The sequence below is a fragment of the Bifidobacterium sp. ESL1130 genome, from assembly GCF_058507935.1.
The window spans coordinates 1,095,758-1,211,100 of the sequence record NZ_CP196379.1 but is presented as its reverse complement, the minus strand read 5'-3'; the positions used below and the strand labels follow the sequence as shown (position 1 = coordinate 1,211,100).

The 115,343-nt window shown below is 55.5% G+C and carries 95 protein-coding genes, 6 tRNA genes and 3 pseudogenes (2 of these 104 running past the window's edge); 55 read left to right on the top strand and 49 right to left on the bottom strand.

Going from position 1 to position 115,343, the window contains the following annotated elements; translation table 11 throughout:
• Positions 1-239, top strand: the 3' portion of a protein-coding gene (locus ACSYSO_RS04750; RefSeq protein ID WP_491701606.1) for a YjdF family protein. It extends 181 nt beyond the left edge of the window; 239 of the gene's 420 nt are visible here — the last part of the coding sequence; the start codon falls outside the window, past its left edge; the stop codon is at positions 237-239.
• A 229-nt stretch (positions 240-468) separates the two neighbouring features.
• Complete coding sequence (gene lepA / locus ACSYSO_RS04745; RefSeq protein ID WP_489798183.1) at positions 469-2,349, top strand: translation elongation factor 4; 1,881 nt, start codon at positions 469-471, stop codon at positions 2,347-2,349.
• 194 nt (positions 2,350-2,543) lie between these two features.
• On the opposite strand, the gene ACSYSO_RS04740 is transcribed toward lepA, so the two are convergent.
• Together ACSYSO_RS04740 and ACSYSO_RS04735 are read right to left on the bottom strand one after the other, a co-directional pair.
• A complete protein-coding gene (locus ACSYSO_RS04740; protein WP_491701605.1) occupies positions 2,544-3,317 on the bottom strand; it encodes an SDR family NAD(P)-dependent oxidoreductase in 774 nt (257 codons plus the stop codon).
• 455 nt (positions 3,318-3,772) lie between these two features.
• A complete protein-coding gene (locus ACSYSO_RS04735; protein WP_491701604.1) occupies positions 3,773-4,630 on the bottom strand; it encodes an SDR family oxidoreductase in 858 nt (285 codons plus the stop codon).
• A gap of 1,640 nt (positions 4,631-6,270) precedes the next feature.
• On the opposite strand from ACSYSO_RS04735, the gene ACSYSO_RS04730 reads away from it, so the two are divergent.
• From ACSYSO_RS04730 to ACSYSO_RS04640, 19 genes are all read left to right on the top strand, one after another.
• Positions 6,271-7,155, top strand: a complete 885-nt coding sequence (locus ACSYSO_RS04730; RefSeq protein WP_491701603.1) for a hypothetical protein — start codon at positions 6,271-6,273, stop codon at positions 7,153-7,155.
• Positions 7,156-7,184: 29 nt separating this feature from the next.
• Positions 7,185-7,997, top strand: a complete 813-nt coding sequence (locus ACSYSO_RS04725; protein ID WP_491701602.1) for a hypothetical protein — start codon at positions 7,185-7,187, stop codon at positions 7,995-7,997.
• A 4-nt stretch (positions 7,998-8,001) separates the two neighbouring features.
• Positions 8,002-8,778 (top strand): SagB/ThcOx family dehydrogenase, encoded by a 777-nt coding sequence (locus ACSYSO_RS04720; RefSeq protein WP_491701601.1) that lies wholly within the window; start codon positions 8,002-8,004, stop codon positions 8,776-8,778.
• Complete coding sequence (locus tag ACSYSO_RS04715; protein WP_491701600.1) at positions 8,768-9,649, top strand: ATP-binding cassette domain-containing protein; 882 nt, start codon at positions 8,768-8,770, stop codon at positions 9,647-9,649. Before ACSYSO_RS04720 ends, ACSYSO_RS04715 begins: the two co-directional genes overlap by 11 nt.
• Positions 9,650-9,653: 4 nt before the next feature.
• Positions 9,654-10,421 carry an ABC transporter permease gene (locus ACSYSO_RS04710; protein WP_491701599.1) on the top strand — a complete coding sequence of 256 codons (768 nt, stop codon included), beginning with the start codon at positions 9,654-9,656 and terminating at the stop codon, positions 10,419-10,421.
• Positions 10,422-10,463: 42 nt separating this feature from the next.
• The gene (locus tag ACSYSO_RS04705; RefSeq protein WP_491701598.1) at positions 10,464-10,838 is read left to right on the top strand and encodes a site-2 protease family protein; all 375 of its coding nucleotides are present in this window, start codon (positions 10,464-10,466) and stop codon (positions 10,836-10,838) included.
• Entirely contained in the window at positions 10,790-11,029 is a 240-nt protein-coding gene (locus ACSYSO_RS04700) for a 2TM domain-containing protein (protein WP_491701597.1), read from the top strand. The genes ACSYSO_RS04705 and ACSYSO_RS04700 overlap by 49 nt, the downstream gene beginning before the upstream one ends.
• A 7-nt stretch (positions 11,030-11,036) precedes the next feature.
• On the top strand, positions 11,037-11,303 hold the full coding sequence (locus ACSYSO_RS04695) for a zinc ribbon domain-containing protein (protein WP_491701596.1): 267 nt from the start codon (positions 11,037-11,039) through the stop codon (positions 11,301-11,303).
• A gap of 5 nt (positions 11,304-11,308) precedes the next feature.
• Positions 11,309-12,778 (top strand): YcaO-like family protein, encoded by a 1,470-nt coding sequence (locus tag ACSYSO_RS04690; protein ID WP_491701595.1) that lies wholly within the window; start codon positions 11,309-11,311, stop codon positions 12,776-12,778.
• A gap of 162 nt (positions 12,779-12,940) precedes the next feature.
• Complete coding sequence (gene hemW / locus ACSYSO_RS04685; RefSeq protein WP_491701594.1) at positions 12,941-14,383, top strand: radical SAM family heme chaperone HemW; 1,443 nt, start codon at positions 12,941-12,943, stop codon at positions 14,381-14,383.
• Between the two features lie 283 nt (positions 14,384-14,666).
• Positions 14,667-19,241, top strand: a complete 4,575-nt coding sequence (gltB, locus tag ACSYSO_RS04680) for a glutamate synthase large subunit (protein ID WP_491701593.1) — start codon at positions 14,667-14,669, stop codon at positions 19,239-19,241.
• Positions 19,238-20,782 (top strand): glutamate synthase subunit beta, encoded by a 1,545-nt coding sequence (locus tag ACSYSO_RS04675; RefSeq protein ID WP_491701592.1) that lies wholly within the window; start codon positions 19,238-19,240, stop codon positions 20,780-20,782. Before gltB ends, ACSYSO_RS04675 begins: the two co-directional genes overlap by 4 nt.
• A 123-nt stretch (positions 20,783-20,905) precedes the next feature.
• Complete coding sequence (locus tag ACSYSO_RS04670) at positions 20,906-21,349, top strand: tripartite tricarboxylate transporter TctB family protein (RefSeq protein ID WP_491701591.1); 444 nt, start codon at positions 20,906-20,908, stop codon at positions 21,347-21,349.
• Between the two features lies 1 nt (position 21,350).
• On the top strand, positions 21,351-22,211 hold the full coding sequence (locus ACSYSO_RS04665) for an ABC transporter ATP-binding protein (protein ID WP_489798200.1): 861 nt from the start codon (positions 21,351-21,353) through the stop codon (positions 22,209-22,211).
• 95 nt (positions 22,212-22,306) lie between these two features.
• Positions 22,307-23,350, top strand: a complete 1,044-nt coding sequence (locus ACSYSO_RS04660) for a tRNA (adenine-N1)-methyltransferase (protein ID WP_489798202.1) — start codon at positions 22,307-22,309, stop codon at positions 23,348-23,350.
• Between the two features lie 148 nt (positions 23,351-23,498).
• Positions 23,499-25,838, top strand: coding sequence for a 5-methyltetrahydropteroyltriglutamate--homocysteine S-methyltransferase (gene metE, locus ACSYSO_RS04655; protein WP_489798204.1), 2,340 nt, complete (start codon positions 23,499-23,501; stop codon positions 25,836-25,838).
• Between the two features lie 138 nt (positions 25,839-25,976).
• Entirely contained in the window at positions 25,977-26,831 is an 855-nt protein-coding gene (locus ACSYSO_RS04650; RefSeq protein ID WP_491701590.1) for a methylenetetrahydrofolate reductase, read from the top strand.
• Positions 26,832-27,081: 250 nt separating this feature from the next.
• Entirely contained in the window at positions 27,082-27,519 is a 438-nt protein-coding gene (locus ACSYSO_RS04645; RefSeq protein ID WP_489798207.1) for a Panacea domain-containing protein, read from the top strand.
• A gap of 7 nt (positions 27,520-27,526) precedes the next feature.
• Positions 27,527-28,060 carry a hypothetical protein gene (locus ACSYSO_RS04640; protein WP_489798209.1) on the top strand — a complete coding sequence of 178 codons (534 nt, stop codon included), beginning with the start codon at positions 27,527-27,529 and terminating at the stop codon, positions 28,058-28,060.
• A 644-nt stretch (positions 28,061-28,704) separates the two neighbouring features.
• Here ACSYSO_RS04640 and ACSYSO_RS04635 read toward each other — a convergent pair.
• Positions 28,705-30,345 carry a mucin-binding protein gene (locus ACSYSO_RS04635; protein ID WP_491701589.1) on the bottom strand — a complete coding sequence of 547 codons (1,641 nt, stop codon included), beginning with the start codon at positions 30,343-30,345 and terminating at the stop codon, positions 28,705-28,707.
• Positions 30,305-30,553: a hypothetical protein gene (locus ACSYSO_RS04630; protein ID WP_491701588.1), complete on the bottom strand. Its 249-nt coding sequence runs from the start codon at positions 30,551-30,553 to the stop codon at positions 30,305-30,307. Before ACSYSO_RS04630 ends, ACSYSO_RS04635 begins: the two co-directional genes overlap by 41 nt.
• 258 nt (positions 30,554-30,811) lie before the next feature.
• On the opposite strand from ACSYSO_RS04630, the pseudogene ACSYSO_RS04625 reads away from it, so the two are divergent.
• Together ACSYSO_RS04625 and def are read left to right on the top strand one after the other, a co-directional pair.
• A pseudogene (locus tag ACSYSO_RS04625) lies at positions 30,812-32,623 on the top strand (AMP-dependent synthetase/ligase); the annotation flags it as partial.
• An 88-nt stretch (positions 32,624-32,711) separates the two neighbouring features.
• The gene (gene def, locus ACSYSO_RS04620; protein WP_491701587.1) at positions 32,712-33,194 is read left to right on the top strand and encodes a peptide deformylase; all 483 of its coding nucleotides are present in this window, start codon (positions 32,712-32,714) and stop codon (positions 33,192-33,194) included.
• Between the two features lie 24 nt (positions 33,195-33,218).
• Here the strand turns inward: def and ACSYSO_RS04615 are convergent, their stop codons facing one another.
• Positions 33,219-34,244, bottom strand: coding sequence for a LacI family DNA-binding transcriptional regulator (locus ACSYSO_RS04615; RefSeq protein ID WP_491701586.1), 1,026 nt, complete (start codon positions 34,242-34,244; stop codon positions 33,219-33,221).
• Between the two features lie 236 nt (positions 34,245-34,480).
• On the opposite strand from ACSYSO_RS04615, the gene ACSYSO_RS04610 reads away from it, so the two are divergent.
• The 22 genes from ACSYSO_RS04610 to ACSYSO_RS04505 all read left to right on the top strand — a co-directional run bounded on the left by ACSYSO_RS04610 (position 34,481) and on the right by ACSYSO_RS04505 (position 57,468).
• A complete protein-coding gene (locus ACSYSO_RS04610; protein ID WP_491701585.1) occupies positions 34,481-35,872 on the top strand; it encodes an extracellular solute-binding protein in 1,392 nt (463 codons plus the stop codon).
• 85 nt (positions 35,873-35,957) lie between these two features.
• Entirely contained in the window at positions 35,958-36,848 is an 891-nt protein-coding gene (locus tag ACSYSO_RS04605) for a carbohydrate ABC transporter permease (protein WP_491701584.1), read from the top strand.
• Entirely contained in the window at positions 36,845-37,669 is an 825-nt protein-coding gene (locus ACSYSO_RS04600) for a carbohydrate ABC transporter permease (RefSeq protein WP_491701583.1), read from the top strand. Before ACSYSO_RS04605 ends, ACSYSO_RS04600 begins: the two co-directional genes overlap by 4 nt.
• Before the next feature lie 95 nt (positions 37,670-37,764).
• Positions 37,765-40,275 carry a glycoside hydrolase family 31 protein gene (locus ACSYSO_RS04595; protein WP_491702067.1) on the top strand — a complete coding sequence of 837 codons (2,511 nt, stop codon included), beginning with the start codon at positions 37,765-37,767 and terminating at the stop codon, positions 40,273-40,275.
• 269 nt (positions 40,276-40,544) lie between these two features.
• Entirely contained in the window at positions 40,545-41,375 is an 831-nt protein-coding gene (gene rpsB / locus ACSYSO_RS04590) for a 30S ribosomal protein S2 (RefSeq protein WP_489798222.1), read from the top strand.
• Positions 41,376-41,472: 97 nt separating this feature from the next.
• Complete coding sequence (gene tsf, locus ACSYSO_RS04585) at positions 41,473-42,330, top strand: translation elongation factor Ts (protein ID WP_489798224.1); 858 nt, start codon at positions 41,473-41,475, stop codon at positions 42,328-42,330.
• A 215-nt stretch (positions 42,331-42,545) separates the two neighbouring features.
• Positions 42,546-43,292, top strand: coding sequence for a UMP kinase (gene pyrH / locus ACSYSO_RS04580; RefSeq protein ID WP_489798225.1), 747 nt, complete (start codon positions 42,546-42,548; stop codon positions 43,290-43,292).
• Positions 43,293-43,417: 125 nt separating this feature from the next.
• Positions 43,418-43,972 (top strand): ribosome recycling factor, encoded by a 555-nt coding sequence (frr, locus tag ACSYSO_RS04575; protein WP_491701582.1) that lies wholly within the window; start codon positions 43,418-43,420, stop codon positions 43,970-43,972.
• A gap of 30 nt (positions 43,973-44,002) precedes the next feature.
• Entirely contained in the window at positions 44,003-45,019 is a 1,017-nt protein-coding gene (locus ACSYSO_RS04570; protein WP_489798229.1) for a phosphatidate cytidylyltransferase, read from the top strand.
• Positions 45,020-45,196: 177 nt separating this feature from the next.
• Complete coding sequence (rlmN, locus tag ACSYSO_RS04565; RefSeq protein ID WP_489798501.1) at positions 45,197-46,372, top strand: dual-specificity RNA methyltransferase RlmN; 1,176 nt, start codon at positions 45,197-45,199, stop codon at positions 46,370-46,372.
• A 216-nt stretch (positions 46,373-46,588) separates the two neighbouring features.
• Entirely contained in the window at positions 46,589-47,359 is a 771-nt protein-coding gene (gene hisF / locus ACSYSO_RS04560) for an imidazole glycerol phosphate synthase subunit HisF (RefSeq protein ID WP_489798230.1), read from the top strand.
• Positions 47,360-47,445: 86 nt separating this feature from the next.
• Complete coding sequence (gene hisI, locus ACSYSO_RS04555; RefSeq protein ID WP_491702066.1) at positions 47,446-47,826, top strand: phosphoribosyl-AMP cyclohydrolase; 381 nt, start codon at positions 47,446-47,448, stop codon at positions 47,824-47,826.
• A gap of 106 nt (positions 47,827-47,932) precedes the next feature.
• Entirely contained in the window at positions 47,933-49,507 is a 1,575-nt protein-coding gene (trpE, locus tag ACSYSO_RS04550; RefSeq protein ID WP_491701581.1) for an anthranilate synthase component I, read from the top strand.
• A 72-nt stretch (positions 49,508-49,579) separates the two neighbouring features.
• Complete coding sequence (locus tag ACSYSO_RS04545) at positions 49,580-51,715, top strand: bifunctional indole-3-glycerol phosphate synthase/tryptophan synthase subunit beta (protein WP_491701580.1); 2,136 nt, start codon at positions 49,580-49,582, stop codon at positions 51,713-51,715.
• Positions 51,712-52,662 (top strand): tryptophan synthase subunit alpha, encoded by a 951-nt coding sequence (gene trpA / locus ACSYSO_RS04540; protein WP_491701579.1) that lies wholly within the window; start codon positions 51,712-51,714, stop codon positions 52,660-52,662. Before ACSYSO_RS04545 ends, trpA begins: the two co-directional genes overlap by 4 nt.
• A gap of 64 nt (positions 52,663-52,726) precedes the next feature.
• Positions 52,727-53,647, top strand: coding sequence for a prolipoprotein diacylglyceryl transferase (gene lgt / locus ACSYSO_RS04535; RefSeq protein ID WP_491702065.1), 921 nt, complete (start codon positions 52,727-52,729; stop codon positions 53,645-53,647).
• A 157-nt stretch (positions 53,648-53,804) separates the two neighbouring features.
• On the top strand, positions 53,805-54,470 hold the full coding sequence (gene rpe / locus ACSYSO_RS04530) for a ribulose-phosphate 3-epimerase (protein ID WP_489798237.1): 666 nt from the start codon (positions 53,805-53,807) through the stop codon (positions 54,468-54,470).
• 32 nt (positions 54,471-54,502) lie between these two features.
• Entirely contained in the window at positions 54,503-54,766 is a 264-nt protein-coding gene (locus ACSYSO_RS04525) for a phosphoribosyl-ATP diphosphatase (RefSeq protein ID WP_489798239.1), read from the top strand.
• Positions 54,767-54,830: 64 nt separating this feature from the next.
• Entirely contained in the window at positions 54,831-55,679 is an 849-nt protein-coding gene (hisG, locus tag ACSYSO_RS04520) for an ATP phosphoribosyltransferase (RefSeq protein WP_491701578.1), read from the top strand.
• Positions 55,680-55,688: 9 nt separating this feature from the next.
• Positions 55,689-56,312: a CDP-alcohol phosphatidyltransferase family protein gene (locus ACSYSO_RS04515; RefSeq protein ID WP_489798242.1), complete on the top strand. Its 624-nt coding sequence runs from the start codon at positions 55,689-55,691 to the stop codon at positions 56,310-56,312.
• An 88-nt stretch (positions 56,313-56,400) separates the two neighbouring features.
• The gene (locus tag ACSYSO_RS04510) at positions 56,401-56,838 is read left to right on the top strand and encodes an FHA domain-containing protein (RefSeq protein WP_491701577.1); all 438 of its coding nucleotides are present in this window, start codon (positions 56,401-56,403) and stop codon (positions 56,836-56,838) included.
• 24 nt (positions 56,839-56,862) lie between these two features.
• Complete coding sequence (locus ACSYSO_RS04505) at positions 56,863-57,468, top strand: MerR family transcriptional regulator (RefSeq protein WP_491701576.1); 606 nt, start codon at positions 56,863-56,865, stop codon at positions 57,466-57,468.
• A gap of 580 nt (positions 57,469-58,048) precedes the next feature.
• Here ACSYSO_RS04505 and ACSYSO_RS04500 read toward each other — a convergent pair.
• The 13 genes and pseudogenes from ACSYSO_RS04500 to ACSYSO_RS04440 form a co-directional block, all read right to left on the bottom strand.
• Positions 58,049-58,762, bottom strand: a complete 714-nt coding sequence (locus ACSYSO_RS04500) for an HAD hydrolase-like protein (protein WP_491701575.1) — start codon at positions 58,760-58,762, stop codon at positions 58,049-58,051.
• A 112-nt stretch (positions 58,763-58,874) separates the two neighbouring features.
• Positions 58,875-59,222, bottom strand: coding sequence for an RNA polymerase-binding protein RbpA (locus ACSYSO_RS04495; RefSeq protein WP_489798250.1), 348 nt, complete (start codon positions 59,220-59,222; stop codon positions 58,875-58,877).
• Positions 59,223-59,394: 172 nt separating this feature from the next.
• Entirely contained in the window at positions 59,395-61,947 is a 2,553-nt protein-coding gene (locus ACSYSO_RS04490) for a DEAD/DEAH box helicase (protein ID WP_491701574.1), read from the bottom strand.
• A gap of 38 nt (positions 61,948-61,985) precedes the next feature.
• Complete coding sequence (locus ACSYSO_RS04485; RefSeq protein ID WP_489798254.1) at positions 61,986-62,360, bottom strand: hypothetical protein; 375 nt, start codon at positions 62,358-62,360, stop codon at positions 61,986-61,988.
• A gap of 82 nt (positions 62,361-62,442) precedes the next feature.
• A pseudogene (locus tag ACSYSO_RS04480) lies at positions 62,443-63,546 on the bottom strand (helix-turn-helix transcriptional regulator); the annotation flags it as partial.
• A 116-nt stretch (positions 63,547-63,662) separates the two neighbouring features.
• A pseudogene (locus ACSYSO_RS04475) lies at positions 63,663-64,380 on the bottom strand (helix-turn-helix transcriptional regulator); the annotation flags it as partial.
• Between the two features lie 160 nt (positions 64,381-64,540).
• The gene (locus ACSYSO_RS04470) at positions 64,541-65,905 is read right to left on the bottom strand and encodes a UTP--glucose-1-phosphate uridylyltransferase (protein ID WP_491702064.1); all 1,365 of its coding nucleotides are present in this window, start codon (positions 65,903-65,905) and stop codon (positions 64,541-64,543) included.
• Between the two features lie 874 nt (positions 65,906-66,779).
• Positions 66,780-68,162 carry a dicarboxylate/amino acid:cation symporter gene (locus ACSYSO_RS04465; RefSeq protein WP_491701573.1) on the bottom strand — a complete coding sequence of 461 codons (1,383 nt, stop codon included), beginning with the start codon at positions 68,160-68,162 and terminating at the stop codon, positions 66,780-66,782.
• A gap of 696 nt (positions 68,163-68,858) precedes the next feature.
• Positions 68,859-70,535 carry a mucin-binding protein gene (locus ACSYSO_RS04460; protein ID WP_491701572.1) on the bottom strand — a complete coding sequence of 559 codons (1,677 nt, stop codon included), beginning with the start codon at positions 70,533-70,535 and terminating at the stop codon, positions 68,859-68,861.
• 98 nt (positions 70,536-70,633) lie between these two features.
• Positions 70,634-70,831 carry a hypothetical protein gene (locus ACSYSO_RS04455; RefSeq protein ID WP_489798259.1) on the bottom strand — a complete coding sequence of 66 codons (198 nt, stop codon included), beginning with the start codon at positions 70,829-70,831 and terminating at the stop codon, positions 70,634-70,636.
• A gap of 350 nt (positions 70,832-71,181) precedes the next feature.
• Positions 71,182-71,255, bottom strand: a tRNA-Pro gene (locus tag ACSYSO_RS04450).
• 75 nt (positions 71,256-71,330) lie between these two features.
• Positions 71,331-73,463, bottom strand: a complete 2,133-nt coding sequence (gene der / locus ACSYSO_RS04445; protein ID WP_491701571.1) for a bifunctional cytidylate kinase/GTPase Der — start codon at positions 73,461-73,463, stop codon at positions 71,331-71,333.
• Positions 73,460-74,233 (bottom strand): pseudouridine synthase, encoded by a 774-nt coding sequence (locus tag ACSYSO_RS04440; protein ID WP_489798262.1) that lies wholly within the window; start codon positions 74,231-74,233, stop codon positions 73,460-73,462. The genes der and ACSYSO_RS04440 overlap by 4 nt, the downstream gene beginning before the upstream one ends.
• 247 nt (positions 74,234-74,480) lie before the next feature.
• Between ACSYSO_RS04440 and ACSYSO_RS04435 the strand changes: the two genes are divergently transcribed.
• Positions 74,481-75,488 carry an MIP/aquaporin family protein gene (locus ACSYSO_RS04435; protein WP_491701570.1) on the top strand — a complete coding sequence of 336 codons (1,008 nt, stop codon included), beginning with the start codon at positions 74,481-74,483 and terminating at the stop codon, positions 75,486-75,488.
• 255 nt (positions 75,489-75,743) lie between these two features.
• Here the strand turns inward: ACSYSO_RS04435 and ACSYSO_RS04430 are convergent, their stop codons facing one another.
• The 16 genes from ACSYSO_RS04430 to ACSYSO_RS04355 form a co-directional block, all read right to left on the bottom strand.
• Positions 75,744-76,031 carry a DUF3017 domain-containing protein gene (locus ACSYSO_RS04430; protein ID WP_491701569.1) on the bottom strand — a complete coding sequence of 96 codons (288 nt, stop codon included), beginning with the start codon at positions 76,029-76,031 and terminating at the stop codon, positions 75,744-75,746.
• 37 nt (positions 76,032-76,068) lie between these two features.
• Positions 76,069-77,382, bottom strand: coding sequence for a cell division protein PerM (locus ACSYSO_RS04425; protein WP_491701568.1), 1,314 nt, complete (start codon positions 77,380-77,382; stop codon positions 76,069-76,071).
• The gene (gene sucD, locus ACSYSO_RS04420) at positions 77,372-78,301 is read right to left on the bottom strand and encodes a succinate--CoA ligase subunit alpha (RefSeq protein ID WP_491701567.1); all 930 of its coding nucleotides are present in this window, start codon (positions 78,299-78,301) and stop codon (positions 77,372-77,374) included. The genes ACSYSO_RS04425 and sucD overlap by 11 nt, the downstream gene beginning before the upstream one ends.
• On the bottom strand, positions 78,301-79,494 hold the full coding sequence (sucC, locus tag ACSYSO_RS04415; protein ID WP_491701566.1) for an ADP-forming succinate--CoA ligase subunit beta: 1,194 nt from the start codon (positions 79,492-79,494) through the stop codon (positions 78,301-78,303). The genes sucD and sucC overlap by 1 nt, the downstream gene beginning before the upstream one ends.
• Positions 79,495-79,536: 42 nt before the next feature.
• On the bottom strand, positions 79,537-80,118 hold the full coding sequence (locus ACSYSO_RS04410; protein ID WP_491701565.1) for an adenine phosphoribosyltransferase: 582 nt from the start codon (positions 80,116-80,118) through the stop codon (positions 79,537-79,539).
• 82 nt (positions 80,119-80,200) lie between these two features.
• Entirely contained in the window at positions 80,201-80,707 is a 507-nt protein-coding gene (yajC, locus tag ACSYSO_RS04405; protein ID WP_491702063.1) for a preprotein translocase subunit YajC, read from the bottom strand.
• 70 nt (positions 80,708-80,777) lie between these two features.
• The gene (gene ruvB, locus ACSYSO_RS04400) at positions 80,778-81,872 is read right to left on the bottom strand and encodes a Holliday junction branch migration DNA helicase RuvB (RefSeq protein ID WP_491702062.1); all 1,095 of its coding nucleotides are present in this window, start codon (positions 81,870-81,872) and stop codon (positions 80,778-80,780) included.
• Positions 81,873-81,911: 39 nt separating this feature from the next.
• Positions 81,912-82,529: a Holliday junction branch migration protein RuvA gene (ruvA, locus tag ACSYSO_RS04395; protein WP_489798275.1), complete on the bottom strand. Its 618-nt coding sequence runs from the start codon at positions 82,527-82,529 to the stop codon at positions 81,912-81,914.
• Positions 82,530-82,617: 88 nt separating this feature from the next.
• Entirely contained in the window at positions 82,618-83,199 is a 582-nt protein-coding gene (ruvC, locus tag ACSYSO_RS04390; protein ID WP_489798277.1) for a crossover junction endodeoxyribonuclease RuvC, read from the bottom strand.
• 3 nt (positions 83,200-83,202) lie between these two features.
• Positions 83,203-83,958 carry a YebC/PmpR family DNA-binding transcriptional regulator gene (locus tag ACSYSO_RS04385; protein WP_489798279.1) on the bottom strand — a complete coding sequence of 252 codons (756 nt, stop codon included), beginning with the start codon at positions 83,956-83,958 and terminating at the stop codon, positions 83,203-83,205.
• Positions 83,959-84,014: 56 nt separating this feature from the next.
• Positions 84,015-85,193 (bottom strand): glycosyltransferase family 4 protein, encoded by a 1,179-nt coding sequence (locus tag ACSYSO_RS04380; RefSeq protein WP_491701564.1) that lies wholly within the window; start codon positions 85,191-85,193, stop codon positions 84,015-84,017.
• A gap of 2 nt (positions 85,194-85,195) precedes the next feature.
• Positions 85,196-86,290, bottom strand: coding sequence for a phosphatidylinositol mannoside acyltransferase (locus tag ACSYSO_RS04375; protein ID WP_491701563.1), 1,095 nt, complete (start codon positions 86,288-86,290; stop codon positions 85,196-85,198).
• A 25-nt stretch (positions 86,291-86,315) separates the two neighbouring features.
• Entirely contained in the window at positions 86,316-87,005 is a 690-nt protein-coding gene (locus tag ACSYSO_RS04370; RefSeq protein ID WP_491701562.1) for a CDP-alcohol phosphatidyltransferase family protein, read from the bottom strand.
• 22 nt (positions 87,006-87,027) lie between these two features.
• On the bottom strand, positions 87,028-89,076 hold the full coding sequence (thrS, locus tag ACSYSO_RS04365; RefSeq protein WP_491701561.1) for a threonine--tRNA ligase: 2,049 nt from the start codon (positions 89,074-89,076) through the stop codon (positions 87,028-87,030).
• Positions 89,077-89,210: 134 nt separating this feature from the next.
• Positions 89,211-89,286, bottom strand: a tRNA-Gly gene (locus ACSYSO_RS04360).
• 133 nt (positions 89,287-89,419) lie between these two features.
• Positions 89,420-90,394 (bottom strand): cation diffusion facilitator family transporter, encoded by a 975-nt coding sequence (locus ACSYSO_RS04355; RefSeq protein WP_491701560.1) that lies wholly within the window; start codon positions 90,392-90,394, stop codon positions 89,420-89,422.
• A gap of 365 nt (positions 90,395-90,759) precedes the next feature.
• On the opposite strand from ACSYSO_RS04355, the gene ACSYSO_RS04350 reads away from it, so the two are divergent.
• Together ACSYSO_RS04350 and ACSYSO_RS04345 are read left to right on the top strand one after the other, a co-directional pair.
• A complete protein-coding gene (locus ACSYSO_RS04350; protein WP_489760976.1) occupies positions 90,760-91,896 on the top strand; it encodes an MFS transporter in 1,137 nt (378 codons plus the stop codon).
• A gap of 102 nt (positions 91,897-91,998) precedes the next feature.
• A complete protein-coding gene (locus ACSYSO_RS04345; protein ID WP_491701559.1) occupies positions 91,999-92,904 on the top strand; it encodes a MarR family transcriptional regulator in 906 nt (301 codons plus the stop codon).
• 5 nt (positions 92,905-92,909) lie between these two features.
• Here ACSYSO_RS04345 and ACSYSO_RS04340 read toward each other — a convergent pair whose 3' ends face one another.
• The 8 genes from ACSYSO_RS04340 to ACSYSO_RS04305 all read right to left on the bottom strand — a co-directional run bounded on the left by ACSYSO_RS04340 (position 92,910) and on the right by ACSYSO_RS04305 (position 99,579).
• Entirely contained in the window at positions 92,910-94,739 is a 1,830-nt protein-coding gene (locus ACSYSO_RS04340; protein ID WP_491701558.1) for an ABC transporter ATP-binding protein, read from the bottom strand.
• A 15-nt stretch (positions 94,740-94,754) separates the two neighbouring features.
• A complete protein-coding gene (locus ACSYSO_RS04335; RefSeq protein ID WP_491702061.1) occupies positions 94,755-96,641 on the bottom strand; it encodes an ABC transporter ATP-binding protein in 1,887 nt (628 codons plus the stop codon).
• A gap of 480 nt (positions 96,642-97,121) precedes the next feature.
• Entirely contained in the window at positions 97,122-97,937 is an 816-nt protein-coding gene (locus ACSYSO_RS04330) for a zeta toxin family protein (protein ID WP_491701557.1), read from the bottom strand.
• Positions 97,938-98,011: 74 nt separating this feature from the next.
• Positions 98,012-98,245, bottom strand: a complete 234-nt coding sequence (locus ACSYSO_RS04325; RefSeq protein ID WP_491701556.1) for a hypothetical protein — start codon at positions 98,243-98,245, stop codon at positions 98,012-98,014.
• Between the two features lie 950 nt (positions 98,246-99,195).
• A tRNA-Val gene (locus tag ACSYSO_RS04320) sits at positions 99,196-99,268 on the bottom strand.
• Between the two features lie 30 nt (positions 99,269-99,298).
• Positions 99,299-99,370: transfer RNA gene (locus ACSYSO_RS04315), tRNA-Val, on the bottom strand.
• Positions 99,371-99,405: 35 nt separating this feature from the next.
• Positions 99,406-99,476, bottom strand: a tRNA-Cys gene (locus tag ACSYSO_RS04310).
• A gap of 30 nt (positions 99,477-99,506) precedes the next feature.
• Positions 99,507-99,579, bottom strand: a tRNA-Gly gene (locus ACSYSO_RS04305).
• A gap of 166 nt (positions 99,580-99,745) precedes the next feature.
• On the opposite strand from ACSYSO_RS04305, the gene ACSYSO_RS04300 reads away from it, so the two are divergent.
• A complete protein-coding gene (locus tag ACSYSO_RS04300; protein ID WP_491701555.1) occupies positions 99,746-100,627 on the top strand; it encodes a PAC2 family protein in 882 nt (293 codons plus the stop codon).
• A 291-nt stretch (positions 100,628-100,918) separates the two neighbouring features.
• On the opposite strand, the gene uppP is transcribed toward ACSYSO_RS04300, so the two are convergent.
• Positions 100,919-101,836, bottom strand: coding sequence for an undecaprenyl-diphosphatase UppP (gene uppP / locus ACSYSO_RS04295; protein ID WP_489798300.1), 918 nt, complete (start codon positions 101,834-101,836; stop codon positions 100,919-100,921).
• A 188-nt stretch (positions 101,837-102,024) separates the two neighbouring features.
• Between uppP and ACSYSO_RS04290 the strand changes: the two genes are divergently transcribed.
• Positions 102,025-102,816, top strand: a complete 792-nt coding sequence (locus ACSYSO_RS04290) for a fructosamine kinase family protein (RefSeq protein WP_491701554.1) — start codon at positions 102,025-102,027, stop codon at positions 102,814-102,816.
• Positions 102,817-102,942: 126 nt separating this feature from the next.
• Here the strand turns inward: ACSYSO_RS04290 and dnaJ are convergent, their stop codons facing one another.
• Together dnaJ and hrcA are read right to left on the bottom strand one after the other, a co-directional pair.
• Complete coding sequence (dnaJ, locus tag ACSYSO_RS04285) at positions 102,943-104,082, bottom strand: molecular chaperone DnaJ (protein WP_491701553.1); 1,140 nt, start codon at positions 104,080-104,082, stop codon at positions 102,943-102,945.
• Positions 104,083-104,158: 76 nt separating this feature from the next.
• Positions 104,159-105,211, bottom strand: a complete 1,053-nt coding sequence (gene hrcA, locus ACSYSO_RS04280; protein WP_491702060.1) for a heat-inducible transcriptional repressor HrcA — start codon at positions 105,209-105,211, stop codon at positions 104,159-104,161.
• 323 nt (positions 105,212-105,534) lie between these two features.
• On the opposite strand from hrcA, the gene tkt reads away from it, so the two are divergent.
• The 5 genes from tkt (at position 105,535) to ACSYSO_RS04255 (ending at position 112,664) form a co-directional block, all read left to right on the top strand.
• Positions 105,535-107,634: a transketolase gene (tkt, locus tag ACSYSO_RS04275; RefSeq protein WP_491701552.1), complete on the top strand. Its 2,100-nt coding sequence runs from the start codon at positions 105,535-105,537 to the stop codon at positions 107,632-107,634.
• Positions 107,635-107,740: 106 nt separating this feature from the next.
• Complete coding sequence (tal, locus tag ACSYSO_RS04270; RefSeq protein WP_491701551.1) at positions 107,741-108,844, top strand: transaldolase; 1,104 nt, start codon at positions 107,741-107,743, stop codon at positions 108,842-108,844.
• A gap of 553 nt (positions 108,845-109,397) precedes the next feature.
• The gene (locus tag ACSYSO_RS04265) at positions 109,398-110,450 is read left to right on the top strand and encodes a PTS sugar transporter subunit IIC (protein WP_491701550.1); all 1,053 of its coding nucleotides are present in this window, start codon (positions 109,398-109,400) and stop codon (positions 110,448-110,450) included.
• 63 nt (positions 110,451-110,513) lie between these two features.
• Positions 110,514-111,659, top strand: coding sequence for an aminotransferase class I/II-fold pyridoxal phosphate-dependent enzyme (locus ACSYSO_RS04260; RefSeq protein ID WP_491701549.1), 1,146 nt, complete (start codon positions 110,514-110,516; stop codon positions 111,657-111,659).
• 9 nt (positions 111,660-111,668) lie between these two features.
• On the top strand, positions 111,669-112,664 hold the full coding sequence (locus ACSYSO_RS04255; protein WP_489798312.1) for a D-2-hydroxyacid dehydrogenase: 996 nt from the start codon (positions 111,669-111,671) through the stop codon (positions 112,662-112,664).
• Positions 112,665-112,770: 106 nt separating this feature from the next.
• On the opposite strand, the gene ACSYSO_RS04250 is transcribed toward ACSYSO_RS04255, so the two are convergent.
• From ACSYSO_RS04250 to ACSYSO_RS04235, 4 genes are all read right to left on the bottom strand, one after another.
• Positions 112,771-113,565 carry an alpha/beta fold hydrolase gene (locus tag ACSYSO_RS04250; RefSeq protein ID WP_489798314.1) on the bottom strand — a complete coding sequence of 265 codons (795 nt, stop codon included), beginning with the start codon at positions 113,563-113,565 and terminating at the stop codon, positions 112,771-112,773.
• Positions 113,566-113,587: 22 nt separating this feature from the next.
• The gene (secG, locus tag ACSYSO_RS04245) at positions 113,588-113,836 is read right to left on the bottom strand and encodes a preprotein translocase subunit SecG (protein ID WP_489798514.1); all 249 of its coding nucleotides are present in this window, start codon (positions 113,834-113,836) and stop codon (positions 113,588-113,590) included.
• A 193-nt stretch (positions 113,837-114,029) separates the two neighbouring features.
• A complete protein-coding gene (tpiA, locus tag ACSYSO_RS04240) occupies positions 114,030-114,830 on the bottom strand; it encodes a triose-phosphate isomerase (protein WP_489798316.1) in 801 nt (266 codons plus the stop codon).
• Between the two features lie 146 nt (positions 114,831-114,976).
• Positions 114,977-115,343, bottom strand: partial view of a phosphoglycerate kinase gene (locus ACSYSO_RS04235; RefSeq protein ID WP_489798318.1) — the end only. The gene runs 839 nt beyond the window's last position; only the last 367 of its 1,206 coding nucleotides appear in the window; the start codon falls outside the window, past its right edge — the gene reads right to left on this strand; its stop codon occupies positions 114,977-114,979.

The window sequence follows — 115,343 nt, the reverse complement described above, 5'->3', positions numbered from 1 at the left end:
CCGTACCGGTTCAGCTGAAACCAGCTAAAAAATGCGGCGCGAAACGGCTCAGCAGGGACGCCCAAAAGGCAGTGCGCGCCGACGGCATTGGCACCAAGGCGCAGCAGGCGCTCAAACTTCAACAGGAGCAGCGGAAGCAGGGGCGCAAAGCACGGTCGAAAGAAGACAAGAGACTGCTGCAAGAACAACGGTTCCAGCTTAAACAGATGAAACGCAGACGCAAGCACAAAGGGCATTAAGCAATATTCGATGCAGCGCTTCGAGATGGTTCACAGCGCAGCACATCCAACAGTGATTGCCGGCAAGGGCGCGCAGAGCAGTTGCTCCTGCACGCCGCAGAGTGTCGCCGCTCTTGGGTTTCCACCGCGTCGGTTAGACTGAATGCAGTTGATAAGGCTGCGCGCTGCTAGGTTGGCAAGGACAACAAGCGACGGCACATAGCGCAGCGGGACGAGGAGCGGAGCCAAGTTGGCAGAGGCACAGAACAAACCGGGATACACCGACCAGTCGTTGATTCGCAATTTCTGCATCATCGCACACATCGACCACGGCAAATCCACCGTAGCCGACCGCATCCTCCAACTCTCCGGCATCGTTCCCGAACGTGAGATGCGCGACCGGTTCCTGGACCGCATGGACATCGAACAGGAACGCGGCATCACCATAAAATCCCAGGCCGTACGCGTGCCGTGGACCTTCGACGGCACCGAATACACCCTCGGCATGATCGACACCCCCGGCCACGTGGATTTCACGTATGAGGTTTCCAGGGCGCTCGCGGCCTGTGAGGGAGCGGTGCTGCTGGTGGACGCCACGCAAGGCATCGAAGCGCAGACACTGTCCAACCTTTACATGGCTATCGAGCATGATCTAACCATCATTCCGGTCTTGAACAAGATCGACCTGCCGAGCGCCGAACCCGATCAGCATGCCGAAGAAATCGCGAACCTCATCGGGTGCGAGCCGAGTGATGTGCTGCGTGTCTCCGGAAAAACCGGGGAAGGGGTTGCCGAGTTGCTCGATCGCATCGTGATGGAGATACCGGCACCTCATGGTGATCCGGAAGCTCCGGCACGCGCGCTGATTTTCGACTCCGTGTACGATTCCTACCGTGGCATCGTCACCTACATCCGCATGGAAGACGGCGAGCTGACTTCCCGCGAAAAAGTGCACATGATGGGCGTCGGTATGACGCACGACCCGATAGAAATCGGCGTGATCAGTCCGGATATGACGCCGACCAAGGCGCTCGGCGCAGGTGAAGTCGGCTACATCATCACCGGTGCCAAGGATGTCTCGCAGTCCAAAGTGGGTGACACGGTCACTTCCGCAGTGCACCCGGCAGCTGAGCCGCTGCCTGGATATCAAGACCCGCAGCCGATGGTGTATGCGGGTCTGTTCCCGGTCGACAACGCACAGTTCCCGGACTTGCGAGACGCGCTTGACAAGCTGAAACTCAACGATGCGGCGCTCATTTATGAGCCGGAAACCTCGGTGGCGCTCGGGTTTGGATTCCGTTGCGGCTTCCTCGGTTTGCTGCATATGGAGATTGTTTCGGAGCGGCTTTCGCGCGAGTTTGGCTTGGACCTGATTTCCACCGCCCCGAACGTGACCTACCGCGTCACCGCCGAAGACGGCACGGTGCATCAGGTGACAAACCCAAGCGAGTTCCCGGACGGCAAGATTCGCGAGATTGTGGAGCCGATGGTCTCCGCCGAAATCATCACACCGAAGGACTTCATCGGCGCGGTGATGGACCTGTGCCAGGAGCACCGCGGCGAAATGGGCACGATGGAATACTTAAGCCCCGAGCGTGTGCAGATGCACTACCGCATCCCGCTGGCGGAGATCGTCTTCAACTTCTTCGACGAGCTCAAGAGCCGCACCAAAGGCTACGCCTCGCTCAACTACGTGGAGGACGGCGAGCAGAGCGCCGACCTGGTCAAGGTGGACATTTTGATTCAGGGCGAGAAGATCGACGCGTTCAGCGCCGTCGTGCACCGTGACAAGTCGTATAGCTACGGTGTGATGATGACCAAGAAGCTCCAGAAGCTCATCCCGCGCCAGCAGTTCGAGATCCCCATCCAGGCCGCCATCGGCGCGCGTATCATCGCCCGTGAGAACATCCGTGCCTTGCGCAAGGACGTGCTCGCCAAGTGCTACGGCGGCGACATCACTCGTAAACGTAAGTTGCTCGAAAAGCAGAAGGCCGGCAAGAAGCGCATGAAGATGCTCGGCCATGTGGAGGTGCCGCAGGAGGCCTTCATCGCCGCACTCTCTACCGGCGAAGGCGGCAACGACCGCGACACCAAAGACAAGATCCGCGCCGCCCAAAAGACCGAAGGGTAACGTAGGAGTAGGCAATCCGACGGCTCACTTGCTGTTACATGTTATGAGGCAAGGTCAAGGAGCTGGTCGGTTTTTGCTGTCCTTGCCTCTTTTCAACTTACCGCGCTGTCAGTAGCAATACAACTGGGCCTCACACCGTGCAGATATTCTGCGGATGTGCGGCCCAGTTGTAGTGCGCGTGCTGAAGGCGAGGCTCAGGAGTTGTAGGTCCAGCCGCCGTCAACGATGAGCTCGAGGCCGGTGACGAACTGCGACTCATCTGAGGCCAGGTAGAGGTAGGCGTAGCCGATGTCCTCTGGGCCGGCCACATACGGGGGCAGCATGGCCTTGCCGTCGTAAGCCTTGCCCATGTCTTCCTTGGTCTTCAGTCCTGCGGCGCGAGCCATGCCGGTGTAGGTGGAGCCGGGGTGCACCGAGTTGACGCGGATGTGGTCCTTGCCGAACTCTGCGGCACCGAACTTGGTCAGTGAGCGCACGGCGCCCTTCGACGCACTGTAGGCCGCGCCGAAACCGGTGGCCATGCCGCCCATCAGCGCGCCGATGGAGGAGGTGTTGACGATGGAGCCGCCGCCATTTTTCTGCATGTAGGGCGCCACGGCCTTCATACCCAGCCACACGCCGGTGGAGTTGATGTTCATGACCTTGTTCCAAGTATCGACGTCGGTTTCCATAATGTTCTTGGCGATGTGAATGCCGGCGTTGTTGACCAGGATGTCGATCTTGCCGTACTTGGCCGCGGTGGCTTCCACGACCTGCTTCCACTGCTCGGGGTCGGAGACGTCGAGCTTCATGGCGGTGGCCTCACCGCCCTCCTTACGAATGTCTTCGGCGGCGGCGTTCAGCTTGTCTTCCACCACATCGGTGAGCACTACGCTGGCACCCTCCTTGGCGAAAATCTGCGCTCCGGAAAGACCCATGCCGTCTGCTGCGCCGGTAATGATTGCAACTTTGCTATCTAGACGTCCCATATTTGCTACCTTTCAATAGTGTATTGGACTATTTCAGTATACCTACCAGATTGGGGGAATGCTAAATTCGCGGCGTGCGACTGCGCGTCGGCAGCAAGGCCGCTTCTCAAATGGCGCTCGCTCTCCTCAGCGAAGCAGCCGGCAGCGCGTCCCCTGCTCGCGTCGTCAAAACGTCACTGACAGCGACGCAGTGTCGCAATTGGTGGCCGCGCACTTGCTCGAGCCGACAAAAGCATTGCCAACAACTGCTCAGTGACGTAAACGTCGGCATCCGGCCTACTTGCGTGTCAAAAGCGACGCTAACAGCGGCTTAGCGACGCAAATGGCGCGCCCAACGGGATTGTGCCGTCAAAAACGTCGCTGACCGTTACTCAGTGACGCAAATGTCGGTGTATACCTTGCTTGCGCGTCAAAAGCGACGCTGATTGCAATTTAGTGAAGCAAGCGTCGGCGGCTCAGCGGCGATCGAGCTTGGTGTAGGAGCCTTGGGCGCGCGGGCGCACCACGATCGAGTCGATGTCGACTGTGTCTGGCTGGGAGAGTGCCCAGCGCACCGATTCGGCGATATCCTCGGCGGTAAGAGGGTCTGGAACGCCGGCGTAGACCGCGTCGGCCTTGGCTTGGTTGCCGTCGAAGCGGTTGAGCGAGAACTCCTCGGTCTTGACCATACCCGGCGAGACGTCGATGACGCGCAACGGCTGCCCGACCTGCTCAAGCCGCAAGACGCGAGCCAAGACGCGCTCGGCGGATTTGGCTGCGCAGTAGCCTGAGCCACCCTCGTAGGGCTCAATGCCCGCGGTGGAGGAGATGAAGACCACCGACCCGCCGCCGGGCGCGGACTTGAGCGCGGGCAGCAGCTTCTGCGTAACGCGCAGGGTGCCGATGACGTTCAGTTCGTACATATCACGCCAATCAGCGAGGCTGGAGGTTTCGACGGAATCTTGGCCGATCGCCCCGCCGGCGCAATTAATGAGCGCCTTCACCGCGCCGCCGCACCCGTCCGCGAACGCAAGCACTTTGTCAACCGCCGCTTGGGTGGATGCCTCATCGGTCACGTCGCAGAGCGCGTAGGCGCAGCGCGGTTCGGCAGCTACATCTGCAGTATCAGCCTCATCGGCGTCTTTTCCGAAACCGTCGGCGTTAATCTCATCGGCAAGCACCTTGAGTCGTTCCTCGCGCCGAGCCAGCGCCACCACGCGCCAGTCGTTCGCCGCGAGCGAGCGCGTGATGGCCCGCCCGATACCGCTCGAAGCCCCCGTCACCACCGCGACTTTGGCGTCATTGTCCATATTCATCGTTGCCGCATCAGTCATATCAGTCTCTTTCGTCAACCGGAAAATCCCATTGACAGCCACTGTATCACCGCTGGAGATGCAGCGCTTTATGATTGACTGCCTTTATTCAGTAGGAGCGAAAACGGTTAGATCGGGAAATGCCCAAATGGGATTGGCGGAATTCCGCCATTCTTAAAATCGGTCTTCGTCAACATCAGTGTTTCGTCCCTACTGAACGAAACCGAATCCCAAAAGCACGTCATGAGGTCATCACGAGCGGCTCATATCGTCACTTGCGTAGTTGCACGTGATCGTGCAGCCGTCAGCTATTGGCAATCATTGTCCACTGTGAGGAAGTAATAGCCCGGCGAGATTCGGAGGTTTGATGTCGGTGTGCTTAATGGGGGCTTCTTTGTTTCATTGAATCGTGTGCGAAGGTTTTCGCGTGTGGAATACTGATCTCGGTTATCTCGTCATGATCCAGCTGCCAATGTCATGCGTGTGCAAGTCAGTGGCAAGTCATCGAGGCCGGCCAAAGATTCACGAAATCCAATGGCCGATGTACGCGAACAGCCCCAAAACGGCACCTATGATTCCACTAGCAATTGCCCAAGGCAAGATATGCTTTCAAATCACGTATGAGTTTGGTGGTGTCAGGAGTATTCTTTAGAGGTTCATTGTCTTTATATATGGACGTCATTGCCGGATCCCCTCTCGAACGCGTGTAGCATGCTCTCGTAAAGTGCGGCACTAAGATTGACTTGAGCTCTTGCACTAGAGCTGCACAAAGACATCAAGCTCAAGAAATTCTCCGACCGTTTCACTGAGGCTGAACTGCATAGCCGGTCGTTAAACGAGGGGAGGTTTCGCGTGGTATCGTGCGCGGGGGTATGAATGTCGTGCGAATGTCTGTTCTGTGTGAGAAGGGTTGGCTTCATTCTGAGTAGTTCGATGGATAGACAGAAGTACAAAGAAACAAGGACTTAGCAGAACTTGCCAGGGATGGAGGTACTTGTCATCAGCGCGGATATGGGTCTGCGTCAGATACAGAAGATCTGACTAGAAATTGCTTCTCAAACAACATTGCTGGTGCATGAACCACAAATGGCCAATATCTTACAATTTAGTAAGTAATGTTAGTTAAGTAACATTCTCGTAACATTCGTAGATGATAATGAGTGGTGGTGGGTGGTTTCGATGAAGTTTTAAAGATACCTAACACTACTCAAACAACAGTCACATACAAAGGATAGACCTATGGAAAATGTTAAGCTTGAAGATAAAGTTGAAAGCGTATACAAGAGCGATTCTGTTGCTGCACTTGGTGATGGTTGGTGTTGCTGGTGCTGGTGCTGATAATGCATAAGTAGCAGAGGTTCGCTTTAATCTGCCATATAGCGCAGATTCACGTTATAGCGAGTGTAGTTGGGCTATAACCTTCTTCCGGCGCGCAGGCAACTGCATTTGCTTTTCATGGATTGCACTTAGTGCAATCCATGAAAAGCAAATGCCTTGTATGCAAAATAACGACAGTCGTAAACTGTTTTCTATCACGATTGCCTTTACGGGCAAAATGTGTATTTCGTTTCTTTCATTGCGCTGGCGTAGCCAGATTCTATAGTGTCAATTTTTACCTCTTTGGGGAGATATCTTTGAAACCGTACAGATTAAATCCATATGTGCAGGCTATTCGTATAGGTGAGAATAAATTCCTTATCAAGCATGGAATCACAAGCAAAGTATCTTTTACTTTGAATTTCGATGATAAGGATGCAGATAGCAAGACCTTATTACTGCGTCTTCTTAGTGACCGTGTCATTCCGACAGAAGATCTGATTTCACGACAGGTCGATGATGAGAAAAGCGGAAACGAACTACTCAGTTTTCTACTCGAGCAGCATATATTACTGCCTCCTGATTCTTCCGATGCTGACGCTTATTATCACTTGATTGATAGTAAACAGCCTTTCACTTCGCTCGAATCAACTTCATCAAAGAAAATCCAATTTGTTACTTCATCAGATCAAGTAGCAGAAGCAATACGTTATAATCTCGCTAATACTGGTATGCAGTATATAATTTCTTCTCCGGAAGAAGAGATTGACGAGCAAGCTGCATTTATTTCAGTTTTGTTTGGGCACTTTGATTCAGACTTCTTCCACAAAATAGATGAGATGTCAGTTGCAAAAGGGATACCGCTGCTAATCGGTTTTATTGATGGGAGTACTACCTTCATTTCACCAATCTCGTATCGTGGCATAACAGTCTCATACAATGAGATGGAAATACAACTCGAGTCAACATGGACGCATACCGCTGAATATCGTTCATATAAAGAGGCTCCGCTTGATAGTGCGTGCTATCCTAACTTCGCTCTTAACCCTCTACTGTTTTATGGAATTCATCTTCCTCTTGATTATCTCGTGACAGGCAAGATGAAAACTAAGAATCGAGCAATAGTTTTTGACGCGGAAAGTCTACGGTACGATTTTGTTGATATTATGCCTTTCCCGAATAATCCTTCTACTGAATTAGAACATGCAACAACGCATGACTATTTGTAAACATCACATACATTGAGGAGGTAGAATCATTGCAATACAATCAAGAAACGAATGACGACACATATGTCGAACTTGAAGAAACTCTGATACCTTATCCCGATTCGTTTGATATACAAAATAATAACGAGCTACGCTATATTTTGCGGTTCGAACGTCCTTTAGAGTTTCAGCGTTATTTAATGGAGAGTCGTTTTGATCGAGTTGACAATGAAGATTATGAAACACTCTCTGAGCGGATTTCTAAACTTGCGAGGTGGTACCACTCGACAGTATACAATGTAGACAGCAAGATTTTATCCAGTGATAACACTATATTGAACTCTGTTGATAGCTTTTTATCGCATGATGTTCTCTCTGCGATCCATGAGCATTTTGAAGAAGTTCAAGAACAGCTACTTGAAACAGACATAGTGGTTATTCGTGACGATATAAGTTTTCGATTCATTCCGTCCATTGGGAAATTGCTTAAGAAAAAAACGATTCACTTATCTGAAATCACAAATAACATCATTGGGTTCGAGCAGACTAATTCAAGCCATCAAGAGCTGTATGAGATTGTACTGTTAATCAGCCATCCTAAACGGTCGACAGCAGTATATGGGGAACGCTCATTAGTCTTCTCATCAATCGCAGCAGGTGAAATAATTCAGATACTGAATTCGATGTTCGGACGAGTAAATGCGGGCGTCAGAGCAAAGATGTATAGGCATATTTTTGATGCTCCTGTTCTGGGTGAGCTTGGAGTGAATTATACAGACTCTTTTGTAGCTGCGGCATTCCAAGTCATACCTAGTGATGACGGTATATCGGTTACAAAAGAACAGAGTGAAAGGAATCAGTAATCTTATGGAACAAGATTTTGAAATATATGAAAAGATCAATGATGTGCATGAGAGATTTGAAAATGCGGATATTGCCGAAAGAATAGACCACGCGCACAGTCTCATTGCACCGCCTACAGTGAGGTCTTACCCTGAAGATTGCGTGCGAATAGCTCTTCCATATGCTAACGAGTTCAAAAATGAAGATTTTTCTAGTTTGAGCGCATTTATTGAGCAGCGCCATTCTGTTAGGGCATATAAGCCTGAAGGATTTGAGAGAGACCGTCTCGGGGCTCTTCTGGCATCTTCGGTGGGGTTGCGGCAGCATCGTTATAATGCATATAACACACATCAATATCCTGTGTTGCTCTCACCAACTGCCGGTGGTCTACAGTCTCTTAACGTATATGTTATTGTTAGAAATATAGCGGGACTTGAGTCAGGACTCTACTATTACGATCCGCTTAAGAACGTGTTGGTGTCTGTATGGACTGGCTCGGTCAACGTGCTTTTATCAGAAGTCTTTGTGTCTGCAGATTTTTGCCAAACGGCTCCAGCGTGTATCATGCTAACGTCACAAGCGCAACGATATGTATGGAAATACGGTTATAGAGGATATCGTCTTGCTAATGTTGATTGCGGTATTGCTGCTGCTCAGATTTCGCTTGCTGCTGTCTCACTTGGCTTGGGAACTTGTATGGTCGCTGCTTATTCCAGCGAAAAAGCAAGTGAATTAATGTCACTCGAAGACCGAGAACTGCCTTTACTTGGAATGGCGATAGGGGTGCCAGATGAACAGTAGTACACTCGTGTTCGATCATGTCAACAAAAGATACGCTGATAAACAAGTGCTGCATGACGTGTCATTTTCCTTGCTAAGCGGAATAACATTGTTAGCGGGCGCAAATGGGGCAGGGAAATCAACATTGCTCAGATTGGCTTCAGGCCTGAGCAGTCCGACATCAGGACATGTTTCTTGTTTATCAGCACCTGCTGAAACGTTACGATACAAGCAGCGAAGAGAGCTTGCTTTCCAAATGCAGGATGCCGCGTTCATGCAAAACGTGCGTGTTTCAGAGTATGTGGAACTGTATTTGGACTCATATGCAGATGCCGAGTATCCGCGAGCAATGTTACAGAAACGCAGTGAACGATTCGCGCGTTTACTTGACATGGAGTCTGTTTGGGATCAGTATGCAAGCAGATTATCAGGAGGACAAAAGCGCAGGGTCACTGTTTTCTTAGCTATTCTTGGACATCCCAAACTGCTACTTCTTGACGAGCCTACCGCAGGAACCGACGTTGAGATTGGTGATGCCATACAAGAAGTCCTCAGCCTTATACGGCAGGAAGGAACCGATGTGATTATCGCTTCGCATGACTTGGATATAGCGTTTGCGGTCGCTGATAATGTGCTGATACTTGGCAAGGATAGATATCTGAATGTGCCGAAGACAGAGTTTGTGGACACATACTCAGTACGCTACAAAACATTTTCTCAATCAGCAATTGCTGATTGGAACGGTTTCACTGTAACAGGGAAACAGGGATATTGGTATTATTCCGATGACGAGAATGATTTCTCATGGAAAAAAGAGGCAGACGCCATACAAGAGACATCCACGAGAGACATGTACGACATAGCATTAGCCACGATTCAATCTCAGAGGTGATGTCATGCAACAATTATATATTTTGAAAGACTTAACTAATATTGAGTTCCGAAGATTTCTGCGCGAACCAGTTTCGCTCTTCTTTACACTGATTTTTCCGCTCATCTTACTTATCATCTTTGGGGCTTCGTATGGGAGTGGAGATAATAGCGGTGGCGTCCCAATTTATAATTCGCTTGTTGCTATTGATACGTCATTTCTCATCGCAAACTTCACTTTGATGGGAGTTGCTGCCGATCTTGCTGTACAGAAGGAAACTGGTGTTAGCGAAGCAATGCGGTTGTTACCGTTACCTTCGTGGTTACGTTTCGTAGCTCAATCCGTTGCATACTGCCTCATTCTATTCATTTCGATTGCTATGATGTGCGTATACGTGTTTACTGTGTACCGCTCTCAGATTCAATTCCAAGGAAACCCAGTGATGTTCGTATTAGCGATTTTGGCTTCCTATATCATGTTCGTATGTGTGGCCAGGCTAGTCGCTGTGCTACCATTTTCTGCACGCGCACTGCAACTGATTGGCTCAAGTATCTTCTTCATACTCTTGTTCTGCTCAGGCGTTGTAATACCCATAGATTCCTTACCGAGTATGCTCCAGCGCGTAGCCAATGTTTCCCCTATGTACCTGACATATAAGGTTCTTGAAGGTATTTGGAATGACAATATGACCACACAGCTGACTGTTACCTTCGCCGTGTCGCTTTTCATATGTGCTGTAGCGAGCGTGGTGCTGACCAGAATCATTGCATACCGTGTCAATAAGGATAGGTGAACGTGTGCCAATAATAGGTTTTTTTCTATTGCGTGGATCGGCATGTGCTTGCATGAAGTTGGACATTATGCCATAGCGAAGCTAGTGCGAGCAACGGTCCACTCAATTCGGTTAGGTGATGGGTGGGAGATTATGCATATCAGTTCGGTAAGTTTCAGGATTCTTCCTACTAGTGGTGAGTTGTCATTCGTGCTTCTCTCATCCATATGGAAGAATCGGCTTATTTTCCTTGCCGGTCCTGCAATGTCAACGATTTGGCTCATCATATATACCTTTTTCTTGATACGTTTCGAATTACCCATGTGGAGCTTGGTTGTTCCCCTAACACAGTTACTAGTTCCGATACTACCTTCAGAAAGGTCTGATTTATGGAAAGCGATCCACATAAACACTCTCATGACGACGAATACCAAATGAAGAAAACTGCTGCGATTAAAGGTTTATGGCGATACCTCGTTGGTATTACAGTTTTCATGCTAATCAATATTGCAACTATCGTTATTATCCCTGGCTATTCTTTTCCAGAAAACTTTTGGGCAATCTGGCCAATTGTTGGATGGGGAGCAGTAGTCTTCATTAGATTCATATCTTTGCGTCAGTATAAGTAGGTATCCAGTGAATCAATTGTGTGGTAGTTGTATGAAACCTTTGACTTGCGATAACCGCGGGACTGAATTAGATGCTTCCGAATCGTCTGTATATTGCTCAACTTGTTATCAAGACGGGCAATTCACAGAAGATGTGAGCTATTCCGACATGGAAAGGCATCTAAGGGTATCTCTTGAAGGACATCACATCCCAGAAATTGCTAAAAAGCAGGTTATTAATCAACTGAAGTTAATGCCTCGTTGGAACACGAATATTGAATCAGATAGGAGATAATCCGAATGGACATCACTGTAACCAATTCACACAGCATCCGCTATGGATATCGTCTTAGTTATTCGACATATAGCGCATATCAGGAACTAGAAAGATATTATGGACCATATGATTTGTTTAAGAAGGTCACTACCTACTTCCGTACAAGCTCAGAGTTACCTTCTTTCATGGGTAAAGGTGTCTATTCGGATATTGACTACATCATACAAGCAATGTTCAATGATTTTGGACAATCCCCAAATCTGTCACAAAGTTTGTTCGGCGGTGGTAAAGGCTCCTCATTCTATAAACTATATATATCTACTCTCGGTGAGATGTTTGAGAGGATATTGGGAGCCTTTGCTCTGTTTTCGGAAAGAGACAAGTTTGTTTTTGCGAGCGCGCGTGAGTTACGCAGCAAGCAGTACCAAGTGTGCGGTCCTGATGAGATACACATCTTTGCAAAAGAGCAACTTGAAGATCCAGATTTCCTGTTCTCAGATTTTACTGACGATACGACACTCAACTGGTATCCGATGAAAAGAGCCATTTCAGGTCAGACGGTGTGGGTTCCTGCGCAGCTGGTATTTATCTATTATCCGATGACTACTCCGGAAGAGTACAAGATTGGTTATGCAACTAGCGGCGGTCTTTCTTTGCATGATGACCGCACGCAAGCTTTACTGCATGGGATCACTGAATGTATTGAGCGTGACCAAATAAATTTGCGGTGGTATGACCAGATACCGTTAGAAAGGATTGATTTAGACGATATAGAAGGATTAAGCAGGTATGGTAAAGATGTAATTGCCAGTGGACTGGAACGCGATACTCACACGGATGCATATCTTCACAATGTAGATATTCCAGAAGTACCGGTAGTTACGGTTATTTCAAATGATGGTAGCTTAGATAAGTATGCTTTCTGTGCGGGTGGTGGTTCAGGACTGTCGTTGGCGGAATCAGTAGAAAGCGCGTACAGGGAATACAGTCAAAGCGAGCTGAATCTCAAACTTATGTTCTATTGTCCTAATTGGTATTCCTCCAGTATGATGTCACAACTTTTTGGATTTGATGCAGATTTTGATCTTCAAAATATGTCATTGTTCTACGAAATTGTTCCATACTATGGCCTAAAAGAAAACCGACATTCACTTGACTGGTACCTTGGGCAGCTAGGACAAAACTCAGTACTGGAGACGGTACAATCGGTAGAGCGTCCGAAAAGCGATGACGACCCTTCTAAAGAACTGGATGCATGTTTGTCGATGCTAGATAGCAAAGGTATTGATCCGCTCATTGTTGATTTTACGCCTGAAGGTTTTTCACATATATCGCTTATGAAGTCCTTTATTCCAGACTTGACTTTTGCCTTCTTGCCTAATCGTGCTTGCCTGGGGCACCCAAGGTTTTATCAAGCGGCTCGCAAGGCTGGGCTAATTGATCATGATCTCACATTTGATGAATTGAACACAGCCCCGCTTCCGTTCCCGTAAAGAGAGGAATATTGGTTATGTGCGAGAAGTAAATCTATCGAACTCTTTACTTGCGGACCCTTCAACGCTCCCGCGACAGCTCGCTACTGATGCTCTATCAGCAGCGAGCTGTCGCGACGTCAGTACATGATGCGTACAAGGTGGCAGTAATGAGGAGAAGCAATGTTTGAAGTGTATGTACACGTGCCGTTCTGTTTGAAAAGGTGCGGATACTGCGACTTCAACACGTACACCGCCACGGATCTGGGCGGAGGAGCGTCACGCGCCAACTATGCGAATATGGCCATCGCCGAGATGAAACTGGTCAAAGCGTGGCAAACCGAGCGCGGTATCAACGAACCGGCCGTATCGAGCGTGTTCTTCGGCGGCGGAACCCCGACCGTGCTGCCGGCACACGATTTGGGGCGCATGCTCGAGGCAATACAAGAGATATGGGGTATCGAAACGGGAGCGGAAGTCACCACGGAAGCCAACCCCGACACCGTCGACCAATCCTATCTCGCCGAACTCAAAGCATCCGGCTTCACCCGCGTCTCCTTCGGCATGCAGTCAGCCGTGCCCCACGTCCTGAACACCCTCGACCGTACCCACACCCCGCACAACGTCACTGCCAACGTAGCCGCCGCCAAGGCTGTAGGCCTTGAAGCCAGCGTGGACCTCATCTACGGCGCGCCGGGGGAGAGCATGGATGACTGGCGCACCTCCGTGCAAGCGGCGCTCGCGCTCGACGTGGACCATGTTTCCGCATATGCGCTCACTGTTGAACCGACCACCAAAATGGGCAGGCAGATAGCGCGTGGAGACATCGCCAAACCTGACGATGATGATGAGGCTGCCAAATATGAGCTTGCAGACGATCTGTTCTCCAAGGCCGGTCTGCAGTGGTATGAGATTTCCAATTGGGCGCGTCCGGGGCACGAGAGTAGGCACAATCTGGGCTACTGGCGTAATGTGGACTGGGCTGGCATCGGCCCTGGCGCCCATTCCCACTACCGCACCTCGGACGCGGGAGCATGGCGTGAGTCCCCGTCGGCCTTGGGTGCGGCAGGTGCCAAGAATGATGAAGGCTTTATGAAGACTGCCGAAATCGCGCCATTGCACAATGATGAGGCGGTTGCCGGTGACTCTGCGGCCGGTAGCGTGACTGTGGGCGTTCCCGCAGATTCAAGGGATGCTGAAGATTTCATGAACGCTTCCGAGTATCCAGCGCAGCACCGTGCTCAATCACACTGCGACGAACCGCGCCGCGGGAACCACAGCCGTCCGGATCCCTCTCAATTCGGCATACGTTCGTGGGACATCGCCCACCCTCACGCGTGGGCGGACGCCATCGTCGCCTCCCATGTGCCATGGCAAGGCAGCGAGGCCATCAGTCATGACGAAAACCTGGAGGAGACGGTGATGCTGGGGCTTCGCTTGCGTGAGGGGCTTGATATCCGTCGCATCGACGAGGCTTCGGGTAAAAGACTCGACCCTGGGGCTTTGCGGCCGCTGACGGCAGCTGGTCTGGTCTCCGTCTCCGAAGGGCGCATCACGGCGACACGGCGCGGCCGGTTGCTCAACGATACGGTGATTTCGTCCGTGCTGAACTGCTACGGACTATAATCTCGGCCGATATCTTATAGGCGCTGCGGTGTGGGTGTGTTCCGTCAGCACTCACGCCATCAGGCATGTTTGTTGTGGCACTTGGCATATAGACACCTAGTACCCTAGCATCTGGCGCATGTGCACCTGGCTTCTGGCACATGACGCGTGACAAAGGAAAACAATCGTCGCATATTGTGGACACGAACAGATACATTCCAGCTCCCTGCGCTAGTCTTACAAAACAACATAGGCCGTAGCGTAGTGAGGTGCTACGGCGAAGCTGCAAGCAAGGGGCGAGCATATGGGCAATACCGCGCTGGATCTGACCGTTCATCAGGCGAACGGACTGTACAACCCTGCGAGTGAACATGACGCGTGTGGTGTGGGCATGGTGGCCACGTTGCATGGCAAAGACGAGCGCAAAGTCGTCGACAATGCCGTGGAGGTGCTGGTCAATCTCAATCATCGTGGTGCGGTGGGCGCTGAAGAGAACACTGGTGACGGTGCGGGAATTTTGGTGTCGATGCCCGACGAATTCATGCGCTCCATCATCGGTGCCGATCTTCCTCAAGCCGGGGAATATGCGGCCGGCATTGCATTTCTTGAGCGCGATTTGGCTCGCTCCGGAGAACAGAAGCGGCAGATTGCCAGTATAGCTGCCGAGGAAGGGCTGCAGACGGTTGCTTGGCGCACCGTGCCTGTCAACCCGGACGGTTTGGGTTTGCAGGCGCTGGCGTCCATGCCCGCATTCGAGATGTTCGTTGCCAAAGATGCTGCAGGTGTTCGCCAAGGCTTGGAATTGGACCGGTTGACGTTCCGGGTGCGCAAGCGGGTCGAGCACGAGGTGGGTGTCTATTTCTCGTCGCTTTCCTCGCGGACCATCACCTATAAGGGCATGCTCACTACCATGCAGCTCACCAGCTTCTTCCCGGACCTGCAGGACGAACGGTTCAAAGCGCACATCGCCATCGTTCATTCGCGGTTTTCGACGAACACGTTCCCAAGCTGGCCGTTGGCGCAGCCGTTCCGACTCATCGCTCACAACGGCGAAATCAACACCATTCAAGGCAATCGCAACTGGCTTAAGGCGCGAGAGGGCAAACTGAACTCCGAACTGCTGGGCGAGATGGCGCCGTTGCTGCCCATCGACACCCCTGGCTATTCAGATTCCGGCACCTTTGACGAATGCCTCGAGCTGCTGCACCTGGCGGGGCGCAGTCTGCCACATGCTGTGCTTATGATGCTGCCGCCGGCCTGGGAGAACGACATCGCTCTCGACCCGGACGTGCGCGCGTTCTACGAGTACAACAATTCGCTCATCGAACCGTGGGACGGTCCGGCGAACATAGTGTTTACCGACGGCACGCAGGTGGGAGCGCAGCTGGACCGCAACGGGTTCCGTCCCGGACGGTGGCAGCTGAGCGACGACGGATATGTGGTATTGGCCTCCGAGGCCGGTGTGCTGCCCGAAATCAACCCGTCCGATGTGGTGGCCAAAGGGCGGTTGGAACCCGGTCGCATGTTCCTCATCGACACTGAGCAGGGGCGCATCATCGACGACGAGGAAATCAAGAATGAACTGGCCTCGCAGCATCCATACCGCCAATGGATAGAAGGCAACAGCATTAAGCTCGACGAGCTGCCGGTACGTGAGCATGTGCAGCATTCCAGGGTTTCGGTCGTACGGCGTCAGCGTGCCTTCGGCTACACGCAGGAAGAGCTCAAGATGCTGCTAACCCCCATGGCCAACACCGGCAAGGAACCGTTGGGTGCGATGGGCAACGATGCCCCGCAGGCCGTACTGTCCAATCACAGCCGTCAGCTGTTCGACTATTTCACCCAGAAATTTGCCCAAGTCACCAATCCACCGCTTGACTGGGAGCGTGAGTCCGTTGTCACTTCCCTTGAATCGGCCATCGGTCCGGAGACCAATATCCTCGAGGACAGTGAGCCGGGGGCACGCAAAATAGTCATCGAGCAGCCGGTGGTGGATTCCGACGAGATGGCTCAGCTCAAGCGCCTCGACAAGGCCGAGATACTGGGCGGGCATTACCGTCCCTTTGTGGTGCAAGGCCTCTACCAAGTGGCTGGCGGCGGCAAAGCGTTGGAAGAACGACTTGACGCCATCTTTGCCCAGATTGACGAAGCCATAGCACAAGGGCGCAATTTCATTGTGCTTTCCGATCGCGAATCCAACCATACCTGGGCGCCGATTCCCTCCCTGCTGCTGACCAGCGCGGTGCAGCATCATCTGCTCGACCAGCACACACGGCCCGAGGTATCTATCGCCGTGGAGGCAGGGGACGTGCGAGAGATTCACCATGTGGCCTTGCTCATCGCCTACGGGGCCGCCTGCGTGAACCCGTATCTGGCGTTCGAATCGGTCGAGGACCTTGCGCGTTCCGGCATGCTCGATGTTGACGCGGTCACTGCAGTGGACAATCTCAAGCATGTGCTTTCCACGGGAGTGCTGAAGATTATGAGCAAGATGGGGGTCTCCACCATTATGAGCTACCGTGGATCACAGCTGTTCGAAGCCGTGGGGTTGAGCCGCGAGGTCATCGACCGTTACTTCTCCGGCACCACCTCGCAGGTCGGCGGCATCGGGCTCGAGGAGATATCCCAGGAAGTGGCTGTGCGTCACAAGGTGGCATATCCCAATCAATGGACGGCCACGCCCCACCGTAAACTTCGCACCGGCGGGCAATACAAGTGGCGTCGCACCGGCGAGGATCATCTCAACGATCCAGAAGCGGTCTTCCTGCTTCAGCAGGCCACCGAGCGTGGCGACTACGACTTGTTCAAACGCTACAGCGAACACGTTGACGACACCTCCAATCGGATCATGACGTTGCGCGGTCTGATGAAACTGGTGCCAAGCCGGCAGCCGGTACCCATAGACGAAGTCGAACCGGCAGAACAGATTGTCAAACGATTCTCCACCGGCGCCATGAGCTACGGTTCCATCTCGCGCGAAGCCCATGAAACGCTGGCGGTGGCCATGAACCAGATCGGCGCGCGCTCCAACAGCGGGGAGGGCGGCGAAGACGATGACCGTCTCGCCGACCCGAAACGTTCCAGCCGCATCAAGCAGATAGCTTCGGCACGTTTCGGCGTGACCAGCAACTATCTGGTGAACGCCACGGATTTGCAGATCAAACTTGCGCAAGGTGCCAAACCGGGCGAGGGCGGCCATCTGCCCGGAGCCAAGGTGCCGCCGTGGATTGCCAAAGTGCGTCATGCCACTCCCGGAGTGGAACTCATATCGCCTCCTCCTCATCACGACATCTACTCGATCGAGGATTTGAAACAGCTTATCAACGATGCCAAAATGGCCAATCCGCAGGCTCGCATCCACGTTAAGCTCGTCTCCGAGTTCGGCGTGGGCACCGTGGCTGCGGGCGTGGCCAAATGCCGTGCCGATGTGGTGCTCATCTCCGGCTCCGATGGCGGTACCGGTGCGGCTCCGCTCAATGCCATCAAACATGCGGGAACCCCGTGGGAGATCGGTTTGGCCGAGGCGCAGCAGACGCTTGTGCTCAACGGTCTGCGCTCCAGAGTGGTGCTCCAATGCGACGGCGAACTCAAGACCGGCCGTGACGTGGTGGTTGCGGCTCTCCTGGGAGCGGAAGAGTTCGGATTCGCCACCACCGCGCTCATGGTAGAGGGGTGCGTCATGATGCGCGCTTGCCATCTCAACACCTGCCCGCAAGGCATCGCCACCCAAGACCCGGAGCTGCGCAGCCGGTACACCGGCAAACCTGAGCATGTGGTCAACTTCTTCATGTATATCGCCCAAGAAGTGCGTGAGATTCTGGCCAGCCTTGGATTCCGCACTTTGGAGGAAGCCGTTGGGCACGTGGAATGCCTCGACCAAGATGAAGCTATTCGCCGGTGGAAGTCCGACGGCATCGACTTAAGCGCCGTGCTCGCCCAGCCCGGGCCAACGCCGGGCACCGTGCTGCACTACACCACCGAGCAGAACCACGAGCTTGAACATGTGCTCGACCGCAGGCTCATCGAACTGGCGCAACCGGCGCTGGAACAACGCGAACCGGTGCGCATTGACGTGCGTGTGCGCAACGTGAACCGTACCGTCGGCACCATGGTCGGCTACGAAATCACCAAGAGATATGGTGCCGAGGGACTGCCGGAAGACACCATCGACATCACCCTCACCGGTTCGGCCGGCCAGTCGCTCGGTGCGTTCATCCCCAGCGGCGAGACGCTGCGCGTGTACGGAGAAGTGAACGACTACGCCGGCAAGGGGCTTTCAGGCGGCACCATCGTGGTGCGTCCCCATCTGGAAGCGGGTCTTGATGCGCACAGCAACGTCATTGCCGGCAACGTGACTGGTTTCGGCTCCACGTCAGGGTTCATGTTCGTATCCGGTGTGGCCGGGGAACGTTTCGCTGTGCGCAATTCAGGAGCCACATTCGTGGTGGAAGGCGTCGGCGATCACGGCTGCGAGTATATGACCGGCGGCACGGTTGTGGTGCTCGGTCCCACCGGTCGCAATTTTGGTGCCGGCTTCTCCGGCGGGCACGCCTACGTGCTCGACTTGGACGTGCACAGGGTCAATCCCGAGGCCGTAGCCTCCGGTTCGCTGCTTCTGGAACCGTTGAACCAAGAAGACAGCGAACGTGTGTATGATCTGGTCAAACGGCATGCCGAAGCCACAGGTTCCGCATTCGCCACAGAGCTGCTGGCCGACTGGCAGAATGCGCAGGATCGGTTCACGCATATCGTTCCCGGCCGTTTCCTGGCCATGCAAGACGCCATGGCAACCGCTGAGGCGAACCACGTTGACTTTGCTCAACCGGGCGTATGGGACAGCATTTACCAGCAAGTCATGATGGAAGGAGCGATCGCATGAGCGACCCGAAAGGATTTCTGAAAGTCCGCACTCGTCAGACGCTGCGCGACCGGCCGGTGAGCGAACGCCTGCGCGATTGGAACGACGTGCATGAGCATAACGGTTTCGAACCGTGGACCGCCGAGCAGGCGGCTCGCTGCATGGACTGTGGCACCCCCTTCTGCATGACCGGCTGCCCTCTGGGGAACCTCATCCCAGAGTTCAACGACTTGGTGAGCCAAGGTAAATGGCAGGAAGCCTATGACAGGCTCTCCATGACCAACAACTTCCCGGAATTCACCGGTCTGGTGTGCCCCGCGCCTTGCGAGCAGGCATGCGTACTGGGCATTCACGAACCGGCCACCATGATCAAGAACGACGAGGAGACCATCATCACCCAGGCGTGGGATCTGGGGTATGTCAAGCCCATGCCGCCTGAGCGGTTGACCGATATGACCGTGGCGGTGGTCGGTTCCGGTCCCGCCGGCTTGGCATGTGCTCAGCAGCTCACCCGTGCCGGCCATACCGTGGTGGTCTATGAACGCGATGAACAGGTCGGTGGCCTGTTGCGCTACGGCATCCCTAACTTCAAACTCGAAAAGGGTCTTATCGACCGCCGTGTAGAGCAGATGGAAGCCGAAGGCACGGTGTTCCGCACCGGCATGGAAATCGGCCGCGATGTAAGCTGGGACGATTTGCGTTCTCGCTACGATGCGGTGGTGGTCGCCATAGGCTCTACGGTTCCCAGGGACGTAGCGGTGACAGGACGCCGTTTGGACGGCATTCACTTTGCCATGGAATTCCTGCCTGATGCCACACGTCGCCTGTATGGTCAGGAACCGGTACACGACATCAACGCCAAGGGCAAACGCGTTGTCATCATCGGCGGCGGCGACACCGGTTCCGACTGCTTGGGCACTGCTTTGCGCCAAGGAGCTTCCAGCGTTACCGTGCTGCAGATCAACCCCAAGGAGCCGTCCAGCAGACCGTCATCACAGCCGTGGCCCACGTATGCCAGGTTGTATGGGAAGACCTCGTCCATGGAGGAGGGAGGTGTCTATGAGTACAACACCGACACCGTTGGCTTCACCGGGAGTGAGACGGAAGCTGCAGAGCGGGTCGAGCTTGACGAAACCAGCCTGGCTGTGGGCTTCGAGGCCGGTGAGAGCGGTGCCGTGAACGGTGTAAAGGTCGTTACGGTCAAGCCTTCCGCCGGGCATTCCTTTGTACCCGTAGAAGGTAGCGAACGTGTCATCGAAGCGGACCTGGTGCTTATCTCCACAGGCTTCCTGCACCCCGACACGTCGACCCTGATTGACCAGATGCCAGTCGATCTGGACGCGCGTGGCAATGTCGCGCGTGACGAGAGCTTCGCCACCAGCCAGCCGGGTGTGTTCGTATGCGGCGATGCCGGGCGCGGGCAGAGCTTGGTGGTGTGGGCCATCGCTGAGGGACGCAGCTGTGCGGCGGCCGTTGACGGATCGTTGATGTCCGGCCGCAGCAGCGAACTGCCGACCCCCATTCATGCCAGCCAGCGGCCGATGATGCTGCCTCAGGTGTGAACAGGTGCGACCGGTTCGGCGAACTCGCTTGCCATCTGCTGCCGGTACGTGAGGTGCGTCTCATCTTGGCGCAGGTCGGGTTAGAATGGTCAGCAGCAAACAGTGACACAGGAAGGATTGCACATGCCGAATCGCGCCGAAAGAAGGGCCCGAGCCAAGCGCGGCTCCCAAGGGGTACAGCAGAATGAGGGCCGTTCCTCTCGCGCAGGATTGGTCAACGAGTATGCTCTGCAGGAGCGTTCACGCCGACTGGCCGAAGGCGGGGAAGCCGAGTGGAAACCGTCCGGCGGGAATGTGGTCGATCTGAGCGACGTGGCCAGCGCTTCACGCAAGCCGGCCCCGGTGCGTGCGCCGCATTCCGTGCGTCAGTGGTTCCACATCCTGACATGGGTGCTTATTGTGGTTTCCGCCATCGCGTTCATCGTGGTCATGTGGCTGTCCAGCCATCCGATGTGGCTCATCATGACTGTTTCCGCAGTATTCGTGGTGGGTGTGCTGAGTCTGTTCTTTACCGCGGGTAATCCCAAAGACAATCCGAACTTGGATTCCAACGGCACTGCGGTGTGAGATGGTGCTGATGGCGGAAGAATATGCGCTTCGCATGGAAGATGTCGAATTCCGGCGTAATGGTCGTGTGATTCTCTCGGATGTTAACCTGACTGTCCGCGCCGGAGAAAAATGGGTGCTGTTCGGCCCCAACGGCATCGGAAAATCCACGCTGGTCAAGATGATGGCCACACGCGGCTTTCCGTCATGCGGCACCGTAGAGATTCTCGGAAACCGTTTGGGCAAAGTCGACGTGTTCTCTTACCGCAATCGTATCGGTTTGAGTTCTCTGGAGCTGTCGCGCACGTTCCCGGCGGACGAGGACCCGCTGGATGCGGTGGTGACGGCGTTGAACGCCGTAGTGGGCCGGTGGAGAGACCGGTACAGTGAAGAGGATTATGCTCATGCCCGAGCGTTGATGGAACGATTCGGCATCGGCTATCTGGCTGGTAAACGTATGTCCAAACTCTCGCAAGGCGAACTGACACGAGTGCTTATCTGCCGTGCTCTTATGGCTCAACCAGATCTGCTCATTTTGGACGAGCCCATTACAGGACTCGACTTGGGCGGCCGTGAGGTGGTGCTGCGCGCCTTGGGAGATATCGGTTTGGATGAGGCGTCCAACTGTGCGTCGGTACTGGTGACCCACCGGCTCGACGAGATTCCCGAAGGCTTCGACCATGTCGCCATCATGGGGCGCATGGGTGGCGTTGAAGCACAACGGCACACCATGTCGAAAGACGAGAACGATCCGCGTCCCGGCACCATCGTCTACACGGGAGACCTGGAACACGGCTTTACTGCAGAGCGGCTGAGCGAGATATTCTCCCTTCCGCTGCAGGTCACGCATTATGATGGACGTTGGAACGCCTTTGCGCAGTGAGTCAGTTGCGCCCCGGTCATGCCATATATCAACGCCATGCGGCATCATGTCATAGCAGACGGATGAATGAGTGAGCGTTATCAGTGGAGGTATACGTGGCAAGGAACGGAGCGTTACAGGCGGGCGAGAAGGTGCAGTTCACCGACCGCAAAGGCAACAAGATTACCTCGCAGCTCGTGGCAGGTGGCACCACCCAGACTTCGCACGGCATTATCCTGCACGATGACGTTATTGGCCGAACTGAAGGCATCGTCGTCACCACGGTGCGTGCCAAGCGCGAGCAGCTTTCCGAGCGCGACCAAGCTAAGCCGTGGAAGGCTGCGCGAGCTATCGGAGGCTGGGATTTCAGCGTGATGCGTCCGCGCCTGGCGGACTATGTGCTCTCCATGCCTCGTGGCGCGCAGATCATGTACCCCAAGGATATTGCACAGGTCATTCAGCTTGGTGATATTCGTTCAGGCATGTCCGTACTGGAGTCGGGGGCCGGATCGGGTGCCATGAGCATCAATCTGCTTGATGCAGTGGGCGAGTCGGGGAGTCTTACCACCATCGAGATGAGACCCGAGTTCGCGCGCGTGGCACAGGCCAACGCCACGTTGTATTTTGGCGCAGAGCCGCAATGGTGGGATGTGAAAACCGGAGATTTCGACAGTGTGGCGGCAACGCTTGCCGCGCACACATTCGACCGGATCGTGCTCGATATGCTCGACCCGTGGAATCGTCTTGAACAAGCGTGGCGGGTCATGGCTCCCGGAGGCGTGCTCGTTGCATATATCACTACTACCACTCAGCTCAGCCGACTGTGTGAGGCCCTGCGTGAATCCGGAGTATGGACGGAACCCGAAATACAGGAGACGTTCGAGCGGCATTGGAAGGCCCAAGGGCTGGCCGTGCGTCCTGACCATCAGATGATCGGGCACACCGGTTTCCTGGTGATTTCGCGCGCGATGGCCGACGGCTTCACTGCACTGCGCAGGCGTGAGCGAGCAGCGAAGGACACGCAGACCGACGTCGATTCCATGAGCGAGCAGGAGCGTGCCGAGCGACTTGAGGAGCTTGAGCTGCGAGATATCTCCGACCGCAAGCTGCGTCACGTGCTGCACGATCTGGACATGCAGGTGGGTGAGCTGCAATCGTAATGATGCACCCTTATAACTTCAGGTTATAGCGACACCTTAACGGCAGTAATGCCGCATTTCAGTAAAAATTTGGTAGTCTCAGACCATACCTGAGCGGCTCTGCCAGTCGAACGTCTGACGCATAGCCGCGCGATAGTCTGGAGGACTCATGCCCATCGCCACATCCGTTTCCGGGTTCCCGCGCGTCGGTCGCGACCGCGAACTCAAGAAAGCCATCGAGGCGTACTGGAAAGGCAACGCCACACTGGACAGTGTGCGCGAGACTGGCGCGACGCTGCGTGCCGAACATTGGAAGATTCAGCAAGACGCCGGAATCGACCTCATTGCCAGCAACGACTTCAGTTACTACGACCAGATGCTGGACACTGCCATACTGCTGAACGCAGTACCCAAGCGTTACCAAGACCTCGGCTTCGAAGACGCAGAAGACACGCTATTTGCCATCGGTCGCGGGTACCAGGGCAGCCACGGCGACGTGACCGCACTGCCTATGAAGAAGTGGTTCACCACCAACTACCATTACATTGTCCCCGAAATCAGCGACGACACGGATATCAAGCTGTCGTCCAGCAAACCATTCGACGAGTTCACACAAGCCAAAGAACTCGGCATCCTCACCAAGCCGGTGCTCATCGGCCCCTACACGTTCCTCAAGCTAGCCCGCACACCGCAGGCCGAAGAGGTGCCGGTAGACGAGCAGCTTATCGGTGCAGTGGCAGCGGTTTATGCTGACGTGATCGAACGCTTCTCACAGCTTGGCGCGCAATGGGTGCAGCTGGACGAGCCGTACCTGGTGCTCGACAAGCAGCCCGGCGACCTCAAACTCTTCACCTCGCTCTACAAGACCATCCTGCAGGCACGTCAGGGCAAGGTCAAAGTGCTGCTCAACACCTACTTCGGCCACATCGCCGACGTATATGAGACCATCAATCAGATGGGCTTCGACGGCATCGGTCTGGACCTGAACGAAGGGCGAGACGAAAACCTCGCCGCGCTCAAAGAGTACGGTTCTGCCGCCGGCACCACCATCTTCGCCGGCGTGGTGAACGGGCGTAACATCTGGCGCAACAACTACGCCGAAAGTCTGGGTCTGATCGAAGCGGTACGCACCGTCACCGACGACGTGGCCGTCGCCACCTCGTCCTCACTGCTGCACGTGCCCTTCAGCACCAGCAGCGAGGACAAACTGGAACCTGAAGTGCTGCGTCACTTTGCGTTCGCAGTCGAGAAGCTGGGAGAACTCAAAGACATCGCTGTGCTCGACGCAGCCGAACAGGGGAGCGGCACCACCGATGGTGCGCAGCGAGACGCCTTCGCTGCCATGAGCGACAACCAGGCACTGTTCGACGGTACTCGCGTGGCCGCCGATGCTGCCGTCACCGAGCGTCTCGGCAAGCTCACGCAGGATGACTTCACCCGTCAGCCGGCTCGCGCCGAGCGTCGCACAGTGCAGCACGAAGCGCTGAACCTGCCGGAGCTGCCGACCACCACCATCGGCTCATTCCCGCAGACGAGCGAGGTGCGCTCCACTCGCGCCAAGCTGCGACGCGGGGCAATCAGCCAAGATGAGTACGACCAGTTCATCGCCTCCAGCATCGACGATGTGATCGCCCGCCAAGAGCAGGTTGGCTTGGACGTGCTGGTACATGGCGAATTTGAACGCAACGACATGGTGGAGTACTTCGGCCAGCGGCTGAACGGCTTCCTGTTCACCAAGAACGCTTGGGTACAGTCCTACGGTACGCGCTGCGTTAAGCCTCCGATCGTGTGGGGCGACGTGAGCCGTGCCGAGCCCATCACCGTGCGCTGGAGCAAGTACGCGCAAAGCCGTACCGACCGTGTGGTCAAGGGCATGCTCACCGGCCCGGTCACCATTCTCAACTGGTCTTGGCCGCGCGAGGATGTGAGTCACGAAGTGCAAACCCAGCAGTTGGCTCTCGCCATTCGTGACGAGGTTCTCGATTTGGAAGAGGCTGGCATTAAGGTCATTCAGATCGATGAGGCAGCGCTGCGCGAGAAGCTGCCGCTGCGCCGAACCGACTGGCACAAGAAATACCTTGACTGGGCTGTTCCGGCATTCCGCTTGGTGCATTCCGGAGTCAAGCCGACCACGCAGATTCACACGCACATGTGCTACTCGGAGTTCAACGACATCATCAAGGACATCGACGACATGGACGCGGATGTGATCTCCTTCGAGGCCTCCCGCGGCGACTTGGTCGTGCTTGATGCCATCGAGGAAGCGCACTTTGAGACCGAGGTGGGTCCAGGTGTTTATGACATCCACTCGCCGCGCATTCCTAGCACGGAAGAGTTAGTCGATCGCATCCACGCGGTGCTGGAGAAGACCGATGCCTCTCGCGTGTGGATCAACCCTGATTGCGGGCTGAAAACGCGCGGCGAAGCTGAGACATGGCCGAGCCTGGAACATATGGTCGAGGCGACCAAGCAGGTACGTGCTGAGCTTGCCGACGCGTCGCGACGCTAAATGAGCAGGATTCATCGGGCCGTCTGAAGCGTGCATAGACATGTTCAGGCGGCTCGGTTTATTGAATAAATAATGACATAAATGCACATACTGTTGTGTGTATATGGTCAAAATATTGAGATGATACAAGGAAACACCATGCACTCGCCGATTTTCTCGCTGGAAGTCTTTCCTCCGAACACCAAAACCTCGGTCAACACTATCTACGACACAATGGATGGTCTCAAAGAGGTCAACCCTGATTTTGTTTCGGTGACCTACGGGCACGGCGCGCTCAAGGATCGCACACGCACGGCTCGTATCGCAGCAACTATCAGCCGCGAGTATGGTTTCCCGGTAGTGGCTCACCTTACAGCGCTTTATAGCGACGAAGCCACCGTTGACCAGGCGCTCGAGTACTTCCACGAAGCCAAAGTTGCCGGGGTCCTGGCGCTGCGCGGTGACCCGGTGGAGGGCAACGAACCGTATGGCGCCTTCGAACACGCCAGCGACCTGGTTGCCTACATCCGCAGTCACGACCCGGACATGCCTGTGTTCGGCGCCTGCTATCCGGAAGGTCACACGGAATGTGCGAGTGTGGAAGACGATATTGTGAACCTCAAGAAAAAGGTGGATGCAGGAGCCAGCCATCTGCTGTCCCAGCTGTTCTACTCCAACGACGACTTCTACCGGTTCATGGACTCGGCGCACGACGCCGGTATCGATGTACCGATCGAAGCCGGCATCATGCCCGTCATCAACCAGCGCAACGTGGCCACTATGAACCAGCGCAACGACACTTCCGTCGCGCCCGCGCTGCAGCGCATGCTCGATCGATGGGGGGATAATCCCAAAGCTCTGCGCCAAGCCGGCATCGTCTATGCATCCGAGCAAATCGCCGACCTCGTGGCCCATGGCGTGGATGGCGTGCACCTTTACACCATGAACCGCCCCTCGGTGGCCCGTGGCATCTGGAACAATGTCGCAGGGTTGTTTGAGACAAACGCGAAGTAGGGGCATCACTTCCGCGCATAGGTGGTTTCTGGCTTCCTTAGGATAGGGAAGTTGTCTCCTATTTTTGGTTTGCCCGTGCAGAACAGAAGTCTCATATACTTTCGCACCGTATTTTTATGCTACTGACAAGCGGTACTTGGTTTTGTCGTCAAAACACACTATCCTATATGTAGTCGTCTAGACACACATTCCATGAGTTGTCGTCAAAACAAGATAATGCAGTATTGCAGTCCTAGTAGGAGGTGTAGTGATGGCTAAGATTCAAGATGTGGCTAGGTATATATTGGAGCAGCATGGCTCCATGACTGCCATGAAACTGCAAAAATTATGCTACTACTCGCAAGCGTGGTCGTTGGTGTGGGATGAGGAGAGGCTATTTCCCAGCCGAATTGAAGCGTGGGCTAATGGGCCGGTGAGTCCTGAGTTGTATAAAATGCACAGCGGTCTGTTTCGTGTCGATGTTGCCGATATTCATGGAGATGCGTCCGCGCTGACTGAAGATGAAAAGGCCACCGTTGATGCAGTCCTTAAGTTCTATGGAGACATGGGCGCATGGGATTTGAGTAATCTCACGCATAAGGAGGCTCCGTGGAAGGAAGCAAGAGGGAACACTCCCGACGGTGAGCGCTCAAACGCGGAGATAACATGCGCAGCTATGGCTGAATATTACGGCAGCCTGACTGACTGAGTCTATTATGGGGCACAATGGATCTAAGAAGCGGCGCCATCCTAAAACGGCTTTTGCGCGAACTTCGTATGTTCGTAAAAAGCAGGCTTCTGCTGAGGCTGTAGCTGTTGATTCATGTGGGCGTCTTAAAATTCCATCGGCTTCTGTAAAAAATCGCGATAAGCTAAATAATATGCATATTGTTTTCCGTTTTGATGCAGTAGATCTTGATGATGAATGCCCCTGGTCATTGGCTCGTATAAGTACGGATGATCATGCTGATTTGCTGCATAAGCTCAAAGAGTTCGAGAAGAGTACTGTAGGCGAGCTTAATTCCCAAGTGATGGGCGAATTCAAAGTGTATAAGGACTTTTCGCTATGTCCTAATTCTGCAGCTGTGAAGCGCTTGGGAGAACAATATGAGCGTGAGGGTGATAGTATAGCTCGGTTCCGTATTTCAGGTGCTAAACGGTTGTACGGCTTTCTAGTGGATAACCAGTTTCACATCGTATGGTGGGATGCGGAGCACGCTGTTTGGCCCTCGAAAAAGAAGCATACATAGGCAGCATTCAAACGTAATTTTTCCTCGATTGATGATGTGCATTGGGAGTGGTGTGAGGTGGATGCGTCAGATGCAGTGCTGCAGCACCCACCCCACGTTCCGTCATCGCCTTGGGTGAGAGAGGTTGTGGCTGGTGACGGAAGTCTGGTGGACTGGTTGGTACGGTTCGGTCACTTCACATCGCGACTATGTGAGCGAAATGTACCTGTGTTCTTGTGGTGTATGGAGATATGGGTACGTTTCGTTCATTTATCTCTGGTTTATTGACCGTTTTGTACTCGTTAGCTTGGGTTGTGTGGGTTTGTGGCTACGTTTCGTTCGCTTATCCATGGTTTGATGATCGTTTTGTACTCGCTAGCTTGGATTGTGTGGGAACGTGGGTACGATTCGGTTGCGGATTGGTGATTTGGTGATCGAATCGTATCTGGTTGTGGAGTGGATGTGTGGTTGGGAAGGCGTAGTCGGACTTGTGGGTTGGTTGGTGTCATGGGTTGGTTGGCTGTTAGTCGGCTGTCGGTTGGTGGCTGATATGTGTGCGGCTTGTGAGTTACCGGCCATCACAGGCAAGCCGCACACACCGGCCACCGTTGCACACATTGCACAGCACTGGACGGCATCGAACAACATCTCACAAGACCGTGTGTTTAGTTGGTAGTGATGTGGTGTTGTTTGCGTTTCAATACCATGGTGATGGTGACGAGCAGGGCGGCGACAACAAGGCCGATGAGTGCGATGGTTGCTGCGGTGGCGGTGCCTCCGGTGAACGGCAGGGTGTTGACGGCTCGGTGGTAGATGACGGTGATTTCCTTGGTGTCGTTGCCGCCGTCCACGAGGTTGTAGCCGATGGTGAGGTCGGTGTTGGTGTAGGTGGCGGTTGTGGTGTTGGTGGTGTAGTGGGGGATGGTGGGGTTGTCGATGGTGAAGTTGAGGTTTCTGCTGTTGCCGGTGACGGTGCGGAATATGACGGTCGGGTCGCCGCCCGGATACGCCCAGTCTCCCGGCACAACGATGGTTCCGGTGTCTGGTCTGGTGGTGTAGTCGCGGGTGATGGTGATGGTTTTGGTTTGGTCCGGGTGCAGGGTGTTGCCTTGGTCGTCTTTGTAGTGGACGGTGAGTGTGGCATTCCAGGTTTCGTGTTTGGGGGTGGTTTTGTAGCAGGTGATCCAGTAGTCGGTGTGGCCTGCGGGGTAGGTGGTGTTGATGGTGCAGGTGGTGGTGTTGCAGGTGATGCCGGGGCTGGTGGAGCTGACGTAATATCCGTTTGGAATACGGCTGCTTAGGGTGGTGTTGAGTGGGTCGTCTTGCCGGCCGTTGAAGGTTTGGTTGAGTTCCGTGTGTTCGATGGTGTCGAGGCTCCAGTGGACGGTGGCGCTGGCTGCTGGTTTGATGTAGGTGATGGTGGTGACTGAGTCAGTGGCGTTTTGTAGGTCGCTACCGTAGACGGGTGTGCCTGCCCAGTTGGTGGGGTTGTTGGGTGTGGCGATGCGTGTGTTGGGGTTCCAAGAACCATTGGTGACGGTCACGTCGTAGCCTGGTTTGTCTGGCACGTACACACCGGAGTAGGCGGGTTGGGTGTTTCCGCCGTTGTAATAGTTACCGTTCAACATGTAAGAGTTGAGCTGCCCCTCAGGAATGGGCAACAATGCCTCAACACTTGCGCATGCAGCTAATTGAGCATGGCTGTCTGGCTTGATCGAGATATTCTTAGGAGTGCATTTGCTACTTGTGGAGTGTCGGTCGACACCTCTGAGAGCGAGTACCACCTTCCGGTATCTGGTTCCTACTGGTGCATCTCCTATCCACGAGTTGAAACCGAAATAAGCCGAGCCGTTACTCACGGTTTCATAGGTGATGTTTTGGTTGACATCGCCTTGGGCTGCGCTGCCATTGGAGTAACGAAACTGCGTGGTGTTCCCGGCCGTGTAGTCGCATGCGAGGTATGAGTAGATCTCGTTTACGGGTGGATGGGATCCGAGGTATTGGGTGAGTCCTGCGTCTTTGTAGAATTCGAGCCGCATGCTGAATGCGTCGGTGAGGTTGACATTACATGCGCCACTGCCGCGAAGTAGTGGGTTGTTGTCGGTTTGTGGTTGTGGGCTGCCGGGTTTGTTGAGTACTTCGGATTCGTCGGGTTTTGATTCGGGGACCGCACTTACATCTGTGGGTTGTGGTTGGTCGTCGCTGGCTGTGTCGAGCAGTGGCGAGTTGGGTGAGAGCCCTGGTGTCGGGACGGGGTTTAGCGGTTCAGTCTCGCGGGGGGGGGGTGATGTTCGAGGCTTGTTCACTGTTTACGCTGGAAGGTGCCGTGACATCAGACGTGGTGTTCGTGGGAGCTGCAGTTTGGCTGGCAGCGGTATTGTCTTCTGATGCGACGGCGCTGAGCCCGGTGGGGATGAGAACTGCTGCGCAGACCAGCAGTGCCAGAGCAATGCGCGTGTGATAACTGCGGGTTGGTGTGCTGGTGTGGCGGCCTGTGGTGGTAGGCAAGGTCATGCGAACGATTCCTCCATGTGTGTGCGCCCGAACCACTTGGCGACAACTGTGCTCTTCCATGTGCGCACCAGTCCTTGCCTTGCAGGTAGAGCAAGCGCGCAACATTATGAACAAATGATATATACATACTGTGACATAAATAACACATGATAGATTCCGTATGAAATGAGCCGCTTATAAATGGGTAGGCATAGTTTCATGACTGATGCAACCTTACGCAACCGTAACTTTGGCCTGACGCTCAGGTATAGTGGCAGCATGCTCAGAGAATTTAAATTGGATCCGGTCAGTAAGACAACCGAGAAGGACACTATCTTCTCGCTGCTGTCGCGACGCGCCGAGCGCGACCCTGAAGGTCTTATCGCCCAATGGCAGGATACCAAGGCATACAATTGGCACGATGTCACTGCGGAGCAGATGCTCGAGCGTGTGCGAGCCGTGGCCAAAGGCATGATGAGCCTGGGCGTGTCCAGCGGCTCCATGGTGGTCATTTACGCATCCACATCCTACGAGTGGGGAGTGGTTGATTTTGCATGCGCCGCGATTGGTGCAGTGAGTGTGCCGGTCTACGAGACCGATTCCGCCCAGCAGACCGGCTCCATCGTCAGCGCTGTCAAGCCGGTCATCGCCTTCGCCGGCGACTATGCACATGCCCAGACGCTCGAGGACCTGCGCCAGCGGCAGGAAGGCCTCGAATACGTGTTCAACATGGGGGAGGGTGGCCTCGACGCCGTAGTCGATTTCGGCCGCTCGGTGAGCGACGCTCAGCTCGACCAAGCCATCGACCGTGTCAGTGCCGATGACGTGGCCACCATCGTCTACACGTCAGGATCCACCGGTGCTCCTAAAGGCGCAATGCTCTCGCACCGCAACTTCATGGTCATCGTGTTCATCGGTTGGGTTGTGCTCAAAGACATGCTCTACAATCCCAGCCGCCTGCTGCTCTTCCTACCGCTGGCGCACTGCTTCGCGCGCTACATCCAGTACGTTGCCATCGGATCCCAAGGCGTGGTTGGGTACACGTCAAGCACTAAGCGTCTGCTGCCCGACCTGCGCAGCTTCAAGCCCACGTACCTGCTCGGTGTGCCGCGTGTGTTCGAGAAGGTTTATAACGCCGCATCACAGAAGGCCGGGGCCGGACTGAAAGGCAAGGTATTCGCAGCAGCGTTCGACCATTTCAACCAGTGGTCGCGCGACGAGCAGGAAGGCCGCAAGCACAGCCTCAAAGCCAAGGCGATGCACGGCTTCTATATGAAGACCGTTGGCGACACCGTACGTTCTGCCATGGGACCGAACCTCAAGTACTTGGCTTGTGGCGGTGCCCCCATGAACGCCGATTTGGCGCACTTCTTCAACGGCATTGACGGAGTCACCTTCATCCAAGGCTACGGCATGACGGAAACTGCCGCGCCGTGCATCGTCAACTTCGAAGATTTCAACAAGGTCGGGGCGGTCGGCCGTCCCGGCAGCGGCATTGCCATCAAACTGGCGGACGACGACGAGCTGATGATCAAGGGCGAAAGCGTGTTCCTTGGCTACTACCAGCAGCCCGAACTCACTGCTGAAGTGCTGGGGGACGACGGCTGGCTCAAGACCGGCGACATCGCCCAGATTGACGACGATGGCTTCGTCTACATCACCGGCCGCAAGAAGGACATCATCATCACTGCAGGCGGCAAGAACATCAGCCCGGCTCCCATGGAAGACACCATCGGATCGTGCCCCATCGTGGCACACGCCGTGGTCGTGGGTGATGGCAAGCCGTTCGTCTCAGCGCTCATCGAACTGGAGCCGGAGATGCTGCGCTCGTGGTTGCGAGGTCATGGCTTGGATGAGCGCATGCCGATGAGTGAGGTTGTGGAGAACGATGCGGTGCGCGCCTGCGTGCAGCAGTATGTAGACCAGGCCAACAGCAAGGTTTCTCGGGCCGAGTCGGTGCGCAAGTTTGTGATTCTCGACAGCGAGTTCACGCAAGATGCCGGCACGCTGACACCGAGCATGAAAGTGGTACGTCCCGCCGTGCTGAAGCAGTGTGCTGATGTGATCGAGCATCAACTGTACGCGCCGAAAACCGCACACGCGCAGTAGCTGGTAAGGTTGGCGGAAGCTGATGTTGCGTTCAGCCAAGCCTCGTCAAGACTTCTAAGGAGTAAGTGAATTGTCGTTACGTGAAATTCGAGTTGTCCCTGATCCGGTGCTGCGCACCCCATGCGACCCGGTGCGTACCATTACGCCGCAGGTGCATCGCCTGGTGCAGGATTTGCTCGACACGGTGGACGATCCCGGCCGTGCAGGCCTTTCTGCCAACCAGATTGGTGTAGGCCTGCGTGTGTTCTCGTACAATATCGAAGGCAAACTGGGGTATGTGATCAACCCGGTGCTTGAGGAGACCAGTGGCGAGCAGTACGGCGAGGAAGGATGCCTGTCGGTGCCGAACCTGTGGTACAAGACTCGGCGTGCCGACTATGCCCGTGTGCGTGGCATCAACCTGGATGGCAAGACCATCGTGGTGGAAGGCCGTGGCATCATGGGGCGCATGCTCCAGCACGAGACCGACCATCTTGATGGCCACGTCTACCTCGACCGGCTGGAAAAAGAGGAGCGCCGCGAGGCCATGCGCCAGCTTCGCAATAACCAATAAGCAACAAATAAGCAGGGCTGTATTTTAGCGATGGGGCCTGCCTGTGGATGCGCGTATAACGAGCTGAATCGGGGCTGTCTCGTGACGGTGACTTATGCTTTTGCCTTCAATGAGTCTCAGGGTTTTCGTTGCAGCCGCTTCGGCCATGTCTCGCGGCCGTTGACGAATGGTTGTCAGGCCGACTTCCTTGGCGAATTGGCTGTCGTCAAATCCGACGATGGAGACATCTTCGGGAACGGAGAATCCATGCCGTGGAAGTGTTGAGAAAAAGGGGATAGCTGGTTCGTCGTCGAGGAAGCAGATTGCCGTGGGGGAGTCGCCGTCGCGCATGAGTTCGGTGAGTGCCGTGTCGAATTCGGAGTTTGCGCTGTATCTGATGGAGGTGCCGTGCAGTCCCAGTGTGGCGCACATGTTGCTGAAAGCACGAGGACGAGCAGCCGAACTGTAGTTCAGGTTCGTCAGAAAAGCAGGATAGAGGTACAGCAGGTTACGGTGCCCCAGTTTTGCCAAATGACGTACAAGCATGTTGACACCCAAAACATCATCGATGTTGATTGATGCCGTGAGGCCTTCGCGCGAAGAGGGATTGATGCCGACAATGGGTACTTTGATGGAACGCAAACGTTGTATCTCGGTGCTGTTGGTGTCGAACGAGGAGATGACGACGGCATCGACGTTGCCGCGTACAGGTAATTCTGCAAAAAACTTCTGCCGCTCGGCGGTGTTGGCTATTGGATAGATGGCCAGGTCGTATCCCGCCTTACTGAACACTGAGTTCAAGCCTTCTATGATGTGTGCGGTGAACCAAGTGATTTCGCTGCTCCCGATGAGTAGCGCCACACGGTAAGAGTGCCCTGATTTCAAGATTCCAGGTGTGCGCGAGATGGAGAAGTCGAGCTTTTCCGCGGTTTCCAGCACTGAGGAGAGAGTCTTGGGCGAGAGCTTATCGGGGTGAGAGAACGCACGGGACACTGTTGCGGTCGAGACGCCAGCCTGTTCGGCGACGTCGGAGATACTCGTCTTGCGTTGACGGCTATGTGTGTTCTCCATGGATGCTGCTCCTTGTTTGTCGAGCATATAGTACCCCTAAATGCTGTTGCGTGTAAAATCACTATGCAACGGTTTACATGTAACGACACGCCACGTTATTAAAAGCAAATATGTATTTTCGAGTGGAATGTAAAGCTTTTCAAGATAAAACGTTTACATTTGCAATATACGAATTTGCCTCATCCCTGAAATCAGTAGTAATTTGGAGGCTACATACTTTTACAAGGAGGTAATGGATGAATATTCGTAAGTTCGCTTCAACAGCGGTTGCAACCGTGTGCATTTTGGCGACTGCGGCATGCGGTGGCTCAGGCAGCGGTGCGTCAGGTACCACAGACACCAAAGCCGATAAAGGTATGAAGACCATCGGCACGGCTGTGAAGTACGACCCGAACCACTTGGTCAACAATGGAAAGCCGATTACTCTTGAATACTGGTCATGGGGAACCAAAACCACCGACCCGGTCTTCAAGATGATCAACGAGTACGAGAAGATCTACCCGAACGTAAAGTTCACCACGAAGAACGTGCCATGGGCTGATTATTGGACCAAATTGCCGCTTGCCTTGCAGGGCAAGAACGGGCCGGCGCTGTTCAACATTCACAATTCCTATGATTCGCTGGTGCAGCCTTACGCCGCAAACTACGACATCCCCACCAAAGACCTGGAAAAGGACTACAGCACTGCCAATGTGCATGAGGATGCCAACGGCAAGGTAAAGTATATCGATTCTGTGCTGGCAACGGGTAGCATCTACTATAACAAGAAGCTTTGGTCTGCTGCCGGTCTTACCGATGCCGACTATCCAAAGACATGGGATCAGTTCATTCAGGTGGCGAAGAAGCTTACCAAGAGCGACGGCGACAAGATGACCCAAGCCGGTTTCAACATCAACGGTGAAGCGTACAAAGCCATTTTCCAAGGGCTCAACTATCAAAAGGGCGAGCTGCTGTTCGACAAGGACGGTACAAAAGCCAACTTCGACAATGCGACCACTGCCGAGAACATGCAGTTCCTCAAGGATCTTTATGACAAAGACAAGATTGGATCCATCAATTTCGGCAATGATTACATCGCAAGCTTCGGTCAGGGTCAGAGTGCCATGGTGTACGCTTGGGGCAGCATTCAAGGCACGCTGAAAGACAAATATCCCGACATCGAATATGGTGCCTTCCCAACTCCGACATTCGACGACAAGGTGCCTTTCGCATACGACCGCTACAACGGCGAATCCACGCCTGGTGTCAATTCTCGCCAGTCCAAAGAGCAGCAGGCCGTAGCTCAGGACTTCATCAAGTATATTCTCGCCAACGATGATTACATCCGCTCCGCATCCGATCTGCTCAACGGTTTCCCCGCAAAGGTGAGCGTGCAGGACGACGCAAAGATTCTTGCTCAGCCCGGTATGCCGGGAGTGAAGGATCGTCTCGATCGTCTGATCTGGCCGGGACCCGCCCCTGCGACTGTGGAGAACACCGGCATCAAGACCTTCGAGAACGTGTTCCAGAAGGACATGCCCATTGACCAGGCGCTCAAGACTGGTCAGAAACAGATGGATGAGGACATGAAGAGTTCAAAGTTCCAATCCAAGGAAAGCAAATACGTTCATTTCGATGAGCACAAGTAGGCCATGATTGAGCGTTGGTGTGGTGGTCTTGGCAATCAGCTTCGAGACCGCCACACCATCATTGTGCAGATGTAAAGGAGCATGGATGGAAGTGGAAAAGAAGCATTTGGGAGCGTCGCTCGGGCGCATATTTTCGATGCGCAATGTAGCTGTCGTATTCTTTGTGGTGTACTTCGCTATATTCCTGATTTACCCGATTTTCAAGGCGTTTGCAGGCAGCCTGCACGACTGGAACCCACTGGTTGGGCAGTATGACTGGGTGGGGTTTGCCAATTTTAAGCAGATTCTGGGCGATAAACTGTTCTGGAATTCACTGCTCAATACTGCGGTCTTCGTGCTTGCCGCCACTGTATTTCGCGTACTTATCGGTCTGGCTTTGGCTCTGCTGCTCAGCTCGAAGCTCATCAAGTTCAAGGATACGCTCCGTGGCCTGTTTTACATGCCCACCATCACTCCTCTCATTGCTGTGAGTTTTGTATGGATGTGGATGTTCGATCCGCAATTCGGCATGATCGACAAGGTTACCGGTCTCAATATCAACTGGTTGCACGACACTAAATTTGCCATGCCTGCAATCATCCTAATGACCATCTGGAAAGATTTTGGTTATGCGGTGGTTCTGTATCTGGCCGGTATCATGAATCTGCCCGATGACGTTTACGAGGCCGCGCAGATTGACGGCGCCAAACCAAGCCAGATCATGTTCAAGATTACGATACCTCTGCTGAAGCCGACTACCTTGTTCATCATCATTACATCGTTGATCAGCTATCTGCAAGCCTATATCCAGATCATGGTCATGACCAAGGGCGGACCGGGAACGTCCACGTACACCATTAGCTACCTGATTTACGATCAGGCATTCCAGAAATACAACTTCGGCGTAGCCTCAGCGATGAGCGTGGTGTTGTTCATCTTCACTGCAATCCTGACCTGGCTCATGTTCAAGGTGTCGGGCGAGGAGGACATGTCATGACGAAAACAAGAAAAATTGGGGGATGGGTTGCCACCGCGCTGCTGTTCATCATCGCGCTCATCACCATTGTTCCGTTCCTGTGGATGTTCATCTCCTCCTTCGCTCCCAACAGCGAGATCGTGAAAGTCGGAGGCAGTATATTCCCCATGCCCTCGACGTTGGACAATTACGTAGGGATTCAGAACAAGTTTGACTTTCTGAGATTGTTCGGCAACTCGCTCTTCGTCTCGGTAGTAAAGACCGTAATCATGATCTACACCAGTGCTGTGCTGGGGTATGTGTTCGCCAAGATGAAGTTCCGCGGGCGCAACCTGCTGTTCGGTATTGTGCTGGGAACGATGATGGTGCCGTGGGCTGTGACCATCATTCCCCAGTACGACATGATGACCAAAGCCGGATTGCAGGATTCCTATTGGTCATTGATTCTGCCTGGCATGATCAGCGCCTTTGGTGTGTTCCAATTCCGCCAAGCGATTTCGGGTATCTCCGACGAACTCATAGAGGCGGCCAAGCTTGACGGTGCAGGAGATTGGAAGATTTTCCATAGCATCATATTGCCTATGAGCCGCAACACGGTCGCATCTCTTGCCATCTTCCAATTCCTATGGAACTGGGAAGATTACCTGTGGCCGTTCCTCATGATCACCAGCGATAAGAAGCAGCTGCTTTCTGTCGGTTTGCAGTCGTTCAATGGGCAATACGGTACGGATTACGGTGGATTGTTCGCCGCGACCTCCTTGGCGATTATTCCGGTTCTGCTGGTGTACCTTATTTTCCAAAAACAGTTCATTTCGGGTATCTCAGCTGGAAGTGAAAAGTAGACCATCAAGGTCACATGGTTGGTGGTGCAGAAGGTCTCGGCTTTCTGCACCACGTATATGTGCTTATCAGTGAAGGGGTAGAAGTGCGTTCAACAATCGAAGGGGAATCACGTTCGGGCGTGGCAAGTTCCGTGGTTCGGGAACATAATATATTACAAGGGAAGCAATGGAGGATAACGTTCCTCACCGAGTCGCTCTTTCGTTATGAATGGTCGGATTCTGGTGTATTCGAGGATAAACCCACCTCACTCGCCAAGAACCGGAACTTTGCGGGAGCAGTGGATTTCAGTGTTGAAGAGCGTAGTGGATGGCTCAGCATTCGAACTGAGCATCTTCGCGTCAGCTACAATCGTCAGGCTCCCAGCAAGGAGGGCTTCAGCGTTGTTGTTGCCGGGGTGAGTAACAGTCAGGCCAATACCTGGCACTATGGGGATCGCCCCAGCGGCAACCTCGGAGGTACCGCTCGTACGCTGGATGAAGCCGACGGTGCCATCGCCATTGAATCCGGCGTGATCTCGCGTGACGGTTGGTCGGTACTCGATGATTCAGAGAGCATGATTTTCTCTGACGATGATGTAATGATTCACCCACGCGATCATGCCGAGACTGATCTGTACTTCTTCGGGTATGGTCATCGTTATATAGAGGCGATACGGGATTTCTACAGGCTTTCGGGGAACACCCCGCTCCTGCCGCGGTTTGCCATGGGCAACTGGTGGAGCCGGTTCTATCCATACACACAAGATGAATATATAGATCTTATGGATCGCTTTGATGCGCAAGGTATTCCCTTCACTGTCTCGGTCATAGACATGGATTGGCACCTCACCGACATCGATGCCAAATATGGTTCCGGGTGGACGGGATATACATGGAATGATGCACTGTTTCCTGACCACGTGCAGTTCCTTAACGAAGTGCACCGCAGAGGCTTGCGCACCACCCTCAACGTGCATCCCCGCGATGGCATCAGGGCTTTTGAAAAACCTTACGTTGCCGCCGCCGAGGTGATGGGGGATGACATTGCAGCCGGAGAAGACATCGAGTTCGATTTAACCAGCCCGCGCTTTGTAGAAGCCTATATGGGCATGCATCACGACTTGGAGCGCGAGGGTGTTGATTTCTGGTGGATTGACTGGCAACAGGGTGGTGTGACTCGGCAGCCGGGGCTTGATCCTCTGTGGGCATTGAACCGTCTGCACTACCATGATGCCAAGGATCAAGGCTGCACCCCGCTCATCTTCTCACGCTATGCAGGGCCCGGCTCCCATCGTTATCCGGTCGGTTTTTCCGGAGACACCATCATTTCATGGAAATCCTTGAGATTCCAGCCCTACTTCACCGCAACTGCCTCCAATATCGGGTACGGTTGGTGGAGTCACGATATTGGTGGGCATATGTTGGGCTACCGGGATGATGTGTTGGAGGCTCGCTGGTATCAGCTTGGTGTGTTCAGTCCGATCAGCCGTCTGCATTCCAGTGCCTCTGCTTTCAGCGGCAAAGAACCGTGGAATTTCTCTTCGCAAGTTCGCGAATCCATGACTCAAGCCTTGCGGCTGCGGCACAGGATGATTCCATATCTGTATTCCATGAATTACCGTGCCTCGTTGGAGGGGCGGCCGATTGTCGAACCGATGTATTGGCAGTCTTCCGAGATTGCCGCGGCATATGAGGTTCCTGACGAGTTCAGGTTTGGCACGCAGCTGCTGGTCGCCCCTGTGGTCACTCCCGACGATGCTGCTGCTCAAGCAGGGGCGACGGACGTATGGTTCCCCGAGGGACGTTGGTTTGACTGCTTTGACGGCAGGCAATACCATGCGCAGGGCGAGCATGGTGCATCGATGCGCGTGTGGCGCACCATCGATCGCATTCCGGTGTTTGCTCCTGCTGGCGGCATTGTTCCGATGCAGCGTCTGGAACATTGCGACCAAGAGCATAACGCCCGCAAACGTATCAACGACATCAGCAATCCGGAAGAGCTGGACATCATGGTATTTCCTGCCGCGGCAGGATCGTTCACTCTATGTGAAGACGGTGGAGAGCCCGGGATCGATGTTGCCCGCACATGTTTAAGCTTGGGCGTTCCGCAAGTCGCGGAGGGCGTGGGAAGCTTCGTCATCGCCCCTGTCGAAGGCGAGGTGCGTTCGGTGCCGGGTTGCAGGACGTGGAATATCACGGTGCGCGGAGTGGGCAGACCCCAAGATCCGTGCCGGATTTCGGTTGGCGGTGTCGCTGCGGCTTGTGATGCGGCATACGATGAGCGGACGTTGAGCTATACCGTAACGGTTCGCAATGTCGATGTGATGCAGCGAGTGGTGGTTGATTTTCCTGCGGACATGCGTGTGGCGGAGAACCCGGTGCAAGAGGATGCATATGAAGTGCTGCTTCGGGCGCAGATGCCGTTCGAAGTCAAGGACAAGGCATTTGCAGCCGTCAAGAGGCTTGGGGTCGGTGCCCTGTCCACGTTGCAGGCGTTGACCGAACCAAGTGGGACACCCAAGACCGCAACGCATGTGGGCAAGGGCGCCGATGGTTCACTCGGTGTCATGCCCATGACCGTCTTCTCGGAACTTATGGAGATTATGACGCGTACTGATGAATCCTGAGGAGGTTCGACAGGCAACGTGCGTGGCGCATGTTCGATGTGCTCGGATGTACACTCGACGCACAACCATATATGCCGTCTGTGGTATTCTTGCACCCGTATGCGCCAACGGTTTCAACGACTGTCACGAGTCAGAGAAACCACCCATATGTAACCTACCCGGCGCATAACAACGCGTCATGCTCGTGATGACCTGTGTCGGTCGGTTCTCTTCGGAGTGCTGCACGCAGTGTTGCATGGCCAGGCAAGAACCGACAGAAAGGTATTATCATGGCTCAAATCACTATGAGCGAAATGCTGAAGGCTGGCCTTCACTTTGGTCACCAGACCCGTCGCTGGAACCCCAAGATGAAGCAGTACATCCTGACTTCCCGCAACGGCATCCACATCATCAACCTGTTCAAGTCGCTCGACATGATCGACACTGCCTACGATTTCATCAAGACCACTGTGGCGCACAACGGCTCGGTGCTTTTCGTGGGTACCAAGAAGCAGGCTCAGGAAGCAGTAGCGGCTCAGGCCACTCGCGTCAACATGCCGTATGTGTCCGAGCGTTGGCTCGGTGGCATGCTCACCAACTTCCAGACCGTCTCCAAGCGCGTTGCGCGCCTGAAGGAGCTCGAGGAGATGGACTTCTCCGATGTGCGTGGATCTGGTCTCACCAAGAAGGAGCTGCTGCTCCTCGAGCGTGAGAAGAACAAGCTGGAGAAGCAGCTGGGCGGTATTCGCAACATGAACCGCACGCCTTCGGCAATGTTCGTGGTGGACATCAGCAAGGAGTCGCTGGCTGTCGAGGAAGCTCACAAGCTGGGCATCCCGGTCGTGGCCGTGGTCGACACGAACACTGATCCCGACACCGTTGACTACCCGATTCCGGCCAATGACGACGCCATCCGTGGCATCGAGCTGCTGACCAGCCTCATGGCAGACGCCGTGGCTGAAGGTCTGCTCGAGCGTTCGGGCAAGGCTGCGAAGACCGACGACAAGGCCGAACAGCCGATGGCCGCTTGGGAAAAGGATCTCCTCGCCGACAAGGCTGAGGGTGAAGCCGCCCCGGCCGCAGAGGGTGACGCCAAGGTGGAAGAGTCTGAGGCCAAGTAACCAGCGTATGGGCGAGTCCCATACACCAGCGTTTGCCGGCACATGGTGCCTTCGGGTGCCCGCCGGCAAACAATACTGATTCTGATAAGGAGACATGATGGCAGCAATCACAGCAGCTTTGATCAAGCAAGTACGTGACGAGACCGGCGCCGGCATGATGGACGTCAAGAAGGCGCTCACCGAAGCCGAGGGTGACGTGGCTCGTGCCAAGGAAATCATTCGTGCCACCGGCATTCAGGCCGCAGGCAAGCGCGAAGGCCGCAGTGCTCAGGAAGGCACCATTGCCTCCCGCGTGGTCGACAACGGCAACGGCCAGATCGGTTACGCCGTTGAGCTGAACTCGGAGACCGACTTTGTGGCCAAGACCCCGAAGTTCGTTGACTTCGCCGACAGTGTGCTTACCAACGCCATTGCGGCGGATGCATCCAACGTTGACGAGGTACTCGCCGCAAAGTCTGACGACGGCACGGTGAAGGCAAGCGTCGAAGAAGCGGCAGCGCTCTTCGGCGAGCATGTCAAGGTCGGTCAGGTCGCCAAGATTGAGGGCGACAAGGTCGAAATCTACGCGCACAAGAAGTCCGCCGAGATGCCGCCGAGCATCGTGGCCATCGTGGCCACCGATGAGGCTGGTGCTGCCGTGGCTCACGAGGCTGCGCTGCAGATCTCCGCCATGGGTGCCAAGTGGCTTTCTCGCGAGGACGTACCGGCCGATGTGGTCGAGTCCGAACGTCGCGTGGCCACTGAAAAGTCACAGGCTGAGGGCAAGCCCGAGCAGATCATCCCCAAGATCGTGGAAGGCCGTATGAACGCCTTCTACAAGGACAACGTGCTGCTTGAGCAGGCGTATGTCAAGGATGGATCCAAGTCCGTCGGCGATCTGTTCAAGGAAGTCGGCGGCAAGCTGACATCCTTCGCTCGCATCGAGGTCGGCAAGGGCGAGGCAGAAGCTGAGTAAGCTCTGTTGTGTGGTGCGCTGCATAATGTGAGTGAAAGCTTGATAGTGCGCAGCGCGATATGTACGGGAAGCGGTACTCTTCGGAGTGCCGCTTTTCGCATAGTTGGAACGATTTGCCGCGCCCGCACTCATGCCGTGTATCGGTGTTCTCTGTCGGAACGAACCGGTATTCTTATCGGAGCATTATAGGCGCACATCGACAGGAAGGTCGCGAGATGGGCAACGGGCGCGAGAACGAACCGAGACGGGTATTACTTAAGCTTTCAGGTGAGGCGTTCGGCGCCGGAAAAGTCGGCGTTGACACCCAAGTGGTTCGTAGAGTCGCCCAAGAGATTCATCAAGCGGTGGAGCAGGGCGTGCAGGTGGCCATTGTGGTCGGCGGCGGTAACTTCTTCAGAGGAGCCGAACTGCAGCAAGCCGGTATTGAGCGTACACGCGGCGATTACATGGGCATGCTGGGCACAGTGATGAACTGCTTGGCGTTGCAGGACTTCCTCGAGCAGGAGGGGCAGGCCACTCGCGTACAGACCGCCATCACCATGGGGCAGGTCGCAGAACCGTACATTCCGCTGAAAGCCATCCGCCACTTGGAAAAAGGTCGCGTCGTCATCTTCGGAGCAGGTGCAGGTATGCCATACTTCTCCACCGACACAGTCTCCATCCAGCGTTCCCTTGAGATTCACTGCAACGCGGTGCTGATGGGCAAGAACGGTGTGGATGGCGTGTATACCGCAGACCCTCGCAAAGACAGCAACGCCAAGCGTTTCACCAAACTGAGCTATAAGCGTGCCATCGTTGACAATTTGGCAGTTATGGACGCTGCGGCGCTTTCCATGGCGCGAGACAATGATCAGCGTATTCGAGTGTTCGGGCTCGAAGAGAGCGGCAATGTCACACGAGCGCTGGTGGGAGAGCCGATCGGCACGCTGGTGTCCAACGAAGAGTCGGAACTTGCGGAATAAACTAGATTTATAGATATAATAAATATATGCATAAATAGTAAGTAATCGTGGTGTTGCATCTTGCAGCGCCATCAAAGACGTTCCGGGCGCACGGCGTTCGCAGACATAGATATTAAGGAGAACCCATGGCAAGCATGGTAGATCAGGCCAAGGCACAGATGGAGAAGTCGGTGGAGGCCACCAAGGAGAACTTCGCAGGCATCCGCACCGGGCGAGCCAACCCGGCATTGCTGAACGGATTGATGGTGGACTATTATGGCGCCCCCACACCGATTAAGGCTGTGGCATCCATCGGTGTGCCCGAGCCTCGCACGCTTTCCGTCACGCCGTTTGATGGCTCGCAGGCAGGTGCGGTAGAGAAGGCCATTCGTGATTCTGATTTGGGTGTCAGCCCTCGTCGTGACGGCAACGTCATTCACGTCACCATGCCGGAGCTGACTGAAGACCGACGCAAGGAATATGTCAAGCTCGCCAAGACCAAGGCTGAGGATGGCAAGGTAGCGGTGCGCAATATCCGCCGTAAGACCAAGGAAACCATCGACAAGTCTGTCAAAGACGGCGACATGGGCGAGGACGAGGGCGATCGCTTGCTTAAGGATCTGGACAAGGTTACCAAGCAGATCAGCGATTCCATCGACCAGCTGCTCGATTCGAAGCAGCAGGAGATTATGGAAGTCTGATTCGCTGGGTGGAGTGGAAGCTATAAGGAAATGTCCCAAGTGAACGAGTCAGGACAGAACAGTTCGGCTGCCAGGGATCGTACTGGCGGTAGTGTTGAAACCGCGGTTGAGGGAATCAACGAGAAGGCTGGGCGGAATATGCCTCAGGCGGTGCTCACCGCTGTGGTGCTTATCGCCATCATCGTCGCTTGTTTGCTGGTGCGCATTGACCTTTTCGTGCTGCTCATCATCGTATTCATGACGCTCGGTCTGTGGGAATTGCGTGTTGATCTGGCAGTGCTGGGGCTTCACATTCCGGTAGTAGTGCTGTGGGTGTGCTCGGCGGGTACGTTGCTTGCCACCTACTACGTGCCCGATCATGTGCTGGGTGCGGTCTCAGGTGTGATGGTTACGCTGTTGGCCACCGTAATCGCAGCTTCGCGACCACGTCGTGTGGGGCAACGTCTGGCTAAAGCAGTTGCCGGCAAGTCACGTTCCGGAGATGCTACGAATACTGCCGCGACTGATTCGTACACAACTCACACACAGGCCTCGGCTGGAGTGCTGAGTAATGTGTCGGTTTCCGCTTTCATTGTGCTGTATATCACCGCGCTGGCCTCCTGCATTATCCTCCCGCTGACATATAACGGTCACCCGGTGGCGCATGCGATTATGCTGATTTTCCTACCGGCTCTGAGCGACACCGGCGGTCTGTTCGCCGGCGCTTGGCTTGGCAAGCATAAACTGTCCCCGCGAATCTCCCCGCATAAGTCCGTCGAAGGGTTGATCGGCTCCATTGTGTTCGCCATGGTGGGTGCTTTTGCCGTGTTTGCTTTTACATACCCGGCGCAGTGGGCGCAGCGCTGGTGGGTGCCGGTGCTGATCGGGGTGATGGTCGGCGTGGTAGGCACGTTCGGAGACCTGTGTGCTTCCATGCTCAAGCGTGATATGGGTATCAAAGACATGGGCCATCTGCTCAAGGGGCACGGCGGGGTCATTGACCGCGTCGACTCGATTCTGCTGTGCGCTCCGTTCCTTGCACTGCTGCTGTGGTGCGTTGGCATGTAGTTATTCATGCTACGGCTTGGCCGTCTTGTTGTTCAATGAGCAATCGCTTGTCGACGACCGTTGCCGAACTCAATACATCGTACGATAACATTCGTTTATTTCTGTGATGGGATTACTGTGACTGATTCACTGGCACATAACGCTTCATGCAAGCAAAGAACCAAGGCGGGCGAGCATATCACCGGTCATTCGGATGAGCCGGAAACCGGTATCACCCAAGGGGGTACCAAAGGCGCGTTCCGCGACGTGCTGGCCAAGAACCATGCTCGGCGCGGCAAACCTCCCGTGCATTTCGTAGACATGACCGAGGAAGAACGTGTAGAGACCGCACAGCGTCTCGGCCTGCCGAAGTTCCGTGTCAAGCAGCTCGCCAACCATTATTTCAGCCACTTCGATACCGAGGCGGAAAGCTTCACTGACTTTCCCGCCTCGAAGCGAGAGGAAGCCAAACAGGCCTTCTTCCCGACGCTCATCACCGAGGTGACCCGTCAAGTTGCCGATGAGGGCATGACGGTGAAAACGCTGTGGGAACTGTTCGACGGCTCACGTATCGAATCAGTGCTCATGCGCTATCCGAACCGCGCCACGCTGTGCATCTCCAGCCAGGTGGGCTGTGGCATGGATTGCCCATTCTGCGCTACCGGGCGTCTGGGACTGACACGCAATATGTCGGCCGGCGAGATTCTTGAACAGGTGCGCGTGGCGGCCAAAGCCATGGCCGAGGGAGACATTGCCGGCGGACCTGGGCGTTTGAGCAACGTGGTGTTCATGGGCATGGGCGAGCCGATGGGCAACTATAAGGCGGTCATGAAAGCCGTGCGGCAGATCAGCGCCGCCGCCCCAGAGGGCTTTGGTATTTCGGCACGCAACATCACGGTTTCCACTGTGGGAGTGGTGCCCGGCATCAAGAAACTGACGCAGGAGGGCATTCCGTTGCGCTTGGCAGTGTCGCTGCACGCTCCAAGTGACAAGCTGCGCGACGAGCTGGTACCGATGAACCAACGGTTTGACACCACAAAAGTACTTGATGCCGCCCATGATTACTATTTGGCGTCAAAGAGGCGTGTAAGCATCGAATATGCGCTCATGCGCGGTATCAACGACCAGGCCGAGCATGCGGAACTGCTGGCCAAGCGTTTGAACCACTACGGCGACAATTGGGCGCACGTCAACCCTATTCCGCTCAACCCGATCGAAGGTTCCAAATGGACAGCGTCCAAGCCTGAGGATGAGCAGCGGTTCCTCGATATTCTGCATCAACGGGGCATTACCGCTACCTTGAGAGACACACGCGGTTCCGATATAGACGGTGCATGTGGTCAGCTCGCCGCCAAAACCATTCACGTAGCATAAACAGTAGTAATGCTTGACGCAGCTCCGTTGGCCTGTGTGTGGGAAACTGCATAGTTCGTCATGCCGTGCGATGGATGTTGGAATATTCTCCCAAAGACCAATCTTCCGGTGTTGTGTAAGCCATGCGTCTGGCATGTGAAACGCATGGCATGAATGCAACCTCGATGGCATATACTGGATAGCGTATTTTCGAGCGAGCGCAAACCGGAGAACATCATGACAGTAGCAGTGCGTGTCATTCCTTGCCTGGACGTCGACGACGGCCGCGTGGTCAAAGGCGTTCACTTTGAGCATCTACGCGATGCCGGAGATCCGGTGGAGCTTGCCTCGCGCTATTACGAGGAGGGCGCCGACGAACTTACGTTCCTCGATGTGACCGCCTCCAGCAGCAAGCGAAGAACGATGTTCGACGTAGTGGAGCGCACCGCTGGTCAGCTTTTCATCCCGCTCACTGTTGGTGGCGGCGTGCGCAGTAGCGAAGATGTGGATGCATTATTGCGCTGCGGAGCCGACAAGGTGAGTGTGAACACCGCTGCCATCAATCATCCCGAGCTTATCAGCGATGTGGCTCGTCGGTTTGGCAACCAAGTGCTGGTACTGTCTGTGGATGCCCGTCGTGAGCGTGGGGAGCAACGTACCGAGTCGGGGTTCGAGGTGACCACTATGGGCGGTCGCCAGTCCACAGGCATTGATGCAGTGCAATGGGCTCGTAAAGCACAGGAGCTTGGTGTGGGCGAGATTCTGCTGAATTCCATGGACGCCGACGGCACGCAGGATGGTTTTGATATCCCGATGATTTCGGCTGTTCGCCGCGCTGTGACGGTGCCGCTCATTGCCAGCGGTGGAGCCGGCAAGCTGGAGGATTTTCCGCCTGCCATTGAGGCTGGTGCCGATGCGGTGTTAGCGGCCTCGGTGTTTCACTATGGCAAGTTGACTATTGGGCAGGTCAAACAAACGTTGCGTGCGCATGGGCATACGGTTCGCTGACCGGCAATATCGCCGCGCGGTGGATCGAAGGCATATGAACTACAGGGAGCGAAGGAGCAATAGTGGGTGAAGAGCAGACTGGGCAGGTGCTTGTCGGCGGTGGCAATCGACTCGATGAGTCAATCGCTTCGCGACTCAAGCGTGACAGTGCGGGCTTGGTCGCTGCCGTTGTTCAGCAGTACGACTCGCGAGAGGTGCTGATGGTGGGCTACATGAATGATGAGGCGTTGCGCCGTACGTTATCCAGTGGTCGTGTCACGTTCTGGTCCCGTTCTCGTCAGGAGTATTGGCGCAAGGGAGATACGTCCGGGCATGCGCAGTACGTTAAACGTGTCTCTTTGGACTGTGACGGTGACGCGCTGTTGATTGAGGTCGATCAGGTCGGTGCAGCGTGCCACACCGGTGCGCGATCGTGTTTTGTGGCCGGGGGAGAACTTCCTGCTATGGTTGGAGAGAGACAGGATTAAAACACTATATATGCATCAAAATCTATGAAATTTCTTAAATCAGTTTCATTTTGTGGATGTAATAAGGTACCATGTATGAACAAGAGAAATTTATGAGGAGGGGAATATGAACGATTGCAGCGTTGCACACCTTGAATGGGGCGGCACATGGCCCTCGCGGGAAGAGTTTCATGACTTGGCCGAGCAGAAGTATCGTATCGTACCGGTGGTGCGTAAGTTACTTGCAGATTCGCTCACACCGGTGGGTCTGTATGAGAGGCTTGGTCAAGGGCACAGCGGTTCGTTCATCCTCGAATCTGCAGATGTAGCGGGAACGTGGAACCGGTACAGTTTTATCGGTGTGCGTTCCATCGCGCAATTACGCTCGAACAGCGGTCAAGCGCACTGGCTAGGCGAGGTGCCACTAGGGGTGCCGCAGCATGGCGACGCTGTGGACGTGGCCAAGCGGACATTAGATATACTGACCTCACCCAAGATAGAGGGATTGCCGAATTTGACTGGAGGACTGGTCGGTTCGGTGGGATGGGATGCCATGCGCCACTGGGAGCCGGCTACTGCCGGTGATGCACCAGATGAGACCAGTCAGCCGGAGCTTGCACTGGCGTTGGCTACCGATATGGCGGTGGTCGATCACGCCACAGGCACATTGTGGCTCATTGCCAACGCGGTCAATTTTGACAATCAGTCTACGCGGGAGAGTGAGGCATATCAGGATGCGTTGCACCGTCTGGACGACATGCAGCGTTTAGCTGCCACGCCTGCATGCGGTGAGGCGCAGGTCAATGTACTTGATTCTTCCGTGCCACAGCCACAACTGGAGTTCCGCACCGAGCGGGACGAATTCGAGCGTCAGGTGGAAGAGGCCAAACGCCATGTGGTAGATGGCGATGTGTTCCAAGTGGTGATTTCGCAACGATTGGAAGTGGATTCTCCGGCCGATCCGTTCGACGTATACCGGGTGTTGCGCACCATCAACCCCAGCCCTTACATGTATTTCTTTGCCCTTACCGCAGTGGACGGCAGTGTGTTCAACATTGTCGGATCCAGCCCCGAGACGCTCGTCAAAGTAGAGGACCGTGAGGTGATGACATTCCCCATTGCCGGATCTCGCCCTCGTGGCGCTACGGTGGAAGAGGACGAGCGGCTTGTCGAAGAACTGCTTGCCGATGACAAGGAACGCAGCGAGCATATTATGCTCGTGGACTTGTCCCGCAACGATCTGAGCCGTGTGTGCGAACCAAGTAGTGTGGCTGTGGTGTCTCTGATGGACGTTGAGCGGTTCAGCAACATTACCCATCTATGCTCCACTGTTACCGGTACGCTGCGCGATGAGGTGAATGCATTCTCCGCATTCATGTCGGCGTTCCCTGCAGGCACTCTTTCCGGAGCGCCGAAGACTCGTGCCGTGCAGATCATTGACGAGTTGGAACCTGCCGACCGGGGTATTTATGGCGGCACCATAGGATACTTCGATTTTGCCGGGAATATGGATATGGCCATCGCCATTCGTACGGCATTTCTGCGTAACCATCGGGCATACGTACAGTCCGGAGCCGGTATCGTGCTGGATTCGGTACCGGCGTCGGAATGGCAGGAAAGCCGAAACAAAGCAGCGGCGAGTGTCAAAGCGATACAAGTCGCGGCACAGTTGCGCACTGTGGAATCGACACCGCACGCATAATGCCGCATTGTGGTCATTGCCCTACTTCGGGCGGCGGTTGAGGCTATGCTGAGAGCCAAGAAGGAGGCAGCTATGTCAGTACTCGACGAATTGACGGCAGGAGCCGTTGAAGACATGCACGAACGTGAACAGCACACTCCGCTGGAAACGTTACAACAGCTGGCGCATCAGGCGCCGGCACCTATCGATGCCGCGCGATGGCTCCGCCGCAACGACGGTATCCCCGTCATCGCCGAGATCAAGCGTGCCTCGCCTTCCAAAGGCCATTTGGGAGACATTCCCGATCCGGCCGCACTGGCAAAAGAGTATGAGCGTGGTGGAGCCTCGGCTATTTCAGTGCTCACCGAAGGTCGCAAATTCCTCGGATCGCTTGAAGACTTTGATCAGGTGCGTGCCGCCGTGCATATTCCCGTGTTGCGCAAAGACTTCATTACCACCGAATATCAAGTATGGGAATCTCGCGCCCACGGCGCCGACATGATTCTGCTCATCGTTGCCGCACTGGACGATGAGACACTGCGTGAACTGCTGCAATTGGCACAACATTTGGGTATGACCGTACTGGTAGAAGCCCACACTCGGGAAGAGATTGAGCGAGCGGTGGCTGCCGGTGCGGATGTCATAGGCATCAATGCGCGCAATCTCAAGGATTTGAGCGTTGACGTTGGCAAGTACACCGAACTGGCCGAAAATCTCCCCGATAATGTTATTAAAGTAGCGGAGTCTGGCGTATTCGGAAGTGTGGAGCTCGAGGATTATGCGCGTGCCGGGGCCGATGCCGTACTGGTTGGAGAGGGAGTTGCCACCGCCCAAGACCACACGCTTGCAGTGGAACATCTGGTCGCTGCCGGAGCCAAGGTCAAAGCATCGCAATCCATGCCATTGAGCAAGCACGAGGGACCCTACTTCGGTCGGTTTGGTGGCCGTTACGTGCCTGAGGCGCTTATCGGAGCACTCGACGAGCTGAGCGAAACCTATGAGCAGGCTCGGCACGACTCGGCATTCCAAAATGAGTTTGCACGCCTGAGCCGACAGTATGTAGGCCGGCCCTCGCCGCTTACCGAAGCGCCAAGATTCGCTGCACGTCTGAACGAGCGTACCGGAATCAACGCGCGTGTGTTCCTCAAACGTGAAGACTTGAATCACACCGGTGCTCACAAGATCAACAATGCGCTGGGTCAGGCGCTGCTCGTCAAGCGTATGGGCAAAACTCGTGTTATTGCCGAGACCGGAGCCGGACAGCATGGCGTGGCCACCGCGACGGTGTGCGCCATGTTCGGTCTGAAATGCCGCATCTACATGGGGCAGATCGATGCAAGACGCCAGGCTCTCAACGTGGCCCGTATGCGCATGCTGGGCGCCGAAGTGGTCGAGGTGACACAAGGCACCAAGATTTTGAAGGATGCCATCAATGAAGCGCTGCGCGACTGGGTGACCAACGTGGAGGATACTCACTACCTGCTCGGCACTGTGGCAGGGCCGCATCCCTTCCCGTCGATGGTGCGAGATTTCCAGAAAATCATCGGAGAAGAAGCGCAACGCCAGTTGAACGACGACTTCGGCATTGACCACCCAGACGCCATCTGCGCCTGTGTGGGAGGAGGGTCGAACGCCATCGGTGTGATGAACGCTTTCCTCGATGACGAGCGAGTACGCTTGTACGGTTTCGAGGCCGGTGGGCATGGACCTCAATCCGGTGAACATGCCATTCGACTGACTCCAGGCACCGGTCAGCTCGGTCTCTTCCAGGGGACGAAATCCTATCTGCTGGAAAACAGCGAAGGGCAGACCCTCGACACCTACTCCATCTCCGCAGGGCTTGACTACGCATCGGTCGGACCGGAACACGCATGGCTCAAGGAAATCGGTCGCGTCAACTATATGTGGGCCACCGACGATGAAGCCATGAGCGCGTTCAAAGACCTGTGCGAGACCGAAGGCATCATTCCGGCCATCGAGTCCTCTCACGCCGTAGCCGGTGCGTATAAAGCCGCGGCAGACCTGAAGGCCAGGGGGCAGCAGGACCCCAACATCATCATCAACATCTCAGGGCGAGGAGACAAGGACGTGGCCACGGCCGGCAAGTGGTTCGGTTTCCTTACCGATGAACAAAGCCGTGCGTTGGACGCCAATGCGGCCGAGGGAACCTCCGTGTCGCAGGAAAGCGTTCATGAGCAGCCAGACACCCACACTGAAGGGAGCCGATGATCGCGATGATCAATGCAACTTCAACACGCAATACCGCACCCTCTGGTGAGCAATCCACAGGTGTCTCAACGCAAGGCTCCGGTGACGCTTGTTCGCAGGCACCTCAGCCACTCGGCTTTTCCAAGCGTACGAGCGCAACCGCTGCATGCATCGACCAGTGCCTCAACGACGGCCGCCCAGCGTTCATCGGCTATCTGCCCTATGGATTCCCGGATCCGCAGGTCTCGGTGACCGCGTGCGAGACTCTGGCTCGCCATGGTGCCGACATCGTGGAAATCGGTCTGCCGTACACTGACCCGGTGATGGATGGTCCTGTCATTCAAACCGCGTCCAGGGTGGCACTCGAGGCCGGCGAGCGCATAGCCGATGTGTTCAGAGCTGTGGAAGCGGTGGCGAACACCGGCAAGATACCGGTAATTATGGGCTATTGGAATCTCATCTTCCATTATGGCGTCGAACGTTTCGCCGCGGACTTCGAGAATGCCGGGGGAGCTGGGCTGGTCACCCCTGATCTGATCCCTGACGAAGCCGGTGACTGGTTCGAGTCTTCGGAGCGCCATGGTCTGGATCGCATTTTCCTTGTTTCTCCGGACTCCAGCGATGAGAGGCTGCGCACGGTGGCACGTAACCATCGTGGCTTCGTCTATGCCGCATCTCGTATGGGCGTGACCGGCGAGCGTGCCTCGTTGTCGTCAACTCCAGAGCAACTTGTGGCTCGTGTGCGTCAGGCCGGGGCGCAGCACGTGTGTGTTGGTATCGGAGTTTCCAATGCCGAGCAGGCATCCACTGTTGGAGCTTATGCTGACGGTGTAATCGTGGGTTCCGCTCTCGTGCATACCTTGCTAGACGAGTCTGCCACCAAGCCCCTTGATTCAGCCACAGGTTTGCGCGCGTTGGCGGCAAAGACCGAGGAATTGGCGCAAGGCGTGGCGCGGGCACGACGGTAACGTCTTCCTTGCAGACGCTTTTGGAGCAAACGGCGTTCGTTGAGGGGAGTGTAGTATGTCTTCCATGACACAGGCTTACATACCTTCACCGTCGATTTCCCAATTCAATATAGGGCCGTTCACTGTTCGCTTCTACGCATTGTGCATCCTGCTTGGCATCGTACTTGCCGTTTGGACTACCACAGTGCGCTGGAAGCGACTGGGAGGCAGCTTCGACCAGATTCTTGACATCACGTTGGTTGTGGTACCGACAGGCATCGTAGGTGCGCGGCTCTACCACGTCGTTACCACACCGGAGCGCTTCTTCGGGCCCAATGGCAGTTTCGTTGAGATTTTCAAGATCTGGAACGGAGGACTGGGCATTTGGGGAGGTGTGCTGTTCGGAGGCCTAGCCGCATGGGCTTGGTGCCGGCACAAGCGCTATCCCACGGCGCTGCTCGCCGACGCTCTTGCCCCCGGCCTGCTTGTGGCTCAGGCCGTAGGACGACTGGGTAACTGGTTTAACCAAGAACTGTATGGCGCGCCTACCAAACTGCCGTGGGGTCTGAAACTGAACAATGTCGGAACGGCCATCGGCAGTACCGAGCAATGCTATGACGGACAGACCTGCCCGCAAGGAACCTTGTTCCATCCCACGTTCCTGTACGAAATGATTTGGAATCTCATCGGCGCACTCATACTGGTGTGGGTGGGGCGCAAACTCGTCGCCAAACTCAAGGCCGGTTCCCTGTTCACGTTGTACATCATGTGGTACACCGCCGGACGTACATGGATCGAAGCGCTGCGTATCGACTTTGCCCACGAGATTCTGGGAGTACGTGTCAATGTGTGGGTTTCCATATGCGTATTCATCCTCGGTGTCGCCGCTTTTGCAGCTGTGCAGCGCTTGGGAAAGCCTACCTATGAGCTTGCCGAGCGGCTGCGCACCATAACCGAGGCAGAATCTCAGGCCGCTGCACAGGAGCGATCTGGTCAAGCCGTCTGAGAATGAGGAGTGCTTGAGAATGTGTGTTGCTGAAGTTGTTCCACTTGTCGCGTATGCAGCATCTCGGAGCACCGGGCAATAAGGGTTTTCAAGCCGACTGGCCGCAAGCTGGACACATGCCCGCACTCGTCGTTCACCTTGCATAGAATGATTGCTTATGACCATTGCAATTGCACCGAGTATCCTATCTGCCGATTTCTGTAATCTTGAGAGAGACCTCAAGGCCATCGACCATGCCGACATGGTCCATGTTGACGTGATGGACCATCATTTCGTGCCTAACCTCACCCTCGGTGAGCCTATCGTGGAACGCATCTGCCAGGTGACCGACCTGCCGGTGGACGTGCATCTCATGATCGAGGATCCCGACCGCTGGGCACCGGAATACGCCAAGCTGGGTGCCAGCTCTGTCAGCTTCCATATGGGCGCGGTGCATGCGCCGGTGCGTCTGGCCCGCCAGCTGCACGACATGGGATGCAAAGCTTGCTTCGCAGTGCGTCCTGCCGAGCCTGTGGAGCCGATTTTCGACATCCTCGACGAGTTCGACATGATTCTGATCATGACCGTTGAACCAGGATTCGGAGGCCAGAAGTTCTTGGCGAACCAGATGGGCAAGGTTCGCCGTCTGCGCGATGAGATTACCAGGCGTGGCCTTAGCACCCGCATTCAGGTGGACGGTGGCGTAAGCCCAGCCACTGCGCAAACGGTCGCCCAAGCAGGTGCGGATGTGCTGGTGGCCGGCTCGGCCGTGTATGGTGCCGAGGACCGCGCTCAGGCAATTGACAGCATTCGAGATCTTGCAGAGCAAGCGTATCAGGCCTAAGCGTACTGCAATTACAAGCGGGAGAGACTTTCATGAAGACGTTTGAATCGTTATTCGCCGAACTCAGCGACAAGGCGCGTACCAAGGACGCATCGTCCAAAACGGTGGCCGAATTGGAGTCGGGCACGCACTTCATCGGCAAGAAAATCGTCGAAGAGGCAGGGGAGACCTGGATTGCAGCCGAATACGAAGGTGCAGACCGCACCGCAGAGGAGATGAGTCAGCTTATCTACCATCTGCAGGTCATGATGATTGATCGAGGCATCACGCTCGAGGACATCTACCGAAACTTGTAGAACATGCCGTAGGCTGCTGCCGGCAGCAGCCGTACAGCGTGCATAAAAGGGGAGAGAAGATACGATGCTGAGAATCGCGGTGCCCAACAAGGGAATGCTGTCCGAACCCGCATGGGATTTGCTCAAAGAGTCCGGGTATGCGCTGCGCAGCAACACCCGCCAGCTGGTGGTGACGGACCGAGAGAACGACGTAGAACTGTTCTACTTGCGTCCGCTTGACATCGCCGTATATGTGGGCCGTGGCGCGGTCGATGTCGGTATCACCGGCAGAGACATGCTCCTCAACTCGGAAACGCGGGCGCAGGAGTTCATGGAATTGGGCTTCGGCAATTCCACGTTCCGCTTTGCCGCTCCTGAAGATTCGGACATCCGAGCCCTGAAAGACATCGATGGCAAGCGTGTGGCCAGCTCGTTCGACAAATTAGTGAAAGACTACCTGCATCAGCACGGTCTGCATGCCGAGATCATTCACTTGGACGGTGCCGTTGAATCGTCCGTGGAGCTAGGCGTGGCTGACCTCATTGCGGATGTGGTCTCCACCGGTACCACTCTGCACAATGCCGGCCTGCGCATCTTCGCCGATCCCATCCTGGAATCGCAAGCCGTGCTCATTCGCTCTCCTCACGCGCAGGACAACCCGGGTCTGGTTACCTTGCAGCGGCGACTGCAAGGAGTGCTCACCGCGCGCCACTACGTGCTGATGGATTTCGACATTCCTGCAGACAAGGTGAGCGCCGCCGTGCACATCACTCCTGGTTTGGAAAGTCCTACCATTTCCCCATTGCATGACAAGCAGTGGGTGGCCATGCGTGTGATGGTGCCCAAGGCACAAGTGAATCTGCTGATGGACCAGCTGTACGATATTGGTGCCCGCGGTATCATCGTTACGGCACTTCAGGCTTCGAGGATATAGCAGGCACGTATGAAACTCCCTGACAAATTGAGCAAGTACAGCCCTGATGCGCGTGATATCTGGTTCACCATTCCCAATCTCATCAGCGTGTTGCGTATCGTCTCGATTCCGTTCATTGCCTATCTGACATCCCAGCACAAGATGGTCGAGGCACTCATCGTGCTGGCCATTTCCGCAGCTTCTGACGGTCTTGACGGCATCATCGCCCGTTCGTTCAATCAAGTGAGCAAGATTGGACAGATTCTCGACCCCATCGCTGACCGTCTGCTCATTCTATGCAGCATTCTGGCCTTGGGCGTGGCGCACATCATCCCATGGTGGATGCTCATTGTGGTCGGGCTGCGCGATGTGACGCTGCTGGTGCTCATCGTAGTGCTTGCACAGCACGAGTACGGTCCGCTGCCGGTAAACTTCGTCGGCAAAGCGGGCACGGCTCTGTTGATGATTTCCATCGCTCTGCTTATCTTTGCGGACCTGTGGTTTTCCACGTTCACCAGCATCATTCACTTCATCGGGATAGCGTGTGGCATCTGGGGCGTGGTGCTTTACTGGATCGCCGGGTATATCTACATCCGCCAAGGTGTTTCGCTGATTAGAACAGACCGGAAGAACGGCTGGCACAGCGAATCATGAGGGCGTGTTGCTGGCGTAAGGGAAGAAAATACACATGCATTGGCGTGGCACTTGCTGATTAGGTATGCAGTCCGGGTAGAATAGAGTCATGGCACAATCGATTCCAAGCGCAGGCGAGACAACCATCATTGGCATGCCCGCTCTCAATATTCCCGTTACCGGCACGGCGGACCGGCCTCTGACCCAAGACGATCTGGATACCATGGCCCAGCTGAGTCCAGGTTCCGCCCTCTTGATTTCCACACGTGGCGCGGTATCCGGCTCACGCTACCTTCTCGATGAGGACAAGGTAAGTGTGGGGCGTGATCCGCATGCTGACATCTTGCTCGACGATTCCACCGTCTCTCGAGCGCATGCTACATTTGAGAGGGTCAACGGCCATTTCGAAATCGTGGATGCCGGCAGTCTTAACGGTACGTATGTGAACCGTCAGCGTGTGGACAGAGCGGTGCTGAACAACGGAGACGAGCTGATGATAGGCAAGTTCCGTTTGGTGTTCTTCACCAAGCCCACGAGCGCGGCTTAGTTCGTACCTCAAACAGGGCAGACCATGACGACAGGCCATACACAGCATCAAATGCAGGCGGTGCAGGGGGAGTTGTTCGCCGCGCTTGACGACGAACCGGTAACTAGAGGGTACCGTGGCCCGGTGGCATCGAAGGTGGCCGGTATCACCTACCGCCAGCTTGACTATTGGGCCAGCAAGCAGATATTGGAGCCTTCTATTACGCCATCTCATGGTTCGGGGTCTCGTAGACTGTACTCATTCCGGGATGTACTGATTCTGGCGGTTGCCAAGCGGTTGCTGGATACTGGTGTCAACTTGCAGAACGTGACCGCAGCCATCGGTTTCATGCGCTCGAAGACCACTGTGGAGCTCTCTCATCTCACTGTCATCTGCGACGGTGCAAGTGTCAAGGAATGCAAGAGCAGTAGTGAGTTGTTGGACATTGTGCAACAAGGAACCGCTGTGTTCGCCGTCTCGGTAGAGGCGCTGTGGCGGCAAGTTGATGAGGCGCTTGAGCAGGAGCCGTTCGTCGATCTGACCCAAGTGGCCTCTACGAAGAGCGCCGGGCGTCCGATCGATGATTTGGCGGCGGAACGCATGCGGCGCAAACTCGCGCTCCAGCACGAACAGCGGCAGATGCAGGCCTAAGTGAAGGCTGGTTTGTCGCAGTACGAAGATTGTATATATTACATATATTATGTCATATGTGGTATAAATATATTACAGTAGGGAAGTGGCTTCAATGATGGACGTTCTGCCTGGTGCGCTGTGGACTGTTGCTCTGCTCTGGGGACTCGGAGTGTGTGCCATATGTGCTGTTAATGGCGAATTCACTGTTCCGAAGCGAAAGAGAGCGCACCGTGTGCAGCCGGTGGCCTGGTCGGTCATTGCCATGCAGGTCGTTTCTGCGGTTATGTGCGTAATGCCATACTTCGTGTATGTGTTCGTCAAAGATACTTGTTCTGAACGCGTCAGAGCGATATATGGCACCGTTTGGCTGCCATCTGCACTCGTGCTTGCGCTGATGGTCGCGGCGCAGTTCGTATTGATGTACCTGCAAGCGAGCCGCGCGTATCGAGACACCATGGATGCGCGTCTTGGAGCGGTGCATCATCGAGAGTAGAAGCAAGTACGTGAGCGGTACGTATGTGGGAGAGTATAATCCAATATCTAATCTGACATAACGTACATTATCGGTAATAATAGACTTGCATTGCAGCACACTTTGTTACCGAGCAAAATACGTTTCGACTCGACCGGCCAGTTCGTCAACATTGTCTACAACATCAATGGCGCCATGCTCTTCGAGCTCACCGGGCTCCGCATAGCCCCAGCGGCACCCAATGCAGTCAATGCTAGATTCCTTGGACCCATCCACGTCGTCAGAACGATCTCCGACCATCAATGCGGCATCTTTGTTCTTATCAAATCCGATGGATTCACAGGCATAACGGACAACCTGAGCCTTCGTGGTGCGTGATGCATCTGTGCTGGCGCCAAATACGCCATCCAGGTACGCAGAGAGACCGAAATGCTCGCAAATGCTTGTTGCCTGAACTTCTGGCTTGCAGCTGGCCAAAGCCAGCACAAAACCATCGTTTTTGAGACGGTCGAGCTGTGTTTCAATACCGTCATAGACACTGTTATAGAACCGTCCTGGCACCTTACTGCCCGGGTGCAACGGGTCGTCAAACACGGCCTTGCTGGTGTAATAGCTGCGGTATGTTGTGACGAACTGGTCGATAAACCGTTCGGGTACATGGTTGCAGCGCAATGAAACCGGAATCGGAGGGCCGATAAATCTCAACAGTTCTGCGTCACTGGGCACCTCAAGTTCCAAATCATGATAAGCATGGACGATGCTACCGATAATTCCGGGATGTGAACGTGTCAGTGTGCCATCGAGGTCCAGCAAAACCACCTGACGATGCTTTGGATCCACTGTTGACTCCTTATGTCAGTTATTCGGTCCGAAACGAGTTCATTGCGCATCAGATACCAAGCGGCGGCCTACCGAAGATATCGACAGGCCGCCATCTTAGTACTTCTGTGCATCACTCGTAATCTGGGAACCAGCCGTCGCGGTGCATCTCCAAACGCTTGTCAAGCAGTTCCTTGAGCTCTTCCTCGCTGCGCCGCTCGGTGAGCATGTCCCAGTGCGTGCGTGTGGGCTTATGAATCTCGTCTTCCTGCGACTCGTCACGATTCTCGAGCTTGGCGGTCTCGCCACAGCGGCATTCCCACTCATTAGGCGCTTCGGCACCTTCGGCAAACGGCAGAATGGTACGGTGACCCTTTGGGCAGACATACACAACGTCGTTGCGTTCTGCAAAATCGACATTATTGTCGGACTCCAAAGATTTCGCGCCAATACTCATGCCACGCAGACTGCGTTCTGCCATGTTTCCTCCTCTATGTTTCCTGTTTCTAAGCTACAGAACCGCTCGGACGAGCGATATATTCCCGTGTGTGTTGTCTAAATCGTGTATGTTCTCATGCCCGGATAATTGCACTGTTTCGATTGATACTATCTTAGAGTGCATATATGTATATTCCTCTACATATTACGATGCATTAATCTACTCCTGAATATGCCACGATACCGCGGTTCACGAGCAGGCTGGCCTGGTGTGCGGTAGATGCCAAGTGGGGGCTTGAGCGTTCATAATAAGGCTTGGCTGCGGCAATCTGCTGCAAGAGATCGGACAGACGTTTGGCATTGCGGACAAAGTCTCCCCCAGTCAAATCCGTAGCATGCAATATATGGGCGAGATTGTCACCGTTCGCCCAGTCATACATCACATCCACTATTGAGAAATCCAACGATTCCATCTCGTCCAAATCTGCGTCTTCTCGCAACTCCTCCACGTCAAGGAAAATGTCACGCATGCGCCTGCACGCCCGGCGCGCAGCTCCGTTCTCTCCTCCCGGATAGCGGCGGGGCTCTCCCCCGTCACCTCTCCTGGCTTGATATACCAAGGCTGAGAGCACTGCTGCCAAAGCGTCCGGTTCGAGTCTGTCAAGTGCGCCGTCACTGATGCCTTGTGCCAGCACCAAGTCATATTCGCTGTACAGATGACGCAGAAGCTGGCCGCGTTCAGTCAATTCAAGTTCGGCGGTATGCGTTCCGGTTGTGTGCTGCTCACTATCCACATAGCCGAGCGCCTCAAGAATCTCACAAATCCGGTCGAACTGCCTTGCCACAGAGCCAGTTCGAGACTCGTAGCGGCGGCGAACCTTGTCCAGCTCCTTCGACTCCCGTAGCCATCGGTTGCCCCACTTCACGTGCTTGTTCATATCCGGGCACGAACGGCAAGGATGCTGCTGTTCGAGACGAGTCAGTTCATCAATCTGCCGGTCGAGATCGGCGAATGCCCGGGCACGTTCGGCCTCAGAACGGAAAACACGGTGCTTGAGCTGACGGCGTGCATCCTTCTGTAGGTCACTCAGGTGGCGGCGAATGGTCATGAACTGTGCAAAATCTCCGTGCGAACAGGCGAACGCACGCTCATAGCCGCGCAGCGCATCCTCCAGCGTGACCATACGTGATTCCAACGTCTCCGCGGAATTATTGGCTTCAAACTGTGCGAACGAATGCGACAGGGTGGTGCGGGCGGTTGCATAATCGCTCGAATGCAACAAATTAACCGCCATGTTGAACGTAGGTTTGAAGCTTGAATGAAGCGGATACACGCGCTTGCTTGACAGGGATGCCAACGTGGAGGGAGTGAATCCCTGATGGTCGGCGACTATGGCATGGCCGATGTTGTCGATGCCCCGGCGCCCTGCCCTGCCGGTCAACTGGGTATACTCCCCTGCTGTGAGTGTGACATGATCGACACCGTTGAACTTCTCGAGCTTCTCCACCACCACGCTGCGAGCCGGCATATTCAGGCCCAAGGCCAGCGTCTCGGTGGCAAAGACCATCTTGACCAGTCCGGCTTCGAACAATCGTTCTACAATCTCTCTGAACAGGGATACCATACCCGCATGATGGGGCGCGAATCCTTCCTCCAAGGCAAATCGGAAATTCGAAAAATGCAGCGCTTTCAAGTCGTCGTGACTCAGCTGGCCGTCGACCATCTCGTCGACGATGCTACGAATACGGCGCGCCTCATCCTCACTGGTCAGCTCCAACCCGGCGTCAAGGCATTGCTGAACCGCCTGGTCGCAGCCGTTGCGGGAAAAAATAAAATAGATGCCAGGCAGCAGTCCCAGGTAGTTGAGCTCATCCACAACAGCCCAACGGCGCGGCGTGTGACGTCGAGGTGTGGGCCGGTGCCCGCCATGCCTGCGCCTGCCAGGCAATGGTTTTGCCGATGCGTGACGTTCAGCCCGACGATCAAGCTGATCGATACGCTCCACCAGACGAGTATTGATTGCCGAGCTTGCCACACCATTGGAATCATGGCGATACAGGTCGATGAGTTCAGGCTCATGGTCGCTGTCCCGTTGCAGCAGCACATGCTGTTCCAACGGCACCGGGCGATGCTCGGAAACCACCAGTTTGGTATCGCCGTGCACCGAAGCAATCCAACTCGAAAAGTCCTCGACATTGGAAACCGTGGCAGACAAGGCCACAATTCGTGCCGTGACAGGCAAATGGATGATGACTTCTTCCCATACCGGCCCGCGGAACCGGTCAGCCAAGTAGTGGACCTCATCCAAGATGACGTAACGCAGCCCCTCCAACGTGGAAGAGTGCTCGTACAGCATATTGCGCAGCACTTCCGTGGTCATCACCACAATGCTTGCCTCGGAGTTGATGGAGTTGTCCCCGGTGAGCAGCCCCACCTGATCGGCACCGTACAAGTCGACCAAATCATGGTACTTCTGGTTGCTCAGCGCCTTGATGGGCGTGGTATAGAACGCCTTGGCGTGATTTCGCTGAGCCAGGAACATGGCAAAGTCCGCCACTACGGTTTTGCCGGCACCGGTGGGAGCCGCCACCAGCACATTCTGTCCTGCTTCCAGTGCCTCATTGGCTTCGGTCTGAAAATCGTCAAGCTCGAAAGACAACGTGTTGGCAAACGCTGCGGCTTGGGATGCCCGACGTGCGCGTTGTTTGCGGAATGCCGCATACCGTTTGGCAGGAGAAAGAGCCTCGTCTCCGTATGTCGATGACATGAAAACCTGTTCGCTAGTGTTTCATCATAAATGGATTATCAGGCCTCAGACTGATTGGCGGTACCTGACTCGCTGCCTGGCACGGGGCGTTCGTGCAGGTTCTGTTCGCGATTCCACTTGCCCCATAACCGAGCATGCTTATCGCGCTGACCGAGTTTGCGCTCCACCACCGCTGTGTGCTTGGCACTGTATCGTTGCGCAGTGACACCAATGGGTTCGGTGAAGGCTGGCTGTGTACGTGACGATTCCACTTGGGGAACGTCTGAGTACGCGCCAAGAATCTCCATCACATCGCCGCCCACAGCAGCAGCGCTTTTAGCGGCGCGCATAGCATGAGACACGGCGTAGGCCACAGCGAATCCGAACACCACCACAGCGAGTACCACGAGTATCAGCCAAATCCACCACTTCATGAGTACCTGCTTTCTATGCCGGCCGAGTGAGATATGGAATACCGTTCACTCAGCCGGTTCGTTGTCTCGGATGAAGTCTGGTTCAGTCGTCCTGACCGGACCGCACACCCTCCACTTGCTCGCTTTGCTCCACGCTCAGCTCACGTTTGGCTCGTGCCTCAATCATGGTACGCAACGTTTGCGGGGCCACTGCGGTGAGATGGCGTGCATGAGAGATGCAGAAGGCCACGAACCACGAGTCTGAAGAGACACGCAGATATACCTTCTCGCCGTTGCCACACGGCTCGACACGCGCTTCGGGCAATGCCTGCACGAATGCCAGCCCCGGCTCATCGGTGATAAACATCACGTCGGTACCGTTATCCACGCTCCAACGGCGCAACTCAGCAAGCGGCACATCGGGAATGTTCAACGCAGCAACTGGGGGTACCAGAGAAGCATCGCTGATACGAGACAAGCGCAGCACCTGCCAGATGCGCGGCTCACCGGTGGCTTTGTTGATGGTGGTGTCCTTGACCGCAAACTCCTTGACATCGTCTGGCGCCACCGCCTCGACGTCCGTCCACACGGCTGCGTAGTACACACCTTCGTCAACGAAAATCTTGGTAGGAGCCACCAGCTTGCGGCGGGTGCGCCCTGCACCATCCGTGTATTCCATGTCCAGCAGGCTGTTCATGTCGATGGCACGCTTGACGATGCTGAAGCTGCGGGGTTCCACCTCGTAACCGGTCAAACTCAGCCACGGGGTCTCCCCCGGCTTGACGTGCTGCTGCAAATCGTGATACAGCGATTCCGCTTGTACGCGCTGCTCGTACGGCAGCAGCGAGGAATGCGCCAGATAGCTCACCGAAGCGGTCAACATACTGAGATACTGCTGCGAAATACCGGCTAAGCGCTCAAGACCCAAAGAATTGGTGGCTGAAACGATGCCGTCCTCATCCAACAAAGACCAGTCGATGTCGAAGAACTGACTGCCTGCCATTTCCCCATCGTCCGAAACGGTGGTGAGGGTGTTGATGTCTTTACGAATCGTGGCCATCGACTTTTTTCGCTCGTCATCGGTCTTGGGCACGCCGATGAACCTTGCGGCGAGACCGTCGAGCGGGAACTCCTCGCCCAAATGTGCAGAGAGGAAGAGCATGAGACGCAAGCGTCGATCCACCTCACTGCCGGTTTGGAACGTGGAGCTGTGCTTGGCAGGAGTCTCCTCCTGCTCGCTGTCTTCAGCCTCTTTGGCATCCGCAACAGTCTCACTGATACTCGGCTTAAGCTTGTCGTCGTCCAGACCGTCGGCAAGCTTAAGCTCGGATGCGGCCTTGAACCGACGATCCACGGCATCGGCGGCTTCCTGCGGGGCAACCACTGTTGCGCCGGGGTGCTCCAACACATACATGGCCAAATCGTCGGAGTCGGTGTACGCCACGTTCAAATGTTCGCCCGATACGTCGACTGTGGCTGCAAAGCGGCGAGAATCCACAACCTTCACCAAAGTGTCAGGAATCGGCTGTGTGCCCAAACCAGGAGCAATTGAGTCCAGTCCAAGTCCAGGAGTCGGCGGTTGCGGCACGCGCGGTGCCGTGCGCGAAGCATGCTCATCCTCCTGCTTGGTGGATGAATACGAAATCGCCATGGAACGCGCCAGATAGTTGGCGGCAGCGAGCACAGGGAAATCTTCTTGCTTGAACCTGATCCTCACGCGTGGCTCATCGCCGAGCTGCAAACGGTAGGATGCGAAATCCTGTCCTTCGGACTTCGACGAATACTCTGGCTGGCGTGACTCGATGGCGATACCCATCGCGGCCAGCTTAGCCCGGTCGCGTTGGAATTGTTTCGCGAATGCTGCCTTTGCGGCTTGATCGACCAATTCGCCATACGAGTCGGCATAGGCCTTCACTCGCTGGGCAATCTGCCGAGAAGTCAACCATTGGGGAAATGCGGAGGAGAGCACTGCCAGTACATCTAGCTCATGCTTACCCCATTTGTCGGAAAACCGCCGCCTCCCGTTGCTTCCTTCTGCCATTAGTCCTCACGTATCGTTAATGTCTCAATCAGTATGCGCGGTTGCACACACTTACCTATTCTATACTAGATGAATTTTGCTCGAAGCTGTATTATTTCGCATGTTCGGCGTTTCTTAACACATTTTACGCATGCATAACCAGCTTCCAAACCATTGCTCATCACTTCCACATGTCGGGCTCAATGCCCTGCGGGCCAACGAACGCACCGTTAGGCACATAGCTTGGCTTGCCTTGATCTTCCAGTACCGCATCCCCGTAGAACGAGACATTCTGGCCGAAGGTCCAATCGCCATGAACTGTGACGGAGTTCGCAGCAGCCAGCGAGGGCACGGAATACGGGAAGCGTTCGTTGAAGTCGTCGATGTTCTTGTAGAAACGCGCATCCAAACTGACAGCCGGGAACCTGTAGTCGCCGTCCTCCATCTCATATGAGTCCGTGAGATGGAACCGGTCAGAGCGCATGATGAACAAGTCATTCGTGGTTTTTACCGGCAGGAAGCGCATACGGTCCACCTGCACGCAGATGGCGCCGTCGAACAGACCCACGGCCGCACCCATAGCCGTTTCCAACTGCACCACCGGCGTGGTGGAAGGGTCGGTAGGGTCAACGGTCTTGTAATTGCGAATCACCGGCAACGGCAAAATGCCGCCATGCTCCTCGAGTTTGGCCTTGAGCGCATCAATACGCACCCAGATGCTGTTGGTGTTGAAATACGGATGTCGCATGATGTCTTGCGCTGCATCCTTATCGCCGTCTGCAACCTGTGTCATCTCTCGCAGCATCAAACGGCCCGTACGCTTGTTTCTCACAAAGTGTCCGCCCTTGCGGTCAGCTTCGGTACGGTTCGCCACTTCCACCATGAACGGCGTGCCCGTATTCTCGAAGTACTGCGCCAAAGTGCGTGAAGGGCGGGCGCCGAGATTGTCCGAGTTGGAAATGAACAGATAGCTGAACCCTTGCTCCTGAAGCTTGTCGAGCAGCCCTGACTCCCAAATCGTGGAGAACAGGTCACCATGTCCCGGTGGGCACCACTCGAGAGCCGGGTTGGCGGGGAACCGTACTGGCTTACCTGTAGCCAAATCGATTTTCGGCTCCTGATGCTGCATGATTTCCACAGGAATGTCATCCTGATGGAAATTGTGATTGCGCGCCAAAACCTGCTTGGTGTCCCCTGAAGTGCGGAACGAGTTCATAAACGTGAGAGGCAGCGGCACATCGAGTCGATCCCGAGCTGTGGTGATCTGTCCGAGGATGATGTCAATGAAACGCATACGGCGAGCCTTGTGCCGGCGCACCGGCAGCAGTGACTTGGCGGAGTCCAGGCCCATGGAGGTGCCTAAGCCGCCGTTGAGCTTGAGAAAAGCAGTCTTGGCGAAGGCATGCACCGCTTGGTCGTGGTCGATGGTGTCGTAGATGTCGTGGAAACTTGGCACGTCGGTGAGCGGTTCGATGTCGCTTTCGAGAATCCAGCTCGCAGCATCCTCGCTGGGGCTTTTGGGTTGGTTCTCTGTCGAAGAAGCCATGCATGCGGCCGGTTCAGTCGCTGCATCGTCCGTGGTACCGTCTGTGGTACTGCTCGCAGCACCACCCGAGATGTCGGTGGCTGCGTTTTGTGTTCCTTCGCCATCTTGTGTGCGGGTTTCGCTGCCAGCGTCATTACCGGTAGCGCTGAGACTCGTGTTTTCGGTGACGCCAGTACGGTTGGTCTCTTCCAACCAGTCACCGTACATGCTGTTGAACTGGGCGACCGCGATGTCGCTCATATCCTGCTCTCGCATCGTCTGCGCGCAGATATCGGAAGCGTCTTCCACGCCAAACTCCTTTTCCTTGCCGATTACGATAGTGTTCTAGTGTAACCGAAATTGCTGTGTGGTGTTGCAATAAACAATCATATCCCCGAACCTCACAGGGAAAATGTGCGAAACAAGGGCAGTTGTGGCGTGTCGTCTGGGCGGTACCTGAGTTCGGTCATCTACCTGCAGTGAGAGAGACTGCAACGGTGATGCATGTCGATATCAGTCTGGTGTGATGGTGTTCTGCTAAGGCATGTGCTTGATGGCACCGGTTTGTAGCGTTGAAGCTTGTTTGAGGGTACGTTTCGGCCGTTTATTGTGGGTTTGGTGACCGTTTTGTACTCGTTTGCGTTGGTTGTGTGGGGTTGGGATACGTTCGGCCGCAGAGCGCCCTCCACTGTGAACGTGATGCAGGTGCACGGCTTTATTCTTGCATAATATACACGGTGGTGACATAATTAACAACCTCGGCCGGCCATATATATGCTCTCATACGTGAAGTCGAGACTTACATACTGAACCTTCCGCGGAAATCGTCCGTGGCTGAACGTCGTAGGCACCGGAGTCACCACCATGCCAGTATAGGGCCAAACCGTTCTCTCCCCTACTGTGAGCCAGCATCAGTCGTATCGGATTCGTCAGTTGTGTCAGTCTCGTCAACCGAATCTTCAGTGAACTGCTTACGGCCATAATACAGATCCTTGTCAAGCTCATGTTCACTGGCGGCCACGATGGTGGCCGTGTTCGCCGCGCCCGCCACATTGACGGCCGTGCGTCCCATATCCACTATCTGAGAGATGGGTTGAGCGACGGCGATGAACGAGACAGGCAGTCCCGCTGAGGCAAACAGCGCCGTTGCAGTGACGGTGGCAGTGCCGGGAACACCTACCGTGCCTATGGAAACCAGCAACGTCAGCCCTACAAGTACAGCATAGCTACCTACCGAATAGTCAAGTCCCTGCGCGTTGATGGCGAACACTGCAAGCACCATCGGCCACACACCAGCGCACCCGGGCATGCCGAGATTGGCGCCAAGGCTGGCAACGAACGAGGCAATGTCTTCGGGAACGCCGCTTTTGCGCAGTTGGCGCACCGTGACTGGAATGGTGCCGATGGACGATTCGGACGTGAACGCCACCACACCGGCCGGGGCGAACGCCTTGAAGAAACGAATCGGGTTGAGACGGGTGGTCGCCGCCAACACCAACGGCTGCCAGACGAACAGTTGTACGACAATCGCGAGGTAGGCCACCACCAGCACACCCACCAAAGGCAGCAAAGCATCCACCACGCTGTTGCTTACCGCTTTGGCGATGAGTGACAGCGTGGCATAGGGCGTGAACCCCATGACGATCTGCGTGGCCTTGGATAGCACCGCGTCACCGGCGCTCACGAACGCCTTGAACGGAGCGACGGCACGGGCACCCTGATCGGTGTGTGAAATCTCATTGAGCGCAATGGCGAGAAGCAGTGCGAACAGGACGACAGGCACCACTTGGTTCTGAGTCCAGTTGCCGACCAGATTCGAGGGGAACAAGGCGACGATGGTATCTACGATGCCGGGTACCTTATGTTGCTTTGCATGCTTGGGTGCTCCCCCGGTAAACCCTTTGCCCACGTGAAATGCGAGAGAAAACAGCAGCGCAGTCAGCGACGCGAGCAACGTGTTGAGCAGGAGGAAGAACACTGTTTTGGCGCCGATGTTGCGCAAACGTACAGACTCCCCTAGTTTGGTGATGCTAGAGATGACGCTGAACAGCAGCAACGGCACGACGATGGCCTTGATGGCGTTCGACCAGACCGCGCCGGATGCCGCGACAAACGTCACATGACCTTTGAATGCGATGCCGACCGCGACGCCGAGCACGGTGGCCACCATGATGCGGATGCTGAAATTGACGTGGCGGCTGCGGTTCAGCCACGCCAGAGCGGCGAACAACAGTACGACGACCGCGAGTGCGGCCCATTCCAAAACGGTATCTGACATCCCACTCCCCTTCTCTATACTCTTCTGTGATGAACGTCTGCGTGGTGCGACATCGTGCTGATTGTCGCGCTGGCGTTTCATCACACTGTAATGCACCGGAAGGGTGGAATATAGAGTTTTGGGCATATTGGGGTATCGCCTAATGTTATGAGCCACTATCAGTGTGGTGCGGCGAGCGGTGTTCGGATGGTACGCGTTATTTGTGTGGCTGCTTGTTGTGGGTACAGTTCGCTCGGCAATCCGTCGGTTTTGACCGTAGTGTACGCATTGCTTGAGCAGCGTGAGGATATGGGTACAGTTCGGTCGGCGAACTGTGGGTTTTGATTGTGTGAGACGTACAGCTGCGGGTGTGGGTGGTTGGGTGCGGCGGTGTTGCTGCACCCAACCACCCTTTATGATTCCGTCATCGCCTTGGGTTGAGAGAGGTTGTGGCTGGTGACGGAAGTATGGATAGGTTATCGTGAGCGCATGGGCTGGTGTGGCTACGTTTCGGCCGATCTGTCACGAGTGTTTGACCGAAACGTACCCATATGTTCGGGTTGTGGATGTTGCGGGTACGTTTCGTTCGTTTATTCGTGGTTTGGTGATTGTTTTGTACGCGTTTGCTTGGGTTGTGTGGGAGTGTGGGTACGTTTCGATCATTTTGTTGCGGTATGGTGATCGAAACGTACCGATTTGCGGAGTTATAGGGTTGGGTTAGTTGGTGGTGATGTGATTCTGCCTCCTCTTCAACACCAAGGTGATGGTGATGAGCACCGCGGCGATGATGACACCGATGAACGCTAGTGTGGCTGCTGTGGTGGCTCCACCGGTGAATGGCAGCGAGGTGATCATGCGGTGGTAGGTGATGGTGATCTCTTTGGTGTCGTTGCCGCCGTCCACGAGCACGATGCCTATGCGGAGGTCGGTGTTGGTGTAGGTGGCAGTTGGCTGGTTGGTGTGGTAGCCGGGAATGGTGGGGTTGTCGATGGTGAAGTTGAGGTATCGTCTACTGCTGGTGAGGATGCCGTAGTCGACTTTCGGGTCGTTGCCTGGGTAGGCCCAGTCGGTGTTGGTGACGATAGCTCCGGTGTCTGGCCGTACTGTGTAGTCGTGGGTGATAGTGACGGTTTTGGTTTGGTCTGGGTGCAGGGTGTTGCCTTGGTCGTCCTTGTAGTGGACGATGAGGTTCGCGTTCCAGGATTCGTGTTTGGGTGTGGTGGATTTGCAGGTGATCCAGTAGTCGGTGTGGCCTGCCGGGTAGGTGGTGTTGGCAGGTAGGGTGCACGATGTGTCGTTACAGGTCAGGGGTGGTGTGCCCGAGTCAATGTAATAATTGTTGGGCACGTTCAATGCTTTGTTTGCGGTGGTGATGGGGTCGCCGCGGTAGCCGTTGAACACTTGCTGCAGGCTGGTGTCTTCGATTCCGTTTTTGGTGTAGTGGACGGTGAGTGATGCTGCTGGTTTGGTGTAGATGACAGTAGTAACGCCGTTGGTGGCCAATTGTAGGTCGGTGCCGTAGACGGGAGTTCCAACGCTGTTGACGGGTTGGGGCATGGCGACGGTGCGGCTGGAAGGGTCCCAGCTGCCGTTGGATACGGATACGTCGTAGCCTGCAATGTTTGGCACGTAGACGCGGTTGTATGCTGGCATGCCTGCCGTACCGCCGCCGTTGTTGAGCCGATACTGGTTCAAGGATGTGGCAGCAGGACACTGGAAACTGACAATCGGAGCATCAACCACATAATGTGCAGTACCAAAGCCTGCTTCACCGTAGCGGCATTTGCGCGGCGTTTTAGCGAATTGGTCTGCACAGTAACTGTTCTGAGTAACAAGACTGCTGGTAGCCCCAGGATTAATAATTGTGCCTGCACCGCGAGTTGACGGAGACTCGTCGTCAGCACTGGGTGTTGCAGCAAGAGCGAAGTCATCCGGGTCAAGTGATTGTTGGCCTCCTTGACAGCTGATTTCGTACCCGGTGCAGTGCGCAGTACCCCAACCGGGTACTTTTACGGTTCCGGTGTAGTAGACGCTGCCGTTGTAGGAGCATGTGTAGGTCTGGGTGGTGTTGACTTGAGTGTCGATGGTGGCGAACGAGACACTGGCGCTGGCGGTGTGCGCGTCGTAGGAGATGGTTTGTGACGAATCGGCTTGCGTTGCCCCGCCTGTGGAGTAACGGAACTGGATTGTATTAGTGGCGGTGGACGTGCAGTATGAACCCCAATTGACCACTTTCCCGTTGACGTAGCCTCCGAGTGAGCCGCCACTGCCGGGATTAGGCTTGAGACCTATGCCCGGTTTGCTAGGTGTATTTGTATTGCCACCGCCAGTGGTCCAACCACCAAAGGTTGCAGTGACACCAGTGTCATCAACACAAGCGCCAGTTCCTCGCATCAGAGGATTGTTTGCATCATCGGATTGTGCGTCTACGTTGACTGCACCTGTATCTGCCAGCGGAGCGGTGCTGGCATCGAGCTTTGCTGCGCTGGAACCTAGAGATTCAGACTTGCTGGGGGGGGGGTAATATTCACGGCATTTTCATTGCTGGAGGCGGCGGTACCGGACTCGGCGTACGCCGTCATGCCGCCGAACAGAGAAGTCGCCGCCACCGCGACTGCAGCCATGGCGAAGAAGATACGGCGGTAAGCCGGGGCGGCTTGCTTGTGCTTAGCTTGGGTGAAGAGCGTCATCCGTTCTCCCTTTCAGTTCGTCAGGCTTAGCGGCACGACTTCCACCGCATGGCCTTCTGCTACGTGTGCACATGTATATATATGACAATACCACAAATATACACAAACGTTATAATCAGTGTATCTTACTTATGTGACATAACTAACTGTTGCTATGCCTCATATGCGATACTCTCGCAAGCACCACCATCACGCTTGACATATATGCTGGGCTGAGGCTGAATCGTCTGGATGATGTCGAAGACGCTGTAGATGCGGCGAGGTCCGCTGCAATCGCGCCCAATCGCACGTATATTAAAACCGCCGGAATCCCTTACGTTGTAGAACGTTGAAATTCCGGCGGCTATCAGTCGGGCCGGCGGGATTTGAACCCGCGACCCCTTGACCCCCAGTCAAGTGCGCTACCAAGCTGCGCTACGGCCCGAACTAGTGACAAGCACCAAGAGGATACGATACCACAAGCACTCACAAAATCATAGTCTCGGCGTGGCGCGCTGGATTACTTGCGCGCTTTGCGTTCACGGACATTGACCGAAATCTGAATCGGCGACCCCTCGAACCCGAACTCCTCACGCAGCTGGCGCTCGATATAGCGCCGGTAGCCGTGCTCCAAGAACCCGGTGGCGAAAATCACGAACCGGGGCGGACGGCTCGACGCTTGTGTGGCAAAGAGGATACGAGGCTGCTTGCCGCCGCGCAACGGGTGCGGATGCGAAGCCTGAATCTTGCCCAAGAACGCGTTGAGCTTGCCGGTTGGAATACGCTTGTCCCACGATTCCAACGCTTGACGCATCGCCGATGCCAGACGGTTGGTATGCCAGCCGGTCTGCGCGGAAAGATTCACCCGCTGCGCCCACGTGACCCGCTCGAACTCGGTCTTCCACAAGCGTTCCATGCGCTGACGGTCGAACTCGTCCATCAAATCCCACTTGTTGAACACGAGCACGATGGCACGCCCCGCATCCACAGCCTGGCTCATCACCTTCAAATCCTGGTCAGAGATGGGCTGGGAGGCATCGAAGAGCACCAGCGCAAGCTCGGAACGCTCGATGGCGGTCTGCGTGCGCAGCGACGAATAGTACTCGGCTCCAGACAGCTTGTGCAAGCGGCGTTTGATGCCGGCCGTGTCGATGAACAGCCAATCCTTGCCGTCCACCTCGATCACCTCATCGACCGGGTCGCGCGTGGTGCCGGCAAGGTCGTTGACCACGGAACGCGTCTCGTGCGCCAACTGGTTGAGCAGCGAGGACTTGCCCACGTTCGGTTTGCCGATAAGCGCGATGCGGCGCAAACCGGACGGCGTGAGGAACCCCGAGGTGCGCTCGGCCTTGGACAGCGTATCCATGGCCACGTCGAGCAGATCTCCCACGCCGCGCCCGTGCATGGCGGACACCGGGTACGGCTCCCCCAGCCCGAGCTTCCAGAATTCGGCGCTCAGGTATTCGCTCATGGTGTCGTCGATCTTGTTGACCGCCAACAGCACCGGTTTGCCGGCCTCGCGCAGCATAGTGACGATGCGCTGATCGGTGGAGGTGATGCCTACCTGCCCGTCAACCACCAGAACGACCGCGTCGGCAAGCCTCACGGCAATCTGCGCCTGAGAGGCGATGGCCGACTCGATGCCTTCCACGTCAGCCTCCCAGCCGCCCGTATCCACGAGTTTGAAATCGGTGCCCGCCCATTCCGCGTCATAGCTCACGCGGTCCCGGGTCACCCCGGGGGTGTCCTCCACTACGGCGGCGCGACGGCCAAGGATACGGTTGACCAGCGTGGACTTGCCCACATTGGGTCTGCCGACCACCGCCAGCACACCCACCGCCTTGGACTTGGCTCCATAAGCGTAGCTATCGGCATCGCCCTGAAGCAGCGCGCGGTCGGCATCGTCAAGGTCGTAGCCGTCAAGGTTGGCGGCGTAACGCGCAAGGTTCTGCTGCTCCTGCGCATCCTCCACCAGTGCGATGAGACTGTCGAGCGTCTGCTCGAACGTCATGTCGGAATTGTCGACCGTGGTGACTCCGGGAGCCGCCTCGGTGAAATTGGTGGTGCCGGAGTCGGCCTTGTCTCGCGCCGCTACATTCTCGGCGCCCACTGCGCCCGTCTGTCCGCTCTGCTCGGTGCGCCTGGCCTGACGCACCTCTGGGCGGGCCGTGAGCAGCACACGCACCTCGGCGTTCGGTGAGACAACCGTGGTGATGTCGCGCCCCTCGGCCACGATGCCCGCACCCTTGGAATACGACCCCTCACCGGCCTCGCCGTTGATGTAGGCGCGCTGGGCTGCGATGAGCAGGTGGCGCACCGGCAGTACGTTCGAGACCTTCGAGACGTGAGAGGAGACCGACGAGTCGCGGATGTCGCCGCTGACGTCAACGCCGTCAACGTAGACACCGGGCTTGCCCGGGTCGAGGCTCACGTCGAAATGGTCACCGGTGAACAGCTCTCCCACCACCTCGGTGACCAGCCGTTCGTCCACGGTCTCGGCGTCCAGATCGATGCCTTGACGCATGCACCACCATGCCGCCGTACGGTACATGGCGCCGGTGTCGAGGTATGCGAAGTCGAAATATTTTGCCAACGCCTTGGACGTCGAGGATTTGCCGACTCCCGCCGGCCCGTCAATAGCAACCCGGATCACAGGCCCACCTCCTTGGAAAGCGCGCGGACTTCAGGTTCTGAGAGCACACGGTAGGAGCCTGGTTTGATGTCGCCCAGATGAATGGGCCCTATCTGCGTGCGCACCAGCCGGCGCACCGGGAAACCGATGGCACCGAAGATGCGTCGCACGATGCGGTTCTTACCGGAGTGCAGCACGACTTTGACCATGGTGGAATCGCGCTTGGAATCCACGATGGCGCAGCGGTCGAGCCTGATGAGGCCGTCATCGAGGTTGACGCCCTGCGTGACGAGCCTGCGGCACACGTTGCCGCCGATATGGCCGTCCAACGTGGCGAGATAGGTCTTTTCCACCTCGTACTTGGGGTGCATGACGTGTTGGCTCAGTTCGCCGTCGTTCGTCATAAGGATCAATCCCTCGGATTCGTAGTCGAGACGGCCCATGTGGAAGATCCGCTCGTACTTGTCCCCCACGATGTCACTCAGCGTGTATCGTCCTTTGGGGTCGTCCATCGTGGAGAGGACCTTCTTGGGCTTGTTGAGCGCCAGCGTGACGTGCCGGTCGTTGACACGGATACGTGTATCGTCAACGCGGATCTGCTGGCTTTCGGGGTTGACGCGGGTGCCGAGTTCGGTGACGAGTTCGCCATCGACCTCCACGCGCCCTGAAGTGATGATTTCCTCGCATTTACGCCTGGAACCGAAGCCGGCCTGAGCCAGCACCTTCTGCAAGCGAATGCCGTCATTGTCTGTGGTGTGCGCCTTCTGGGCGCGGGAATATGCGTTTGGCATCGTTCTCCCAACGTGGCCATGCGGCACGATGGCCGCCGGTATTTCCTGTATATACATGCACTGCGCCGCATACCAGTGGAAGATTTTCGTACAGCGATAACGCTGTGCGGTGCGACTTCCGCTTGAATGAGGCGTGCAAGTCACCAAGTATACCTTAATTACTGTGCTTCTGCTACCATGGCGGCGTATGTGTGCAACACCACATTTGTGACATATGCAACAAATAACCGATACACAAGGATGAGTGATGACTGAACAAATGACACAACCTGTGACCAAGAAAGTCAATGTGCGGCGTCTGCTGCTGTCTTCGGGTGCCGAGCTTGCAGGAACGTTCCTGATCTGCTTGGGTATCTACCTGGTCTCCGCGCTGGGGGCAGCGCTCTACGGGTCTAACCTGATACTCGTCATGCTGACCACGGCGTTTGCCTACGGTGTGGTCACGCTCATCTTCGACCGCGTTAGCGATGCACAGTTCAACCCTGCCATCACCGTTGCAGCCATGCTTACCGGCCGTACGAGCGTACTGCAAGGCCTGTGCGCCATCGTGGCTCAGGTGATTGGCGCCATCGCCAGCGGTGCCGTGCTCCGCTTCGTCATCCCCACCTCCAAGGAAGCCACCGCCTCCATCTGGTTCACCGGAGCAGTCAACGGTTTCGGTGCCGGCTCCATGTCCAATGCGCAACTCTCCCAGGTTCACATCACCTTCGGCCTGGCATTCGCCATGGTGGTTGAGGTAGTCGCTGGCATCATCATCGTGGCCACCTTCATGCGCACTACCGGCGCGGGCAACACCTCATCCCCCATGCGTGCAGCAGCGATGGCCGCAGCGTATGCGGTCGGCGTGGCCATCACCTACCCGGTGACCGGATCGTCCCTCAATCCTGCTCGCTCCACCGGTATCGCCATCTTTGCAAAGGGCGCCAAGCTCACGCAGGATCCGCTGCAGCAGCTCTGGGCCTTCTGGGTCGGTCCCATCCTGGCCGCGGCACTGGTTGCCATCGTGATTATCTTCACTCAGATCGGCAGCGACAGCGCAGACAAAAAGGTCGAGGACAGCATGCAGAACGCTAACCTCGCCGACAGCGCTTTCGGTGACGTTGAGAACAACGCGAGCATGATCTCCGGTGAGGATAGTGCTGCACAAGCTGAGCAAACCGAGATTCCAGTCGCAGTTGAGATTGCTGAAGAGACCGCGTTTGAGGCGGTCGATGATCTCTCTGCAAATCAAGAAAACAACAACGCAAAGCACTGATGTAGGTTAGGCCTATTCAACAGGCACATGCATGCGGAGGGCTGCGAACTTAGTTAGTTCGCAGCCCTCCGCTTTTGCGTAGTCAACGATGGCATGCCGGTCGTATGGATGCAAGCATGCCTTGGCGCAGCTGAAGCTACACAGTGCAGATGCTCCAAAACGTATCGTTAAACAGCTTTTACAGTTGCACTGCAGTGACGGGGAGGTCCAAAAAAGCAGGAACGCACGGCACGGAAGCTTTGCGGAGCCTTTACGCTACATCATCATTTCGATACTGATATATGTGACCAGTAAACCAATGCCCAGCGCATAGGAAATGAAAACGTCACAGCCGACAGAACGGACCTTCCACGGGCTGCGATCCTTGAGCACCAACCGCAATGTACCCGTCACCAAGGCAGTCAACGCCAAAATTATTGTGGCAGCCATCGTATGCCCTAGCCAAGCCACCACGGCCGCCACTGAGACGACGGCGAACACCACCCATTCGGCGACAGGACTGCCTTCGCTCTCTTCGGAAACATGCGGATGCTGGACGTTCATATCCACTCCCTTCAGGCAGGCTGGTCTTGTACGACCATCAATGTGATGTCACTGTATCATCAGGCGCGGCATCGCGCGACTGTTCAGGCTGTTCGTCACGACTCCCCCGCTGGCGCAAACTACGTACCAGCACTCGCACCGCCGACAACAGAGCAACCAGTGTGAGAGCCGCCAACCACGCCGCACCAAGCCCCATGGCAGTCTGTTTGGCCGTGACATCAAGCGATGCTCGCACATTCACTCCGACATGGCTGAGACGCTGCTTGCCGAGCGCTCCGTCACTGAGAGAAAACAGTGCGGCGAATACTCCATACACCAGTGCTCCGCCAAGCAGGAAAGAACCTAAAGGATACAGCAACGAGACCAGACGTTGTACCAGATTGATCGGGCTGTGCACAAGATTTCGCGTTACCGCAAAATGAGAAGGTGCAAACAGCAGCATCAGACCTACAACAAGTCCACATACCAAAGGCAGCGATACGAGAACCATACGCAAAGTACCGTTGGAAACGGCATCGGGAAATATGCCGAATATGGGAACCGGGGGCAAGCCTGAGGACTCACCTGTCCACAAGGTAAACTTCGCCAGATCGCCTATGGCGAATCCACCACCGAACAGCCAGGAAACAGCCCAAATACAAAGGTTAGGCAGCCAAGCCAGTGTGGCCACAGTAGTGACGATGCGCGACCCCATCTGCATGCCAGAAGCGCGGAAGAGATATTGCATCCCGGTATAGTTGAACACCACCCATGCCGCTACGCTGATCAAACCCAAAACAAGGTAAATCACGACAATCACCGCAGTGAGCTTGATGGCCGTCGAGACTGCGGCACATGCCTTATTGGCCTTCTCGCCACTGACGTGCTCGCTGATCCAAGCCACCAGCCGACTGTCTGAAAGCACAGCCAATGCAAAACCAATCGTATATACCGCGGCGGTTTTCAGCAGTATTGAAGTTGTGCTGTCGTCAAGCACAACTGACACGTTCTGTGCGAACAGCCAGTTGACCACCATCCACGTCAGTGCGCCGGACAAGTACGAGCGCGCATCAGTCGAGGTGCGTTTCACCACTGTTCGCACCGTCCACACCAAAGCAGCGGTGAGCAGCAGTGGCATAATGGTGAGTGCCATGGAATCCGTAGTAAACCCTATGCCTTGACTGAGCAGCAATACCGCCAAGGTAAGCGGTACGGACATGCCCGAAAGACTGGCTGCACCTTCTTCCATGGAGATGATGAGCAACCCGATCGCTATCAACATGGCCAGTACGACCGTGACCATACCGAGGGCGGCTAGCGCTCCTAGCACCCCTTTCAGCCACGGCTTACCAGCTGCTCGCTCACTGCTCATGGTTCAATGCGTTCAAGGCCTCACGAGCAAAGTCTGCCGCTTGCGCAGGAGTCTCACCGACTTTGATGCCGACGGCTTCAAGAGCGATCTTCTTATCCTGCGCAGTGCCTTTGCCTCCAGAGACAATGGCACCGGCATGACCCATCTGCTTGCCTTCGGGAGCGGTGAACCCGGCGATGTAGGACACCACAGGCTTGCTCATATGCTCCGCCGCCCAGCGTGCGGCATCTTGTTCAGCGGTTCCGCCGATCTCACCGATCATCACCACAGCTTTGGTCGCATCGTCATGTTCGAACGCTTCCAACGCTTCCACCAGCGTAGTGCCGACGATTGGATCTCCGCCTACGCCCACACACGCCGTAAAGCCGATATCGGACAGCTCTCCCATCATCTGATAGGTCAGCGTACCTGACTTGGAAATCAAACCAAGCGGGCCGGAGGAAACGATACCGTCCGGGATGATACCAAGATTTGCGCCTGCAGTGCCGTCGGGTCGAGGCAGTGTCATCAGTCCGGGGCAGTTTGGCCCAATGATGCGAATGCCTTTGGAAAGAGCCAATTCCACGCAGTATGCTGTGTCGGCCACGGGAATACCCTCGGTGATGACCACAATGAGAGGAATATCGGCTTCGATGGCTTCAAGCATCGCACTCTTGGCAAACTTGGGAGGAACGAAAATCACGCTTGCCTGTGCGCCGGCACGTTCTACGGCCTCTGCGCATGTGGCGTACACGGGAATGTCGATGTCTCCCTCGGCACGGTCGATGCTGAAGGAGACGCTGGTGCCGGCTTTTCGGGGATTGACACCGGCAACGATGTTGGTGCCGGCCTGCAACATGCGACCAGTGTGCATCATGCCTTGGTGGCCTGTCATACCTTGTACGATGACCGGCGTATTTCCGTCTGCAAACAGTTTCATCAGAGTTCCTTCCGGCCGGCTGCGGCAAGCTTTGCGGAGAGATCCGCGGCTTCCTGCATGGTACGGCATACATGAACGTTGCTCACCTGGGCGTGACGCAGCGTTTCGAGTCCTTCACTTGCTTCATTGCCATCAAAACGCACCACGAGCGGCACATCCGTGTGCAATTCGTCAAAAGCTTTGAGGATGCCTTGTGCCACCAACCGGCACGAGGTGATACCACCGTACACATTAATAAGCACCGAGTTAACCTGCGGATCGCTCAGCACAATGCCCAAGCTTGCACTCATGACCTCAGCCGACGCACCACCGCCGATATCCAAGAAGTTGGCAGGCTTGGCGCCGTTGCCCTGCGCAGCACCGGCTCCGGAGACAGCGTCGAGCGAGCTCATCACCAATCCTGCGCCATTGCCGATCACCCCTACTTCACCGTCGAGGTGCACGTAGTGCAGACCATACTCTTTGGCCTTCGCCTCGTAGGAGTCCAGCTGATCGGCTGCCGCGAACTGCGACCAGGTATCATGACGGAAGGAAGCGTTGTCATCCAAGGAAATCTTCGCGTCCAGCGCGCACAGCGACTTTGAACTCTCATCATCAGGATCCCCGACTTTTGCGAGTGGATTGATTTCCACCAGCGTGGCATCATTTGCCTTGAAGCACTGCCACATCTTGAGCAGAACTTGGGCAGCCTGATCGGTGTCCGCATGATAGAACCCGATGGACTCTGCCATGCTGCGTGCAGCTTGTTCGTCAAAGTCTTCGAGGGCACTGATATGCAGGCGCTTAACCGACTCAGGATGAGCCTTGGCGATCTCTTCAACCTCAGTGCCGCCGTTGGCAGTGGCAAGCACATCGAAATCTCTGGAGCTGCGATCCAGAGAGATGGATACATAATACTCGTGAAGGATGTTCTTGGCCTGAGCCACCAACACCCCGTTCACCCGATGCCCACCAATGGTCATGCCGAGGATACGCTCCGCCTCACGTGCAGCTTCGGTACTATCCGCCACAACAGCTACGCCACCAGCCTGACCACGGTGACCTATCTTGACCTGAGCCTTCACCACGCAGGGGTAGCCGATTTGCTCTGCGGCGCTAAGCGCTGAGGGCACGTCGGAAGCATAGATGGCCTGCGGCGTGTTGATGCCCTGCTGTTCGAGCAATTCACGAGCCTGATATTCGTAAAGATCCATGACCTCTCCTGTTCGATGAAATGATATTGCGGCAGAGCACGACTACGCAGGCATGGAGACCAGGCAGCTGGACGGGTAGTCCCCCAAGTCTTTGACACCATTGAGTCCTTCGAGTTCCATAACGAAGCTAAAGCCTGCTACAGTTCCGCCAGCCTGCTCAATCAGGTTCGCTGCAGCTTTTGCAGTGCCGCCGGTCGCGATGAGATCGTCAACGATGAGTACACGTGCCCCTTGGGGAATCACGCCCTCTTCAATCTCGACGCAGGCTTGGCCATATTCCAGTGAATAATGCTCGCTCAACGTTGGAGGAGGCAGTTTGCCTGCCTTGCGCACGGCGATAAAACCTTTGCCGAGTTTCAGTGCGAGCGGAGGGCCTGCGAGGAATCCACGAGCTTCCAAACCTGCGACATAATCGAAGGAATCCGCTGAGACAGGAAGAGCTTGTTCCAGCGCCTCGATCATGATGCCAAAAGCTTTGGGGTCGGCCATGACCGGCATGAAATCTCGAAACAGAATATCTTCTTTGGGGAACCCCGGAATAGTGCGAATCTTGGATACAAGATACTCCGCGTCGCTGGGAGCGATGCGATCAAGGGCTTTACTGGTGATGTCCAATGCTGACATGTCTACCTTTACTATGTGTCTGTCTGCGAAATTGCATGGTGTATGTCCGGCTTCGGTATTGCGGACATACCAGGATTACCGATTACTCGTGGTCGGACTTCGGCTCGTCGGTGTCTGCTGCCTCATCATCGTCGGAAGAGGGCTGAGACTGCGCGGAATCATCCTGCTGCAGCTTGTCAGTACTCAACGTGGACGATGTCTCGACTGCTTCCTCGTTTTCATTGTCCTGTACATCAGCAGATGTGCTTGCAAGCGTCTGATCCGTCTCACCGCTTTCCACAGCAGGAACAATCGGATTGCCCTGCTCGTCTACGTCGGCATCATCAACATATGCGGGACGAACGTATTCCCGATTGACCGCAGAGAACTTGAAGCGCAGCTGCGAACCTTCGGAGTCAATAACGATCTCCTCATATTTGGTATCAACCGATACAACGGTGCCGATGACTCCGCCTATGGTGCTGACCAGAGTTCCTGGGGCGAGAGACTCACGGAAATCCTTGACTTGAGCCTGCTGTTGCTTGCTTTTGCGGCTTGACCACCACATCATAACGGCCATGAGAATGATAAAGATGATAAGGAACAACATATTTGCGTCCACGAGAGACTCCTTGCACAAGACTTACCGGCGTACCGAAGGCATGCCTAACAACGAAATTCTAAGATATCTTACTGACATCATCGGGAGGAACCAGCCCCATATGACGCCAAGCCTTACCGGTAGCTACACGCCCCCTGGGAGTGCGCATGAGGAATCCTTCACGAACCAAGTACGGCTCGCACACGGTTTCTACGGTTTCCGATTCCTCTCCCACCATGGCGGCAAGGTTGCTCAATCCCACAGGGCCGCCGTTGAAATGCTTGACCATGGCGTTCAGCACAGCTAAGTCGAGACGGTCCAAACCCTCTGAGTCAATCTGGTACAACTCCAGTGCCTCGCATACGTCGTTCGGTCCGATTTCGTTCAAATCATGAACGATGGCCCAGTCGCGCACACGCCGCAACAGACGGTTGGCGATACGCGGGGTGCCACGCGAACGAAGAGCCATTTGGTGTGCAGCGCCTTCTGCCAATGTGATTCCCAGCACTTGTGCCGAACGCTCGATGAGCTTTTCCAACTCCTCGTGCGGGTAAAAGTCCAGATGCGCGGTGAAACCAAAACGTGCACGCAAGGGGGACGGCAGCATGCCCTCTCGCGTAGTGGCTCCGACAACGGTGAATCGGGGCAACGTGAGTGGAATCGATGATGCCCCAGGCCCCTTGCCCACCATGACATCGACACGGAAATCTTCCATAGCGATATACAGCAATTCTTCTGCTGCTCTAGGCAATCTGTGAATCTCGTCAATGAACAGCACTTCTCCAGCATCCAGGGAACTCAAAATAGATGCCAGATCGCCGGCATGCTGCACTGCTGGACCGCTGGTGATACGGATAGGGACCTCAAGCTCATTGGCCACAATCATGGCGAGCGTGGTCTTGCCGAGACCGGGAGGGCCTGCCAACAGAATATGATCCGGAGCGGTGTCACGTTTGCGTGCTGCATCAAGGAACAATTGCAACTGGGCTTTGAGCGTGGGCTGCCCGATGAATCCATCGAGTGCGTGAGGACGAAGTTCCTCCTCGCTCACAGGTTCGTTGCCTATGGGATTGGCGGATATCGCCTGTAACGAAGCTTCGTTTGCGCCACTATTGAATGTCGAGTCAGATTGTCCGCTTTCGTTCAATGATTCCTGCACATCAGGCTGGTACATGTGTGTCTCGCTGCCGGTTACGTTACGGTTTCCTGCCATTTACAGCCCCCGATCCAGCGATGACAGCGCCAACTTGAGCACTGCCGGAATATCTGCACCGACCAATGGCACGGACACACTGTGCTCCTTGCAAACCTGCTCCACAGCTTTGACTGCATCAGGTTCTTTCCATCCCAAAGACTGCAGACCATCAATGACCTGCTGAGTTCCTTCGTCACGATGAGCAGAGGCTTTCAAACCAGTGGCTTGCACATCGTCCATCTTCAGTGAGCCGCTGAGCTCGAGAATAATCTTCTGCGCGCCCTTTTTGCCCAGGCCCGGAGCTTTGGCCAATGCTGCCGCATCACCTTGCGTCACGGCCGCAATGAGCTTGTCGGCCGGCAGTGTAGAGATGAGGGAAAGAGCCACTCTCGGACCAATCCCGCTGACCTTCTGCAATTGCAGGAACATGCGCTTTGACGCCATGCTAGTGAACCCGTACAAGGTCACAGCATCTTGAGAGACGTTGAGCGACGTGAACAACTTCACAGCGGCTCCGGTATGCAGCGTCATCAACTCCGCAGAAGGCATGCGGACCTCAAAGCCGACACCGTGTACATCGATGAGCGCAATATCCGCAGATACGGACTCAATGCTGCCTGACAACATCCCGATCATGACACTCCCCTTACTTGTGTTTATGAATGCACTGGTCGTGATGCGGTAAAGCGTGTACCACAGCACTCATTCGAACATACGTTCGATTCTACATGCCTCGGTCGACTCCACGCCTTCGCTTGGAACGCTGCGCCGCCTCAGCCCACTGGCGCTGAGCCAACGTCAGATGCTGCTCGCGCTCACCGCCTTGCAGCGCTCCTGAGGGGCGCAGCGCATGGCAAATGGCCTGTGCCAAGGCATCAGCAGCATCAGCAGGCTGTGGAATCTGGCTCAGATTAAGCACCTGAGCCACCATCCGTTCCACCTGAATTTTTTCCGCACGCCCGTTGCCGGTAATCGCCATTTTCGCCTCTGTAGGCGTGTGCAGCGCCACAGGAATGCCGCGCTGAGCCGCAGCAAGCATTGCCATACCCGCGGCCTGGGCGGTACCAAGCACCGTATTGCGATTTTCTTGAGCGAATACTCGTTCGATGGAAACCGTATCCGGAGCAAATCGGTCGAGCTTCTCGGACAAGCCGTTGTATATCTTCAGTAAACGCAAGTCCTGGGAGGTGTGCGGATCAGAGCGAATCACATCCACATGAACAAACGAAAGCCGGCGCGAGGCACCGGCTTCGATCACGCCGACACCGCACCTGGTCAGGCCGGGGTCAACGCCTAGGATAATCATCTACTACTCTTCGTCGAGCTTGGCCATCACCTCGTCCGACGCGGTCCAGTTGCTGTACACATTCTGCACATCGTCCAGGTCGTCAAGGTTGTCGATGAGCTTGGTCACCTTCTGCGCGTCTTCGAAGGTCAGCTCGACCTCGTTGCTCGGCACCATGACCAAATCGACGGAATCGTAATCGATTCCGGCCTTTTGCAGCGCCTCACGCACCGGTACCATCTCAGAGGTGCCCGTGCTGATGACATACGCTTCGCCTTCGTCGCTCACATCTTCGGCACCGGCCTCAGCGGCAACCTCGAACAGATTGTCGTAGTCCACCCCTTCGGAAGGTACTACGATCTGGCCTTTACGCTCAAAGTTGAAGCTCACGGCACCATTGGTGGCCAGGGAGCCATTGCCCTTGGTCAATGTGGAACGTACGTCTGCAGCGGCGCGGTTGCGGTTATCAGTCAAGCACTCAATAATCAAGCCGACGCCGGCAGGTGCGTAGCCTTCGTAGACGATGGACTCGTAATTGGCCGCACCGGCCTCTTCACCCGAACCACGCTTGACAGCGCGCTTGATGTTGTCGGCGGGCATCGAAGACTTCTTGGCCTTCACGATTGCGTCGTACAGCGTGGGGTTGCCGTCAGGATCTCCCCCGCCCATGCGCGCGGCGATTTCGATGTTCTTAATGAGCTTGGCAAACAGCTTGCCACGCTTAGCATCGATGGCGGCCTTCTTGTTCTTGGTGGTCGCCCACTTGGAATGCCCTGACATATTGCTCCTCGCAGGTTGTGGTTACAGTAAATCCGGTTTTCAATTCTAGGGCGGTTTCACGACAAGACGTGAGCATAAACGTTGAGTACCTGTTCGGCAACATTCGGCCAGTCATATGCCTTGGCACGGTCCGCGCCCGCTTGCTGCAACGCACAGCGCTTCGTGTCGTCTTCAATGACCGTGCAAATGGCCCGAGCACAATCGTGGGCTTGGCCGTTGGCGAACAGTGCCGCAGCCTGGCCGTCAACGCTGACATCCTTGAACGCCGGCAGATCCGAGGACACCACGGCGCAGGAGGCCGCCATGGCTTCAGCCAGCACAATACCGAAGCTCTCTCCCCCGGTCTGCGGCGCTACATACACGCTCACCGACCGGTAGAACCGAGCTTTGTCAGCGTCACTGATGCGGCCTAGGAACTCGAAGTGCGATGCAAGCCTGCCGCTGCCGTCCAAATCTGAAAGTATCTTCAACGCGTCCTGTTTGCCGTCGCCAACGCAGAGGAATCGTGCTCGGGGATATCGTTTGACGACATCCAGCGCGGCTTGGGCAAATACGGTAAAACCTTTACGTGACTCCCCCATGCGACCCAGGAATCCGATGGTCGGTCTCTCTTCTGTCCCCTGCCATTGCTTCATCGGTTGGGCAGAAGCGAACTGATCATAGGCAATGCCATTGGGTATGGTGCTGTACCCAAGCCCGTGCGGAGCATAATTGCGCATGGTCTGTGCGGCGGCAGGACTCACACAGATGGCTGCCGCCAGTGGTGAGAGGTAGTGAGAAAGGTATCCGCCAAACAGTTTCAGCGCCAATGGGTACGTGTTGAACGCGGAATGGAAAGTGGCGACAAAAGGCGGGTGCTGCCCCATGGTGAGTGGTTTATGGCTCAAGGATGGGGTTTCCGGCTCGTGCAGGTGAACGATGTCAAAATGACCTTGACGCACCCACCTGCGCACCTGTTGCCCTACCGTGCCGAAATAGCTCAGACGCGCAACTGATCCGTTGTAGGGAATACCGAACGACGAACCGGTGGTGTTGACCCACAGTGGCATGTCGGCAGTGCGTCGGCCTGGAGCCAGCACCGTGACATGGTGGCCTTGGCGCATAAGTTCTTCGGCGAAATCACGAATGTGGAATTGCACGCCGCCCGGTGTCTCGAACGAGTAGGGTGAAATGATGCCGACGTTGAGCTTCCTGCCGCGCAATGGATCGTTGCGGTTCTGCTGTGATGTAGGCATGATTATTCCTTTATTCGAGATGATGTAGCTGGTGGCGCAACACCGGAATCGCACTGCATTGCAGACGCGCCTTTGCTGCGTTGCTGTCCGCTATGCAGTTCTTGTAGTTGCCGTTCGTCCAGCTGATTGACGATGTGTTGCGGCACGTTTTTCAGTCTGCTGAAGTCCAGGTCGGCCAGGAAAATCGGCTGCAGCATATGCCAGTCCTGCGGATGCTGGGCTATACGTTGTGACCATACATCGACCCAAGCCTGAGTGATGGCAGTGATGGCCTCTTCACGTGGCAGAGCGCGAAAACGGTCGATGTCCAATGGCTCATCGATGTAGACGGCATAACCGTGGCTGGTTCCTGCACGACGGCGCGCCTCACCGGTAAGTTTTTCCCGATACATGGTGACGACGAACAGCGGTAGCCCGGTATCAAGCGCCAATGCGGCAGGTCCTCGCGCCACACGAATGGTGGATCCAAAGGCCTGTACGAATTCACCGTTGGGGCCAAGGTCGCGGTCGGCCAGCAGCGGCACAGTGACATGCGAGGTAGTCAGAATATCCTCAAGCTGTTCGGTAAGGCCATGCTGCCCGGTAAGCAACACTGTGATGCCGAGTCGTTTACGGATGGCGATGAATGCGTTGAGCAGCTCATCATCCCCCAGTCGTTCCGCCACCGTAGTGACCGGAGCAAGTCGATCGCCTGCAAGCAGGCCTTCGTAGTCCCAATTTCCCTGATGCCCGATGGCGATGGGAATAGACATCCCTTGATCATATACGAGCTTACGCGCTGTTTCATACCCCGGTCCAGTCGGCCTAGTTCGGGCCAGCAGCCGTTCAAGACTGTGACCTCCGACCGTCATCGCCTCAGCGAAATACGCAAAATAAGAACGCATGCCTTGGCGTGACGCCGTACGAAGACGCTTCCGGGATGGCTCAGAACCTTCACTGAACGTCATGATGCGGTGCAGATTGCGCTCCAGCTGAGCAACGCCACCGGCACTCAACAACCAGACCACATCTGCAGCTAGTCCAAACAGTGCACGCAGCAACGGTTCGGGAATGAACCGAGGATGGTTCGCAAGATAAACGAGGATACGATTAAACATACAGTCGCCTCAATGGCACAGCGTCTCAGTGCCGGTCGCTCGGTTGATCTGGCCTCACGGCGGCTGCGCTGTCGGCGTTCATCTGCCGACGTACCTCAAAAATACGTTGGAAGACCGTTACCGTTCCCAACAAGGCCAAAACAACTTGGAAAGCCATAAGCCACACCGGGCTGGAGAACACACCAGACAGCAGCATGCCGACAAGGATGATGACCAAGCGGTCGCTGCGGGTTGCAACACCATTTTTTGCCTCGTATCCTACCGATTCGGCGCGGGCGCGAGCGTAGGAGGTCACGAACGATGTCATGATGGCATACAGCGTGGCGCCGATACCGATCCATCCGATGATGTCGGCATTTGTGAGCTGACTTGATTCCAGCGACATGCCGCCGTGCAGAAGGAAGTACAGCACCACAGCGATAAGCACCGCCCAGTCGGCGATGCGGTCGAGTGTCGAGTCCAGAAACGCACCGAATTTCGTTCCACCGGTAGTCAACGCGGCCACTGAGCCATCGAGCGAATCGAGTACGACGAACACAGCCAGCAGGATGGATCCGGGAACCAGCCATCCGGTGATACCAGTGGCCAATGAGACCACGATGGTGCCGAGCGCGCCAAAGATCGTGACCATGTCGGCGGTGACACCGATGGACACGAGTCCTTTGGCGACGGGCGCTATGCAGCGTTTAAACCATGGGCGGAGTTGTTCGAGCATGAAGCAGTCCGTACGCTTTCGTCTATTGCGCGATCGGCGCGGTCTGAGCCTGTGCGAAATCGTCCGCAGAGTTGACCTGGATACGATCCTTGATGACTTGCAGGATGCGAGCCTTGGCCTCGTCAAGCGGCACACCATTGAGTTGGCTGCCATCGCGGAAGCGGAAGCTCACCGTATTCTGGCCGCGGTCCTCATCCCCGACAATCAATGTGAATGGTGTCTTCGATTTGGAAGCGTTGCGAATCTTCTTGCCAAACCGGTCATCAGACAAGTCCATCTCACAGCGAACGGTCTCTTCCTCCAGGGACTCGATGAAGCCCTTGAGATAGTCAACCGAATCATCGGTCACCGGGATGCCCATGACCTGCACAGGTGCCAGCCATGCAGGGAACGCGCCTGCATAGTGCTCAAGAAGAATCGCGAAGAAGCGTTCGATGGAGCCGAAGAGCGCACGGTGAATCATGACAGGGCGCTGGTGAGTGCCATCGCTTGCCACGTACTCCAAATCGAAACGCTCCGGCAGATTGAAGTCGAGCTGAATCGTGGACACCTGCCATGTACGGCCAATGGCATCTCGTGCCTGCACGGAGATTTTCGGCCCATAGAATGCCGCTCCGGCGGGATCGTCCACGAGTTCCAGACCGGAGTCCTTGGCCACTTCAGCCAGCGTGGAAGTCGCCTCCTCCCAGATTTCATCCGAACCGACGAACTTCTTCTCGTCCTTGGTGGAGAGCTCCAGGTAGAAGTCGTTGAGGCCGAAGTCCTTCAAGAGCCCCAGCACGAAGTTGAGGATGGACTTAAGCTCGTCCTTCATCTGCTCGCGTGTGCAATAGATGTGCGAATCGTCTTGAGTAAGACCACGCACACGGGTCAGGCCGTGGACCTCACCGCTTTTCTCGTAACGGTAGACGGTGCCGAACTCAAAGAGTCGCAGCGGCAACTCCTTATAGGAACGCTGACGCGAGCGGAAGATGAGGTTGTGCATCGGGCAGTTCATGGGCTTCAGGTAGTAGTCCGAACCCTGCTTGGTGACGTTGCCGGCCTCGTCCTTCTCCTCATCCAAGTGCATGGGCGGGTACATGCCGTCCTTGTACCACTGCAGATGGCCGCTGGTCTCGTACAGGCCGCCTTTGGTGATATGCGGAGTCTGTACGAAGCTATAGTGATGCTTGCGGTGCTGCTCGCGTGAGTAGTCTTCCATGGCGTTGATGATCGCCGCGCCTTTGGGGTGGAAGACCGCCAGGCCCGGCCCGATGTCCTCGGGGAAGGAGAAGAGATCCATCTCCTGGCCGAGCTTACGGTGGTCGCGCTTGGCGGCCTCCTCCATGCGGGTTTGGTAGGCCTTCAGGTCATCCTTGCTGGCCCACGCTGTGCCGTAGATGCGCTGCATGGACGGATTGTGTTCGTCCCCGAGCCAATATGCCGCCGCGGCACGCTCGAGCTTGAACGCTTTGATATAGCGAGTGTTGGGCAGGTGCGGGCCTTGGCACAAATCGGTCCACACGGTCTTGCCGTCGCGGTCCACGTTGTCGTACATCGTCAGTTCGCCGAAGTTCGGAACCTCGGTGCCTACCGTCTCGTCAATCTCAGACTCTTTCTTATCGATGAGCTCAAGTTTGTATGGCTGCTGGGCTTCCTCCTGTTGCGCCTGCTCCTTGCTGATGGCGCGACGACGGAAGGACTGGGAGGACTTGATAATCCTCTTCATATGCTTTTCGATCTCTTTGAGATCGTCCGGGGTGAAGGGCTGCTCAACGTCGAAGTCGTAGTAGAACCCGTTGTTGATGACCGGGCCGATGCCGAGCTTGGCGTCCGGACGAATCTCCTGCACAGCCTGCGCCATGACATGTGTGGCTGAGTGACGCATGATGGCCAGACCATCATCGCTGTCGAGTGCGATCGACTCCACGCTGTCACCGCTGCTCAACGGTGTGTACAGGTCACGGTTCTTGCCGTTGATACGTACGGCGATGATGTCCTTGTTCTCTGCGAACAATTCGGTGCCAGTCTGCGTGGCTGGCACCTCCCTGCTTTCGCCGTTCACTGTGATGGAGATGGTCTGTTCAGCCATAGTTGTCCTTTGCTTTCAGGGCCCACGTTACTGGGGCAGGCCTGGACTGTAATACAGCTTTCCACGATATGGGGTTACAACGACAACTGCGTGTCATAAGCCTGAGAAAATGGGAGAAGCAAGATTCGAAAAGATGGAGCGGACAACGGGACTCGAACCCGCGCTCTCGACCTTGGCAAGGTCGCGCTTTACCAACTAAGCTATGTCCGCAAAAGCAACAGGAATCAGTATATTGCAGTGCTGGTACATACGCAACCTACGGCGTGGCGCGTGTACCAACACACTAGCGGTCACACCGCGTGCATACCCCGCTGTGCCGTTTGCAAAGCAATGCGACTTGCTCTCATCCCAACGCTTCTTCCGGCAGAGTTTCCTCGCTTGCCTTCTTGCGGTAGATATCCGGTTCGACGTAGATCTCAAAGCGATAGAAGGGCAATTCCGCGCGCACCGAGGCCTCAATTTTGTTCACCGTTTCCACATCGTAATCACGGTCGAGCTTTGAGGTCTGCACTTTCAGGCACAACAGGATATCGTCTTCGGCCATATGCATGGCTTGCATGTTGATAAGGCGTTCCACACCTTCAGTGTGCTCAACGGCACGTTTGATACGAAGCGTCGTCGAGGTGTCCACTCCCTCACCGATCAGCAGTGATCCGGATTTAAGCGCCAAGGCCACCGCCCCTACGATGAGCACCAAGCCAACCATGAAACCACCCAAGGCATCCCATGTTTCGTCACGCGTAACCAGAGCCATACCAATGCCCAAACCAGCAAACACCAAGCCTATCAATGCCAGTGTGTCTTCCATCATTACCGCCGCAAGTTCTGCGCTTTTGGTGTGGCGCCAGAAATGGAACAGACCACGCTGCTGCGCACCTATGCGCTCGATGCGTTCTCGTGCCTCATGAATCGAGGTGTGGAGCCCATAGCCTTCGAGACATGCCGAGACCAGCACCACTGCCAGAGACGCCATCAATTCCAAAGGTTCCACATTGTGAGGGAGGTTGCCTCCAAGCAGCCCGACCAGTTTGCTGAAACTTTGTTCAAGAGAGAAGAGGCCTCCGACGAAGAACAGGAGTGTGGCCACAAGGAACGACGCAAGATATTTGGCTCGATACAAACCGAAGGGACGTTGTTTGTCGGACTTTGCCGCCGCCCTATCCCCCACCATGAGCACCAGTTCGTTGGCGCAGTCCGCCACCGAGTGCACAAATTCCGAAACCATGGCAGACGAGCCGGTAAATACCGCTGCGGCACCTTTGGCTACCGCCACACCAACATTTGCCAACAAGGCAGCCTTAACCGATTGACTTGCCATATTTACTCATACGCTCCTTATTGCACGGAAAACCAGAGATTCCAGTCTACAACTCAAGTCAACCATTGCGCCATAAAGGCACGGGAGTGGCTCTGCTCTCAGGAGTGGCAAAGCGAGGCAGGAGGAACACCAAAGGTTGACAGACTGCGAGCGTGTGATTAATCTATCAGTATCAACTATTGGTGTTGTATAATCTGTGGGTGCGTGCAGTGGTGCAACCAGACAGGAGATGAGTGCAGTGCGTTTCACCTCGCAGTGACAGCAATCTCGTGCACATGGCGTGACCAATAGGCAGACGCTTCTACCCCGACACCGCAATACACGTTTCCACGACAACACTCACGCACAAGAAAGATAGGAAAGCCATGAAATTGAAACTCAACCTCATGATGATCGGCATGTTTGTCATCGGCACCGATGGCTATGTTGTCGCCGGCATCCTCCCGCAACTTGCCGACACTGCGCACGTATCGGTCACACTCGCCGGGCAGCTGATTACGATATTCGCCCTTTGCTATGCGGTGTTCAGTCCCGTAACGGCGTCCGTATTCGGCAAGGTCGACCGCAAAACAGTCCTATTGGTAGCACTCGCCATCTTTGCGGTCGGCAATATCCTGTTCGCTGCCGCTACCACCTATGCACTCATGGCAGCAGGGCGCGTGATTGCAGCATTCGGAGCGTCCATGTACACCCCGGTTGCCATGACCGTCACCGGCGCGATCACACCTCAGCAAACCAGAGGAAAAGCAATAGCCTACCTGACTTCCGGCATGACCGCCGCCACTGTCATCGGTGTACCGATCGGCACATTCGTGAGCGAGCGATGGGGATACCGGATTCTTTTCCTCGGTATCAGTGCCGCCGCACTGATAGCCGCCGTCATCATCGCCGCACTCTTTGCCCCGCTCCTCTCACCATCCCAAGTTCCGCTCAAAACGCGGCTTACCGCCCTCACACTGCCCGGTGTCTTGGCGACAGTGCTGGTGTCATTATTCGTGTTTGTCGGCGCATTCACCATGTATTCCTACATATCGCAGTATTTGAAAGATGTATCGCACATGCCTCCCAATCTGCTCTCGGCGGCGCTCCTAGCCTTTGGAATCGGAGGCATGATCGGCAACTGGGCAGGAGGACGCCTCACCGACCGCATAGGAGTGACCAAAACTGTTGCAGGAAGTGCGGCGTTACTGTCATGCGCGTTTCTTTCCATGCGTCTATTTGCCGGCAATGTCGCCGCCGCCTTTGTGTTGACACTCATTTGGGGAATATGCGGATGGCTGCTCGCCCCAGCCCAGCAATACCGTCTTATCGAGCTCGGCGGAACGCAAGGTCAGCTACTCGTCTCGCTCAACTCGTCAGCGATGTATCTGGGCATAGGCTGCTCCGGCGTTACCGGCGCGCTGTCCATCAACCTGCTAGGAACCGCGAACCTGCCTCTGGTCGGCCTCATCTTCGCCGCATTGGCTTTGGTCATTACACTCATCAGTTACCGTACGAGGTGATATGCATCTGCCATGTGCAGGTGTCACCCGTGTCATGTTCACCGGTGATACAGCGTCAGTATCATGGAAGGTAATTGGTAACACGCGATATGCAGAGGCCCCATGACACGGATACACGATGATGACGCTCAGGCGGTCGAGACAATTGACCATATATGGCGATCACTGCGTAAAATTGAACGAGCGCTTACTCCGGACGACGAGCAAGCCATACAAGAGAGCGGTATAAATCTAACCGAATATGCCGCTCTCACGGGTCTATCTTCTCCAGAAGGAAGATCGTCAGCGGATATGGCTCGCTGCCTATCCATCTCTGCTCAAGCGACGCACAATATAGTCGTCCGCCTTGAGGAACGTGACCTCGTGGAACGCGTAGCCGATGCATATTCAAACGTTATTCGCATTAATCGCCTGACTCCCAAAGGACGTGCGGCACTTGCCAAGGCCAATCAAGACCTAGACAATCTTGAGCGACACCGAAAATCGGTCTTTGGAGAAGCTAGCTATCGCGATATCATGCATGCCTGTGGTCCTGCAGTCGTATATGGCGATAATCCCACAGCTGCCGATGATGAAAGCAGAGAACTTCTCGCATCTCATCTTGGATCGGCGATACGCAACATACGACGTCAAGCAGGACACGCAGCATCTGCACAGCTCAAGGAACAGCGGCTTACCGTGACACTGAGCCAGGCGATTGTTCTGGACTGCTTGCAATGCGACGGCCCGTTGCCGGTGCAGAAAGTCTCCACCGCTACTGGGCTCCCCCAGCAAACCGTATCGTATTGCACCGCGAAATTGTTGGAACACGGTTTCATTGCTGGTCATGTTCCACCTCGGCACCGCAATATCAACATATATGCGGTTACCGTGCAGGGAGAGCGTCAGGTTAATGACCATAGGGCTAGCGTTATAGCCGCCACCGAACCCATACTCAATAGGATGGCGGCCACAACAGAAGAACTGTCCAGGATCCTGGCAGATATTGAAACTACGCTATCGCGGTAGCACATCTATTCGGCATTACCTTGGTGATCCACATCCATCGCGCCGTCACGCACACGTACCATGGCATATTGTGATTCGTAGAGCCGGTAGTATGCTCCTTTGAGCGCCAGAAGCTCCTCGTGCGAACCATGCTCGACGATCTGACCGTGATCTATGTAGAAAATCTCATCAGAGTTTTCAATGGTCGACAGTCGATGCGCGATGATGAAGCTGGTCCGGCCTTCGAGCAGACGGTTCAACCCGGCCTGTAGCGCTTCTTCGGTTCTGGTGTCGATGCTGCTGGTGGCCTCGTCGAGAATCAGAATGCGCGGGTCGGCAAGCAGCACACGGGCAAACGAGATCAGTTGACGCTGTCCGGCAGAAAGCGTTGAGCCACGCTCCTCCACCTTCGTGTCGTACCCGTCGGGCATCTCCATGATGAACTCGTCGGCATGCACTGCCTTGGCGGCCTTGCGAATTTCATCATCGGTCGCGTCCAAACGACCGTAGCGTATGTTCTCCTTGACATCGCCCGAGAAAATGAACGTGTCCTGCAGCATGACGCCCATCTGGCGGCGCAGCGAGTTCAGCGTGACATCGCGTACGTCGTACCCGTCGATGGTCACCGAACCTTCGGAGACGTCATAGAATCGTGACAGCAGATTGATGATGGTGGTTTTACCAGCACCGGTAGGCCCTACTAACGCAATGGTCTTGCCTGGCTCAATATGGAAATCGACGAGGTTCAGGATGTTGCGGCCGCCGTGCTCGTAGCGGAACACCACATCGTTGAAATCGACTGCGCCACGAATTTGAGGCAGATCGATGGCGCCATCCTTATCAGTGATTTCCGGCTTGATGTCGAGCGTCTCGAAGATGCGTTCAAGGTAGGCCGAGCAGGTGATGAGCTGGTTGTAGAAATTGCCGATGTTGATGACGGGGTTCCAGAAGTTGTTGGCATAGCCCACAAAGGCAATGAGCACGCCTGTGGTCACGTTCACGCCGCCAAAGCTCATCACACCCACGTAATAGATGAAGGCGATGGTGGTGGCGGATATGGTCTGCACGCCAGGCCACATGAGGCTTTGCACGTGCACAGCACTCATCCACGAGGAACGCACCGCATCCTGCTGCTCTTGGAACGTGTCATACTGCTTCTTCTCCTGTGCGAAAGTCTGCGTGGTCTTCACACCGGCGATCGACTCGTGAATGTACGCGTTGAGGTTGCTCTGCTTGTTGGACAGCTTCTGGTAGGCGCGCCGCTGCAACACCTGAAGCACACGCACCCAGATGATGAGCAGCGGGAAGAGCACCAGGCTCCATAACGTGAGCCTCCAGTCGATGAAGAACATGACAAACAGGGTGATGATGAACGTGAACACGTCGGCAATCACACTGATAAGCCCCGAGGACAGGGTGTCCGAAAGAGTGTTCACATAGTTGACCACTCGTGTCAGTATCTTGCCGTGTGGCCTGGAATCGAAATAGCTGAACGGCAGTGACTGGATATGAGTGAAAATGTCACGCCTCATGTCTTTGAGCATGAGTTGGCCGACGCGAGTAATCTCCATGGTGCGGTATCTCAGGCCACATTCGAAAAGCACGATAAGCACTGCCAATGTCAGGGACAGCATCCCCAGTTGGCCGAGATCCTTGTCTGGAATTGAACTGTCAATCATGATCTTGGTGAGATAAGGAACCGTCACGTTGACACAACTCATGGCTATCACTACAGCCAGGATTCGAGCCACACGTCCAGCGTACGGCTTCAGGTAAGCCGCCACTCGGATGATGTCATGGAAGTTGATTTTTTCGTCGAGTTCTTCGTCTTCTCGGTACGTGTTGCGCTGAGCCATCTCTTTCCGCTCCCCTCAGTTTTCAAAGCCCTGTGACTGGCCTGATTGCAAGCCGAGTTGTTTGCGATAGATTTCCCAGTATCTCCCGTGTGCCGCCACGAGGCTCTCATGGTCGCCTCGCTCGACGATTCTCCCCTGCTCAAGTACGAGAATAAGGTCTGCATCTTTGATCGAAGAGATGCGATGGGCAATGGTGACGATGGTTTTGCCTCCATCCAGGTTCTTGAGATGATCCTGGATTTCCGCTTCCGTTTCCATATCGACCGCGGATGTGGTGTCGTCCATGATGAGAATCGCAGGATCGTCAGCCAGAGCGCGAGCCAAGCTCAATCGCTGCTTCTGCCCTCCGGAAAGGCCAACCCCACGTTCGCCTACAACCGTGTCGTATCCTTCCGGCATGGAACGTATGAAGTCATCGGCTCCTGCGATACCGGCCATCTGGCGGATGTAATCGTCGGTGCGGCTTCCGGTTTCCATACTGCGTTCTTCGGAAGAGGTCGGAACGCCTGCATTGACGCCGAAACCAATATTGTCACCTATGGTATCGGAGAACAGGAAAGTATCTTGCGCCACAATGTTGACTTGGCTGCGGAGCGTGGCAAGTGGCCAATCTTTGGCATCGATGCCGTCGATTGACACATGTCCGACTGTGGGATCATAGAAACGCGCTATGAGATTAACAAGTGTGGACTTGCCTGAACCGGTTTCACCGAGAATGCCGAGTTTGGTACCTGCCGGCACAAAGAAATCCAAATCCTTGAGAATTGGCGTGTCGGGGTCGTCCGGGAAGGCGAAACTGACGTGGTCGAATCTGATTTCTCCGCTAATGCGGTCCGCACTGGTTTCTTGCCCTCCTACTTGAGAGCGAATTGAGGCTGCCTGTTTGACCGCTGTACGTGCATCTGGTTTTTCGGATATTTTTGAAGTCGCCGTGAGCAGTCTGCGGATTTTGACACAGCTGGCGTTGAAATGCTCCCAGTCGTTAATCAGCCATCCTGCCTGCCGCACCGGTCCGTCAATCATCCATAGATAACTGTTGAAACTGACCAGATTGCCAAGCGTCATGTGGCCTTTGATAACCAGCAAACCGCCCACTGCCAAAGTAATGAGTTGCAGCGAGAATCCGAGACCATCAAGCCACGGCATGTACCGGCGAGAATTGCGCGCCGAATCCATGTTCTTGTCCATGTAATCGTCGTTACGTTCATCGAACTTGTGCGTTTCATAATCTTCGCGCACAAACGCCTTGACCACTCGGTTGCCTTCGATATTCTCCTCGACCATGGAGTTGAGGTCAGCCAGGGAATTACGGATGGAATAGAAAATGGGGTTGGCGTGCTTGGCAAGTTGGCGTACCAAAATAAACAGGAAGGGCGTCGTACAAGCCAGAACCAGTGCAAGCCGCCACTCAATCGAGAACATGATGGAAAGCGATGCCAGGAACATGACGATAGCGTCGAGCATCTGGTAGGTAACCCAGCTGACAAAATGACGGACTACATCTGTATCGGAGGTCATACGGCTCATAATGTCGCCGTTGCGCGTGTGGTTGAAATAGGTAAAGTCGAGTTCGTGGAGTTTTTCATATTCGTCACTGGCCAGACGGAAAACAGTGTTCTGCCCGAACCGCTCCATCCACATCTGGTAACCGTACCGCGTAGCAACGCGCACCACAGTGACCACAATCATCATCACGCACAGCCTGGTGAGCCTATCCACGTGATGCTGTGTGATGACCTGATCCACCAACATTCCGGAGAGCAACGGCATGATCATCGCCATCACATCGTTGATGACGAATAGCACTATGGAACCGAGAATACGTGGCAAATCGTCACAGCAGTAAGCCCATACCCATTTCAGGTTGCCTGCATTCTGGTTTCGTGTCGGGTCAACATACATGCGAGAATCTCTCCCATTCTCAAGTGCGCCGGGCATGGTTTCGGCTATCCGTTGCCGTTGTACGATTGCTGGTTGGCATCTTCGTCTGTATCGCTCATTCCCTTGCGAATTGCGGTACGCATATACTTTACCTATGACATATGGACGACGGAAGTTTTGCTTTGGCTGATGAGAAGAATTGTCGAATCTAGACGGCATTGAGAGACATGATTACACTCTGACCACAATTAATAATTAATAGCCAGCACCGCAAAAACAACAATCCATATTGTGTTGCATAACAGGTATAGCGATTGGCCACTGTCTTGACGCTTAAGGATTACACTGCTACAACAATCGTTAATACGATCGTCAATCTCACTAGCACCTCTGTGCCGGCATGGACGCGAACGAACATACATAGGCGCGTCTATGCCGGCAGTAGGGCTGAGAGCTATTCAGGCACCGTCAAGAGATACTAAACCACGCTCAATCAAACCGTCAGGCAGCGTTTGAAATGCCGGCAATGCGTTGATAGAGGTCACGCGCTTGGGTTTCACCGGGATGCCGTTCGATAAAGTCTTTCATCCGTGCAAGGTCATCCTTGTATTGGTCTCGCTGAAAGTCTCGAATGGAGTCAAACCTTCTGCCCTGCTCTAACGCGTTGTGAGCCTGTTGCATGGCAATATCGCGATGCCTGTGGTCAACCTCAAGGTCAGCCGAGCATTCCTCTGTGCGCAGGATAACGCTGATATGGTCAACCAAGCCGTTTGCAATCTGCTCATCTAATGTTACTGGCATGTTCTTATACGCTGCGTCATGAGCACTCGGTTTGGTCCACCGTCCGGCATCCTGCTCTCCGACCTGGCCCGCATATCGTTTGAGAATACCGATCAAGCTTAACTGCTCAGGCGTGGACACAGCCGTAACCTCAGTGCGGTAGCCTGCCTGTCGAAACTGAGAAAGAGTGCGTTGCGTCACCGTTGCATCGCGCATGGTGGTTTCCACCAGCACACTGCATCGGCGGCCCCTGAGATAATCCAAGCTCATCTCAACCCAGCGTCCTGAAGCTTGGGCAGTGGCATCGAGCATGCATATTGGACTGAATCGCATCAGCTCGTCATAATCAGTATGATACTGACGTAAATCATCGCCGATAACCGGTACCACGCCGGAATGCTTACTCCCTACATCATTGCAGGCTCTCGTCTTGCCCGCACCGGGCTGAGCCGCCACCATGTAAAGAACGGGAGCATCTTCGCCGTGAATGTCACCGTATTCAGCATCGACTATTTCTTGTTCAAAGATGCTTTTCAATGTTTCGTCGCTAAGCTCAGAGTCAGCACTGATTTTGTCACATGTGTCCAAGATGCTCACGCCCCTAACTTCAATCAGTTCAAAGAGGACAGCTTATGAGTGAACTCATTCGTTTTGGCACGCACAGCCTGTTCGTCTGCCGAATCCACAGCTTTCGCCTCACGAACAACTAACTTCAGCGAATCCATATATTGCTTCCGCTTCCTGCTGTTGCGAGCCTCCTTACGGGCCAGAAACAGATACCGTCCTTTAAGCCGGTTCGCGCTCTCGCGCATCACGTCGTATACCATCGGGTCATAAGTGATCATATTCGCCTCGCATACTTCTCATCTTGCAAGAAACGTTGTTTCTTGAACGAATGTGCAGTCCCCTTACTGTACGGTTTTACGGGGACAGACTATGCCTGAAAGCGCAATCTCACCACCATATCCGACAATCAGCAACCAGAGAAAACCATAGCTTTCCATCCCACATTTTCATCGTGGTATCAGTCGGTGGTGCCATGAACAGAGCGTTGCCATTCTCCCACTGGTTGGTGTTGCTGTTGAACATGCGCGGAGTTGAGGCGATGAACTCGCAGAAACCTTCCGGGATACGAGAGCGTTCCACATGTCCTTTAAGCCCTTGTGTTCCCGTGCGGGAACCTCGCGAAGCCACTTCATGGCACGGTGCCCGTTGTGGCACATGGGCAGTGGATGGGACGGCAAGCCATGGGTGCTGCTCCAGATGTCGGTGGGTTTCATACGGGTGTCGCCCCATTGGCAGTATGTCGTGGTGTATCCGGGCAGTCCGCGTACGAATTCGGCTTTGCGTATGCCCTCGGGGTTTCGATGAACCAGTACGTAGGATGCAACTGTTCGATAAGCGTGCGTACGCGAGCGTCTATAACATCGCATTGCTACACGTGTGCGGTCTTCGGCAGCAGCAGACCAGTGTCGTCGTCGCGTCTCCGTGGACGCGCGAACACTTTCGTTTTCGACACGCCTGAAAAACAAGGGTTTTCGGGACGCCCGGGACGCCGATTTGAAGAATATCGTAAATCTCCACAAAATCTTCACATTTGAAAGCCGGATTTTGCTGGTTTTGAGGCTGCTTGAAGAAGGGGCGAAAATGATGGTACCTTAGTTGGTACCTTAACCCCCCATTTTTTGCACGAATGTGCTAACCTTGGAGACAAAACGGGAATGCCGCGACACGCGGTAATATCGGCGAAATCGCGCCGTTTCAGGGGTTTGCGATGAAGAAGGAAAAGTATGTGTGGGTGATACTGGAATCGAACCAGTGACCCCTTCCGTGTGAAGGAAGTGCGCTAACCGCTGCGCCAATCACCCATATTCTGTTATTAGCTGTAACCAGCTGAGTGGGCGATACAAGATTCGAACTTGTGACCCCTTCCGTGTCAGGGAAGTGCGCTACCTCTGCGCCAACCGCCCGGGTCTTTGAACAGCCTAATCTCTCAGGCTCTTCGAGGTGGGTACGAGAGTCGAACTCGTCTATACGGCTTTGCAGGCCGCTGCCTAACCGCTTGGCTAACCCACCGTAAGGTTCGTGCAACTTTCTCGGACCTAGAGCGGACAACGGGACTCGGACCCGCGGTCTCGACCTTGGCAAGGTCGCGCTTTACCAACTAAGCTATGTCCGCATGTGTTGACCGGCTTGCACCGGAGCACGAGAGATAACTATATACGCTTGCCTCGAAAGTGCCAAATCCTGCGTGTCGTTGGCGTATTTCTGCCGTTTTCACAATTCCTTCACCAATGGCATAAGCATTCACCGCACCTCATTGCACAAGACTATGATGGTGCGTTATGAGTTCTACAGCGGATTCCAGCGGAGCCACGCTTATTTGCGCGTTCGAAGGATGGAACGATGCCTGCCAGACGGCGACCAACGTGGTTCGTCATCTGGTATCCACTTATGACGCGCATGAAGTGCGCCACATTCGTAATGATGCCTATTACGACTATCAGGTATCCCGCCCCATGGTTTGTCATATATCGCGCAAACCACGCATTGTATGGCCCCAAACCACCTTCTACGACATACCGGTTCCCTCAGGGCGCCGCATCTATACACAGATTGCCCCCGAACCCAACTACCGCTGGATGGAATACTGTCAGGAGAGCCTGAGCATAGCCGAAGAGCTAGGCGTAACTCGCATTGTAGTGTTGGGATCCATGTATGCGGAATGCCCGCACACCCGTCCCCTGCCCATTGAAGAGATTCACATTGATCTCAACGGACGCATGCCCGGAAGCACTACGCCATCAACAGGTACTGCAGATGCAGAAAGCGCCTACGACGGGCCGGCAGGCATCACGACGGTACTCGACATTCTCGCAAGCGAACAAGGCTTTGAGACTTCAGCACTATGGGCTTCAGTCCCACAATATGCCGGAAGCGAAGACTGTGCACAGGGTACGCTGCAGTTGCTGCGCAGCCTCTCCCTGCTTATTGGCACAGGTTTTGACGAAGGCAGCCTACCTCGACAAGCTGCTCAGTGGAAAGCGCAAGCCACGATGCTCATGTCCTGCAACGACGACCTGAAAAGTTATGTCGGCCATTTGGAGCACGAGTACGACAAGCAGTCGCAGATGCAAGGGCTTGCGGAAATTGGAAGGCCACAAGCCGAGCAATTGGTTCGTGAGACCGAGGAATTCCTCGCCAGGCAAGCTGGTAGGCCCCAATAGATTTGTCAGATGACTGCAATACAGGCGCTGGAAATCCAGAATTCCTACTGTGTGAATATATTAGCCTAGTATGTCTAGCTGATATATTCAACTGCTCTACATAGTTCTCGATGTATTATTGACATTACTAGTGCGACACATGCTACCTAGGTACCGCTGCAAATGGATATATTAACTTTTATTAATTCATATACTTCGGTATAAATACAGAGGGTCTTGCTGCCTCAGATATTTCTGAAACCGCAAGACCCTCTGCCGGCCGCCAGTGCTCTCCTCAAGCACCGTCACCCGTCACAGCATCGAGATCAATGCCCCGCCAACTGCCCCGGCTGCAGATGCCGCGGCACTTTGCGTAGCCGGCAACGCACCGGCGATAAGCAGAATAGCCACCACTACGGCAATAACGATGCGGTAGATTGCAAACGCCTTGTAAGAGAAGGTCGACACAAACTTCAAGAAGCCGATGATGACGATGTATCCCACCAAGAAGCTTACGATGGTGGCTGCAATCGTAGCTCCCCAGCCAGGGAACATAGCATCGGAATGATAGTCGCGCACCGCCTTGAATGCTTCCAGCAGACCCGAACCAAACACGGCAGGTACCGCCATAAGGAAACTCACGCGCACTGCGGATTCGCGGGTGTAGCCCATAGCACGGCCGAACGTGATGGTGCCGCCGGAACGAGAGACACCGGGAATAAGAGCCAGCATCTGGCCGATACCGTAGATGAGAGCCTCCTTGGCGGTCATCTCCTTGATGGTCTTGCGCTGCGGGAATTTGTCGTCCACAACCCACAACAGCACACCGAAGATAATCAGTACGGCAACGGTGATCCACAGATTGCGCAGGGTTGTTTCGATGGCGTCTTGGAAAAGCAGCCCAACAATCATAATAGGCAGTGTGCCGATGATGATATACCAGCCGAATGTGGCATCGCCGTCACCCTTGCCGAGGCGGGATTTCCAGTCACTGCCATTGCGCCCGAACAGGCAGGAGAACCAGTGCGAGAGAATGCGGATAATGTCCCGACGGAAGTACAAAATGACCGCCAGCTCCGTACCCAGCTGAATGATGGCGGTGAACGCCGCACCGGGATCTGAACCCAGCATCAGCTCACCTACAATGCGAATGTGCGCACTGGAAGAAACCGGAAGGTACTCGGTCAATGCCTGCACCAGGCCGAGAATGATCGCTTGGAAAAAATTCATAACCCCTCTTTAACTGCTACCTGCCAAAGGTAAATATGTGACGATACTGCTGCGCAATGTGCAGCCTGGGTTCAGCCTACTACACGAACTCGGCAAGTCGATTCTGCCAAGGTTCACAATATTTTTGCGCGGTACGTATACTTGACGGAGCATCAGCGCAACAGCTGATTTCGAAGTAGGAGGAAACAATGGCACCGTATCGCAAAAGCAGGGCGTTCGCGCCGGCAGGATTCTTCGAGTGCGAGGGGCGTGGTCTGCAGTGGCTTGGACAAGCGCACAACGCCGGCGGCCCTCGTGTGGTCAAGGTTGAAGGTTGGGGAGACGATTGGCTCGATATCGAACGTGTGACTCCTTGCCCTCCCAGTCCTGCCGCAGCGCACAATTTTGGCGCCTCGCTGGCACGCATGCACGACGCTGGTGCCAGCTCGTTCGGTTGTGCGCCGGACGGTTACACAGGCATATGCTACTTTGGACCTCTGCAGGACCCTGTGCCAATGGACACTGGAAATTGGGCCAGCGCAGCCGAATACTACAGCGAGGGCAGATTGCTGCCCATGGTGCGCTTGGGCATGCAACGTGGCGAGCTGGACGAGCATGACTTGGCTATGACTCAAGAAATTGTGGAAGCCTTACCTGATTTGCTAGGTGCCGCCGGCGGTGACAAGCCGGCGCGCGTGCATGGTGACCTATGGAGCGGCAATGTGATGTGGACAGCCGATTCGGGGCAAACCGAGGCCATCCTTATCGACCCAGCTGCCCACGGCGGACACCGCGAAGAGGATTTGGCCATGCTGCATCTTTTCGGCATCTCATATTTGGATGAGATTTTGGAAGGGTACGAGTCAGTACATCCGCTTAAAAAGGGGTTTGAGGCACGTACCACACTGTGGCAGCTCTACCCCATCGCCGGACATTGCGTGTTTTTCGGCGGAGGCTATGTGAACGAATACCGGAATATGTGTCGCTCGTTGCTGCGATAAAGCGCGACCGGAACATGGCGCGTATACAAAAAGGTGGGTACCGATTGCCTCAGTACCCACCATTCTAGTGGATATATACTGTTATATATCCACTAGAAGATTGATATAAACCGCTTACTCAGTAGCTCAGCTTAGCGCATCCTTCAATTTGCTAAAGAATCCCTTACGCTGCGATGCCGGCTTGGAGCTCTGGCATACCTGCTTGGCGTCGGAGTCATGCAACTGTCCGAACTGGCTGATCAAGTCACGTTCTCTATCATTCATTTTTGTGGGAATATGCACATTAAGATGCACAACGAGATTGCCTCGCTCCTCAGGTTTGCGCAACTTGGCAACACCGAGCCCCTTGAGTGATACCGTATCTTCTGGCTGGCAGCCCTGCGGGATGGTCAGCTGTTTGTCCCCGTCGAAGGTGCCTATGGTGAATTCATGCCCCAGCACAGCCCAGCTCATGGGGATCTGAATCCAGCAGTGCAAGTCGTCACCATCTCGAGTGAATTGCTTGTCGGCCTTGATACGAATATCAACATACAGGTCACCTGCGGCACCGCCGCCTTCCCCGACCTCTCCCTGAGAGGCCAAGCGCAGGCGAGTGCTATCGGCAATTCCTGCCGGAATCGTCACGCCAACCTCACGCGTGGTGCTCACCCGACCGTGCCCTTGGCACTGTGGGCATGGATTCTCGATTATGGTGCCATGCCCTTCACACCGTTCGCATGGTGCCGTGGTCATCATCTGACCAAGCATGGTGCGCACAGCCTTCTGGCGCTTGCCCTGACCGTTGCAGTCCGGGCAGGGCACCGGCTGTTTGCCGTCAGCCGTACCTGAACCGCCGCACTGCTGGCATACGCCGAAAGTGTTGACTTTCACATGCGCCGTACCACCGAAGATGGCTGTCTTCAAATCAATGTCGGCACGAGACAGAGAGTCGCGCCCCGGTTGGGTACGCGGAGTGGGACCGGAACCCGCACCGAAGGCACTGCCGAAGAACTGACCGAAGATGTCTCCCATATCAGCTTCGAAACCACCGGCGCCAAACCCTGCCGAGGCATTGGGATCGTTGGGATCCACGCCGGCATCATACATGCGTTTTTTATCGGGGTCAGACAATACTTCATAGGCACTGTTAACTTCCTTGAACTTGTCCTCAAACTCCGCGCCGGCAATGTCGGGATGATATTTGCGGCTCATCTTCCGATAGGCTTTTTTGATCTCATCATTGCTGGCCGAGTGCTCTACTCCCAGCACCTCGTAGTAATCTGCCACTGCTGTTCCTTTACGCTGTTACGTTCCGTGTTCTATGCAAAATATTGTGTCATAGGGCTGCGTCAGCCCAACTTGTCTAAGTGAGCGGCGACGCAGGCGATACGTCCCTCGTCTCGTCCTCCCCCTGACTCACCAACCGACTCAGATAGCGTGCCACTGCACGCACTGCGGTAATCGTGGCGGCATAGTCCATATGCTTTGGCCCTATGGATCCCACAAACGCCACCGGAGCCGAAGCCTCGTCACGCCCGTAGCCGCCGGAAACCACTGCCGCATTCATCAGGCCAGGGGTGTGCGTCTCGGAGCCGATGGCCACATTGACATCACGTTCCTCTTCGCTGAGATTGCGCATAAGCTGCATGAGCACCACCTGCTCCTCAAGCGCATCGAACAATGGTCCCAAATCATCGCTTGCCTGCCGCTTGGCCAAGCGCGACGTACCCGCCGTGTACATCTCGCTTTGCTGCTGCTCGTCAGCCGCCATACTCTCGATGGTATGTGCCAAAACCAACGCCATAGATCGCACTTGCCTCATATGCGGCGTCTGCGCGAGCCTTCTGATGTGCAGTCCCGCCTGGGCCAGAGGAGCGTTCAAGCACGAGGCGTTGATATGCTCGGCCAAGCGCACCACATCCGACTCCGGAGGCACCGGATCGACGCTCAACGTGTGCTGAGCCACACTACCGGCATCAGTGATAATCACGGCCAAGAAAGTGGCATGTGCCAGCGGAACGATCTCCAACCGCCGCAAACGGGACCGAGACAACGACGGAGCCGAGACTACGGCGACCTGCCCGGTGATGGAAGCCAGCAATTTCGCAGCACGTTTCAGGGCATCCTGCAAACTCACCGACCCGGAAAGGAAAGTGACGATACCGCGCCGTTGAGCCGAAGAAAGCGGCACCACAGACGAGAGACGGTCAACGAAATACCGATATCCGCGCTCCGTGGGAACCCTACCTGCCGACGTATGCGGCTGAATCAAATAGCCCTCGTCCTCCAAGGCAGCCATATCGTTGCGAATCGTGGCCGAACTCACACCAAGATTATGGTCTCGGGCCAAGGTCGTCGAGCCCACAGGTTCCTGCGATCTTATGTAGTCTTCCACCACTGCTTGAAGAATGAGCATGCGTCTCGATTGGTTCACGGCTCCTCCTTCATCGCTCTCTCCAATGTCCCCCGCCAAGTGCCAAATAAGAGGAACAACTCATACCGTACTGTATTAGCACTCATTGGCCGTGAGTGCTAATACGTTCGTTCTCAGGTGATTTTGCGACAAGTTGCTGTGACATAGCTTATGTGAGCGCTCACACATGCACGTGACTCAGAACACGCCTGACCCGAACAATTTCGTCGTCTGCGAAAGTTACCATGGCAGTGCAATATGAAGGGCCGCTGCCTCGGTGAAACCCGGACTGCGGTGCCGAAAACACTGGAAGGAAAGTTGCACCTATGACCGATTTCACATGGTCGGATTTGGACACGCGCGCCGTCAAGATGGCGAAGGCGCTCTCAGCGGACGCCGTAGAGAAGGCCGGCAGCGGCCACCCCGGCTCCCCCATCTCCCTTGCCCCCATCGCGTACACGCTGTACCAGCACTACATCAAGCACGATCCCTCTGACCCCAACTGGGCCGGACGTGACCGCTTCATCCTCTCCGGTGGACACGCTTCGCTCACGCAGTATGTGCAACTGTACCTCTCCGGCTACGGCGTCACCCTCGACGATCTGAAGCATTTCCGCGGCGGTGCAGACACCCGCACTCCCGGACATCCCGAAGTCGGCTTGACTCCCGGTATCGAGATGACCACCGGCCCGCTTGGCCAGGGTCTTGCCTCCGCTGTCGGTTTTGCATATGGCCAGCGTTTCGAGCGCGGCCTGCTTGACCCGCAAGCTCCTGCAGGCACCTCCCCGTTCGACCACAAGGTGTGGGTCATCTGCGGTGAAGGCGACGTGCAGGAAGGTGTCTCCTCCGAGGCCGCATCCCTTGCTGGCAACCAGCAGCTGGGCAACCTCACCGTCATCTTCGATGCCAACCATATCCAGATTGAAGGCGACACCAAGCTCACCTTCTCCGAAGATATCCTGAAGCGCTATGAGGCCTACGGCTGGTACACCGACGAGATCAGCTTTATCCAGCCCGATGGCTCCTACAAGGAAGACACCGAAGCCCTGGCGGCGGCGCTCGACCGTGCCGAGCAGGTCACCGACCGCCCGAAGTTCATCAAGGTGAACACCCTCATCGCATGGCCCACCCCCGGCAAGACCAACGACGAGTCCTCTCACGGCTCCGCCCTTGGTGCCGAGGCCGTTGCCGGCCTGAAGAAGGAGCTCGGCTATAACCCCGAAGAGAACTTCTTCGTGGACGACGAGGCTCTGGCTCACGCGCGCGAGGTAGGCCAGCGAGGCAATGCTGCGCACGAGGCTTGGGATAAGAGCTACAACGCGTGGCGCGAAGCCAATCCCGACAAGGCCGCGATGTACGACCGCATGCACGCAGGCGAACTGCCTGAGGGCTTTGACGCGGCCATCGATAAGCTCGTTTCCGGCTTCACCGCTGGCGACAAGGTCGCTACTCGCAAGTCCTCCGGCCAGGTGCTGAACGCCATCGCCGAGGTCATGCCTGAACTGTGGGGCGGCTCCGCTGATTTGGGCGGTTCCAACAACACCAACATCTCCGGTGCTGATTCCTTCGGCCCCGAGGCAGATGCCACCCGCACCTGGCCCAAGACCAGCCTGTACGGTCGTCAGCTGCACTTCGGCGTGCGTGAGTTCGCCATGGGCGCCATCACCAATGGCATCCTGCTGGGCAGCGACACCCGTCCGTTCAACGGCACCTTCTTCCAGTTCTCGGATTATGAGCGTCCGGCGGTTCGTCTGGCGGCACTCATGCAGATTCCGAACCTGTACGTATGGACCCACGACTCCGTGGCGCTGGGTGAGGATGGCCCCACCCACCAGCCGATCGAGCACCTCTCCGCTTTCCGCGCTATTCCCGACCTCGAAGTTGTTCGTCCCGCCGATGAATTCGAGACCGCTGAGGCTTACCGTGCTTTCTTCGAGAAAGACAACACCCTGCCGACCGCGATGATCCTCACCCGCCAGGGTGTGCCCGCCCTCGCCGAGACCGCCGAAAAGGCTCGCGAAGGTGTGCGCCGCGGCGCCTACACGCTCGTTGAAACCGAAGGCACGCCTGACGTCATCATCATGGCCACCGGTTCAGAGGTGCAGTGGGCCGTCGAGGCAGCCAAGACACTGAGCGCCAAGGGTGTCAAGGCTCGCGTGGTGTCCGTGCCGTCCATGGAATGGTTCGAAAATCAGGATGATGCTTACAAGGAGTCGGTGCTGCCCAAGGCCGTCAAGGCTCGCGTCTCCGTAGAGGCCGGCATTGCTCAGCCTTGGTACAAGTACCTGGGTGCCTATGGCAAGCCCGTTTCGATCGAGCGTTACGGCCTGCAGGGCGACGGCGCTCAGAACATGATCGACCTGGGCATCACCGCCGAGCACGTGGTGGAAGCTGCCGAAGCATCCATCGCCGAGGCAAAGGCCTGAGATTCCATCCGAAAGGCACATATCCCAGTGCGGTAGCCGCCAAGCACCGCACTGGGAATCAATTCAAGATTTGCTTCCAAAAATTTTGGAACATAAGGAGAAAAACATGACTGAAGCAACGCAGCGCACCAGCGATTCCGGCGTTTCCATCTGGCTCGACGACCTCGACCGCACACGCATCGAGTCTGGCTCGCTCCAAGACCTCATCGTCAACAAGAACGTGGTCGGCGTTACCACCAATCCTTCCATCTTCCAGAAGGCTCTGAGCCAGGTCGGACCTTACGACGAGCAGCTCAAGCAGCTCGGCCGTGTGGACGTTGAGACCGCCGTGCGCGAGCTCACCACCACCGACGTGCGCAACGCCACCGATATCTTCCGTGAAGTCGCCGAGCAGAGCGACTTCGTCAACGGTCGCGTCTCCATCGAGGTGGATCCCCGCCTGGCGCACGAGACCGAGAAGACTGCCAAGCAGGCTGAGGAACTGTGGGCAAAGGTGGACCGCCCCAACGCCATGATCAAGATTCCCGCCACGCTCGAAGGCCTGCCGGCCATCACCGAGACGCTGTCCAAGGGCATCTCCGTCAACGTGACCCTCATCTTCTCACTCGAGCGCTATGAGCAGGTCATCGACGCATACATCGACGGCATGGTGCAGGCCGATAAGAACGGTCACGACCTGAAGCACATGGGCTCCGTGGCTTCCTTCTTCGTCTCCCGTGTGGATGGCGCTGTCGACAAGCTCCTCGAAGCCAACGGCTCCGACGAAGCCAAGGCTCTTGAAGGCAAGGCTGCCGTGGCCAATGCTCGTCTGGCCTACCAGCTCTTCGAGCAGAAGTTCGCTGACGATTCTCGTTGGGCCGATCTCGAAGCCAAGGGTGCCAAGAAGCAGCGCCCGCTCTTCGCCTCCACCGGCACCAAGAACCCCGCCTACTCCGACTGCAAGTATGTCGACGAGCTCGTGGCTCCCGATGTGGTCAACACCATGCCGGCCAAGACGCTCGACGCGCTGGCAGATCACGGTGATGGCAAGCCCAGCATCGAGGGCACCTACGAGGAGAGCAAGGCCGTCATGGACAAGCTCGCCGAGCTGGGTATCAGCATCAAGGATGTCACCGACAAGCTCGAAGCCGACGGCGTGGCCGCGTTCATCAAGTCTTGGGACTCGGTGCTCTCCGACACCCAGGCTGGCATCGACCGCGTGAATGCCTGATTCAATGCCGGCCTGAGCCGGTGATAATTCCCATTAACCCCTGCACAGAATCCGAAACCGACGCAGCTGAAGCTGCTCTGTTGAGATGAAGTGCAGGGGTTTTGTTTGTGCAAGCCACAATATTCATTACTAAAGTTCTTTCCTCAATCCTTGCTGGCGACGCGCCGTAGAAATCGCTTGTTTAAGCGGAAATCAACACACTACAGACACGAATAAATATTACGTCGCCCGAATGTTATACACTGTTCCTTATTAGTTCACTCCCAGGAAAGGGGATCGCATGAACGGCAACCATCACGTGCACACTCACGATGTATCCCTGCAACGACGACGATAATAACCTCTCTCTTTTATTATTGAATTATCGCCCAGATACCACCAGTTTTCCCTGTTTTAGTTTCTTATCAGAGATTGGCATACCTATGAGTCACACCCCGATATCGGTACATCATCGCAGCTCGTTCCTTCCGGATATACGACGACGTTGCCATCGTCACCATCAGTCCTAACAGCAAGATCATTCATCAAACGTCATACCGCACCGGAGAACATTATGCAGGAACTTACACAATACAAATTCGGCGAATTCTGGAACAAACTCCTGTCAGGAGTCGCCATGGCCATCGTGGTGGCAGTGACACCGGGAGCCATCATCTCCCCCTTCATCACCGGGCTCGCCGAACACAGCGCGTTCTGGAATGCCGTGAACACGGCTTCAAACATGGGCATCTACTTCGTACCTGCCATGTCCGCAGTGCTTGCAGCCAATCAGTTCAAATTCAGTATGGTCGAGAAAGCCAGCGTGGCACTGGCCGCAGTGGCCGGTAGCGGTGCCGTAAAATATGAGAACGACACCTGGACACTATTGGGTATGGGTGACCTCATCAATACCATTCTCATCATCGCGCTTGCCATCGTGGTAATCTTCCTGATTCGCCAGTATGTCGGCACTTTCTCCGTCATCGTTGAGCCCATCGTCTGTGCGTCCCTCATCGGCCCGTTCGGTATGTGGACCTACCAGTATGTGCACATGATTTCCATGGCCGTAGGCAACGTGCTGAATCTGTTCACCACGTTGCAACCGATGCTGCTCTGCACACTCATCGCCATGTCATTCGCTGTCATTATCGCCACGCCGCTCTCTACGGTGGGATTGGCCTATGCCATCGGCATTACCGGATTAGCGGGCGGGGCCGCATCGGTAGGTGTGACGTCATGCTTCATGATGGTGGCCGTTGCCACCTACGCCTCCAATGGCCTTGGAGTATCCGCAGCCATGTTCTGGGGCGGTGTGAAGATGATGCTCGCCAACTTCATCAAGCATCCTCGGATGCTCCTACCCATCGCCATCGTCGGTGCACTCACCGGGTTCACAGATTCCTTTATCGGCATGCAATCAAGCCCCGAGTGTGCAGGCTTCGGTCAGCCAGTCGGCCCCATTAACTCCTATACCTATATGGAAGGCCCGCTGGTTACCAAAATCATCCTATTGGCGCTGATTTACTTCATCCTGCCGATCATCTACTCGCTTGTCACCTATTTCACCATCAGGAAGTTCCCCAAGCTCTACAATCAGGACGATTGGAAAGTCGATCTGACGGTGTGATACACATTCGCACACATACCGAATCCACCCTCATACTCACACTCATGAAAGGCACTACATCGTATGAAACCCATAGCCAAACTCTTCCAGCAAGCACCAACCAACATCATGGCTCAAATAGGCAAGACAGCAGCACTGATGACCGACGTGGTCGACCTGTCTATCGGAGACCCAGATCTTGATACCCCTCGGGCATTGCTGAAGGCGACCAAGCAAGCCTTGGACGACGGTAAAACACACTACACCGCGTCCAATGGAGACCCGGCATACCTGACATCCATACTGGAGATGCACCGCCGAAAGTTTGATCAGCACTACGGCATGGAAAACATTTGGGCCACTGCGGGAGCCACCCATTCCTTGTATCTGACGTTGGGTGCCCTGCTCGACCCTGGAGACGAAGTCATTATCCCCTCCCCCTATTTCTCGCCATATAAGGTACAGGTTGAAGCATGGCACGCTAAACCAGTTTTTGTGAACTGCACTATGGACCATGATTTCCAGCCTCAGAGCGAGGATCTCGAACAGGCTATCACGGCATCCACCAAGGCCATCGTCGTCAACAGTCCGAACAACCCGACAGGTGCCGTATACAATCAGTCCACTCTCGATTCCATCGTCTCTATTGCTCGTAAACATGACCTGTACATCATCTCAGATCAAGTTTACTGGCCTTACGCGTTCGGCGACAACACCTATATCCCGTTGGAGAATCTGGCACCGGAACGCACCATTGTGCTCGGTTCGCTCTCCAAAGTATTCGCCATGACCGGATTCCGCTGCGGATACGTTCTTGGCCCAGAACCGGTAATCACAGCCGTGGGTCTGCTCAACGAAGGTGTATGCTACACCGCGCCAAGTATGGCACAGTGTGCAGGAGGTTACGGCATGGACCACATCGACGAGATCATACCGCCGCTCCAACATACTTTCGAGGAACGCCTGACCTATCTGTCCGAACAATTGGCCCAGATTCCGTGGATCTCCCTTATGCCCTCGCTTGGCAGCATCTACCTGTTTGCCAATATCAGTGGCAGCGGTTTGGACGACATCGCCTTCAGCGACACACTGCTGGAGCAGCAAGGCGTGCTGGTCATTCCCGGTCAGGCGTTCGGCGAAGCAGGACGAGGGTTTGTCCGGCTTGCCGCCACGCAACCCTTGTCCTCATTGGAACAAGCCGTCAACGGTTTCGCATCACTCAACCTATAGGAGTACATCATGACCAAACTTATTCTGTTCAACATCATGGACGACGAACAAACAGTGGTCGACACATGGCAGCATAGCCATCCGGATATCACACTCACCACCAACAAGGATGAGCTCACGCCCGATACCGTGGATCAAGCCGAAGGCTACGATGGTGTGCTGCTCCAGCAGGACAATCCGATCGACCCGGCGGTGTATGCGCGACTGCAAGAACTGGGCATCCAGCAAATCTCCCTACGTACCACCGGATATGAGATCGTCGATCTTCCAGAAGCCCACGCACACGGTCTGACCATAACCAATGTGCCGGCATATTCCCCTCGTTCGGTGTCCGAATTAGTGCTGGCACACACCATGTGGTTGCTGCGCCACCTGAATACGGCCACTGCGAACGAGCAACATGGGGACTTTCGCTGGGAAGGGCTGATGGCGCGTGAGATTCACCAGTTGACGGTCGGTATCATCGGCGCCGGCAAGATAGGTAGCGAAGTGGCTCGTGTATTCAGAGCTTTGGGAGCTACCGTCATCGCTGCCGATCCGGTCTACCGCCCCGAACTGAACAGCGTGTTGACTTATACCGACCATGAGACCGTCTACCGCACAGCGGATATCGTCACGCTTCACACGCCGTTACTCCCGACAACGCATCATCTCATCGACGCCAGCGCTTTGGCCTTGATGAAACCAAGCGCCATACTCATCAACGCCTCTCGTGGAGCGGTAGTGGATACGCCAGCACTCATCGACGCCTTGCAGCATCATCGTATCGCCGCCGCAGGCATCGATACGGTAGAGAACGAAGCGGGCATCTTCAGCAAAGACTTCACCGAAAGCCACCAGCCCAACCCTTATATCGACCAGTTGTTGGCACTCGATAATGTTACGTTAAGCCCGCATATTGGTTTCGATACGGATGTGGCGGTTAAGAACATGGTGGAAATTGCACTGGATGATACGTTGAAGATCCTCAACCATGAGACCGGATACCACGAGGTCGTTGAATAGAACCAGACAGCAGAGATATAAAACAACTGAAATATAAAACAGTCAAAAGCGCTGTGACACTAGATAACCATACTGTTGTCTAGTGTCACAGCGCGATCCATAATCGTTACAGCAGCTTTGCCGCCCAATCGCCTACCAGTTCCTTGACTGCTTCCGGTTGATCGATATGGATGTTGTGCCCCGCCGGATCGACGACATGGTATCCGGCATTCGGATAATAGTTCAGCAGCATTTTATGGTCTTCATATCCCACCACCTGGTCTTGCTTACCGGTAACGATAAGCGCGGGACCTTGATATGTGCCCAGGCGTTGCTCAGGCATCTCGTCTAGCCAATAGTGGCTGTCAAGACGCAAACCCGCCTCGTGGTCGTAGAGTTTGGTGCCGGGAAGTACATAGCGCTGATACCGACGCCACGCCTCAAACGACTGATTGACACCCATCTGCAGGAATTCGATGAGCTGCTCGCTTTGCAGCTTTTCCGTCAGTTTGGGATTAGGATCACTCACCACGTGCTGTGCCACATGACGATGTGACTTGACCGGGTCAACCACAGAAGCAATCAAAGCAATGCCGCAGACCTGTTCTGGCACTTGAGAGAGGATATAACGCGCGATGGCACCACCCATGGAGTTTCCAAGTAATGCGAACGGATGCTCCCCCACGATGTCACGCACTGCGTTGAGTGTCCAGACTGCCATCTCCTGCAGCCCACCGGGTGCCGGCAGCGCCGGGGTCCTCCCGTGCCCCGGTAGGTCGATGTAGATACGCTGTATTCCTTCTGGGAACGCGTCATCGAGCAGCAGAAGACCACGATAATCCAATCCCATGCCGTGCAGCATGATGACAGGAATACCGTGGCCTTGTACTACGATATTGGGCTTCGGCTCAACAGATGTCATATCGGCTGAAGAACCTACCTAATCAGATGAGTTTGTACTTGGTCATCAGGCCAAGAGCGATGATGATGGCAACCCACACCAGCGCGATGATAATCGTCCAGCGGTTCAGATTCTTCTCGGCAACGCCAGAAGTACCGGCGTTCTTGGTGAGCCCGCCGCCGAACATGTCGGACAAGCCGCCGCCCTTGCCTCGGTGCATGAGAATCAGCAGAATGAGAAAGATGCTGGACACCGCGAGGATAATTTTCAGAACAAGCGCAACAATGGCCATAGCTGACACGGGCGAACCTCCATAATGAAACAATACTGGTATGTATGCTACCGTAATGGGCCAACAACTGCAATCATAACCGCGAGGACAACTGCACTCAGCGCGACAGCAGCATCATGCCACACACTCTTGCCTTAGCCACTGCCACTGCCTCTGCTGCACTAACAAGCTAAAGCATTACATAGACTCGGCGTCACGCACCATTGCCGGTCTTGGCGGCGAGTCTGCAGATGGTGGCCAGCTCGTCGGCATCGAGCGACGCCCCCCCGATGAGGAAACCATCGACATCCTGCTGGCTGAGAATTTCCACTGCATTCTTCGAAGTCACTGAACCTCCGTAAAGAATACGCACCGATTGGCATACTTGGTCACCGAACATTGAGGACAAATCGGCGCGGATTGCGTGCGCGGCATCTTGCGCGGAATCCGGTGTGGCCACCATGCCCGTGCCGATGGCCCATACCGGCTCATAGGCGATGATCAGCCGCGAAGCCTCTTCATCCGAGAGGTCGCGTGTCACATCGTGCACCTGACCGACTGCATAATCGAGCTCTATTCCCTGGCGCCGTTCCTCGAGACTCTCACCGACACACAGAATCGGTTGCATGCCGGCGGTGAGCACTGCCCTCACTTGGTCTACGATGTTAGCGTCGTCTTCAGGATGGTATTTACGCCGTTCCGAATGCCCGATAATCACATACGAACAGCCCAGCCGCGCAAGCATATCGGCCGAGACATCCCCGGTGAACGCGCCTTGATCGGTGACGGAAACCGCTTGTGCTCCATAACGTATTTTCAACCGGTCGGTCTCCACCAGCACCTGGACGCTGCGCAACGACGTGAATGAAGGGAACAGTGCCACGTCGCAGCGATTGAAATCAAAACGTGCGTCACGCAGCAGCCATGCAAACTTCTGCACGAAATATGTGGCTTCGAGATGGTCGAAATTCATCTTCCAATTCCCTGCCACCAGAGGTGTGCGCGTTGACGTCATGCCATTCCCCCAACTGCTCGTGCCAATCAGTCGGCAGGAGCGTATACACAGTGCGGGCAGGCCCGAAGAACCTGCCCGCACCAATCAATCGCTTATTTCACCGGTCATAAGGCCGTGAACAGCATCATAGTAGCGAATGTTTTCGACTACTCAAGCACTTTCAGACCCGGCAGTTCCTTGCCCTCAAGGAATTCGAGGGAAGCGCCGCCGCCTGTGGAAATGTGCGAGAACTCTTCATCGGAGAAGCCGAGGTGACGTACTGCCGAGGCGGAGTCACCGCCGCCCACGATCGTGAACGCACCGGCCTTGGTGGCATCGACAAGGCCCTGAGCCACAGCCTTGGTACCGTCTTCGAACTGCTTGACTTCGAAAACACCCATGGGTCCGTTCCACACCACGGTCTTCGAGTCGACAATCTTGTCGTGGAAGAGCTTGCTGGACTCCGGCCCGATGTCAAGACCCATCTTGTCGGCGGGAATGCCATCTGCAGGCACCACTTCGGGGTTGATAGGG

Coding starts and splice junctions, on each gene's coding strand:
- ACSYSO_RS04715 (WP_491701600.1), top strand. CDS start 8,768: ATGAACAGTAGTACACTCGTGTTCGATCATGTCAACAAAAGATACGCT.
- secG (WP_489798514.1), bottom strand. CDS start 113,836: ATGGCCATTGTTGCGCTTGTTCTGAAAATTATCCTCGCGGTGTCCAGC.
- tpiA (WP_489798316.1), bottom strand. CDS start 114,830: ATGACGTCAACGCGCACACCTCTGGTGGCAGGGAATTGGAAGATGAAT.
- ruvA (WP_489798275.1), bottom strand. CDS start 82,529: ATGATCGGGATGTTGTCAGGCAGCATTGAGTCCGTATCTGCGGATATT.
- ACSYSO_RS04460 (WP_491701572.1), bottom strand. CDS start 70,535: ATGCGAGGAACTGGCGCTTGTGTTGATGACACTGGTGTCACTGCAACC.
- gltB (WP_491701593.1), top strand. CDS start 14,667: ATGGGCAATACCGCGCTGGATCTGACCGTTCATCAGGCGAACGGACTG.
- frr (WP_491701582.1), top strand. CDS start 43,418: ATGGCAAGCATGGTAGATCAGGCCAAGGCACAGATGGAGAAGTCGGTG.
- ACSYSO_RS04670 (WP_491701591.1), top strand. CDS start 20,906: ATGCCGAATCGCGCCGAAAGAAGGGCCCGAGCCAAGCGCGGCTCCCAA.
- sucC (WP_491701566.1), bottom strand. CDS start 79,494: ATGGATCTTTACGAATATCAGGCTCGTGAATTGCTCGAACAGCAGGGC.
- lgt (WP_491702065.1), top strand. CDS start 52,727: ATGACACAGGCTTACATACCTTCACCGTCGATTTCCCAATTCAATATA.
- ACSYSO_RS04485 (WP_489798254.1), bottom strand. CDS start 62,360: ATGAAGTGGTGGATTTGGCTGATACTCGTGGTACTCGCTGTGGTGGTG.
- hemW (WP_491701594.1), top strand. CDS start 12,941: ATGTTTGAAGTGTATGTACACGTGCCGTTCTGTTTGAAAAGGTGCGGA.
- ruvB (WP_491702062.1), bottom strand. CDS start 81,872: ATGTACCAGCCTGATGTGCAGGAATCATTGAACGAAAGCGGACAATCT.
- tal (WP_491701551.1), top strand. CDS start 107,741: ATGACTGAAGCAACGCAGCGCACCAGCGATTCCGGCGTTTCCATCTGG.
- ACSYSO_RS04650 (WP_491701590.1), top strand. CDS start 25,977: ATGCACTCGCCGATTTTCTCGCTGGAAGTCTTTCCTCCGAACACCAAA.
- ACSYSO_RS04300 (WP_491701555.1), top strand. CDS start 99,746: ATGAGTTCTACAGCGGATTCCAGCGGAGCCACGCTTATTTGCGCGTTC.
- ACSYSO_RS04675 (WP_491701592.1), top strand. CDS start 19,238: ATGAGCGACCCGAAAGGATTTCTGAAAGTCCGCACTCGTCAGACGCTG.
- trpE (WP_491701581.1), top strand. CDS start 47,933: ATGAACGATTGCAGCGTTGCACACCTTGAATGGGGCGGCACATGGCCC.
- rpe (WP_489798237.1), top strand. CDS start 53,805: ATGACCATTGCAATTGCACCGAGTATCCTATCTGCCGATTTCTGTAAT.
- ACSYSO_RS04335 (WP_491702061.1), bottom strand. CDS start 96,641: ATGTATGTTGACCCGACACGAAACCAGAATGCAGGCAACCTGAAATGG.
- thrS (WP_491701561.1), bottom strand. CDS start 89,076: ATGGCTGAACAGACCATCTCCATCACAGTGAACGGCGAAAGCAGGGAG.
- yajC (WP_491702063.1), bottom strand. CDS start 80,707: ATGTTGTTCCTTATCATCTTTATCATTCTCATGGCCGTTATGATGTGG.
- ACSYSO_RS04350 (WP_489760976.1), top strand. CDS start 90,760: ATGAAATTGAAACTCAACCTCATGATGATCGGCATGTTTGTCATCGGC.
- hisF (WP_489798230.1), top strand. CDS start 46,589: ATGACAGTAGCAGTGCGTGTCATTCCTTGCCTGGACGTCGACGACGGC.
- ACSYSO_RS04265 (WP_491701550.1), top strand. CDS start 109,398: ATGCAGGAACTTACACAATACAAATTCGGCGAATTCTGGAACAAACTC.
- ACSYSO_RS04605 (WP_491701584.1), top strand. CDS start 35,958: ATGGAAGTGGAAAAGAAGCATTTGGGAGCGTCGCTCGGGCGCATATTT.
- hrcA (WP_491702060.1), bottom strand. CDS start 105,211: ATGCTCATTCTTCAAGCAGTGGTGGAAGACTACATAAGATCGCAGGAA.
- metE (WP_489798204.1), top strand. CDS start 23,499: ATGCCCATCGCCACATCCGTTTCCGGGTTCCCGCGCGTCGGTCGCGAC.
- ACSYSO_RS04610 (WP_491701585.1), top strand. CDS start 34,481: ATGAATATTCGTAAGTTCGCTTCAACAGCGGTTGCAACCGTGTGCATT.
- ACSYSO_RS04345 (WP_491701559.1), top strand. CDS start 91,999: ATGACACGGATACACGATGATGACGCTCAGGCGGTCGAGACAATTGAC.
- ACSYSO_RS04290 (WP_491701554.1), top strand. CDS start 102,025: ATGGCACCGTATCGCAAAAGCAGGGCGTTCGCGCCGGCAGGATTCTTC.
- ACSYSO_RS04465 (WP_491701573.1), bottom strand. CDS start 68,162: ATGTCAGATACCGTTTTGGAATGGGCCGCACTCGCGGTCGTCGTACTG.
- ACSYSO_RS04325 (WP_491701556.1), bottom strand. CDS start 98,245: ATGATCACTTATGACCCGATGGTATACGACGTGATGCGCGAGAGCGCG.
- ACSYSO_RS04440 (WP_489798262.1), bottom strand. CDS start 74,233: ATGCCAAACGCATATTCCCGCGCCCAGAAGGCGCACACCACAGACAAT.
- trpA (WP_491701579.1), top strand. CDS start 51,712: ATGATCGCGATGATCAATGCAACTTCAACACGCAATACCGCACCCTCT.
- ACSYSO_RS04385 (WP_489798279.1), bottom strand. CDS start 83,958: ATGTCAGGGCATTCCAAGTGGGCGACCACCAAGAACAAGAAGGCCGCC.
- uppP (WP_489798300.1), bottom strand. CDS start 101,836: ATGAATTTTTTCCAAGCGATCATTCTCGGCCTGGTGCAGGCATTGACC.
- ACSYSO_RS04435 (WP_491701570.1), top strand. CDS start 74,481: ATGACTGAACAAATGACACAACCTGTGACCAAGAAAGTCAATGTGCGG.
- ACSYSO_RS04340 (WP_491701558.1), bottom strand. CDS start 94,739: ATGGCTCAGCGCAACACGTACCGAGAAGACGAAGAACTCGACGAAAAA.
- ACSYSO_RS04690 (WP_491701595.1), top strand. CDS start 11,309: ATGGACATCACTGTAACCAATTCACACAGCATCCGCTATGGATATCGT.
- ACSYSO_RS04705 (WP_491701598.1), top strand. CDS start 10,464: ATGTGCTTGCATGAAGTTGGACATTATGCCATAGCGAAGCTAGTGCGA.
- ACSYSO_RS04250 (WP_489798314.1), bottom strand. CDS start 113,565: ATGACATCTGTTGAGCCGAAGCCCAATATCGTAGTACAAGGCCACGGT.
- sucD (WP_491701567.1), bottom strand. CDS start 78,301: ATGAAACTGTTTGCAGACGGAAATACGCCGGTCATCGTACAAGGTATG.
- ACSYSO_RS04505 (WP_491701576.1), top strand. CDS start 56,863: ATGACGACAGGCCATACACAGCATCAAATGCAGGCGGTGCAGGGGGAG.
- ruvC (WP_489798277.1), bottom strand. CDS start 83,199: ATGATTATCCTAGGCGTTGACCCCGGCCTGACCAGGTGCGGTGTCGGC.
- ACSYSO_RS04490 (WP_491701574.1), bottom strand. CDS start 61,947: ATGTCATCGACATACGGAGACGAGGCTCTTTCTCCTGCCAAACGGTAT.
- ACSYSO_RS04545 (WP_491701580.1), top strand. CDS start 49,580: ATGTCAGTACTCGACGAATTGACGGCAGGAGCCGTTGAAGACATGCAC.
- ACSYSO_RS04735 (WP_491701604.1), bottom strand. CDS start 4,630: ATGACTGATGCGGCAACGATGAATATGGACAATGACGCCAAAGTCGCG.
- ACSYSO_RS04630 (WP_491701588.1), bottom strand. CDS start 30,553: ATGACCTTGCCTACCACCACAGGCCGCCACACCAGCACACCAACCCGC.
- ACSYSO_RS04615 (WP_491701586.1), bottom strand. CDS start 34,244: ATGGAGAACACACATAGCCGTCAACGCAAGACGAGTATCTCCGACGTC.
- ACSYSO_RS04515 (WP_489798242.1), top strand. CDS start 55,689: ATGAAACTCCCTGACAAATTGAGCAAGTACAGCCCTGATGCGCGTGAT.
- ACSYSO_RS04710 (WP_491701599.1), top strand. CDS start 9,654: ATGCAACAATTATATATTTTGAAAGACTTAACTAATATTGAGTTCCGA.
- ACSYSO_RS04525 (WP_489798239.1), top strand. CDS start 54,503: ATGAAGACGTTTGAATCGTTATTCGCCGAACTCAGCGACAAGGCGCGT.
- hisG (WP_491701578.1), top strand. CDS start 54,831: ATGCTGAGAATCGCGGTGCCCAACAAGGGAATGCTGTCCGAACCCGCA.
- ACSYSO_RS04355 (WP_491701560.1), bottom strand. CDS start 90,394: ATGGCAAGTCAATCGGTTAAGGCTGCCTTGTTGGCAAATGTTGGTGTG.
- tkt (WP_491701552.1), top strand. CDS start 105,535: ATGACCGATTTCACATGGTCGGATTTGGACACGCGCGCCGTCAAGATG.
- ACSYSO_RS04495 (WP_489798250.1), bottom strand. CDS start 59,222: ATGGCAGAACGCAGTCTGCGTGGCATGAGTATTGGCGCGAAATCTTTG.
- ACSYSO_RS04665 (WP_489798200.1), top strand. CDS start 21,351: ATGGTGCTGATGGCGGAAGAATATGCGCTTCGCATGGAAGATGTCGAA.
- ACSYSO_RS04740 (WP_491701605.1), bottom strand. CDS start 3,317: ATGGGACGTCTAGATAGCAAAGTTGCAATCATTACCGGCGCAGCAGAC.
- ACSYSO_RS04260 (WP_491701549.1), top strand. CDS start 110,514: ATGAAACCCATAGCCAAACTCTTCCAGCAAGCACCAACCAACATCATG.
- ACSYSO_RS04430 (WP_491701569.1), bottom strand. CDS start 76,031: ATGAACGTCCAGCATCCGCATGTTTCCGAAGAGAGCGAAGGCAGTCCT.
- ACSYSO_RS04645 (WP_489798207.1), top strand. CDS start 27,082: ATGGCTAAGATTCAAGATGTGGCTAGGTATATATTGGAGCAGCATGGC.
- ACSYSO_RS04255 (WP_489798312.1), top strand. CDS start 111,669: ATGACCAAACTTATTCTGTTCAACATCATGGACGACGAACAAACAGTG.
- rpsB (WP_489798222.1), top strand. CDS start 40,545: ATGGCTCAAATCACTATGAGCGAAATGCTGAAGGCTGGCCTTCACTTT.
- ACSYSO_RS04570 (WP_489798229.1), top strand. CDS start 44,003: ATGTCCCAAGTGAACGAGTCAGGACAGAACAGTTCGGCTGCCAGGGAT.
- ACSYSO_RS04510 (WP_491701577.1), top strand. CDS start 56,401: ATGGCACAATCGATTCCAAGCGCAGGCGAGACAACCATCATTGGCATG.
- ACSYSO_RS04425 (WP_491701568.1), bottom strand. CDS start 77,382: ATGAGCAGTGAGCGAGCAGCTGGTAAGCCGTGGCTGAAAGGGGTGCTA.
- ACSYSO_RS04375 (WP_491701563.1), bottom strand. CDS start 86,290: ATGTTTAATCGTATCCTCGTTTATCTTGCGAACCATCCTCGGTTCATT.
- ACSYSO_RS04700 (WP_491701597.1), top strand. CDS start 10,790: ATGGAAAGCGATCCACATAAACACTCTCATGACGACGAATACCAAATG.
- ACSYSO_RS04370 (WP_491701562.1), bottom strand. CDS start 87,005: ATGCTCGAACAACTCCGCCCATGGTTTAAACGCTGCATAGCGCCCGTC.
- pyrH (WP_489798225.1), top strand. CDS start 42,546: ATGGGCAACGGGCGCGAGAACGAACCGAGACGGGTATTACTTAAGCTT.
- ACSYSO_RS04455 (WP_489798259.1), bottom strand. CDS start 70,831: ATGACGCTCTTCACCCAAGCTAAGCACAAGCAAGCCGCCCCGGCTTAC.
- ACSYSO_RS04720 (WP_491701601.1), top strand. CDS start 8,002: ATGGAACAAGATTTTGAAATATATGAAAAGATCAATGATGTGCATGAG.
- ACSYSO_RS04600 (WP_491701583.1), top strand. CDS start 36,845: ATGACGAAAACAAGAAAAATTGGGGGATGGGTTGCCACCGCGCTGCTG.
- ACSYSO_RS04410 (WP_491701565.1), bottom strand. CDS start 80,118: ATGTCAGCATTGGACATCACCAGTAAAGCCCTTGATCGCATCGCTCCC.
- ACSYSO_RS04470 (WP_491702064.1), bottom strand. CDS start 65,905: ATGGCTTCTTCGACAGAGAACCAACCCAAAAGCCCCAGCGAGGATGCT.
- ACSYSO_RS04640 (WP_489798209.1), top strand. CDS start 27,527: ATGGGGCACAATGGATCTAAGAAGCGGCGCCATCCTAAAACGGCTTTT.
- tsf (WP_489798224.1), top strand. CDS start 41,473: ATGGCAGCAATCACAGCAGCTTTGATCAAGCAAGTACGTGACGAGACC.
- ACSYSO_RS04380 (WP_491701564.1), bottom strand. CDS start 85,193: ATGCCTACATCACAGCAGAACCGCAACGATCCATTGCGCGGCAGGAAG.